The organism is Gracilimonas mengyeensis, from assembly GCF_900182705.1.
Classification (GTDB): Bacteria; Bacteroidota; Rhodothermia; order Balneolales; family Balneolaceae; genus Gracilimonas; species Gracilimonas mengyeensis.
In genome coordinates this window covers 57,672-173,014 of record NZ_FXTP01000009.1, presented here as the reverse complement: position 1 = coordinate 173,014, position 115,343 = coordinate 57,672, and the positions used below count along the sequence as shown (strand labels likewise).

Annotated in this window: 106 protein-coding genes and 6 tRNA genes (2 of these 112 cut by a window edge); 53 read left to right on the top strand and 59 right to left on the bottom strand. The window is 44.0% G+C overall.

What is annotated here, in order from left to right; translation table 11 throughout:
- The 15 genes from FN815_RS11560 to FN815_RS11495 form a co-directional block, all read right to left on the bottom strand.
- Positions 1 to 2,142: the 5' portion of an alpha-amylase family glycosyl hydrolase gene (locus FN815_RS11560; protein ID WP_142454788.1), read on the bottom strand. Its footprint begins 735 nt before the window's first position; 2,142 of the gene's 2,877 nt are visible here — the first part of the coding sequence; it begins with the start codon at positions 2,140 to 2,142; its stop codon lies beyond the left edge, outside the window.
- Positions 2,143 to 2,157: 15 nt separating this feature from the next.
- Positions 2,158 to 3,171, bottom strand: coding sequence for a LacI family DNA-binding transcriptional regulator (locus FN815_RS11555; protein WP_142454787.1), 1,014 nt, complete (start codon positions 3,169 to 3,171; stop codon positions 2,158 to 2,160).
- A 73-nt stretch (positions 3,172 to 3,244) separates the two neighbouring features.
- Positions 3,245 to 5,953 carry a T9SS type A sorting domain-containing protein gene (locus FN815_RS11550; protein WP_246075256.1) on the bottom strand — a complete coding sequence of 903 codons (2,709 nt, stop codon included), beginning with the start codon at positions 5,951 to 5,953 and terminating at the stop codon, positions 3,245 to 3,247.
- Positions 5,954 to 6,012: 59 nt separating this feature from the next.
- On the bottom strand, positions 6,013 to 7,044 hold the full coding sequence (locus FN815_RS11545; RefSeq protein WP_142454786.1) for a PorV/PorQ family protein: 1,032 nt from the start codon (positions 7,042 to 7,044) through the stop codon (positions 6,013 to 6,015).
- Between the two features lie 8 nt (positions 7,045 to 7,052).
- Positions 7,053 to 10,937, bottom strand: coding sequence for a fibronectin type III domain-containing protein (locus tag FN815_RS11540; protein ID WP_142454785.1), 3,885 nt, complete (start codon positions 10,935 to 10,937; stop codon positions 7,053 to 7,055).
- Between the two features lie 6 nt (positions 10,938 to 10,943).
- Positions 10,944 to 13,835 (bottom strand): TonB-dependent receptor, encoded by a 2,892-nt coding sequence (locus tag FN815_RS11535; RefSeq protein ID WP_142454784.1) that lies wholly within the window; start codon positions 13,833 to 13,835, stop codon positions 10,944 to 10,946.
- Positions 13,836 to 13,846: 11 nt separating this feature from the next.
- Complete coding sequence (locus tag FN815_RS11530) at positions 13,847 to 15,553, bottom strand: peptidylprolyl isomerase (protein WP_142454783.1); 1,707 nt, start codon at positions 15,551 to 15,553, stop codon at positions 13,847 to 13,849.
- Between the two features lie 829 nt (positions 15,554 to 16,382).
- Positions 16,383 to 17,618, bottom strand: a complete 1,236-nt coding sequence (gene ispG, locus FN815_RS11525; RefSeq protein ID WP_142454782.1) for a flavodoxin-dependent (E)-4-hydroxy-3-methylbut-2-enyl-diphosphate synthase — start codon at positions 17,616 to 17,618, stop codon at positions 16,383 to 16,385.
- Between the two features lie 55 nt (positions 17,619 to 17,673).
- Positions 17,674 to 18,585, bottom strand: coding sequence for a rhomboid family intramembrane serine protease (locus tag FN815_RS11520; protein ID WP_246075254.1), 912 nt, complete (start codon positions 18,583 to 18,585; stop codon positions 17,674 to 17,676).
- Positions 18,585 to 19,220: a rhomboid family intramembrane serine protease gene (locus FN815_RS11515; protein WP_142454781.1), complete on the bottom strand. Its 636-nt coding sequence runs from the start codon at positions 19,218 to 19,220 to the stop codon at positions 18,585 to 18,587. Before FN815_RS11515 ends, FN815_RS11520 begins: the two co-directional genes overlap by 1 nt.
- Positions 19,221 to 19,231: 11 nt before the next feature.
- Complete coding sequence (locus FN815_RS19155; protein WP_246075252.1) at positions 19,232 to 19,825, bottom strand: phytoene desaturase family protein; 594 nt, start codon at positions 19,823 to 19,825, stop codon at positions 19,232 to 19,234.
- 70 nt (positions 19,826 to 19,895) lie between these two features.
- Positions 19,896 to 20,720 carry a phytoene desaturase family protein gene (locus FN815_RS19150; RefSeq protein ID WP_246075250.1) on the bottom strand — a complete coding sequence of 275 codons (825 nt, stop codon included), beginning with the start codon at positions 20,718 to 20,720 and terminating at the stop codon, positions 19,896 to 19,898.
- A gap of 152 nt (positions 20,721 to 20,872) precedes the next feature.
- Positions 20,873 to 21,571 (bottom strand): RsmE family RNA methyltransferase, encoded by a 699-nt coding sequence (locus tag FN815_RS11505; RefSeq protein WP_142454780.1) that lies wholly within the window; start codon positions 21,569 to 21,571, stop codon positions 20,873 to 20,875.
- Positions 21,572 to 21,878: 307 nt separating this feature from the next.
- The gene (locus FN815_RS11500) at positions 21,879 to 22,100 is read right to left on the bottom strand and encodes a hypothetical protein (RefSeq protein WP_142454779.1); all 222 of its coding nucleotides are present in this window, start codon (positions 22,098 to 22,100) and stop codon (positions 21,879 to 21,881) included.
- Positions 22,097 to 23,311 (bottom strand): 2'-deoxycytidine 5'-triphosphate deaminase, encoded by a 1,215-nt coding sequence (locus FN815_RS11495; protein ID WP_142454778.1) that lies wholly within the window; start codon positions 23,309 to 23,311, stop codon positions 22,097 to 22,099. The genes FN815_RS11500 and FN815_RS11495 overlap by 4 nt, the downstream gene beginning before the upstream one ends.
- Positions 23,312 to 23,721: 410 nt before the next feature.
- Here FN815_RS11495 and FN815_RS11490 point away from each other — a divergent pair, with 410 nt between their 5' ends.
- The 3 genes from FN815_RS11490 to FN815_RS11480 all read left to right on the top strand — a co-directional run bounded on the left by FN815_RS11490 (position 23,722) and on the right by FN815_RS11480 (position 25,800).
- Positions 23,722 to 24,366, top strand: coding sequence for an ABC transporter ATP-binding protein (locus tag FN815_RS11490; RefSeq protein WP_142454777.1), 645 nt, complete (start codon positions 23,722 to 23,724; stop codon positions 24,364 to 24,366).
- A gap of 12 nt (positions 24,367 to 24,378) precedes the next feature.
- Positions 24,379 to 25,170: an ABC transporter permease gene (locus tag FN815_RS11485; protein ID WP_142454776.1), complete on the top strand. Its 792-nt coding sequence runs from the start codon at positions 24,379 to 24,381 to the stop codon at positions 25,168 to 25,170.
- A gap of 246 nt (positions 25,171 to 25,416) precedes the next feature.
- Positions 25,417 to 25,800: a carboxypeptidase-like regulatory domain-containing protein gene (locus tag FN815_RS11480; RefSeq protein WP_185957273.1), complete on the top strand. Its 384-nt coding sequence runs from the start codon at positions 25,417 to 25,419 to the stop codon at positions 25,798 to 25,800.
- Between the two features lie 64 nt (positions 25,801 to 25,864).
- Here the strand turns inward: FN815_RS11480 and FN815_RS19335 are convergent, their stop codons facing one another.
- Positions 25,865 to 26,140, bottom strand: a complete 276-nt coding sequence (locus tag FN815_RS19335; RefSeq protein ID WP_142454774.1) for a DUF4405 domain-containing protein — start codon at positions 26,138 to 26,140, stop codon at positions 25,865 to 25,867.
- 151 nt (positions 26,141 to 26,291) lie between these two features.
- Here FN815_RS19335 and FN815_RS11470 point away from each other — a divergent pair, with 151 nt between their 5' ends.
- From FN815_RS11470 to FN815_RS11450, 5 genes are all read left to right on the top strand, one after another.
- Positions 26,292 to 26,774, top strand: a complete 483-nt coding sequence (locus FN815_RS11470) for a hypothetical protein (RefSeq protein WP_142454773.1) — start codon at positions 26,292 to 26,294, stop codon at positions 26,772 to 26,774.
- A gap of 88 nt (positions 26,775 to 26,862) precedes the next feature.
- Positions 26,863 to 27,669 (top strand): FixH family protein, encoded by an 807-nt coding sequence (locus FN815_RS11465; RefSeq protein WP_142454772.1) that lies wholly within the window; start codon positions 26,863 to 26,865, stop codon positions 27,667 to 27,669.
- 68 nt (positions 27,670 to 27,737) lie between these two features.
- Positions 27,738 to 29,954, top strand: coding sequence for a TonB-dependent receptor domain-containing protein (locus FN815_RS11460; protein WP_142454771.1), 2,217 nt, complete (start codon positions 27,738 to 27,740; stop codon positions 29,952 to 29,954).
- Between the two features lie 36 nt (positions 29,955 to 29,990).
- Positions 29,991 to 30,587, top strand: coding sequence for a Crp/Fnr family transcriptional regulator (locus FN815_RS11455; RefSeq protein WP_142454770.1), 597 nt, complete (start codon positions 29,991 to 29,993; stop codon positions 30,585 to 30,587).
- A gap of 94 nt (positions 30,588 to 30,681) precedes the next feature.
- Positions 30,682 to 31,119: a CBS domain-containing protein gene (locus tag FN815_RS11450; protein ID WP_142454769.1), complete on the top strand. Its 438-nt coding sequence runs from the start codon at positions 30,682 to 30,684 to the stop codon at positions 31,117 to 31,119.
- A gap of 14 nt (positions 31,120 to 31,133) precedes the next feature.
- Here FN815_RS11450 and FN815_RS11445 read toward each other — a convergent pair whose 3' ends face one another.
- Positions 31,134 to 32,027 carry a glycine betaine ABC transporter substrate-binding protein gene (locus FN815_RS11445; protein WP_142454768.1) on the bottom strand — a complete coding sequence of 298 codons (894 nt, stop codon included), beginning with the start codon at positions 32,025 to 32,027 and terminating at the stop codon, positions 31,134 to 31,136.
- Positions 32,028 to 32,240: 213 nt separating this feature from the next.
- Here FN815_RS11445 and FN815_RS11440 point away from each other — a divergent pair, with 213 nt between their 5' ends.
- The 4 genes from FN815_RS11440 (at position 32,241) to FN815_RS11425 (ending at position 36,146) form a co-directional block, all read left to right on the top strand.
- Entirely contained in the window at positions 32,241 to 33,131 is an 891-nt protein-coding gene (locus FN815_RS11440) for a patatin-like phospholipase family protein (protein WP_142454767.1), read from the top strand.
- A gap of 68 nt (positions 33,132 to 33,199) precedes the next feature.
- A complete protein-coding gene (locus FN815_RS11435) occupies positions 33,200 to 33,958 on the top strand; it encodes an MBL fold metallo-hydrolase (protein ID WP_142454766.1) in 759 nt (252 codons plus the stop codon).
- Between the two features lie 86 nt (positions 33,959 to 34,044).
- Positions 34,045 to 34,677, top strand: coding sequence for a class I SAM-dependent methyltransferase (locus FN815_RS11430; protein WP_246075248.1), 633 nt, complete (start codon positions 34,045 to 34,047; stop codon positions 34,675 to 34,677).
- Positions 34,678 to 34,976: 299 nt separating this feature from the next.
- Positions 34,977 to 36,146: a citrate/2-methylcitrate synthase gene (locus tag FN815_RS11425; RefSeq protein ID WP_142454765.1), complete on the top strand. Its 1,170-nt coding sequence runs from the start codon at positions 34,977 to 34,979 to the stop codon at positions 36,144 to 36,146.
- Between the two features lie 365 nt (positions 36,147 to 36,511).
- Here FN815_RS11425 and FN815_RS11420 read toward each other — a convergent pair whose 3' ends face one another.
- From FN815_RS11420 to tnpA, 6 genes are all read right to left on the bottom strand, one after another.
- Positions 36,512 to 37,411, bottom strand: coding sequence for a DUF4249 family protein (locus FN815_RS11420; protein ID WP_142454764.1), 900 nt, complete (start codon positions 37,409 to 37,411; stop codon positions 36,512 to 36,514).
- 11 nt (positions 37,412 to 37,422) lie between these two features.
- Entirely contained in the window at positions 37,423 to 39,690 is a 2,268-nt protein-coding gene (locus FN815_RS11415) for a TonB-dependent receptor (RefSeq protein WP_142454763.1), read from the bottom strand.
- 223 nt (positions 39,691 to 39,913) lie between these two features.
- On the bottom strand, positions 39,914 to 40,051 hold the full coding sequence (locus FN815_RS18920; RefSeq protein WP_185957272.1) for a hypothetical protein: 138 nt from the start codon (positions 40,049 to 40,051) through the stop codon (positions 39,914 to 39,916).
- A gap of 75 nt (positions 40,052 to 40,126) precedes the next feature.
- Positions 40,127 to 40,510 carry a hypothetical protein gene (locus FN815_RS11410; RefSeq protein WP_142454762.1) on the bottom strand — a complete coding sequence of 128 codons (384 nt, stop codon included), beginning with the start codon at positions 40,508 to 40,510 and terminating at the stop codon, positions 40,127 to 40,129.
- Between the two features lie 140 nt (positions 40,511 to 40,650).
- On the bottom strand, positions 40,651 to 43,182 hold the full coding sequence (leuS, locus tag FN815_RS11405) for a leucine--tRNA ligase (RefSeq protein ID WP_142454761.1): 2,532 nt from the start codon (positions 43,180 to 43,182) through the stop codon (positions 40,651 to 40,653).
- Between the two features lie 188 nt (positions 43,183 to 43,370).
- Positions 43,371 to 43,805 carry an IS200/IS605 family transposase gene (tnpA, locus tag FN815_RS11400; protein WP_142454760.1) on the bottom strand — a complete coding sequence of 145 codons (435 nt, stop codon included), beginning with the start codon at positions 43,803 to 43,805 and terminating at the stop codon, positions 43,371 to 43,373.
- A 254-nt stretch (positions 43,806 to 44,059) separates the two neighbouring features.
- Here tnpA and FN815_RS11395 point away from each other — a divergent pair, with 254 nt between their 5' ends.
- Both FN815_RS11395 and FN815_RS11390 read left to right on the top strand, forming a co-directional pair.
- A complete protein-coding gene (locus tag FN815_RS11395) occupies positions 44,060 to 44,839 on the top strand; it encodes a S1/P1 nuclease (RefSeq protein ID WP_142454759.1) in 780 nt (259 codons plus the stop codon).
- Between the two features lie 373 nt (positions 44,840 to 45,212).
- Positions 45,213 to 45,422 carry a cold-shock protein gene (locus FN815_RS11390; RefSeq protein WP_142454758.1) on the top strand — a complete coding sequence of 70 codons (210 nt, stop codon included), beginning with the start codon at positions 45,213 to 45,215 and terminating at the stop codon, positions 45,420 to 45,422.
- An 82-nt stretch (positions 45,423 to 45,504) separates the two neighbouring features.
- Here the strand turns inward: FN815_RS11390 and FN815_RS11385 are convergent, their stop codons facing one another.
- Together FN815_RS11385 and FN815_RS11380 are read right to left on the bottom strand one after the other, a co-directional pair.
- Positions 45,505 to 46,974, bottom strand: a complete 1,470-nt coding sequence (locus FN815_RS11385; RefSeq protein ID WP_342780483.1) for a S10 family peptidase — start codon at positions 46,972 to 46,974, stop codon at positions 45,505 to 45,507.
- 143 nt (positions 46,975 to 47,117) lie between these two features.
- Positions 47,118 to 48,425, bottom strand: a complete 1,308-nt coding sequence (locus FN815_RS11380; protein ID WP_142454757.1) for a retropepsin-like aspartic protease — start codon at positions 48,423 to 48,425, stop codon at positions 47,118 to 47,120.
- A gap of 376 nt (positions 48,426 to 48,801) precedes the next feature.
- Between FN815_RS11380 and FN815_RS11375 the strand changes: the two genes are divergently transcribed.
- From FN815_RS11375 to FN815_RS11345, 7 genes are all read left to right on the top strand, one after another.
- Positions 48,802 to 49,011: a cold-shock protein gene (locus tag FN815_RS11375; RefSeq protein WP_142454756.1), complete on the top strand. Its 210-nt coding sequence runs from the start codon at positions 48,802 to 48,804 to the stop codon at positions 49,009 to 49,011.
- An 81-nt stretch (positions 49,012 to 49,092) separates the two neighbouring features.
- Positions 49,093 to 50,292, top strand: a complete 1,200-nt coding sequence (locus FN815_RS11370; RefSeq protein WP_142454755.1) for a saccharopine dehydrogenase family protein — start codon at positions 49,093 to 49,095, stop codon at positions 50,290 to 50,292.
- A 139-nt stretch (positions 50,293 to 50,431) separates the two neighbouring features.
- The gene (locus tag FN815_RS11365; protein ID WP_142454754.1) at positions 50,432 to 51,730 is read left to right on the top strand and encodes a M20/M25/M40 family metallo-hydrolase; all 1,299 of its coding nucleotides are present in this window, start codon (positions 50,432 to 50,434) and stop codon (positions 51,728 to 51,730) included.
- 156 nt (positions 51,731 to 51,886) lie between these two features.
- Positions 51,887 to 53,101 carry an alanine dehydrogenase gene (locus tag FN815_RS11360; RefSeq protein ID WP_142454753.1) on the top strand — a complete coding sequence of 405 codons (1,215 nt, stop codon included), beginning with the start codon at positions 51,887 to 51,889 and terminating at the stop codon, positions 53,099 to 53,101.
- Between the two features lie 89 nt (positions 53,102 to 53,190).
- Positions 53,191 to 53,559, top strand: coding sequence for a hypothetical protein (locus tag FN815_RS11355; protein WP_142454752.1), 369 nt, complete (start codon positions 53,191 to 53,193; stop codon positions 53,557 to 53,559).
- Positions 53,560 to 53,728: 169 nt separating this feature from the next.
- Complete coding sequence (mfd, locus tag FN815_RS11350; RefSeq protein WP_142454751.1) at positions 53,729 to 57,073, top strand: transcription-repair coupling factor; 3,345 nt, start codon at positions 53,729 to 53,731, stop codon at positions 57,071 to 57,073.
- Between the two features lie 303 nt (positions 57,074 to 57,376).
- Positions 57,377 to 58,321, top strand: coding sequence for an L-threonylcarbamoyladenylate synthase (locus FN815_RS11345; RefSeq protein ID WP_142454750.1), 945 nt, complete (start codon positions 57,377 to 57,379; stop codon positions 58,319 to 58,321).
- A gap of 60 nt (positions 58,322 to 58,381) precedes the next feature.
- On the opposite strand, the gene FN815_RS11340 is transcribed toward FN815_RS11345, so the two are convergent.
- Positions 58,382 to 58,816 (bottom strand): hypothetical protein, encoded by a 435-nt coding sequence (locus FN815_RS11340; RefSeq protein WP_142454749.1) that lies wholly within the window; start codon positions 58,814 to 58,816, stop codon positions 58,382 to 58,384.
- Positions 58,817 to 58,981: 165 nt separating this feature from the next.
- Positions 58,982 to 59,788 carry a chemotaxis protein CheW gene (locus FN815_RS11335; protein WP_142454748.1) on the bottom strand — a complete coding sequence of 269 codons (807 nt, stop codon included), beginning with the start codon at positions 59,786 to 59,788 and terminating at the stop codon, positions 58,982 to 58,984.
- Positions 59,789 to 59,988: 200 nt separating this feature from the next.
- Between FN815_RS11335 and FN815_RS11330 the strand changes: the two genes are divergently transcribed.
- The gene (locus tag FN815_RS11330) at positions 59,989 to 60,915 is read left to right on the top strand and encodes a fasciclin domain-containing protein (RefSeq protein ID WP_142454747.1); all 927 of its coding nucleotides are present in this window, start codon (positions 59,989 to 59,991) and stop codon (positions 60,913 to 60,915) included.
- A gap of 81 nt (positions 60,916 to 60,996) precedes the next feature.
- Here the strand turns inward: FN815_RS11330 and FN815_RS11325 are convergent, their stop codons facing one another.
- Complete coding sequence (locus tag FN815_RS11325) at positions 60,997 to 62,079, bottom strand: M20/M25/M40 family metallo-hydrolase (RefSeq protein WP_142454746.1); 1,083 nt, start codon at positions 62,077 to 62,079, stop codon at positions 60,997 to 60,999.
- 592 nt (positions 62,080 to 62,671) lie between these two features.
- Here FN815_RS11325 and FN815_RS11320 point away from each other — a divergent pair.
- Positions 62,672 to 63,460, top strand: coding sequence for a 3-keto-disaccharide hydrolase (locus tag FN815_RS11320; RefSeq protein ID WP_142454745.1), 789 nt, complete (start codon positions 62,672 to 62,674; stop codon positions 63,458 to 63,460).
- Positions 63,461 to 63,615: 155 nt separating this feature from the next.
- The gene (locus tag FN815_RS11315; RefSeq protein WP_142454744.1) at positions 63,616 to 64,047 is read left to right on the top strand and encodes an acyl-CoA thioesterase; all 432 of its coding nucleotides are present in this window, start codon (positions 63,616 to 63,618) and stop codon (positions 64,045 to 64,047) included.
- A gap of 25 nt (positions 64,048 to 64,072) precedes the next feature.
- Here the strand turns inward: FN815_RS11315 and FN815_RS11310 are convergent, their stop codons facing one another.
- A complete protein-coding gene (locus FN815_RS11310) occupies positions 64,073 to 64,477 on the bottom strand; it encodes a four helix bundle protein (protein WP_142454743.1) in 405 nt (134 codons plus the stop codon).
- 168 nt (positions 64,478 to 64,645) lie between these two features.
- Here FN815_RS11310 and FN815_RS11305 point away from each other — a divergent pair, with 168 nt between their 5' ends.
- The gene (locus FN815_RS11305; RefSeq protein WP_142454742.1) at positions 64,646 to 65,908 is read left to right on the top strand and encodes an HD domain-containing protein; all 1,263 of its coding nucleotides are present in this window, start codon (positions 64,646 to 64,648) and stop codon (positions 65,906 to 65,908) included.
- Here FN815_RS11305 and FN815_RS11300 read toward each other — a convergent pair.
- From FN815_RS11300 to mgtE, 4 genes are all read right to left on the bottom strand, one after another.
- Complete coding sequence (locus FN815_RS11300; RefSeq protein WP_142454741.1) at positions 65,886 to 67,079, bottom strand: ATP-binding response regulator; 1,194 nt, start codon at positions 67,077 to 67,079, stop codon at positions 65,886 to 65,888. The genes FN815_RS11305 and FN815_RS11300 overlap by 23 nt on opposite strands.
- Positions 67,080 to 67,306: 227 nt before the next feature.
- The gene (locus FN815_RS11295; RefSeq protein ID WP_142454740.1) at positions 67,307 to 67,774 is read right to left on the bottom strand and encodes a dihydrofolate reductase; all 468 of its coding nucleotides are present in this window, start codon (positions 67,772 to 67,774) and stop codon (positions 67,307 to 67,309) included.
- Positions 67,771 to 68,619: a thymidylate synthase gene (locus tag FN815_RS11290; RefSeq protein WP_142454739.1), complete on the bottom strand. Its 849-nt coding sequence runs from the start codon at positions 68,617 to 68,619 to the stop codon at positions 67,771 to 67,773. The genes FN815_RS11295 and FN815_RS11290 overlap by 4 nt, the downstream gene beginning before the upstream one ends.
- A 15-nt stretch (positions 68,620 to 68,634) precedes the next feature.
- Positions 68,635 to 70,017 (bottom strand): magnesium transporter, encoded by a 1,383-nt coding sequence (mgtE, locus tag FN815_RS11285; protein WP_142454820.1) that lies wholly within the window; start codon positions 70,015 to 70,017, stop codon positions 68,635 to 68,637.
- Positions 70,018 to 70,224: 207 nt separating this feature from the next.
- On the opposite strand from mgtE, the gene FN815_RS11280 reads away from it, so the two are divergent.
- The gene (locus FN815_RS11280) at positions 70,225 to 70,539 is read left to right on the top strand and encodes a VOC family protein (protein WP_142454738.1); all 315 of its coding nucleotides are present in this window, start codon (positions 70,225 to 70,227) and stop codon (positions 70,537 to 70,539) included.
- A gap of 525 nt (positions 70,540 to 71,064) precedes the next feature.
- On the opposite strand, the gene FN815_RS11275 is transcribed toward FN815_RS11280, so the two are convergent.
- From FN815_RS11275 to pfkA, 13 genes are all read right to left on the bottom strand, one after another.
- A complete protein-coding gene (locus FN815_RS11275; RefSeq protein WP_142454737.1) occupies positions 71,065 to 71,754 on the bottom strand; it encodes a hypothetical protein in 690 nt (229 codons plus the stop codon).
- A 182-nt stretch (positions 71,755 to 71,936) separates the two neighbouring features.
- Positions 71,937 to 72,689, bottom strand: coding sequence for a ribonuclease III (gene rnc, locus FN815_RS11270; RefSeq protein ID WP_142454736.1), 753 nt, complete (start codon positions 72,687 to 72,689; stop codon positions 71,937 to 71,939).
- 6 nt (positions 72,690 to 72,695) lie between these two features.
- Positions 72,696 to 73,940 carry a beta-ketoacyl-ACP synthase II gene (fabF, locus tag FN815_RS11265; protein WP_142454735.1) on the bottom strand — a complete coding sequence of 415 codons (1,245 nt, stop codon included), beginning with the start codon at positions 73,938 to 73,940 and terminating at the stop codon, positions 72,696 to 72,698.
- Positions 73,941 to 73,983: 43 nt separating this feature from the next.
- Complete coding sequence (locus tag FN815_RS11260) at positions 73,984 to 74,223, bottom strand: acyl carrier protein (protein WP_142454734.1); 240 nt, start codon at positions 74,221 to 74,223, stop codon at positions 73,984 to 73,986.
- Between the two features lie 99 nt (positions 74,224 to 74,322).
- Positions 74,323 to 75,072, bottom strand: coding sequence for a 3-oxoacyl-[acyl-carrier-protein] reductase (fabG, locus tag FN815_RS11255; RefSeq protein ID WP_142454733.1), 750 nt, complete (start codon positions 75,070 to 75,072; stop codon positions 74,323 to 74,325).
- Between the two features lie 10 nt (positions 75,073 to 75,082).
- On the bottom strand, positions 75,083 to 75,970 hold the full coding sequence (gene fabD, locus FN815_RS11250) for an ACP S-malonyltransferase (protein ID WP_142454732.1): 888 nt from the start codon (positions 75,968 to 75,970) through the stop codon (positions 75,083 to 75,085).
- 2 nt (positions 75,971 to 75,972) lie between these two features.
- Positions 75,973 to 76,965 carry a beta-ketoacyl-ACP synthase III gene (locus FN815_RS11245; protein ID WP_142454731.1) on the bottom strand — a complete coding sequence of 331 codons (993 nt, stop codon included), beginning with the start codon at positions 76,963 to 76,965 and terminating at the stop codon, positions 75,973 to 75,975.
- 15 nt (positions 76,966 to 76,980) lie between these two features.
- Complete coding sequence (gene plsX, locus FN815_RS11240; RefSeq protein WP_142454730.1) at positions 76,981 to 77,964, bottom strand: phosphate acyltransferase PlsX; 984 nt, start codon at positions 77,962 to 77,964, stop codon at positions 76,981 to 76,983.
- A gap of 13 nt (positions 77,965 to 77,977) precedes the next feature.
- On the bottom strand, positions 77,978 to 78,157 hold the full coding sequence (gene rpmF / locus FN815_RS11235; protein ID WP_103663746.1) for a 50S ribosomal protein L32: 180 nt from the start codon (positions 78,155 to 78,157) through the stop codon (positions 77,978 to 77,980).
- Positions 78,158 to 78,175: 18 nt separating this feature from the next.
- Positions 78,176 to 78,679, bottom strand: a complete 504-nt coding sequence (locus tag FN815_RS11230) for a YceD family protein (RefSeq protein WP_142454729.1) — start codon at positions 78,677 to 78,679, stop codon at positions 78,176 to 78,178.
- Positions 78,680 to 78,732: 53 nt separating this feature from the next.
- Positions 78,733 to 79,371: a deoxynucleoside kinase gene (locus FN815_RS11225; RefSeq protein WP_142454728.1), complete on the bottom strand. Its 639-nt coding sequence runs from the start codon at positions 79,369 to 79,371 to the stop codon at positions 78,733 to 78,735.
- Positions 79,372 to 79,379: 8 nt separating this feature from the next.
- Positions 79,380 to 80,669 (bottom strand): glucose-6-phosphate isomerase, encoded by a 1,290-nt coding sequence (locus FN815_RS11220; protein WP_142454727.1) that lies wholly within the window; start codon positions 80,667 to 80,669, stop codon positions 79,380 to 79,382.
- 21 nt (positions 80,670 to 80,690) lie between these two features.
- The gene (pfkA, locus tag FN815_RS11215; RefSeq protein ID WP_142454726.1) at positions 80,691 to 81,680 is read right to left on the bottom strand and encodes a 6-phosphofructokinase; all 990 of its coding nucleotides are present in this window, start codon (positions 81,678 to 81,680) and stop codon (positions 80,691 to 80,693) included.
- Between the two features lie 96 nt (positions 81,681 to 81,776).
- Between pfkA and FN815_RS11210 the strand changes: the two genes are divergently transcribed.
- From FN815_RS11210 to FN815_RS11200, 3 genes are read left to right on the top strand one after another with little or no spacing between them, the layout of a single operon-like run.
- Complete coding sequence (locus tag FN815_RS11210; RefSeq protein WP_142454725.1) at positions 81,777 to 82,796, top strand: polyprenyl synthetase family protein; 1,020 nt, start codon at positions 81,777 to 81,779, stop codon at positions 82,794 to 82,796.
- A gap of 8 nt (positions 82,797 to 82,804) precedes the next feature.
- Positions 82,805 to 83,572, top strand: a complete 768-nt coding sequence (locus tag FN815_RS11205; RefSeq protein ID WP_142454724.1) for a UDP-2,3-diacylglucosamine diphosphatase — start codon at positions 82,805 to 82,807, stop codon at positions 83,570 to 83,572.
- A 9-nt stretch (positions 83,573 to 83,581) separates the two neighbouring features.
- Entirely contained in the window at positions 83,582 to 85,939 is a 2,358-nt protein-coding gene (locus FN815_RS11200; protein ID WP_142454723.1) for a penicillin-binding protein 1A, read from the top strand.
- A gap of 538 nt (positions 85,940 to 86,477) precedes the next feature.
- Here the strand turns inward: FN815_RS11200 and rpsA are convergent.
- Both rpsA and cmk read right to left on the bottom strand, forming a co-directional pair.
- Entirely contained in the window at positions 86,478 to 88,505 is a 2,028-nt protein-coding gene (rpsA, locus tag FN815_RS11195; protein WP_142454722.1) for a 30S ribosomal protein S1, read from the bottom strand.
- A 61-nt stretch (positions 88,506 to 88,566) separates the two neighbouring features.
- A complete protein-coding gene (gene cmk, locus FN815_RS11190) occupies positions 88,567 to 89,232 on the bottom strand; it encodes a (d)CMP kinase (RefSeq protein ID WP_142454721.1) in 666 nt (221 codons plus the stop codon).
- Positions 89,233 to 89,361: 129 nt separating this feature from the next.
- Between cmk and rpsT the strand changes: the two genes are divergently transcribed.
- The 3 genes from rpsT to FN815_RS11175 all read left to right on the top strand — a co-directional run bounded on the left by rpsT (position 89,362) and on the right by FN815_RS11175 (position 93,907).
- Entirely contained in the window at positions 89,362 to 89,613 is a 252-nt protein-coding gene (gene rpsT / locus FN815_RS11185) for a 30S ribosomal protein S20 (RefSeq protein WP_142454720.1), read from the top strand.
- 50 nt (positions 89,614 to 89,663) lie between these two features.
- Positions 89,664 to 91,178, top strand: coding sequence for a 2,3-bisphosphoglycerate-independent phosphoglycerate mutase (gpmI, locus tag FN815_RS11180; protein ID WP_142454719.1), 1,515 nt, complete (start codon positions 89,664 to 89,666; stop codon positions 91,176 to 91,178).
- Between the two features lie 143 nt (positions 91,179 to 91,321).
- On the top strand, positions 91,322 to 93,907 hold the full coding sequence (locus tag FN815_RS11175) for an ATP-dependent Clp protease ATP-binding subunit (protein ID WP_142454718.1): 2,586 nt from the start codon (positions 91,322 to 91,324) through the stop codon (positions 93,905 to 93,907).
- 102 nt (positions 93,908 to 94,009) lie between these two features.
- On the opposite strand, the gene FN815_RS11170 is transcribed toward FN815_RS11175, so the two are convergent.
- The gene (locus FN815_RS11170) at positions 94,010 to 95,098 is read right to left on the bottom strand and encodes a hypothetical protein (protein ID WP_142454717.1); all 1,089 of its coding nucleotides are present in this window, start codon (positions 95,096 to 95,098) and stop codon (positions 94,010 to 94,012) included.
- Positions 95,099 to 95,224: 126 nt separating this feature from the next.
- Between FN815_RS11170 and FN815_RS11165 the strand changes: the two genes are divergently transcribed.
- The 7 genes from FN815_RS11165 (at position 95,225) to FN815_RS11135 (ending at position 97,084) form a co-directional block, all read left to right on the top strand.
- Positions 95,225 to 96,355: a glycosyltransferase gene (locus FN815_RS11165; RefSeq protein ID WP_142454716.1), complete on the top strand. Its 1,131-nt coding sequence runs from the start codon at positions 95,225 to 95,227 to the stop codon at positions 96,353 to 96,355.
- A 60-nt stretch (positions 96,356 to 96,415) separates the two neighbouring features.
- A tRNA-Pro gene (locus tag FN815_RS11160) sits at positions 96,416 to 96,489 on the top strand.
- Positions 96,490 to 96,540: 51 nt separating this feature from the next.
- Positions 96,541 to 96,614: transfer RNA gene (locus FN815_RS11155), tRNA-Arg, on the top strand.
- Between the two features lie 22 nt (positions 96,615 to 96,636).
- A tRNA-Cys gene (locus FN815_RS11150) sits at positions 96,637 to 96,707 on the top strand.
- A gap of 51 nt (positions 96,708 to 96,758) precedes the next feature.
- Positions 96,759 to 96,831 (top strand) — tRNA-Glu (locus FN815_RS11145).
- A 15-nt stretch (positions 96,832 to 96,846) separates the two neighbouring features.
- Positions 96,847 to 96,920 (top strand) — tRNA-His (locus FN815_RS11140).
- Between the two features lie 88 nt (positions 96,921 to 97,008).
- Positions 97,009 to 97,084 (top strand) — tRNA-Glu (locus FN815_RS11135).
- Between the two features lie 137 nt (positions 97,085 to 97,221).
- Here the strand turns inward: FN815_RS11135 and FN815_RS11130 are convergent.
- The 4 genes from FN815_RS11130 to FN815_RS11115 all read right to left on the bottom strand — a co-directional run bounded on the left by FN815_RS11130 (position 97,222) and on the right by FN815_RS11115 (position 99,599).
- On the bottom strand, positions 97,222 to 97,593 hold the full coding sequence (locus FN815_RS11130; protein WP_221930308.1) for a DoxX family protein: 372 nt from the start codon (positions 97,591 to 97,593) through the stop codon (positions 97,222 to 97,224).
- 10 nt (positions 97,594 to 97,603) lie between these two features.
- Complete coding sequence (locus tag FN815_RS11125; protein WP_142454715.1) at positions 97,604 to 97,957, bottom strand: SnoaL-like domain-containing protein; 354 nt, start codon at positions 97,955 to 97,957, stop codon at positions 97,604 to 97,606.
- A 111-nt stretch (positions 97,958 to 98,068) separates the two neighbouring features.
- Positions 98,069 to 98,650 (bottom strand): Crp/Fnr family transcriptional regulator, encoded by a 582-nt coding sequence (locus FN815_RS11120; protein ID WP_142454714.1) that lies wholly within the window; start codon positions 98,648 to 98,650, stop codon positions 98,069 to 98,071.
- Positions 98,651 to 98,702: 52 nt separating this feature from the next.
- Complete coding sequence (locus FN815_RS11115; protein WP_142454713.1) at positions 98,703 to 99,599, bottom strand: LysR substrate-binding domain-containing protein; 897 nt, start codon at positions 99,597 to 99,599, stop codon at positions 98,703 to 98,705.
- Positions 99,600 to 99,709: 110 nt separating this feature from the next.
- Here FN815_RS11115 and FN815_RS11110 point away from each other — a divergent pair, with 110 nt between their 5' ends.
- The 13 genes from FN815_RS11110 to fabF (FN815_RS11050) all read left to right on the top strand — a co-directional run bounded on the left by FN815_RS11110 (position 99,710) and on the right by fabF (FN815_RS11050) (position 109,608).
- Positions 99,710 to 100,465 (top strand): hypothetical protein, encoded by a 756-nt coding sequence (locus FN815_RS11110; RefSeq protein ID WP_142454712.1) that lies wholly within the window; start codon positions 99,710 to 99,712, stop codon positions 100,463 to 100,465.
- Between the two features lie 159 nt (positions 100,466 to 100,624).
- A complete protein-coding gene (locus FN815_RS11105) occupies positions 100,625 to 101,323 on the top strand; it encodes a type 1 glutamine amidotransferase (RefSeq protein WP_142454711.1) in 699 nt (232 codons plus the stop codon).
- A 68-nt stretch (positions 101,324 to 101,391) separates the two neighbouring features.
- The gene (locus FN815_RS11100) at positions 101,392 to 101,976 is read left to right on the top strand and encodes a Crp/Fnr family transcriptional regulator (protein ID WP_142454710.1); all 585 of its coding nucleotides are present in this window, start codon (positions 101,392 to 101,394) and stop codon (positions 101,974 to 101,976) included.
- A gap of 92 nt (positions 101,977 to 102,068) precedes the next feature.
- On the top strand, positions 102,069 to 102,812 hold the full coding sequence (locus FN815_RS11095) for an SDR family oxidoreductase (protein ID WP_142454709.1): 744 nt from the start codon (positions 102,069 to 102,071) through the stop codon (positions 102,810 to 102,812).
- A 25-nt stretch (positions 102,813 to 102,837) separates the two neighbouring features.
- Positions 102,838 to 103,494, top strand: coding sequence for a TVP38/TMEM64 family protein (locus tag FN815_RS11090; RefSeq protein WP_142454708.1), 657 nt, complete (start codon positions 102,838 to 102,840; stop codon positions 103,492 to 103,494).
- A 35-nt stretch (positions 103,495 to 103,529) separates the two neighbouring features.
- Positions 103,530 to 104,255 (top strand): class I SAM-dependent methyltransferase, encoded by a 726-nt coding sequence (locus FN815_RS11085; RefSeq protein WP_142454707.1) that lies wholly within the window; start codon positions 103,530 to 103,532, stop codon positions 104,253 to 104,255.
- A gap of 220 nt (positions 104,256 to 104,475) precedes the next feature.
- Positions 104,476 to 104,946: an OsmC family protein gene (locus tag FN815_RS11080; protein ID WP_142454706.1), complete on the top strand. Its 471-nt coding sequence runs from the start codon at positions 104,476 to 104,478 to the stop codon at positions 104,944 to 104,946.
- 10 nt (positions 104,947 to 104,956) lie between these two features.
- Positions 104,957 to 105,529: a cysteine hydrolase family protein gene (locus FN815_RS11075; protein WP_142454705.1), complete on the top strand. Its 573-nt coding sequence runs from the start codon at positions 104,957 to 104,959 to the stop codon at positions 105,527 to 105,529.
- 13 nt (positions 105,530 to 105,542) lie between these two features.
- Complete coding sequence (locus FN815_RS11070; RefSeq protein ID WP_221930307.1) at positions 105,543 to 106,013, top strand: DinB family protein; 471 nt, start codon at positions 105,543 to 105,545, stop codon at positions 106,011 to 106,013.
- 172 nt (positions 106,014 to 106,185) lie between these two features.
- A complete protein-coding gene (locus tag FN815_RS11065) occupies positions 106,186 to 106,941 on the top strand; it encodes an SDR family NAD(P)-dependent oxidoreductase (protein ID WP_142454704.1) in 756 nt (251 codons plus the stop codon).
- 79 nt (positions 106,942 to 107,020) lie between these two features.
- Entirely contained in the window at positions 107,021 to 107,602 is a 582-nt protein-coding gene (locus FN815_RS11060) for a TetR/AcrR family transcriptional regulator (RefSeq protein ID WP_142454703.1), read from the top strand.
- Positions 107,603 to 107,715: 113 nt separating this feature from the next.
- Positions 107,716 to 108,303 carry a TetR/AcrR family transcriptional regulator gene (locus FN815_RS11055; protein WP_142454702.1) on the top strand — a complete coding sequence of 196 codons (588 nt, stop codon included), beginning with the start codon at positions 107,716 to 107,718 and terminating at the stop codon, positions 108,301 to 108,303.
- A gap of 57 nt (positions 108,304 to 108,360) precedes the next feature.
- Positions 108,361 to 109,608 (top strand): beta-ketoacyl-ACP synthase II, encoded by a 1,248-nt coding sequence (gene fabF, locus FN815_RS11050; protein ID WP_142454701.1) that lies wholly within the window; start codon positions 108,361 to 108,363, stop codon positions 109,606 to 109,608.
- 43 nt (positions 109,609 to 109,651) lie between these two features.
- On the opposite strand, the gene FN815_RS11045 is transcribed toward fabF (FN815_RS11050), so the two are convergent.
- The 5 genes from FN815_RS11045 to FN815_RS11025 all read right to left on the bottom strand — a co-directional run bounded on the left by FN815_RS11045 (position 109,652) and on the right by FN815_RS11025 (position 113,998).
- Positions 109,652 to 110,221: a Crp/Fnr family transcriptional regulator gene (locus tag FN815_RS11045; RefSeq protein ID WP_142454700.1), complete on the bottom strand. Its 570-nt coding sequence runs from the start codon at positions 110,219 to 110,221 to the stop codon at positions 109,652 to 109,654.
- An 11-nt stretch (positions 110,222 to 110,232) separates the two neighbouring features.
- Positions 110,233 to 111,261, bottom strand: a complete 1,029-nt coding sequence (locus FN815_RS11040; RefSeq protein WP_142454699.1) for an SDR family oxidoreductase — start codon at positions 111,259 to 111,261, stop codon at positions 110,233 to 110,235.
- A gap of 109 nt (positions 111,262 to 111,370) precedes the next feature.
- Positions 111,371 to 112,336, bottom strand: a complete 966-nt coding sequence (locus tag FN815_RS11035) for a patatin-like phospholipase family protein (protein ID WP_185957270.1) — start codon at positions 112,334 to 112,336, stop codon at positions 111,371 to 111,373.
- A gap of 239 nt (positions 112,337 to 112,575) precedes the next feature.
- Positions 112,576 to 112,965: a hypothetical protein gene (locus FN815_RS11030; protein ID WP_142454698.1), complete on the bottom strand. Its 390-nt coding sequence runs from the start codon at positions 112,963 to 112,965 to the stop codon at positions 112,576 to 112,578.
- Between the two features lie 82 nt (positions 112,966 to 113,047).
- Positions 113,048 to 113,998, bottom strand: coding sequence for a glycosyltransferase family 2 protein (locus FN815_RS11025; RefSeq protein WP_142454697.1), 951 nt, complete (start codon positions 113,996 to 113,998; stop codon positions 113,048 to 113,050).
- A gap of 78 nt (positions 113,999 to 114,076) precedes the next feature.
- Here FN815_RS11025 and FN815_RS11020 point away from each other — a divergent pair, with 78 nt between their 5' ends.
- Positions 114,077 to 114,397 carry a MerR family transcriptional regulator gene (locus tag FN815_RS11020; protein ID WP_142454696.1) on the top strand — a complete coding sequence of 107 codons (321 nt, stop codon included), beginning with the start codon at positions 114,077 to 114,079 and terminating at the stop codon, positions 114,395 to 114,397.
- A 124-nt stretch (positions 114,398 to 114,521) separates the two neighbouring features.
- On the opposite strand, the gene FN815_RS11015 is transcribed toward FN815_RS11020, so the two are convergent.
- On the bottom strand, positions 114,522 to 115,343 hold the 3' portion of the coding sequence (locus FN815_RS11015; RefSeq protein ID WP_142454695.1) for a COX15/CtaA family protein. Its footprint extends 135 nt past the window's final position; 822 of the gene's 957 nt are visible here — the last part of the coding sequence; the start codon falls outside the window, past its right edge; its stop codon occupies positions 114,522 to 114,524.

Sequence of the window (115,343 nt, the reverse complement as noted above, 5' to 3'; positions counted from 1 at the left end):
GCCGTAACCGTAACCGAGCTCGCCAAACTGCCATATCATTTTTGGTCCAGGCAGTGTGAAGAAAAACGCCCCGGCCAGTTTTTGCCTGTTCAGTGCCGTCCCCAACTTGGTAATATCGTAATCCAGTTCATCGTTGGAATTCCCAAACATCAGGTTCTTAAACATCAGCCATTGCTCATCGTGGCTTTCCATATATCCCACACGATGGCGCCTCTCAAAACTGCTTCGGGATTCAGACAGCACGCCCGTCAAATTCGAGCTGTATCCCATGGCAGCCTCACTGTATTGGTGATTTTCATTGCCCCACAGCATTACCCCTTTTCCTTCATCGATGCGGTAATTGGCCCACTCTTTTTCCTCATTTTCGCCACCCAGATGTTCAAAAATCACAATAAAAGTGGAATCTGCGGCCCACTGCCAGTCGGCGTATTTCTTCAGTAAATCAACGCGGTCCTGTTGGTATGAATTGGTACAGCCTCCATCATTAGCGGAGCAGCTTTGGGTAAAGCCTTTGGTTAAATCCCAGCGAAAACCATCCACCTTGTATTCCTCAACCCAGTGCTCAATCATTCGTTTGGTGTAGTATTGGGTACCGGAGTAGGAATGATCGAAATCATTAAACACACTGTAGCTGTGTCGGGCGGAGGAATTGAAATAGTAACTGTCGTCATTGCCGTACATTTGGTAGAACGGGTTGGCATCGGTGGCGTGATTCATCACCACATCCAAAATTACGGCCATTCCTCGCTTATGGGCTTCATCCACAAAACGCTTGAAGGCTTCAGGGGTGCCGTAATATTTATCCAGGGCCAGATGGAAGCTCGGATTATATCCCCAGGAAAGATTGCCGTCAAACTCGCTCACCGGCATCAGCTCAATGGCGTTCACCCCTAAATGTTCAAGGTAATCGAGACTATCGGTGAGGGTTTGGAAATTGCTGGTTTCCAGGAAATCACGAAGCAGTAACTCGTAAATCACCATCTCTTCTTTAGCCGGCTTTGCGAAATCAGTGATTTCCCATTCGTAGGCTTCTTTGCCAGGCTGAAGTAAGGTTGCATATCCCGTGGTTTTACCTTCGGGATAGGCTTTTAAATCCGGAAAAGTTTGGTTGGAAATATACTGATCATTATTTGGATCCAGTACCAACGCTGAATACGGATCAGCTATGCGTTGCTCGCCTTCCACTAAATATTGAAAAGCATATTCCTGCCCGGGGCTCAACCCCTCAATTTCGATCCAATGCCAAACGCTGTCGGCTTTAAGAGAGTCTTTCTTCATGAGGTAGTTCTCACCGGGCGTCCAGTTGTTAAAATCTCCAATCACAAACACATAATCTTTAGCGGGTGCAAACAGCGAGAGACGAACCGGATCGGTTACACTTTCTCCGTAAGTGATGCCATCTTCCAAACCTGCCGGTCTGGCTACTAACTCCGGTTCCACTTCTGGCAGGTACAAAAATTCCACCGTGTATGATGTAGTTTCACCAGATTCCGTTATGGCAATCAGCTCCATCTCATTCTCTCCCACTACGGGGTTTAGACTGGTGATATCTTTCACAAAAAACAGTTGACGCTCTTTCTCATAATGTCCTTCAAAAGTAGCTACCGCTTCCCCGTTCATATAAATCTCAGAAGCATTCACATCAATAGAATCGGAGGCTAAAGCCGCTACCGTGGCCCAGATTTCTGCAGTTTCATCAAGGATATCCCCTGTGGATGGCTGCACCTGGAAAATGAGCGGGTGGGTTACTTCAATAAAAGAATCGTTGTTCTGCCCAATCGCGATGGGATTCAGCGGATCGGTGAACCAATTCCAGTCGCTGCCACTGCTATTGTATTGTTCGTGAAATTTGTACGCATAGCCTGATGTGCCGTTATTGGAGGAGCCACCGCCTCCTACCGTTAGCGAGATGGTTTTATACCAAAAACCATTTTTTTCGTCTTCCTGCATCAGGGAAACATTATCCACGGCAATACGGCCGCTTTCATTGCTGCCCCACTCGTTAAAACCGCCAGGCACAAAAGCACGCACGGCATTTTCATTGGCGTGATAACGAAAGGTAACATCGATGCTGTTTTGAGCTAACGCATCAACAGAAAAGAATACAAGAGATAAAAAAAATATGGACGACAAAAACTTCATAGGAAATATCTGTAATTAGGAACCGGTCTTTTTGTTTTTAACCTCGGTAGATGAGCGGGCAACCAGCTCGGGCGAATAGATGGTTTGGGAGATGGCTTTCTCGGGATTGTTCATCCGGTCGATAAGATTTTGGGTAGCAAAAAAGCCCATATCCCGCATGGGCTGACGGATGGTGGAGAGTCCCATATATTCGGCCAATTCGATATCATCATAGCCAATAATGGGGATACGTTTGCCCGTATCTTGCATAGCTTTCAGAGCGCCCACGGCCTGAATATCGGAAGCACAAAAACAGGCCTCCGGCATGGGCTTCATGTCCAGGATTTTCGTCATGGCTTCATAGCCTGCCCGCTCGGTAAAACCGTCGCGCTGCATGCTATCACCTTTCACAACCAGCTTTTCATCAAAGCTCAAGTTAAATTCATTGAGAGCCTTCTTATAACCTTTCATCCGGTCGCGTATAGGCTTCGAAGTTTCCAGGGCAGATAGCATTGCCACTCGTTTATAGCCTTGTTCAAAAAAGCTTTTTGCTGCCCGGTATGCTCCCTGGGCGTTATCCACACTCACCGAGTCGAAGCCTTCGTAGTGCTCGTCAATAAGTGTGATGGGCACGTTGTAGCGTTTCAGGTTCTCCCACTGACTGTCTTCCAGATGAATGGAAATGAACAGATAGCCTTCCGCCCAGCGGCGTTTTAGCACATGCTCCACCTGTTCTTCTATATCCTTGTTTGGGGAGATATTGAAGATACTTAGTTCGTAATTCAGCTGGCTTAATTTATCCTGTACGCCACTCAACACTTCCATAAAGAAATAGTTGGAGATAACAGGCACCACAATCATTACCGTGTTGTTTTTACGGCTGGCCAATCCCTGGGCATAAGCCTGGGGATGATATCCCATCTCGTCCGCCACCTTCATGACTTTGGTGCGGGCTTTGTCGGATACTTTGGCGCTGTTGTTAAACACACGCGATACAGTGGCGATGCTTACACCGGCTTTTTTGGCGATATCGTATATAGTTGCTGGCAAAATATGAGTGAGTTAAGTGAAAACGCAGGCACCGGTCAAAGTGCCTGCGAAAAGACTTATTAAAGGGTATCTATTACTTAATCAAAGTCATTTTGCGCTGCTGTACGAAGTTTCCGGCTTTCAGTTCGTAGAAATAAATTCCGGATGAAAGTGCAGACGCATCAAACGCTACGGTATGAGAACCAGCGTTCATTCTCTGACCAGAAACCAGGCTGGTCACTTTTTGTCCCAACAGGTTGTAAACGGTGAGGTTCACTTCAGAAACTGAAGGAAGCACAAAGTTTATCTTGGTAGTTGGGTTGAATGGGTTCGGATAGTTCTGAGACAACTCATAACCTGTAATTTCCTGAGAAGGCTCTTCTGTACTGGTGGCCAGTGCAGCGTAATCCGGCTGAACATCAAACTCAAGATCTTCAGCTGCCCATGTTACGGTAGGCATAGTGTATGTTGTAGGCCATTGAGATACATACAGCTCTCCAAGGAATGGATCTTCGCCGTTGTAATCTACCGAAGTAGGCTCAATGAACTGGTAATAACGACGTCCGGCATCAAAGCCAGAACCGTTGGTAACCATGCTTTCAAACTCAGTGAAAGGCTGACCGTACTTCACAACAAAGCCAAAGTCATTGAGAGTAGGCAGTTGTAGTTCCATCGTCAGTTCATAGATATTGGCTTCACCTTCAACCGGAGTAAAGCGCAGGGGCTCCAAGTCTTCAGGAGTTCCGTTATTCACAACATCCTCAAAATAACCGTTACCAGAGCGTACACCTTGGGTTAGTGCGGTATATTTTGATTCAAACTGGAAGTACAGTGAATCTTCTTCAGGACGGAAAGGCACTTCATGCTCTAGTGCAGCCGACATATCAATGCGGAAGGTTACTGCAACCGTACCGTCAGGAGTATTAGCTGGATCAATCAAACCACCAATGTTTACACCGTTGTAGTACTGAACGCCAGTGCCTTGTGATTCCATATCTTGTACTTCAAACATGCGGTCGGCACCACCGGTAGTTACCGGCTCTTCGTATCCAAAGTCCACATTTTCAGCAATAGCTTCAATGTAGTTATCGGACGTCTCGTCGGTACGGGAATCGTCATATTCAATGTAATATTTGTATGCGAATTCGCTACCCACAGCTTTTGTGAAGGTGTTGGTCAAGCGCCATACGATATCCTGGTCATCAAAGCTGGCGGTGTTAAAGTCGCTGGTTCCCCAATCCAATGGTGGTTCACCGCGTACTACAACCTGGTCGCCTACACCTGAATCAAAGTATCCGAGTACCTCAAGAATTGCCACGTTCACTTCAAAAGTGATATCGGTGGTTACAATCTCAGCAGAAGTAGGTGCTTTTTCCTGGAAGTATACCCAGTGGATGGTAGAGTCGGCAGATGGAACATCAATGAAGCGGTTACCATCGGTATTACCGTCTACATTATCCCAAAGGGTTCCGGTCTCGGTTTCCAATACAAACTTGTATGGTAGAGATCCCAGAGTATCAGCAGCTGCCTGGTCTACACGAACTGAACCCGAATAGAACAGGTTGTCAGAAGTTTCAACGCCTTTTTCTTCTCTTTCAAGATAGATAGCAGTAGAGCTCCAGTCAGATGGGTTTTGGAATACATCCGGATTACCACGGAGGCCCACACTGTCCGTTTCAGGGTTGAAAGACTCATCCTGAACAAAGGCACCAACGTTTACACGGAAGAACATAGTTACACTGTCTTCCACGCTTTCGTATGGAGCAGTCTGGCTGTCAGCATACAAAGTTACAGACGTATCAGACATAGCGCTGAAGGTACGAGTGCTTCTGTTTTCGTCAATGATTTCCCATCCGCCGTCACCGTTCTCGGTTCCGGAAGTGGCATCAAAACCAGACCATACTTTAAATACAAACTCATCGCCTTCGGCCATTATGAAATCTATGGTCCAGTAGTCACCGCCTTGATTTTCAGCAACCAGGTCAGACTGGTCGTTCCAGTCAATCATTTGACCAAGATAATCGCCACCGGCTCCATTAACGGCACCACGAAGCTGAATAAAGTCTTCTTCGCTGAGTGTGTCAGGAATGGTGGAGGTGTTAATAGTGAAAGAAACATCGTAAATGTTTTTGATGTCTGTTTCATAGAAAGGAAATACCTGCGGTGAATAGAATGCACCAAGGTTTCCAATCAGCTGGAATTTTTCGCCCGGGGCTTCTGCACCGTCAAAGTAAGATTCGTCACGGTCAATGCGCAGGGTGAAAGTAGAATCACCAGCTACTACATCTACGTTTACGCCTGAACCTGATTGTGCATCTTCCGGCCATTCTTCACCTTCAGCCAAAGATACCGGTGCAATGCTAACACGCATGCCCTGGTATTCGCTTTCAGTTTTAATGTCGGCAGGAGAAATAGCAACAGGAGCAGGCAATTCATTATCACTGCTGATAATGGTGTAATTGCCAGCGGCTGATTCAAGCTGAACCAGTCCGTTGTAGCTGCCAGTGGTACCAGTAATAGTGATACTGTCGCCAGCTGCAAAAGGAGAATTTCCATCTGCGTTATTGCCTTCTGTATCACTGTTAAAAATAATAATAGCAATACCGGCAGTACTGTCTTGCATGAAGAACTGATTATTATCGAAACCATAATCCGGGGTTGTTAAAATCCCTTCTATAGTAACTTCAGTGCCTTCTTCAAGCTGTCGGGCGTCACGGATTTTCGTAACGTCCTGTGCCCATACACTTGTTGAGCCAATTAAGATGGCCAACAAGACGGTAAGCATCGTTGTAACTTTGTTCATAGTTACCCTCATTTTAGTTGTTAGTGTTATTGTTTAGTGAAAAAATCATTTCAATTCTTTTAAAACATGATCTGCAATGAAATGCGATTTACAGAACCAAGATATTTGTAGGATTCATAGGCGTAGTCAAACTTCAGCCCTAAACTGTTGTTATTGAATCCTCGGTTAATCCCAATACCAAAATTGTATTCCTGAGTACGATCGCGCTGCCCTAAGTATGGCACTCCTCCACGCACCAGGAATAAGTCGTCCAACAACCCAACTTCGGCGCCAAAACTTACACTTTGAACGTTGTCAGACGGGTTAGCGCCATCTACTGAAATGGTTGCACGGAGGTCTTCGGTGTCCACCGCATCGTAGGCAAATCCTACTTTTAGCATCAGGGGTAAATCGAAACGCCCGGTCGCCAGTTTGGAGTCGGCGATGTAGTTTCCTTCATTTTGATCGTCGATATCTACCGGAGTGATGAGACCGTCGCCATCCAGCTGCATCTTGGTACCAATGTTGGTTACACTTACGCCAAAACGGATTCCATAAAAAGGCAGCTCATACAGCGTCCCGATATCCAGGGCCATAGCTGTAGAGGATGTCTGAAAAATCTTCTCATGTACAAACTTCAGGTTCCCCCCTATTCTGAATTTGTCAAACAGGTAGGTGGCATAGGTTACCCCACCGGAAAGCATATAAGCTTCAAAAGTACGGCCGGTTCCTTCAGGGAAATCGAAAGTGGTTTCTTCAAACTCCCCCATGGTAAGGGCGGTTACATTTACCCCAAAAACACCTTTTTTGGAAGGGATGGCCAGGCCAAAATAATTGTGATTGATATCCACAAACCAATCGGCATATTCTACCATCAATTCGTTTTGTTCGAGGTCAGCCAATCCGGCTGGATTCCAGAACATAGCCGATACATCGCCTACATCAGCGGTTACAGCACCGCCCATGCCCGAAGCCCTGGCTCCTACCGGTATGCGTAAAAACTGGCCTGCGGTAGTACCGGTTTTACTTACCGATTGGGCCACTATCGTTTCCGATATGCCCATACTGACGATGAGCGTAAAAATGAGGAGTATTACTTTTTTGTTATTCATGAAAATTCCTATTTAATAACTGCAAATTTTCCGGTTCTCTCACCTACACCCGGTGCTTTTACGTGATACAGGTACACCCCGTATGAAATTTCGAGATTGTCTTTTGTCAGCATATCCCACACATAGGTTCCGCTGAATTCACCGCCTACACGGCGCACATTCGAACCGGTGATATCGATCTCACGAACCAACGTGCCTGCCACGGTAAATATCCTTAAGGTGGATGGTACCGGCAGATGCGTAAAGTGTAATTCACGCTGCTGTTGGCGGTTAGTGCTGGTAGCCCTGCGTTCGTACGGGTTGGTTACGATATAGGGGTTAGGCACTACTTTGATTTCTTTCATATCCTGCTTGGCTTCTTCCTCGTCAACACGTGCGGTATTGTCTTCTCCAATGCGGAAACGATACTCATCGCCTTCAATGAAGGGTTTGTTCAGGAAGATCTTGAGGGTATCTCCGCCTGCAGGATTCTCAGAAAGGGTTACGGTTGAACCGTCTTCATTACCGGTGATCACGCTCATGCGTACCCGGTAGGTGGCTACATCCTGTTCGCCCCTGAAGTCCTCAATGAAGTAAATATTGTCGGATAAGGCACCAGCACAGGTAAATCCTCCGGTTCGTCGGAATGCAGAGAAGGCTCCCACAGGACCAGCTTCAGGCTCAAAATTACATAAGCCTGTAGTTCGTGTGACCGGTGCATAAGCAAATTCAATTTCCTCGTCATCACTCAGGTTATACACCTTAAAGTTAGTGGGAACCGAAGGATAACTCTGGAAATCGCCAGGGGCACGTTCGATCTGGCGATTACTGGATTGCCCGAAGCCAACCGTATCGCTGAATACGATCATATAATCAGCCACATTCTGGCGGGTGTTGGCTGGAACAAACTCAAAATTATTAATGAGTACGTCCCGTGTGGTGTACCAGTCTGACAAATTCCGGTTGATACCAAAATCCGTTTCATTGGTTATTTCAAGACCAAAGCCGTCAATGACAGGAATATCTTCGCCATTGAAATAGGTAGACCTTGCAAGCAGCGTATCGCTGCGACCATCGGTTACATCCCGAAGCGTAAAGTTCTTGGTTTTTACCGTGTCGGGCTGATTTTCTTTACCAGCTACCAAAGTGTCTTCAAAAGTGACGCTATACACATTGTCTTTTTTCACTTTGATGGGATCTACCACCTCTACGGTTACCGAACCTGCCGGCGAACCATTTACCAAAGTAGCGGATGGGTTTTCCGGAGAGATAAAGCCGGCTTGTTCTGCAGCCGGACGTACTTCCACAACATTCTGTCCCAACACGATGCTGCCATCGGGATTACGACTGATTTGAATGCGTGATTCGGAAGGAGCAATACCGGCGACTTCGGCGCCATAATCAAAAGAAGTAATGGCATAGAAATAGCGGCGACCATTAGTTACCGTGCTGTCTACAAAGCTGTATCGCAGCCCGGAATCACTACCCATATTGTATTGAACACCATTTACAGGTACCGGGTGCAAGCCACTGATTCCATTTTCCCGGTCGTAAATAACAATGGGATTGTTAAACTGGCGGTTTCCGTAAGCATCCGTGATGGTGAGGGCATCTTCAAAAGCCTCATCGGTGGCACGGTACACTCGGTATCCTTCAAAGTCATAACCATTGCCGGTAATCCGCTCAACGTAGCGGTCAAACGACTCCTCGGCACTGTCATCCCAATACAACGTCACTTTACCGTCACTGGCCACAGCTGTTACTACCGGTGGATCCGGAGCTACGGCAAACTGGTAATCATTATCATAAGCGTTGAAGGCCTGGCGCAGGTTGGCGTTGGTTTGATCCCGGTCATCCTGGCGGTTCTGGCTAAAGGTCTGTACACCGGTGATTGCTACTGCAAATCGCTCGGTTTGTCCTCGTTCCAGCGGGAATAATGAGGATGAAACAAAGATGTCATCATCTCTTCCGGCCTCACCCTGACGCTCAAAGTCGCCGGGTACCAAGAAGTTGTTCCAAACGGATACATCCTGGTTCATCGGGAAAGAACCGGCCGCAAAAATACGGGCCCGGGATACCCCCAGCTGATCACTTTCGGATACATCGGTTACATCAATATTTGGCTCACCAGGAAAGGCGGTGTTGGCACCGGAGGTCGGGTAGCCATCGCCTTGTCCACGGCTTGGGTTATCACGGTCTCCTTCAATCCCAACATCATCCTGCCCAATCAGCCAGTCTTGATCATTATCAAAATAATCTGAACGACTTTCGTCAATCATTGGAGCTGCCGTATGCGGAGTATAAAAGTAGTTACTAATGAACTCGTTGCTCAGTGAATTGCCATGCACATTTCGTATCTGCGCTTGGTAATCTTCCACAAGTTGGCGGAAGCTATCGTCACTATTTAATTTCTCACGAATAGCACGGTTTGGTACGGCCATTCCGCGCTTAAGGGTATCACCTACTTCAAAATTGAGGTAGTTGATGTACCGCACGGCAATAACCGTTTCCTGATTGTTGATGAAGGTTGCCTTATTCAAATGGTTGGGCTTATTCTCATCAATCAACCCGTCAAAGTCATTATCTATCTGATCAACATGAGCGCCGAAGTTTTCATCTTCCTCTGGCAGCAAATCTTCCACAACTGTAACACAGCTTCCGTCAGAAGTAATGGTTTGGCCGCGGCTATATACACTTTCACCGGCTTCAGGATAGGTAGAAATAATACGATCGCCATTGTCCTGAATGAGCACAATCTTGTCACCGGGACAAATCGTTTTTTCGTTGAAGTCCAGAATGGTGAAATTCGGTAGCACACTGCTTACCAGAGAATCACGGGAATAGAAACCTCCGCCGGTTTCTGTCAAGGGGGCAAACAGGTCATCATTATCCGGATCATATAACAGGCCATTTCCGGGATTATAGGAATCGCTGTCCCCATCGTTATCAATACCGTCAATGGAGTTACCCGGCGTTTCAAGGAACTGAATGCCCATCTCCCCAATGGGGCCGTTAAATTCTTCAGGCGCCGGAGAGCGAATTTCGGTTGAGAGGAAAGCGATAGAACGCAAATCATCAAATTCAGGCGTATCTGTTTCGCCTACGATCAGATCGGCAATCCACAAGCCAAAGGCTACTTTGCTGTAGTCATAAGAGCCATCGTTGGTGATTTCAAAGATGTTGAAATGGGTAGAGTTGATAAGTGTCTGAGACCAGGCCAAAATCCGGGTATCCAACAGAATGCCCAAACCACCTCGGGTAGGATCGGTTTTGTCAGGCTGGAATTGCTCGCCCCGAGAAGTTCCTTCCACAAAGCGGGTATACAAATCATCCCCGGCTTTATAATAGAATTCCAGGTCGGCATTAAACTGGTCACGTCCAAAATAACCATTCCAGGAACCGGCCCAGCCGTCTCCTCCCTCTTCCAGCTTATCCGGCCAGTAATCAGGCCAGGTATTTCCAAGGGGTGAACCGGGACCGCGATCACTACGCGCGATTTCAGAGGATTCCTCTACCGGTCGTGAATAGCCGGTGATGGGGTTCATCGTCCAGGATTGTCCGGAACCCGAAGTGCGACCTTCCGCAACGTTGATAATTGGGAAACGGTCAGGTCCGCCATCGTTTTGATTTTCTACTTCGGCTCCCACAACGGCTGACACAAAGTAAATGTACGTCCGGTCAGTGTTGATGGGAAATTCGAAAAGAATTTCATCGGTGTTCTGTCCGTCATAACGCCCGGCATGCCCACTATTGTGATAGGTGGCCCGCAGGCGGTTACCGTCCATAATCGACTTTTTGCGCTGCTGGAAAGATGAGCGTTCTTCACTAGGCTCATAATCTCCGTTCTGCGCCATCGCCGGACTTAACAGAGAAAGAAATACTAAAACTGATATTAGGTGTTTAATGATGGTCATAACTGATCAAAATGAGAATTGAATACCAAGTTGGATACGTCGTGGTTCGTCGTAACGAGACGGATCTTCGAAATAGGTTTGGTCGTAAGTAGTAGGCATCAGCAGCGGCCGGTCCGGAGAGCCGGAATCGGTGTACAAGCTATTCACAACCTCATTATCCAATAGGTTGTAAATATTGAGGAATACCCTTAGCTGCTCCCCTGCTATATCAAAGTTATAGTAGGTGTTAAGGTCGATGGTAAAGCGGCTTGGATACCGTGCGGTGTTGCGCAAATCTTGTACGGAAGCATTGGGGCCGGTACGGATACGAAAAGGCGCTGATGGTGTGTAGGGAGTTCCTGTGAGAAAGCGGCCTACTACGTTAGCGCCAAAGTTGCTTTCAGAAAAAAAGAGGGTTCCGTTGATAACGTGCGAACGGTCCCAGTCTAAAGGCTGGATGATCTTGGTAAGTGACTGCCCCGTCAGGTTATTGGCTGCTACAGCCTGGTTAAATTCGGCAGCAGGATCAGAATTACTTCCTTCTACCAGGTTGTAGGTATAATCCAGTCCGAAATTAAATCTTCGGCTGATGGTTTGGTTTAGGGCCACCGTTAATCCACGCGAGATTGAATAGTCACGGTTAATCCAGGTGGCATAACGCACGTTACTCAGGTAAGTAGGCTCAACCACACCGGAAGAAACGTAATCTCGGGTATCTTTATAGAATCCGGTCACTTCCAGCCCGGTACCGTCTAAAATTTCAAACTTGGCACCCAGCTCATACTGTGTCGATCGCTCCGGTTTCAGGTCGGGATTGCCAAAGATTCCAAATACTCCTGAACTCTCGGAAAGAAGAATCTGACTGTTTGTGAACAGGTATTCATAAGAGGGCATCTGGAAGAAATATCCATAAGAGAAATAGATAACACCGCGGTCAGACACCGGGTAGGAAACCCCGATACGCGGGCTCACCTGGTATTTAGCATCTACTTCTTCCCACCAAACTTTCTCACGCTCAGCACGGGTCATTTCCCTGTTTGAGTCCAAAATGGGATTACTGATATCCGGGTCCATGGGATCGGCAGGAACCTGAGCATTGGGCTTGAAGTAATCAAAGCGCAATCCCACGTTCACTATCAATTTTTCATATTCGATTTTATCCTGCAGGTAAGCGGCAATGGTTACCGGCTTGCGGGTGTATTTACTGTGATTTGGAGTATCCAGCGGGGGAACACCCAGTTCTACATATGGTCGTTGATCTTCAGGAAAGTCGTCTGGTAACTCTGTTCCACCGTTACCCAAAGGCTGCAAGCTGATATTCTCAAGATCAACCACATCTGCCTGTACGCTTACACCGGCTTTCACAAAATGCTGGTCGTTAACCTGGTTGGAGAGCTCAATTTTATTTATGAATGACGTTGTAGAACGCTCAAATAAGTTATTATCGGTTCCCACTTCATCAAACTGATAAGGCTGACCGGGATTGTCGATATCATACTGTTCTAACTGGGCAAGCCTGTCATAATTGAAATACCTTGGATCATAGGGGTTTTCATAGAGATAGCTCTCATATGCGTTTTGAGTCACGGCATTGTTAATCGTGATGAACGTATTAGAGGTTGGAGTGATAGTCGTCTTCAGGTTAACAGAAAAGTTCTCCCGCTTAAAGCTGCTCAACCCCTCAGGAACGAGTTTACGCTGATGATTGTAGTTTCTGCCGTCTTCATTCCCATAACTACCAATCAGGTTAAACTTGAGATAGGATTGAGGGCGGAACTGCAGATTTCCCTGAAAACTGTAGGTCTCAAAGTCATTCATGTACACCAGTGAACTGTCCCGCTCACCATTATCAAATAACCTCAGATAATCACGACCTTGAATAGTTACGGTATCTGAAGAGAACCAGGGCTTATTCATATCGGGATACTCACCGTATTGGGTTCGATAGTTGCCCAAATCGGTTCCCAAATCACTAATCAATTCCTCGTAGGCACCTTGGGCAGAATAAGCATTTCGGCCAGTAAGCCATCCTTTATTTCTAAAATGTCGGCCGGTTACAAAAAAGGTTAGTTTATCTTTTATGATTGGACCGGAAACACTTCCGCTCACATTATACATGTTGGATGGATCCAGCTCCATCACATTGGAGGAAAGACCGTCATACAAGTCGGAGCTGGACACCAGGTAACTGCCGCTCCAGGCTCTGAAACTGGCCTCGTAATTATTGTCTCCTGCCTTGGTTACCACATTTACAATCCCAGACATGGCTTGGCCATACTCAGCGTTAAAGGTACCGGATATCACCTGCAGCTCCTGTATCGATTCGTTTTCAATACGAAGCCCCTGGCTGCGGTCATAATCATCGGTTGCACGAATACCATTCACCACATAAGCCACTTCCGAAGCACGACCGCCACGGATATGAATCTGTCCGTCGTTACCTACGTTTACACCGGCCTGCAACTGCACCACATCGGTTACTTCCTGCACCGGCAATGCTTCAATTTCGTCACTGCTCACCCGAGATTCCGAGCTGGTCATGTCCCGGATAATCACCTGGCGCTCGGCCTGAACCGTCACCTCTTCTCCTTCAAAAACCTGTTCCCGCAATTCAAAATCCTGAACGGTGGTCAAGTCGGTTCGTACCACTACATCTTCAATCACTACACTGGCATATCCCAGGAAACGTGCCTCCAGGGTGTAGGTTCCCGGAGCAACGTTCAAAATACGATATTCACCGTCAATATCTACCAGGGCCCCTTTCGTGGTTCCCTGAATAACTACTGTCGCTCCTGTGAGGGGTTCACCCGAACCGCTTTCCATTACTTTTCCACGTATGGTACCCGACTGTGCATGCGCCAACATCGGTAGCATAACGATGACCAACAATAATACAGCGGATGTAACTCTGCTTTTCATGTGCAATAATCTTACAGTTTAATATTTAATGCCCTTAGTTTGTCGTAGTTCAGCACCGCATTGTATCGGTCCTTCACTTCTTCAATAAGTTCTTCTTTTCGTTGCTTCACTTTTTTCTGAAGCAATACTCTGCCCACCAAATCTGATACTTCTTCAAACGCAGCTTCGCGTGGCTCTTTCACTTCAAGTACTTTATAAATCATGAGTTTACCGGTTTGATAGGCAAATGGGCCGGCAACTTCTCCTTCTTCTAAATCCTTTACATGTAAAGCATGAGTTCCTAATTCCTGAATCGGTTGCATGCCCATTTCTCCATCCACCATAATATCCCGGGTATCAATAGAATAGCTACGTAGTACTTCCTCCCAAGACTGTCCGTTTTCAAGAGCTTGCATGGCTTCTTCGCCACGCTTCTCTGATTCTACTACGATGCGGGCTAAATTCATACGGAGGGGAAAATCATACATCGGTTTGTTTTGCTGAAACTCTTCCCGCAATTCCGTATCGCTAAGCTCAATTTCTTCTCTTAATACTTCATCAATCCGGTTGCTTAGGTAATTCAGAAAAGTTTGCTGGATGGATGACTGCACGGCATTTGATTCTGAAGCGGCCATCTGCCCAAACTGCTTGGTTACAAAATCCCGGTAGATGAGCCCTTTTACATAGTTTCTGAATCGGTAATCGCGATCCAGCCGGTTTAGATTTTCCTGGGGTGAATAGAATCCTTCTTTCTTCAGATCAGCCACTGTAAATTGATAATCATCAACTTTGGCAATGATAGCATCCTCAGCCTCATTGGTTTGTAAGCGCAGTTGGTTTTGCTCCGGACTCAGTTCCACTACTCCACCCTGGTTTTGCTGAATATCTTTCCAGAGATCATTAATCAGTGTTTCGTTTACATTGAGTTCGGCAAGCACTTCTTCCAGGTGGTTTCTGGTAGCCATTTCTTTTTTGCGGCGTTCGGCAAAAATGGCAAACTGATCTTTTCGGGAAGCATATTGAAACTCGGTAACAATAGGAGTGGTAAAACGGTCTGTTACCTTAATAATGCTGTAGCCTTGCTTGGTTTTCACCGGCTCAGAAATCTCGCCCTCTTCAAGCCCAAAGGCTGCATTTTCAAAAGCGAGATCCATTTCATCAATGGTAAATTCGCCAAGATCTCCCCCATTTCGGGCCAGATAGGGATTTTGGAAAGTTTCAGCAGCCAGCTTGTCAAAAGACTCGCCATTTTGAAGGCGCTGATACAGTTCGTTTGCACCTGCTTCATCGGGCGCATACAGATGTGAAGCTTTGATCTTGGTATTAAACCGGAGGTATAGCTCCCGAATGTCTTCTTCGGTCACTTCTACCTTTTGTAATACTTCCCGCTCCAGGTACTCTTCAGCAAATACTTTACGCTGAATGATGCCGTACTGCCGAAGTCCCTCCCGGTCACTGTCTAAACCAAGTTCTTTCGCGTAGGTGGCCAGTACGTAAGGGTTAAATTCAGCATCCAGTACGGAGGTTTTAACATTTTGGGAGGGCTGAATGGCCTGACCGGTTTTGTAGTAATATTTCTTAAAGGCCGATACAAAATGGTCTTTTGTTACCTCCAGATTTTCGATCCTGGCCAGTACTTCTTCATCGTCTTCTTTGGGCTGAGTATCACATGACGCAAACAGCAACACCACAGGAAGAACAATTAGAAATAGAAAGTAAGATTTATATCCGGTATCCACTCGAATCTTACGTTTTTGGAACTGCGATTTCCTGTAAGTTAATGTAAGCGCTTACATATTTTCAACTAAAATTTGCTCTTTTTTTTGTTCAGGTAAGAAGTTTAACTGACTCTGAAGGCTTACACTTATCCACTTATATAAAACACTGTAATAAATAATCTTACGCAGATAATTTATTGCACTAAATAATTACCCTAAAAAATGGATGAATTTTTCATGAATTTAATTTTTTTCATTTTCATGAAATTCCTGAGAATTCATGTAAGTGCTTACAGTAAGTGTTTGTTATACACTTACAGTGTTTCCTCTGGCCCTTACATTCGCCAAAAAAGCATATGAAATGTTCGCGCAGATTGTAATAGCGTAAGAAAAGGTCCCTGCGAGACTGAAAAGAAGGTTTACTGCTGCCAGTAAGGTTTGTCAAGTAACGTCAGTTCGATACAAAAACTCCTCATTGCTGTAGATGTTGAATAATTTGCAGACAGTTTTAGTCATTATGAAGACCCTTTCAAGGTCTTTCTATCCAATTTTGTTACCAAATTACCTGACCACTACAGCGATGAATAGCCATTTTTAGGTCATTCTTATATCAAACTCACGTTAAGTAGCATTAATATTAGAATAGCTGGTCTTTTACCTGTCTTGATAAATATATTCTACCCTTCCTTAACAAGCTTCTGATCTTTTGAGATTCTACCCCAAAAGTACAAGCCCTGCAAAGCTGTACTTTACATTGTCATCAACTGCCCTTTATCTAATAATTGGCGCACCATTACGACAAATCGGTGAGTTCTCTCAAATAACCAAAAACAGTTAGCCATTTACCAAATCAGGCTTCCACCGATTCCTTCTTCTTCCCGTAGTTCTTCTGCACGTAATTATCCAGAATACTGCGGAATTCTTCCCCGATGTTATCACCTCGCAGTGTGGTAGAGTGTTCGCCATCAACATATACGGGGGCTTTGGGTTCTTCAAAAGTTCCTGGCAGAGAAATACCAATGTTGGCATTACGTGATTCACCAGGACCGTTTACCACACAACCCATCACCGCAACATCCATCTCTTCCACTCCTGGATAGACTTTACGCCAAACCGGCATAGACTCTACAATGTATTCTTGGATTTCTTCCGCCAATTCTTGGAAATAGGTACTCTTGGTACGTCCACAACCAGGGCAGGAAGTAACCTGTGGAATAAAACTGCGGATATTCAATGACTGCAAAATCTGCTGGGCTACCTGTACCTCCAGGGCACGGTCGGCGCCGGGTTGTGGGGTTAGAGATACACGAATGGTATCGCCGATGCCCTGTTGCAAAATAACGGAAAGCGCAGAAGCGCTCGCCACCATTCCTTTCATACCCATACCGGCTTCAGTAAGCCCCACATGGAGCGGATAGTCCAATTCATCAGCGAGACGTTCATATACTTTCACCACATCCTGAACACCCGACATTTTGCCGCTGATAATAATTTTGTTGGAAGGGAGTCCTACATCTTCAGCCAGTTTGGAAGACCGCTTGGCGCTTTCCACCATGGTGTCCAGCATCACTTCTTTGGCGGTTTTGGGTTTCTCAAGCTTATTGTTGGCATCCATTTTGTCAGCCAGCAATTGCTGATCCAGCGATCCCCAATTCACCCCGATACGCACGGGTTTGTCGTATTTAATGGCTTGCTCTACGATAGTGGTAAAATTCTCGTCGCGGGCTTTGGTACCTGTATTACCCGGGTTGATGCGGAACTTAGCCAGCGCCTTCGCCATCTCGGGATATTTGGTAAGTAATTTATGTCCGTTGTAATGGAAGTCACCAATCACCGGCACCGGCACGCCCCGGTTTAATAGCTTCTCTTTGATATGAGGTACGGCTTTAGCAGCTTCATCATTATTTACGGTGATCCGTACGAGTTCAGAGCCAGACCGGTACAAGTGTTCAATCTGATCGGCCGTCTCGTCAATATCGGCTGTATCCGTATTCGTCATGGATTGTACTACAATGGGGGCACCGCCGCCTACGGGCACATTGCCCACCATTACCTGTATTGAGTTGCGTCTCTTAATAGCTGCCATATTACTTAAATCTTTCTTATAAAATTTTTTACCGGTTTAGGTAGAGGTCCTAACACTATTGTTTCTTACTCAATTCAAACAATTTGCGTTTTTCTTCTTTTGTCAAAGAATCATAGCCTTTCTTTGAGATCTTTTCGAGAATAGCATCCAGTTCATCCTGGTCAATCTCCTCCACAATTTCAGCATCTTGTACAATGCTCATGTTTTTATTGCGGGGACGTTTTTTGGATGAAGATTTGGAAGAAGTTGAGGACTTCATCCGGCCAAATAAATATTCCAGATAGCGCACCGGTAAACTTAAATCCTTGCCATCCTGATGGGCTTTAATCAATAAATAGCCTCCTAAAGCTCCGCCAAGGTGAACCAATCGGGCTACTCCGTCTCCACTTCCCAGGAACAAGATATCAATAGCAATCCAGCCGGCTACAAAAAAGCGGGCTTGGATGGGCGGAAACAGAAACAGCATGATGGGTGCCGTGGGAAACAGCATGGCAAAGGCTACCAAAATACCGGTTACCGCACCGGAAGCTCCAATCACCAGGGCTGAGCCAAATACCATAGCAATAGCTGCATCAAGGACGGCTCCTAAAATACCTGCACCAAAATAAATTACTGTGAAGGTCCGGGGACCTAGCGTTTCTTCCACGGAACGCCCCATCCACCAGAGCCACAGCATATTAAATAGAAAGTGGAGAAAACCTCCATGCAAAAACATGTAGGTAACCAGGCGCCAAGGCTGAGTTAAAAAAGTGGGAAAAGATGGATCAAAACCAAGCGTGGGAACCAGCCAGCCATTAAGCGTTTGTCCGCCCAGCATCTGGATCACAAAAACAACCGCATTGATCAGAATAATGGTCCGAATGGCTACAGGCATCCCCATGAAGCCTCTTTTCAGGGCCCCGCCAAAAGAGTCATATGGCATATTATCTCTCATACGTCCACCGCCTTGAAAATAGGAATTGTTCATCAAATATAATTGGTTGGTTTTTTCAATCCCCAGTACTTAATCAAAATAAATCCAACAATAATACCGCCTAAGTGGGCAAAGTGAGCGATGCCTCCAAATGGATTGGAGATACCTGCAAATAACTCAAATGCTCCGTAAATGGCTACAAAATATTTAGCTTTGATGGGAATCGGGGGAATCAGCAGCATGATGTATTTGTCAGGAAACATCATACCAAATGCCAAAAGAATTCCAAATACCGCACCGGATGCTCCAATGGTAGGGGCGCCTCCGCCGCCTATCCACATGTGAATGAGCGCTGCCCCAATACCCGTTAACAGGTAATAAATCAAAAATCGTTTAGATCCCCAAAGCTGTTCAATGGCCTGGCCAAAGATCCATAACGCAAACAGGTTAAAGAATATATGACCAATGCCGGCATGTAAAAACATGTAGGTAACCAGCTGCCAGGGAAAAAAGTTGCCGCTGCCAATTGGAAACAATGCGAGATAGGGAAATACCATTTCGCCAAAACCAGTGAAGCCGCCACCAAAAATACTGACGGTAGCCAAAAAGACTAAACCGTTAATTATCAGCAGGTTTTTTATTACAGGAGGGAATACGGAAAATTGGGTATTGGGAGAATAATTATCCAAAAAATTCTGATTTAATGATTCTTAATGACGCGTGAATATACGTTTATTCCACTCAAAGTTACGCCCGGAATGCCTTGCCCGGGATAAGTAGTGTCTCCGACAAGATACAAACCTTTGAACGGAGTTTCGTGGGGTATCCAATTCAGCAAGCTTCGTGCCATGCTTTGGGGGATTCCACCCACTCTGCCTTTTTTGCGGTACACCCAGTTTTGCCAGCTTACCGGCGTGGCTGTGTGGAGCACTTCTATATTGTTGCGACTAAAGCCTGGCAGTTTTTGTTCCAGCAAGTTCACAATAAAATTTTCTACTTCTTGCTTCGCCGCATCATACTTTTCGTGCAAAGAAAACCAGTATTCCGGTAACGCATGGGTAGAAATATTAAGCGTTCGCTTTCCTTCTTTGGCCCGCTCAGTATCTCCACGTTTCGACATCGATACAAAAACAGACCCTGAAGAAGCATGGGGTATCATCTCTCCTTCCGGCAAGTGAATCTGGTGATGCAGAGGCATTTCATCCGGGAACTCGTCCTTTATTCCAATGCCCATCGTGATAGCGCCCCAGACCTCTTCAAATCCCAAAGCCTTTTCCCGGAAATACTGTTTCATATTTCCCGCGGTGATGTCCTGCATATTCCAAACCGGCAGGTTTGATATTACAATTGGGGCACGGTACTGTTCATTTTTTTTTTGTGTGAATGATAAACTCCCCTTCTTTCCCTGAAATAAGCTGCACGGCTTCTTTGGTGTGCAACGCCCCGCCCCTGTTTTGAATGTAGAGACGAATGGCATTCACCATTTCCAGCAACCCGCCCGGCACATAATAATTGGAATAATTAGTGTAGGTGAGTCCGGCAGCACCAAATAAAAAAGGAGTTTCTTCCGATTGGGCCTGGGCCGTAATCATCAGCTGCTCATCCACAAATCGGCGAAATTCGGGCGTATCTACATCAAATTGTTGCATCACCTGCCGTACCGACTGAAAAGCATATTTCAGCACCCAAACATCCAAAGGGGAATTTTGAGTGATAAGACGAAGCCACTCCGAAGGTTTTTGGGGAGGAAAGAGGTTATTCTTCAACGACAGCTTCCAGATCAAATCCGAGACTTTCAGGGCCTCTTCCCAAAAAGCTCTTTGTGCCGTTTCATTGCCAAACACTCGTCCGGCTTCGGCAATCCAGCGCTCCCGATTTTTATAGCGGGTAATTTGCTTTCCGTTCAACCAAACCGACATCGGCGGGGTGATTTCTTCTTTGGGAATTTCAATACCCGTTTCCTCTTCCAGCCTGCGCAAAGGCTGATTTTCATCAAAGCCCATCAGCGTAGTTGCCCCGGATTCAAATACAAAGCCCTTTCGATAATAAGAGGAGGAACAGCCACCCGGAGCATGAGCCGCTTCAAGAATCAATACTTTATAACCGTTCTTGGCGAGCATCGCTCCGGCACTCATTCCTCCCATGCCCGAGCCCACAATAATAGCGTCGTAGTTTTGATGAATTTTCATACCCGTCCAACAGTTTCCAACAGGAAAAAGTTTTGGCTGGGAATTAAAGATTGAAAATTGAAAGATGGAAGATTCCAGATTCCAGATTTCCAAAAAATCACCACTAAAACCTAAAACCTCGCACCTTGCACCTTGCACCTTGCCACTAAAAACTAAAACCTCGCCAAAAACGCAACCGCTGCCGTTTCTGCCCGCAGGCGATATTCCCCAAGTGAAACCAACTCAGCCCCTTTATTCTCTGCCAGCTCAACTTCCCGGTCCGAGAAGCCCCCTTCTGGTCCTACAAGTAGTAAAAACTTCTGCCCCTTCAAAATGTCTTGTTCGGTGTCGAATGTTTGATGCTCAGCATCCACTTTTTCATGGGCCATTAAAACAGTGTAATTCTCAAATTCATCCAGCACTTCATCTACAGAGTCCAGCAATTGCACCTCAGGCAACCAATATCTCATGCTTTGCTTCATAGCGCTTTGTATGATGTTCTCCACGCGGTCCATGCGCACATTGGTTTTTACGGTATGATCGGAATTGAATAGCACAATTTTGCTCGCCCCCAGCTCCACGGCTTTTTCCACAGCAAACTCCAAGCGGTCTCTTTTTTTGATGATGCCCATGGCCAACACCAGCTCAGGATCAGGCGCCGGCTTTTCTTCTTTTTGGGTGATGTGCGCCACTACCGAATCTTTTCCCGTTGATTGCACCGTGCCGGTATAGCGGGTGCCTTGTCCGTCAGTAGCAAATATTTCATCACCTTCCCGAAGCCTGAGCACCTTGATTGCATGGCGGGCTTCCTGCCCCGACAGCTCGAACTGGGGACCTGCTACCCGTTTCGGTTCAACATAAAATACGTTCATGGTTTAGCTTATTTTTGTGCTTTTACTTACTCCAGTACTGAAGCAGGAGCTTCATATGGTCGATCCCACGCAGAGCGTGGGGACGAGGGGTTTTGGAATTTGTTGGGGTTTATAAACCTTTTGGTCCTTGGTGGCATCTACCCACCCTTCAATCCCCCGACACGCTTGTCGGGAGAAGCTCCTTGATAAAGAAGGTTATAGGTAATTCAAAACTCAACATTCAAAATTTAAAATTAACCCTAAACCTTTAATCTTTTAATTTTCAATCTTCAATTTGAAATCTGTACTCTGCAATTTCCCACTTTCATCACTCCGTACTGGCTTTATAATACTCTCCCGGTTCAAACTCCGTCCGACCGGTTTCGAACATCATTTCTATATAGGGAATGCAAAGGCCGCAGCCACAACTGCAAAACTGTTCAGCTTGTAGTTCTTCCACTGATGAAAAACTTTGTTGCTCCGCAAATTCTTTGATCTCTTCAAAATTACGTTTGTGGCAAATACAGCGGGTTACCGAATAAGAACTCATGCCTGCTTAAAATGCTTTCCAAGTCGGAGCCCCTGCCCCTGGTAGTTGCTTTCGATTTCATCCCCATACACAAAATCAGGACGCTCGGCATTGGGCTCAAACTGCATACTGAACAGCGTCTGTCCGTCTTCAATCATAAACGGGACATCATGGGAGCGGACTTCCAGTACGGCCCGGGCTCCTTTATCTTCCACCGATCCGCCAAAACCGCTATCAAAAAAGCCCGCATAATGGGTGCGAAGTTCTCCGGAGCCGGTATCGTAGGCCATCATCTCACAGGCCAGATGCGCCGGTACGCGGATTCGTTCTTTGGAAGCAAAAATATAAAAAGCCTCGGGCTCCAGGATCATTTGCTTATCCTGACTGGCATAAATGGGCTCCCAAAAGTCATCTACATTGTAATGACCAATATTATTAAGGTCGATATAATCATTGTGTTTCTTGGCTTTGTAGCCAATCACTTCGCCCTTTTTGCCCTCCAGCTGCACACTCATGAACAGCCCCTGATTCACTTTGATTTTTTCCATAGAAACCGGCTTACTCTTCTCATCAAACAAGAGCGGTTCTGCAGCATGTACGCGTAAAATGTCTTGGTCCGACATCACTTCCAGTCCATGCCGGATACGGAGCTGGTTGAGCCGGTCACCGGTGCGCACTTTTACAGAAAATGATTTGGGTACCACTTCCAGGTACAAATTGCCTTTGTAACCGGGATTAATTTCCTCAAACCGGTGCGAGTAATCGGTAATCACACGGGTAAACACATCCAAACGGCCGGTAGAACTCTTGGGATTAGCCTTGGCGGAGAGGTTTTCAACGCTATTTAGTTTCACATCGCCCGTTTCTTCTTCCCCGTTAAACAAAGCTTTCTGTACGGTATTATTTGATTCGGGAAGATTCAGCTTTTCCAGCAATGGGATGATGTACACACAATTTTGCTCCAGCACGGCGCCGTCTGTGATGGGAATTTCATACATTTTCAGCCGTTTCAGTTTCTGCTCAACGGTCTCATTCTCAGGCAAAAAGCTGCAGCGTACGCGATAGGCCACCTCTCCAAGGCGAAGGTCAATGGAATTAGGTTGAAACTGATCGTCCTGCATGGGGTAATCCGCATGAGAGTAGATCAGCCCTAAGTCTTTAAGTAATTTAAGTTTTTGGACCGGTAGAATTCCTTTGGTACGCAATTGAACTTCTTTCAGTAAATCCGACATGTTTGGGTGTGATAGGATACGTGCTAATTTTTACCCGAAGATAACGAGCACGGGGCAATATTCAATATGGAATTGGAGGAAGGATTTTTTACTGCTTTCATCTGTCCGGTATGCTGCCTTAGCTTAGATTTCTTCCAAGATAAGAACAGCAAGAACTTTAAACAGATTGGTGCCATTATAGCGCATCAGATTCTTTACAAATAACACCCTCCGGCCCGAATTCTCGGGAGCAAGCCAAAATCAGGCACCTCCCTTAAGGGAGGACTTTCTTAAAATTTTAGGCTAAGTATTCATTGGGATACAGTAGTTATTCAGTGCCCTACTCAACGAGAAGCATTCCCACAGCAAGACCACTTAAAAATTCCTATACTCGGGCTGTATTTCAGGCGATTTTTATTCAAACTTTGATCATGAACTCAGATTCACCGGCCATTTTTACAGCCAGCGGTATTCATTTTTCATATGAAAATGAAAAGGTCTTTAGTGATTTTTCTCTGCAAATCAATCAAGGAGAAAAAGTAGCTATCAAAGGAGAATCCGGTTCAGGCAAAACAACATTATTTCGTTTGTTGCTGGGTTTTGAATATCCTGATGAAGGAGATATGCGCTATAAAGAGGAGCCTTACACTACCCAACTTATCCAACAAATGCGCAGGGAGCTGGCTTGGTTGCCCCAGGATTTGAATCTTGGGGAAGGCACCGTGCAAGAGTTATCTGATTTTTTGTTTGGATTTGAGGCCAACAAAAGTCAAAAACCTTCATCAAAGAGGCTGGGCGAAACCTTGACTAAATTGGGGCTCGAAAAAAGTATGCTCAATCAAAAATATGCCGAACTATCAACTGGTCAGCGCCAACGGATTGGGCTTGCTTGTTGCTACCTCATGAATCGTGACATCCTGCTGCTGGATGAACCCACCTCTGCCCTGGATGCACAATCCAAACAAAAAGTGGCCGATTTGTTGCTCCAAGACGGCCGAACTATTATCTCTACCTCGCATGATGAATGGTGGCTGGAACGCTGCGATCGTATCATTGATCTTCAACCCGAACAATAAAAAAGTACTTTTATGGACATTATTGATCTTAGCTGGTGGCAATTGAGTATCGGGTTTTTAATTCTCATCATCCCCGCCTGGATATTATGGCGCTACAAAACCGGGCTTAATAAAAAGCTTGGCATAGCCACCGTTCGGATGACCTTGCAGCTACTCTTCGTAGGCTACTACCTGGAGTACTTGTTTGAACTGGACAATGCGTGGCTAAACGCTGCCTGGATAATGGTTATGGTACTGGTTGCTGATTTTGCCACCATCGATCGCAGTGAGCTCAGACGTAAAAAATCTCTCCTCATCCCTATTTTTGCTGCCACTTTTTTCGGGATTATTGTGATTGACATCTTCTTCCTGGAGCTGGTCATTCAACTGCCCACCTTTCTGGCTGCCCAGTACACGATTCCCATCACCGGCATGGTACTGGGAAATTGCCTGCGCAGTAACGTAATTGGCATTAATGCCTTTTACTACAGTCTGAATGAACATCAGGAACGATACCGGTTCTACCTAACCTGTGGCGCCACTCGTAGCGAAGCCGTCTTTCCGTTCTTCAGGGATGCGCTAAAAAAATCAGCTAACCCCACCCTTGCCTCCATGGCAACCATTGGGTTGGTTTCTCTCCCCGGGATGATGACGGGACAAATTTTAAGCGGCAGCTCGCCTCTCATTGCCATCAAATATCAGATCATGATTATGCTGGCCATCTTCTCGGGCACGGTGCTCTCGGTATACCTGGGAATCAAGCTCAGCAACCGCTTTGTGTTTTTTGATAATGACGTGCTGGATTCTTCGATCTTAAAAGATTAAGACGTACTCAACCTTCGTCATTTTATATAACTGAATACCCGGAAAAGCTTCTAACCTTTGATTCAGGCAAACCAAGGTACTTTTGTTTAAAATTTATTTTTTTAATACGTAAGTATTTAATATCGAACAGTTTACAAAGGTTAGAAAATAGAACAAAATCCAGAGGCTTGAGTGTACATCTGTAACAAAGCACAATGCTTAGTACTTACAGAGAGATATAAAACTAACAAAATGAGGTTAACAACGATGAAAACACTCAAAAGCATCATTCCTGGATTATTCTTAGTAGCATTTGGTTTTATGGTAGTTGCCATGACCAACTCGACAGCTGTAGATAACAATCAACCCAACGAGGTTGTACAACTTGAGCTTGACCTGAATGGTACCGTAGTTGACAGTACCGACGGTACACCCCTTAATAAAGTTGCTGTAAATCTTGAACGGCTGGAAGAGCCCGTGATTACTGATAAAGAAGGTGAGTTCGTTGTAGAAGACATCGCCGAAGGTGAAACTTATACGATAAGTGTAGATCATGAGGGATATCAGCCTTATGAACGTTCCTTCGAAGCCGTTTCTATAGAAGAGGCAGCTGCGATGGAAATTACCATTGCTCTGAAACCAACTCAATAATCCCTTTTCCTTCCTAAAAGCAAACACCTGAAAAAAGGCTCTAACTGATAGTTAGAGCCTTTTTTTATTTATGGCTCTTATTCCCGAAACTAAAATAACTGCCTTTAATCCACGGTAAATGTAGCAAAAGGTGATATGCTACAAGCACAGTAAAAACTACTGCTATCCAGAAGTGAATATCTCCCCAATCGTGACGGGAAAGTGAAAGAAAGTTTTCGCCATGACTTCCCGGAGGTAATACCCAATACATAATAACTCCGGTCCCTATCAAAAGAATCATACTTATAAAAGATACTAAGTCAATGATTTTATTTTGCGTGTGTTTTCTAACGGTATTCATTAAACCCCAATTTTGATTAGTTAACCAATGGGAAGCCTATACATTTATCGTGAATAGTTTGTGAAGCCACCTGTTTAAAAGGCTAAAATTATCGGCATTTAACAAAAATCAGCTACCTTTTATTTAAGGGTTTTAGTAGGTTTGAAGACCTGTGAGTCTTAAAAGTACATATCACCAATTAATCAGCAGTATTGTACTTGTTACAATGCTATGGAATATCTTCGGTTGGTTGGGCACAGGGCTTGTAATAAAAGCCTTCCACGCCCATGACAAGGAAGATCATTGTGCTGTATCATTTTGCTATTGTGAAATAGAAGACGGCCGTAAAATATGTACTTGCCACCATCCTGAACTGCAACCACAAAATACTTCTGATTCTGTAGCTAAAACTCATGGCAGTGATCATTTGGATGATAAAACCGTTGAACACGACTACTGCTTTTACTCAGCTCCTCATCCCCCCAATTCAAGTAACAGCAACGACATGGGGTTGATCTATGCCAAGTTTGATGCCACCTGCAAACAAGACTTTAGATTTATAACTACTCCCCGGGATATTGAATCCCCTTCTCATCTTAGTTATGCAATACTTGACGGTTTTGCCGCTGATTTGCTGCGCCCGCCCCGCGGTTAGTTTTGTACTCCCTTCTTACTAACAGATCTCCGGTTTGATATCCGGAAATCACCCTTTTTATACAAAACTAACTAAGAACCATTTTATCATGAACATGCTAAAACTATGGGGCTATGCCGCTTTGCTTGCCATTTTGGCTATAGCTGCCACCTCCTGTGACACCACCGATAACAATAAACCGGAATTAGAACTCATACCCGTTAATCAGGTAACCGTTGATGGTTACACTATTTCTCTCGAAGCAGAAAAAGAGCCTGAAACCGGTGCCAATACCCTCTATTGGAAATTAGAACAAAACGGCAACATCATCACTCCCCAATCTATCTCCATCCAACCCATGATGGATATGGGTGATATGATGCATTCCGCTCCCTACAATCAACCCAAAACCGCAGAAGAAGACGATCGATATTTCAAAAACATGGCCGTTTTTATCATGCCAAGTGGTAGTATGGGCAGCTGGACTATTAACTTTGAAATCACGACACCTACCGATGAGATGATTTCCGGAGAAATACCTGTTGAAGTCGCTTCCTCCTGGAAACTCACCAGCGTGCGCGATGATAACGATAAGGTGTATTTCATTACCTGGTATGCACCTCAAAAGCCGGTAACGGGACAAAATGATCTCACTTTTCTGATCCACACCCGCGAATCCATGATGAACTTTCCTGCGGTGGAGGATCTCGTCCTGGATGTATATCCGTACATGGATATGGGCGGCGGAAGCGGACACTCCACCGACTTTACGAACCCCGTTGCGACTGGTGATGGCTTTTACGAAGGCGATATCAACTATAGCATGAGCGGCACATGGACTACTTCGGTAGTACTTGTGGCAGCTAACGACACCCTGCCTGAAGTGGTGTTTGAATACAGCGTGCAAGCGCAGTAATCCCTAATAAGAGAGTTGTATTTGGCCGGGCACCTATAGTCCGGCCATATACTCAAAATTTTACGGACATGAGATATCTAACCTTTTTTATTCTAACCCTTTTTTGGGTTGAACCCGCCCTGGCCCAGGATTTGAGCATCCAACTGCTGGACCGCAATAATCAGCAACCTGTCATTCAGGCTCACATTAAAGATGATACCGGCACGGTGATTACGGTTTCTGATGTGAATGGCTTTTTTTCCATTAATCCTAAAAAGTACCCGCATATTGTTGTTTCGGCTGTTGGCTATGCATCCAAAGAAGTACACTTGCACCCGGGGCTGAAATCCATTTATCTAAAGCCACAGGTTTTTCGGGATGATACTGAATTGCTTGTGGTTGCCACCGGAGAAGATCAAAACAATGTACATGCCTATCATCAGCGGGCAAATACACAAAACATGGATCAGTTTCTGGATAATATAGACGGCTTATCCACCAACAAGCGTGGCGCATTTGCCTGGGAACCGGTGATTCGTGGACAGGCTGACCAACGGATGAACCTGACCATTGATGGCATGCAGGTGTTTAAAGCCTGCGTGGATAAGATGGACCCCATCACCTCTTATGTGGAAACCAGCAACCTCTCCAAGCTGCATATTGATAAAAGCGGATCAGGCGTAGCTGAAAACGGCAGCGGAAACAGTACGCTGGATCTGGTGACGCAACGCGCTGAACACCATCCCTTCAGCCTGCAGATTCAATCAGCCTACAGAGTGCCCGATAATTACCGGCATTTAAACCTTACTACCAATATCTCTGATCCTTCCGGGCGTAATGCGGTTCGGTTTTCCGGTAGCTATAAAAAAGCCAATGATTTTACCGCTGGAAACGACCGAACCATCAACAACACGCAATATGAGAAGCTAAACCTGAATGCAAGCTACAAGCATACCTTTAGGTCCGGGCATTCCATTGAGGGAAATTATATTACCGACAAAGCCTATGATGTAGGCTACCCCGCCCTCCTCATGGATGCAACCAAAGCCCTGGCTGATATCGGTCAAGTACAATTTAACTTTGCTTCTTCAGATGCCAATTTTCAACTGGATAAGGTGCAGCTTTATGCCAACACCATCCGCCACTGGATGGACGATTACGACCGTGATGTTGCCAACCGTGCGGTAATGAGAGGGATGTATATGCCCATGTATGGGGAAACCGTCACCTACGGAACCCGCATGAATGGAAAAGCAGCATTATTGGGACATTCCTTTAACTGGTTTCTGGATGGTTATGCTTCCCATGCTTACGGCGATATGGAAATGAATAGCCTGGATCCCGAGATTGAAGACATGTTCATCTACAACCTCAGAGATGTGCAAACCCGGAATGTGGGCCTGGGATTAAAACATCAGTTCAGGGCATCAGATAAAATCTTACTTAAACTGGAAGAAAATATCCGGTACAAAAGCCTTGATACCGGAAATGAGAGTTTTGCTTCGTTCTTTGAAGGATTATACGACCGGGAATTGGATACCCGGCAAAAGATCTTGCTATCTGCATCGGGTAGTGCTTTATGGATGCTAAATGACCGTTGGAGCCTTACCGGAAACTTGGTGTACTCCGAACGCATGGGTAACCATATGGAGCTTTTCGGTCATTACATCTATAACTACACCGATGGTTTCTTTTATGATGGCAATCCCTGGCTAAAAACGGAGCGCACGTTCAATACCGATGTGAATGTGACTTGGGAGACCGACCGGAATTCCTTTTCTATTTCCCTGTTTCACAAACAATACTTCACTTATATAGACGGCATTTTGGCTGAGGATGTGAGCAGCAACGACTTCAAATTCAAGCAATATGCCAATGTTGGTGATGCGGTGATCATGGGCGGCGAATTCCGTAGCCTGAATAACATCAACCATGTGATTAGCCTGGAAAATCGAATTTCTTACCTGTATGCTCAAAACCAAAGTCTGAATGAACCACTGCCGCTCATCCCTCCGCTCAAAGGAAACAGCTTGATCCATCTTCATCATGGAAAAAATATGCTCATGGGCGAAGTGGAATGGGCCGCTGCTCAAAATCGGGTAGCTGAAACAACCTCCATTGAAGATCAAACTGAGGCTTTTGCTGTCATAAACCTGTCCTTTGAACGTAAATGGATGGGCAGTTCCCTGTCTTCCATCTTGGAAGTCAACAACCTGCTTGACCATTACTATCATACGCATACCAGTATAGGAAATATCCCCGAGGCCGGACGTAATCTTATGCTCTCCTTACGGTATAATTTTTAATATCTTGGGGAAAAATACTCCATACTTAGCTTGCTTATGAAGCCCAACATTCCCTCAACGGAAGTACTTAAGAAAAACGGCATCATCAAAATTTTTGAAACCGGTGATGTGATTGTAAATGAAGACGCCCCGGTTCAGTCTATTCCTTTTGTGATAAGAGGCAGCCTTAAAGTGATGCAATCAGATGATGATTACCGCGAGATGGTAATGTATTATCTGCAGCCGGGAGAAACCTGTGTGATGTCTTTTCTTGCTGCGCTCTATAATGACACCAGCAAAGTAAAAGCCATTGCTGAAGAAGAGACTGAAGTAGTCTTTGTCCCCATCAATAAGATTCGTGAATTAATGGGGAATGATCCTGAATGGCTGAATTATGTATTCCGCATTTACCACAAACGGTTTGAAGAATTACTGGGCGTAGTCAATGCTATTGCGTTTAAAAAAATGGATGAACGTCTGTTGCAGTTTCTAAGAAAAAAGGCTGAAGTATCCGGATCAAACCAAATTAATATCACCCACAGCCAGCTTGGACAGGAACTTGGTACCGCCCGGGAAGTCGTCTCCCGTTTGCTTAAACAATTGGAAAGTGAAGAAATAGTTCAGCTGGGTCGAAACCGAATCACCCTGCTTTAGTGCTCTCTGAGGCATTATTTACACCCAGATTCTTGCAAATTCCAAAAAAATGCTTTTATTAATAGGAACCAACTAAAAGCAAACAGGGGAAAATATGCAAGTGAAAGAGCTTTTAAACCAAAAAGGCAGCGATGTCTATTCTGTGGCGCCTAACGAAACTGTTTTTATTGCCATTTCTAAGATGGCCGAATTAAACATCGGTGCATTGCTGGTGATGGAACACGGAAATTTGTTGGGCATTGTATCTGAGAGAGATTACCGCAATAAAGTAATTCTGAAAGGACGGACTTCTAAAGAAACCGAGGTTCATGAAATCATGACGGATGAAGTGATTCGCGTTGAGCCTACTGACACCCTGAACCTCTGCATGCAGCTGATGACCGAGAAAAAAATCCGTCACTTGCCTGTGGTAAACCAGGGAAAAGTTGTGGGCGTTATTTCAATTGGTGATGTAGTTAAAACTATCATCGCCCGTCAAAAAAGTGAGATCGACACCCTCCGAGATTACATTGGCGGAGGATATCCTGCTTAGATTGAGTAATCACTTTACATCACAGTAATGCGTTGGGGCTGCAGACCTCGCACCCACTTATTTACAAGACGTTCGTGATCATCCATCCAATTTTTAACAGCCTGTTTTTCATTTCCAGACATAGACTCCATTTCGTCCATCAGGGTCTCCAATTGGGTTTCTGTAAGCTTAAACCGCTCAAAGAACAAGGAAACCTGGGGATGATCAGAAGTAAAACCTGAGCGGGCTATGGTATGTATTTTTTCAGAAGCCCCGTATACATTTTTAGGGTCTTCCAGAAATTTGAGATCATACCGATTGAACAACCAATGAGGAATCCAGCCAGTAATCACGATGGGGGCTCTGCGTTTGATAGCATCATCCAGTGCCTCAGTCATCGCTTCTTCCGAGCCATCTTCTAAGGTGAGGGAGAGCTCATAACTTTGCAGGGCGTCGTGAGTGGCTTGCATAACACCGGCACCGCTGCCAATGCCTTTGATTACATCCACCTGACCATTCAAGTCACTTATGCTTTCTACATCCATATAGGCAGGCACTACCAGTCCGGTTCTAACTTCTTCAATCACTACGCTTAAATCTTCCAGTGAACTGCCATATTGTTGCATGTAATTTCCATGGGTTTCCGGCAGCCATGCATCCACAAAAACATCGTATTCGCTGGTATTTAGTAACTCAAAAACCTGTTCAATATCGGTCATTTTGGTAACCACATTATAGCCCATCTTTTCATCCAAAATAACTGAAGCCAGGTTAGTCATGGCCACCCCTTCCGACCAATTGGCATACACCAAACGTACTGTGCTATCCTCCTTTTGCTGATCTCCTTTTTGACAAGCTGTAAATCCAGCAAACAGTACCATTATCATTCCAATTAAAACCCCAACACCTATTCTGTTTCTAATACCCATGATCTTGAATTTATATTCAAATTAGTATCAAAAAACTCTTCAGTAAAAATATACAAATAAGGTAAAAAGTAAAGGTTTTACCCATAGTACATCATTTTATAACAACAACAGTTTTTCAGTCCATAATGTTCTTCTAACTGCCTTCTATCAGAGAAGTTAAGGCTCTCTTTTTTGGTTATATTAAGCAGATATTTTTATTCAAAAATCAGGCAAATGTCATCAACAAAACAAAAAGTACATTTGGTGTTGGGCAGTGGTGGAGCCCGTGGGCTTGCCCATATTGGTGTTATTGAAAAGCTGGAAGAGGAAGGCTATGAAATCGTTGAAGTCATTGGATGCTCAATGGGCGCCGTAGTTGGTGGTATCTACTGCGCCGGTCACTTAAAAGAATACAAAGAGTGGCTGCTTGGCCTGAACCGTTCTGCAGTATTTGATTTGATGGATTTCACATTAACCAGTCATGGTTTTTTGAAGGGAGAGAAAATCTTTAGCAGGATATTGGAGATGACCGGCGAACAAAATATAGAGGACTTCGATCTTCCGTTTACTGCCGTGGCTACCGACCTGCAAAATATGGAAGAGGTTCACTATACCTCCGGCAACTTGTTTAAAGCACTGAGGGCCTCTATCTCTATTCCCGGTATTTTTGTACCCATTTATGAGAATAACGACATACTGGTAGACGGTGGAGTACTAAATCCCTTGCCTCTCGATCTTGTCAAAAAGGAAGATCCTGACGCATTGGTAGTGGCTGTTAATGTAAATGGAATTACCTTACCGGTCCTGACCCGGGATAATGCCAAGCCTGAAGACAAGGGATCAGAAAGCTGGTTGGAAAAAGCCTTTCATCTTTCAGGTATCGGGTCAAGTCAAAAACAAGCCCGTCTCTCCTTATTTGAACTTATGGATACCTCCTACAATTATACCCAAGACCGTTTAACACAAATGATTATAAACTTGCACCAACCGGATCTGGTTGTTGAAATTCCCAGAAATTCGGCTGCTACTTTTGATTTCCATCGCACCAGTGAACTTGTTGAATTGGGGCGTAAGCAATTTGAATTGGCGTATGAGCAGCAACTTACTGCGCACCAGTCCCACTAAGAAGCCGAATGATTCGGACACTCCGCCGGTTATACCTCTGACTTCAATCCTAACGAAATTTATGCCCTATGTATCGTTTTCTACTGTCTGTTCTCTTTTTTATATGCTTTAGCATATCGCCCGTTCTAGCACAATCCAACCTCACCAACACCCCGGATACCGTAGCTACTTCTGAAGGTGAACTGGTCATCCACCCAATTGTACATGGAACAGTGGCCTTTGAATGGAACAATCAAACCATTTTTGTTGACCCTTATGGAGGGGCCACTCGCTTTGAACAGTTTGACAGCCCCGATCTCATTTTAATCACTCACGCTCATGGCGATCACTTGAATCCAGAAACACTAAGTGCCCTGGACACAAATAATGCCACATTTATAGTTCCTCAGTCTGTTGCAGAACAAATGGATGACAAATATCAGGAGCAGCTTATCATTCTCGATAATGGAGACTCTACTGAAGAACTCGGGATTAATGTGCTGGCTTTTCCTATGTATAACCTGCCTGAGGAAGGAGCCCGACATGCCAAAGGCTGGGGTAACGGATATGTGCTTACCATGGGAGGTACAACGGTGTATCTCTCTGGCGATACCGAAGGAATCCCGGAAATGCGTGCTCTAACTGGAATTGACATTGCTTTTATATGCATGAACCTACCCTACACCATGGATGTGAAACAAGCCGCCAGCGCCGTTTTGGATTTTGAACCAACCACGGTGTATCCCTATCACCATCGGGGACAAGATATTCAGGAATTCAAAGGTTTGGTTGATGCCGGACAAAAAGACATCGAAGTACAGCTTAAAAACTGGTATGCTGACCCCTGATGTATTGTAATTATTTGCGGATGAGCTTTTGATCCCCTACCATCCGCATCATTGCTAATTGACCATTCATACATCAACATCTTTTTATGAAATGTACCCTCTGTTCCTCATCCACTGAACCCTTTTATTTTTATGAGAAAGAGGACCGGCACTATCACCGCTGTACCAATTGCCGTGCGGTACTTATGGATCCCGAAGATTATCCTACCCCCAATGAAGAAGTAGAACGATATGAAAGCCACGACAATGATGTGGAAGATCCACGTTACCAGGCTTTTGTTTCGCCACTGGTTGAACGTATCACTCAGCATTTTGAACCTGACAGTTTGGGCCTGGATTACGGTTCTGGCACCGGCCCGGTCATCACAAAGTTACTCACCGATCAGGGCTATTCTGTCAATACTTTTGATCCCTTTTTTGATAACACCCCCGAAGTGCTGGAACTTAAATACGATTACATTGTGAGCTGCGAAGTAATGGAGCATTTTCATGAGCCCTACCAAGAGTTTGAACAACTCAAGAAAATGCTGAAACCCGAAGGTGCTTTATTCTTGAAAACAGATCCTTACACCGATGATAAAGATTTCCATGCCTGGTATTATAAGAGCGATGAGACGCACGTCATCTTCTATCATCCCGTTACGATGCAATGGATTAAAGAGGAATTTTGCTTCTCCAAATTAGATATGGATGATCGGCACATTAGTCTTTTTCTATAAGCCACTCTTCTGATATCTCGGGAAAACCCGGAATCCTGCTCAGCTTCACACATTCTTCATTTTTAGCATTTAGGTTCCCAACACTATGACAAATGTCGGTACGTTTTGTAAAACGTGTGGAGTCATTTTAAACTTTTTGACTTAAATTTTTGTCAGCGTTTTACTATATTCGATGCCCTTCTCGCAGGAGAATAAAAACTTGAGCCACTGTAAACGGAGATCATGCGAATTTAGTTATCCATTGCGCAGTGCAATCCTTTCGAGGTTTTTTATCATTAACTAAAAATTTGGAGTACTAGATGTCAGAAGGCATTCATACAGGCTTTGACGAGCAAAAATATCCCTACATCAACAGAGGGCTTGAAGGTATTGTAGCTTTTTCTACAACCAAGAGTTTTATTGACGGACAGAAAGGCGAACTTATTTATTCAGGTTACCTGATTGATACTTTAGCTGAAAATGCGACTTTTGAAGAAGTTTGTTTTCTGCTCTGGAATGATCGTCTTCCCAACGCCGAAGAACTTGAAGACCTAAAGAAATTATTAATAGAACAGCGGGAATTACCTCAAACGGTGCTCAATTACATTCAAAGTGCCGATAAAGATGCTGAGCCTATGGCAGTATTGCGTACGGCCGTATCTATGCTGGCTGATTCTGACGATACCAAAGGCAAGTTTGATGATGCTTTGTTTGAAGGTCAGGCCATTGCTATTACAGCTAAAATTCCGAGCATTATTGCTGCATTCGACCGGGCCCGCAAAGGTGAAGACATTGTAGCTCCTCTAAAAGAAGGCAGCACTGCATTTAACTTCCTGTATATGTTAAACGGCGAGAAGCCCGGGAAGCAAGCCGAAAAAACAATGGACCTCTGCCTGATCTTGCATGCTGAGCACGGCATGAATGCTTCCACCTTTACTGCACGTACAATTTGTGCTACCCAGTCTGATATGTATTCTGCTATCACCGGTGCTATTGGCGCCCTGAAAGGACCATTGCACGGAGGAGCTAATACAGCCGTCATGAATACCCTGCTTAAACTTCAAGAGCAAGGTGACGACGCTGATGCGGTGGAATTCACTAAAAAGCGACTGGCTAATAAAGAAAAGATTTCTGGCTTTGGTCACCGCGTGTATAAAACCTTTGATCCACGTGCTCGACTGTTACAAAATATGTCCAAAGATTTGTCTGAGGAAACCGGACATCAAAAGCTTTATGAATGGTCGATGGATATGCTGGAAACCATGAAAAGTGAAAAAGACATCGATCCCAATGTGGATTTCTTTTCTGCCACTGTGTATTACTCCATCGGTATTCAGCCCGATTTATTTACTTGTATTTTCACCATGAGCCGTGTTTCAGGCTGGACCGGGCATTTCATCGAGCAAGCCGCTAATAACCGCCTTGTTCGTCCCCGTGCTCTATATGTTGGTGAAAAACACCTTGATTGGGTTCCTGTTGAAGAACGCTAATCACTCCTGAATTTTACAGGGATATTATTAAAAAAGCTCCGATGCATTGCATCGGAGCTTTTTTTATGAACTTAATTTAACGTGAGTTCAATATAAAACCCGTCATCTTAAGCCGTTAATTTTGCCCAAAGCCGGAGCAATATCATTGAAGAGATGACAGAATCTGTGATGGGTAGTCATCCCCGCGATCTCCTTACCACCGGTAACGATAGGCAATAACGAGATAATGGTGAATACTACGCCATGTGCCGGGGGGATCCCGGTTCTGCGATTCCGCTGCGCTACATCTTGACCGGGGCTGACAGGCCTATTTTCGTGCCGTTCTTATCTCGAACTCACGTTAATTTAAAATACAGCCTGCAGTATTATTCCGGCTTTTGTACGTACGTTTGAACCCTGCCCACCGACATACTCCCAAATAAGCCTATTCCGCCATCAATATGATCAATGGCATTGTAAATTTGACCTGGCGTTGGCGTGCTGCCGCTGAACTGGGCATTGGCGGTACGAAGGTGATCATAGAGGTTTTCGTCTATACTTTGAATGAATATGGAGTATGGGCCAAAATAAGGGAACTCCTTCCAGGGAAAATGAATAGTTATACTTTGATCTGAATTTTTGGGGAAGCTTATTTCGCTAACCAAATCCTGTGTATGATTAAAATTGTTATAATAGGTACTCATTGTATCTTCTTCCGCCTGGCTGGCATAATACGGAGTTAGGTTTTTGAGATAAGGCTTACCAGCTTTATACGTATTCATAAAAATTGAATTTTGATCTTCGTCATTGTAGTCCATTATATCTACTTCCAACAAAGATTCGGATTGATAGTAGATAGTGTCTTTGGGAGTTGATACAATACTTATTTCTCCAGGAATTTCTGTTCTTCCCCTTATCTGATGATTATTATCATCTGGTATGATGACCAAAATGTCATATACTCTTGAAGCTTTGACTAAATCAATCGTTTCAGCTATGTATTTTCCTTTACTTCTGCTTTGGTAAGAGTACTTTTTCTCAATATTACCATTACTATCTATGAGATGAATTTCAATAATAGCATCATCTACCATCGCATCACCCCAATTAAAATCTTCGTCTTCTTTTGAAGATTTAAAAAGATGTATTTCAGGTAAAGGAGCATTGGCCACTAAAACGGACTCCACCACATACTCAGGTTGATACGGCTCAGGTTCCAGGTCTTCACAAGCAGACAGGAAAAGTATTAGGAAAAGAACCAATAATAGTTTTATAGAGCGTTTCATAGTTCCGCGATTTAAAAACTGATAGTGTAACTTATAGCCGGAAGTACAGGGAGCATCTTTGTCTGGCTAGTAACAATTCTTCCTCCTCTTTCAGTGCCGTACTGCTGGTGCCAAACATTTCTTCGTGAGTAAGCATTAACTACCTGGAAAGAGAGCTTCGAATCTGCTCCCATGAAACTTCCATATTTCGTAATACCTACGTCCATTCTGTGATAGTCGGGCAGGCGAGCTCCATTAATTTCATTTACAATAAGAACTACGGTATTGCCATATGCAGGAATACTGCCACTGCGACGTCTGTGCCCGGCAGGTTCAGTGTACGGCTGTCCGGTTGCATAATTGAAAGTACTGGTAACGGTCCAGCTATCACTCAATTTATAGTTTAGCACTATATTTATTTCATGATCTCTGTTATAAGAGGTTGGGTAGAACCTTCCTCCATTAATGTCAGGATACCTGCGGTTCGATTTACTCCAGTTATAACCAATGTATCCATTCAAACGCCCGGCCTGTTTTTCTAACATTACTTCTATTCCATAGGCACGTCCATCACCAACCTTAAATAATTCATGATATTCCAAACCGGCCATATCGGGTATAAAGGGATCCAATTCAAATAGGTTTTCCATGGTTCGGTAATAGGCCTCAACATTAAAGCCAATGCTCGTGAATGGATTGGTTTTCACCCCAAATAAATACTGTGTACCCGATGCCGGTTGAACACTTTCTCCAGACGAAAGCCAAATATTAAATCCCGAAATCTGGTTTGAAGTCTGTGACAAGAATTGATCATACTTGCCATAGGCCAATTCAAATTGAAGCTTTGTGTTTACATGATAATTGACCTTAATTCTGGGGTTTAACTTGAGATAGTTTGCATGAGAAAATCCGTTAAGTCTAACTCCTGAAGTGAATGTCCAATGTTCGGTCGCTTCCCATTTATGCTGCAAATACCACGCGCCATAGAGCCTATTGGTATTTCTTTCGAAAAGAATCTCATCATTTAGCTTATTGCCAAATCCAACTTCCAATACCCCACCTTTGATACCGGTCTCCAATTGATGAGTACCGGATATATAGTATACTTTCTGGCTTACCGAATAGTCACGGATGTAATTTTGAAGCCCCTGATTTGTTCCCGCCACACTATTAACCGGGCGATTATAATAGCGGGAAAAGGACATATGTAATTCAGAAAACGTTTTGTTATTGAAAAGATGTGTCCACTTTCCTGATGCTGTTTGATTTCCATAATCTAATTCTAAGGAAGCCTCAGTAGCTAACGGAAAACGAACCTGGTCTTTACCGGAATAAATGGAAAAAGTTAATTTGTCCTCTGGAGATATATCATGAGTAAGCTTTCCATTAACATCGTAGAAATAGAATGCATCCGGAATTTGTTCAACATTCTCTCGCATTGCAGCAAGCATAGGTTCAAGAGTTGAGCGACGTATGGCCAGCATCCAACTACCCTTACTATAAGGGCTACTTACCGATAATCTGGTAGCCAACATTCCTATAGAAAGCTTGCCACCAAACTCATCCCGAGCCCCTCTCTTATTCTCTACGGCTAAAACAGAACCAAGCCTGCCTCCATATTTAGTAGGATAATTTCCTTTGTATAATTGCACTCCCCCCACAACGTCCGGGTTAAAAGTTGAATAGAATCCAAAAAAGTGTGAGGGACTATAAACCGGGGTCTCATCCAGCAGAATAAGTGTTTGATCCGGGCTTCCTCCCCTGATGTGCAATCCACTTGAAAAATCGGATGCTGCTTTTACACCCGGAAGATGCTGTAATGAGCGGAATAAATCAGCCTCAAAAGCTGACGGCAAACGGTTAATCATTTCGGCATCCATGCGGGCCATGCCAATATCCGCAATAGTTTTTTGGGCCTGAGACCGTATCACCACTTCCTCCATCATGGATGATGAAGGCTGTAATTCGATATATATTCGTTGGGTTTGATCAGGATAAAGCGTTACCTCTAACTGCTCTTCCTTATATCCTACATAGGAACAGATAAAGGTGTACGTACCAGGCTCAAGCTGACTTATTGAAAAAGAGCCGGATGGATCGGTTGCCGTTCCACGATATCCCCGGTTTATTTTAATATGCGCGCCTATAAGGGTTTCTCCGGTTAGCGCATCTCGTACCACTCCATCCACCGATGCTGTGTCTTCTACTCCCGGGGAATGAGCCCATTGCGTTTGGGCCTGGATTTCGGAGACCCCCAAAAGGGGTAAGACGATAAAAAGGGCATATAAAATACGGTGCATGGTGAAAGCTGAATTGAGTTACACTTCACTTCTATGCCCTGTTATCGGAAATATTAGAATTTTCTTAAGTTTTAGGTGAGGATAAAAATTCTATCAAATTCCCATTTATTCTTCGACTTGAAGATCTCTCATCGTCTTTCTCTTGGGTGCCTTTTATTTATCGGCACCAGCCTTTCAATTATAAAAAAAGGGACAATGAAGCATTGTCCCTTTGGTTCGTCAGTTAGTTCTGTTCGTCATGATCCTTCTTTTTCTTCATTTGATCGTACGTGATTGGTACTACAAAAAAAGCGATCGCAATCAAGGATATGACGATGGTTGCAAAATCAATTTCCATCGTAATAATATTTAATGTTGACAAGAATATTCCTGCTTATACAGGAATATGTTTTTGCATATTTGGTTTTAAAGCAGTTCTAAGCTGCTTTTTGATGGATTACAAAAAGTGATGGAAAGGATAGAGTAACTCTTTTGAAGTGAAATGCCTTTCTATCAGCTGGGTATAACCGAGCTGTTGATTCAGCTGTTTGCGAAAACAAGAGTCGGCTTTGAGAGCTGTTTCCTCATCCTGCTCCGATGTAGTTTCAGAAACAGACCGCGGCATTTGGTTTGAGTGGGCAAAAATGACCTCCGCCGAAGAGGAGCCATTCAGAATAATAGCTGTGGGTGGGTAAGAATCGGAATCATCCGCTGCATCCGTTGGCTGTATGGTAGCCTGTACTTCTGCTAAGGAAGCAAAGCTGATGCTGGCTGCATGCAAACTCTGTCCGGCAGAAAACAAAATCAACCAAACAGTTAAGATGGAACGCAAGTTCTTCATATCATCAATATAACAAATGCAGTGCCGGATTAGAATATGCTGCCAACATTTCTAATTTGATACCATACAAATCTTAAATGTCACAGATACAAAATATTGGATCTCACCAAATATTAGTCAGTGAGATCCAATTCGTATATTTACTTTACAACCAGGTTAATGATTTTGCCCGGAACAAAGATTTCTTTCACCAGATTACCTTCTTCCAGGTATTTGGCTACATTTTCTTCTGATTTAGCCAGTCCCAGAACAAAATCTTTGTCTTTAGCTTTCTCTGCGTCTACTTCGATGTTGGCGCGTACTTTGCCATTTACCTGAACCGGGTAGGTTATTTGGTCATCTTTCAGGTATTCTTCTTTGAATTCCGGCCAGTCTTCATAAGCCAAAGTCTGCTCATTACCCAGCATACGCCATAATTCTTCGGTGATGTGCGGGGCAAAAGGATTCAATATTTGAATAAACTCCTTAGCTACCGACCGCGGAATTTCATCCCAGCCGTTGGCCTCATTCACAAAAATCATCAGCGCCGAAATGGCTGTATTGAACCGTAGGCTTTCAATATCCTCTGAAACCTTCTTGATGGCTTCATGCAATGGCTTCAAATGCTCTTTTTGAGGCTCAATATCTTTGACCTTGTCGGAAACTTCTCCGGAATCTTCATCCACCAGCAGGCGCCAAACACGGTTCAGGAAGCGATTTACTCCCTCCACCCCTTTGGTGCTCCACGGCTTCACTTGTTCCAGCGGCCCCATAAACATTTCATACAATCGCAGCGAATCGGCCCCATATTCATCAATAATATGGTCTGGGTTGATGACGTTGCCTCGGCTTTTGGACATTTTATGCGCCCGGGCTTCAATCTTGGTATCCGTGCCCTTCAGCACAAAACCCTCCCCTTTTTTCTCAACTTCGTTCTCCGAAAGCTTCTCGCCTTCCGGTCCGGTGAATTCCATTTCACCCAAAATCATCCCCTGATTTACCAGCTTTTGGAAAGGCTCTTTGGTAGAAACCACCCCAATATCATACAACACCTTGTGCCAGAAGCGGGCATACAACAAGTGCAATACCGCATGCTCGGCTCCGCCTACATACAAGTCTACCGGCATCCAGTATTTTTCGTAATCGGGGTCAACGGGACCGCCGTCAAACTCGGGACTGATGTATCGCAGGTAATACCAGCATGAACCGGCCCACTGTGGCATAGTATTGGTTTCACGCTTTGCCGACTTGCCGGTTTCGGGATCGGTGGTGTTCACCCAATCTTCGGCATTAGCCAGTGGAGGTTCACCGTCTCCGGTGGGTTGATATTTATCTACTTCAGGCAGTGTTAATGGCAATTCGGACTCAGGTAAAGCTTTATGTTCGCCATCCACATGAATAATTGGAAACGGCTCTCCCCAGTAGCGTTGACGTGAGAACAGCCAGTCGCGCAATTTATAATTCACGGATTTCTTACCGGCTCCTTTGCCTTCCAGCCAAAGAATAATTTTCTTCTTGGCCTCTTCAATATCCAGTCCGTTCAAAAACTCGCTGTTAATGGCCGGACCTTCTCCTGTATAAGCTTTGCCATCAAAATCTTCAGGTGGTTCTACCGTGCGGATGATTTCCAGGTCAAACTTCTCAGCAAATTCCCAGTCACGCTCATCCTGTCCGGGTACGGCCATAATAGCGCCGGTTCCGTAGCTTGCCAGCACATAATCGGCAATCCAGATGGGTATTTTCTTTCCATTCGCCGGGTTGATGGCATAGGCGCCTGTAAAGGCTCCGGTCTTCTCTTTACTGAGCTCCTGTCGCTCCAGATCTGATTTTTTGGCAGCCTCTTCCTGATAGTTTTCTATGGCTTCTTTTTGCTCATCCGTAGTAATTTTATCTACCAGATGGTGTTCAGGAGCCAGCACCATGTAGGTAGCACCAAAAATCGTATCCGGTCGAGTGGTGAACACACGCAGTTTTTCATCATACTCATCGATTTCAAAATCAATTTCAGCCCCAATGGATTTGCCAATCCAGTTGCGCTGCATTTCTTTCAGGGATTCGGGCCAGTCCAGATCTTCCAGATCCTGCAGTAATTCTTCCGCATATTCGGTGATTTTAAGCACCCACTGCCGCATAGGCTTGCGAACTACCGGGTGGCCGCCTACTTCACTTTTGCCATCAATGACTTCCTCATTGGCCAGCACGGTTCCCAGCTCGGGGCACCAGTTTACCGCCACTTCATCTTCATAAGCCAGCCCTTTTTTATAGAGCTGCAAGAAAATCCACTGGGTCCATTTGTAATAATCCGGATCGGTGGTATTCACTTCGCGATCCCAGTCATAACTAAAGCCAATAGCCTGCAGCTGCTCACGGAATTTGTTGATATTCTTCTCGGTGGTTTCCCGGGGATGTGTTCCCGTCCGAACTGCATACTGCTCGGCAGGCAAGCCAAAAGCATCCCAACCAATCGGATGCAACACGTTGAAACCGTTCATTCGCTTGTAACGGGAAATGATATCCGTAGCCGTGTATCCTTCCGGGTGCCCCACATGTAGCCCGGCACCGCTTGGGTATGGAAACATATCCAGTACGTAATATTTCGGCTTGTCGGTGTCGGTGGGCGTTTCAAAGGTTTTATTCTCGAGCCAGTACTTTTGCCATTTGGTCTCGATTTGATCCGGATTGTAGGAGTGCATTGATAATTTTTTGGATTCTAAATTTCTGGAATCCTAAAGATAAGACAATCTCGTTAAACCATTGAAATGGTTTTGCGTCCATTTTTAATTATTCCCCGGCATGGTTCAAAGATATTGGCATGACCTCAAACCCCATAGCCCACGGTTTCAACCGTGGGTGAATGATTCTGTATTACGAGTAAACGGTTTTAACCGTTTGAAAACTGGTGTAACTTGATAAATTCTTCGTATTCTTCCTGAAATGATTTGTGTTCATGGTGCTTCTTCTGATTGGCAATATATTTATACACCTTTTCTTTTACTGATTCACTGACTGAATACGATGCTCCTCCAACCTGCCAACTAAATTTCTGCGGTATCATATCTTGCTGATTAATCCAATGCGAGGTACTACCCTTCACTTGTTTGATTACGTCGGTAAGTGCTTTTTGAGGATTTAGCAAAAAAAGACAATGCACGTGATCCGGCATACCGTTGATAATCCTAACGGGACATCCTGAATCTTTAAATTGATTTTTCATGTAGTGATAAATTTTCTCTTCTACATTAGATTGGATGAAGGACTTCCTGTTTTTTGTAGACCAAATGGCATGTACCCAAATTGTGTGGAATGAATGTGGCATAATATTCCCCGATAGTTATTGATTTAATTCGTGGAATATACTCAAACCATTGAAATGGTTCTACGTGGTGTACCCCCTCTCAACCCACGGTTAAAACCGTGGGCTATGGGTTTGAAAAAGAAACTGGTCTGCATCGCCTCTAATCCCATAAATCACGGTTCACCCCCACCTTTTCAAAAAAATTTACTAATTCCTAACATCCGCACTGTTATCTTTTCCAACCAAAATTCAATTTCAATAACTCTCTTACTGTCGTGACTAAACTCCTTACTCTCCTTTCCATCTTCCTTATTGGATTTACCTCAACCACTAACGAATCCATGCGTTGGGGACAGATTGGGCACCGTACTACCGGCCTGGTGGCTGAACATTATCTAACCGAAACCGCCGCCGAAGAAGTGAAACGCGTATTAGGACCTGAATCGCTGGCACAAGTTTCTACGTGGATGGATGAAGTGCGCTCAGATGATGCGTACGATTTTATGGCTCCCTGGCACTATGTAACTATCCCCGAAGGTGAGACTTATGAGACTGCAGAAAAGAATCCCGACGGTGATATTCTCTGGGCTATAAATAAAGTAGTGGGTGAACTCAAGGAAGGCGGGTTATCCCCTAAACAAGAAGCCGAAAACTTGAAGATACTGGTACATTTGGTGGGAGATCTGCATCAGCCGCTTCACGTGGGCAGTCAGCCTGATCGGGGCGGAAACGATGTACGGCTGCAATGGTTCTGGGAAAATTCAAACCTGCACCGTGTTTGGGACAGCGAAATGATTGACGACAAGCAGCTCAGTTTTACCGAACTCGCCCAGTTCATCAATCACCCCACTGAAAAAGAAATTGAGCAATGGCAAAGCACTTCGGTGCTGGACTGGGCATACGAATCTCAGGCACTGCTTCCCCAGGTGTATGATATCCCGGAAGACAAAGAACTCAGCTACGAATATTCCTACAAAAACTGGGATACGGTTCAACAAAGGTTATTGAAAGCCGGTGTGCGTCTTGCGGGACTGATTAATGAAATTTATGGGTAATGATGTAGTGATATGGTGATAGAGTGATATAGTGGTGGGGACTTTCGTGGGAATGTTGCCATCAAATCAACAACGAGTGTTAAAGGATTTTTGTAATCTTCTCAACCCCACTAAATTACTATATCACTCAATCACTAAATCACCGGTTCACCAAATCACTCATAAATCAGATTTGGTATTGGTCGAAATAACCGAGACCTTTGAAGTGCAAATTAATTAAAGGCGACATCGGTAATTTTTAGTACAGTTTTATTTCCCTTCTCTGGTTTGTATAACTAACACTTAATTCTCGCAGCCGATTTTAGAAATGAAGTATGTCCGTATTGGGCATACAAGACACTGTGCCTGCGAAACAATAACACTTATTTATATTATGGAATACGGTAAAGTAAAATGGTTTGATGCTCAAAAAGGATTTGGGTTTATCAAGCCTGACAATGGCGGAAATGATATCTTTCTGCACCGCAACAATGTTGAAAACCTTGGTTTTAACGAAGGTATTGAAGACGGTGAAGAAGTAGAATATTCCGTGGAAGAAACTCCTAAAGGCCTTAGCGCTACAGAAGTTTACATCCTCGAATAATTTCTCCACTGTTTGAAATTATTAAGCCCGGCTTCGGAAGAAGTCGGGCTTTTTTTATGGAAGCAATTTCTGTTGATCCACTCTAATACTTTGCAGGAAGGTCTTCTTCGGGGATGGATGCCTCAATAAATGTCCGGATGTCTTCATTTGAGCTTTCCAGGTCTTCTGCACGGAGGTACATCATGTGCCCGCTTCGGTATCCTTTAAATGATAACCTATCGGTTAACTTTCCGGATGGATCGAGATTCCACATGGTATATTTGGCATCGAAATAATTGGTTCCCCCATCATAATAACCAGATTGAATCATCACCTGCAGAAAGGGATTCTGAGCCATGGCTTCCCGAAGCTCTTCACCGGTGTTATTTCGCGTGCGATCCCAGGGATGCACCGGGCCAAAGGTCCAGTACTGTAAATCTGTTTCATAACCCAACTCACTTCTTAAATAATGGTTGATAGCGGGTGTAAACGCATGGTTCCAGGCACTTAAAGCGGGATCAAAATCATAACGCTCTCCCCCGTTCTCTCGATCAACCCCACGGTAGCGGGAATCTAGTCGGCCTACTGTCAATCCTTCATCCCGAAGCAATTCCTTCCAGAAAAAGGATGTTGATATGCGAAGATTTCGGTCCAGAATTGCCTGCTTATCAATACCTGAATACTCCGATACCTGCTCTGCAATCCGCTGCTTCTCAGCTTCTTCAATGAATCCACCTTTTGCCAGCGCCGGGATGTACTCGTTAATGGTAAATGCTTCTACTTCCGGCAAAATGTCATCTAAATCCTGCTGTTGGAAGCTGTTGTCCAAGGCCTCGTGATACCATGCCGTAGCTGTAAAATAAGGTAGCGGCAAAGCATCTTCTACGGGACCTTCGCGGTCAATACCCAATCCGGTTGGAGATACCAAAATCACCCCGTTCAGGTACATCCAATGGGAAGATTGCAGCCTGTTAGCCAGCCCTGATACCCGGGTAGTTCCATAACTCTCGCCAATCAAATATTTAGGTGAAGGCCATCGATTCTGGCGGGATACAAAAGTATCAATCCAATCGGCCAGGTATTCCACATCTGCATTCACTCCAAAAAAAGTCTCCCGTTTTGTTTCTTCATCCAGTATTCGGGAAAAAGCAACATTCACAGGATTAACGAATACGATGTCGGCTACATCCAGGATAGAATGCGGATTGTCTTTGACGCCATAGGGCTGCAAAGGGAACCCTTCTTCATCAATATTCAGCATTTTGGGGCCAGTGTAGCCAATGTGCATCCAAACCGAAGCAGAACCAGGTCCGCCATTAAACGAAATTACCAACGGGCGCCGGCTATGGTCATCCACATCCGACCGCTCGTAATACGTGTAAAACAAACTCGCTATGGGCTTGCCGTCTTCATTCCAAACCGGCTGGTTACCTACGGTAGTAGTATATGGAACACGCTGACCTTTAATGCGGGTCTCATGCTCCGTAGTTTTTGACCAATCGACTTTGGATGAGCGCAGGCTTATCGGTTCTTCTGTTTCTTGTTGAGCCAGCAACTGGCTGGGATGTCCCATCAACATCATCCCGAGTATAATTCCTGTAATAAGAGCTTTTACTGCATTCATACCGCGATAGTTTTTCGAGTATTAGAAATTGTGAGTGCAGTAATTAGCAATTTTGATCAATAATTACCTGTCAAAATCAGTAAAACCTGATTTTAATTATCCATTTGCAGCTGCAATTCATCTTTCATTCTGAAATTAAACTCCAGTCTGGCAGTATCATCCCTTAATACCGTCATGCGAATTCTGCTTCCTTCTTTGTTGTAAAACCGATTGTGAACTTCATTCAACGTATAGGATTCAACCGGCCGTCTGTTTAAATATTGAATTACATCTCCAACCTTTACGCCAGCTTCTTCTGCCGGAGACCCTTTTCTGACATCCGAAATCACGTAGTACGGCAGATTTGCAATGGGCGTATGCACTTCAATACCACTGGCGTTGTAATGGAACTCATCCCCAAAATCACTGTTCTTCCTCATATACATAGCCTCATTTTGATAGTGAAATATCACTTTGAACCGCCGGAATGCTTCTCCCCCAATACTTCCCTGCCGTTTGCCAATTTTAAATGCGCGCCGGATTGAAATACTGTCCGGATAAGCTACCACGGGTTCTTCAAAAGTGAACTCATCTAATTGTATGGATGGGATTCGGCCAAGCTCTCCCGTTACGTCTCCGCTTAACCCCGTTCCTAAAAAGGTATCGATGGTATTCTCAGGAACCTTGATGGCGGGATGTGCCAGTTCGTACAAAGAAAAGGCATTGCTGGAACCGGTATCTACCAGTAACCGCAAGGGTACGGTAGAGTCAGTAACCGGACTATGATAATCAACATTTACGTATGACTTACGCTCATCGAGAAACAGGGAAACTTCATGCCATTTACGATGTCGGGGTAATTTTTCAAATTTTTCTTCGAACTCCTCCGGTTTATATAAGTAGATGTGCTTTCTTTTATAGTTGATCTCTACCACAAAATTTTTAAACAGATCGTAGCCTATAAGTCCATGAACTTCGGTTCCCATAAAGGAGGCCAGCTTAAAAATATCTTCCTGTAATATCACTACCTCCATATTCCGGCCGCTAACACGATCTATATCCAGGATGTTACCTTCTGAGAAATAAGCCTGTAGCACCTCCCCCTCTCCCAATCCGGCAAGGTTAATGATACGTGTACTGTTCAGATACACTTCCCTGTTATACAACGAGGTAATGAGCGTATATCTAACCCCGGTATCTACAATGAACTTAAGGGGCGTTGAACCATTAATTTGTGCTTCTATAACCACCAGGTTGTTGATAAGCTCAAAAGGAATGGTAACGCGTCGGTCTTCTCTGCCATTTATTTCAAAATAGCTGCTATCGGCTTGCTGAGTTTGTGCAAAAGCTGACCCGCTCAACAACCCCAAAAGACAGAGTAAACTCCCAAGAAACCGATATGTATGCTTCGATATAGTCAATAAGATGCTAGTGATTTATTCCGTCTTGATAACGTGATCTTCCAAACTAAGTTTCTATTCCGCATTAAAGTTGGATTTTTAAAATCCAATACCGTGTCTTATAACAGCCTATCTACCAAGATTATTCCAATGGTACAAGCCTGTTGTCGAAAAAATTGCAGCTAAAAGCCATAGGTAGACATATCTATTTGGTATTAATTGTAATAAAGCAGATATTACGAATCGCAAATGTATGGTAAGAATCAGTATTAGCCTTCCGAGTTTAGTATTTGTTTCCCCTCTATAGTTTGTACAACTAACATTTAATACCGCTGTTGCAGCAGGCTTATACACAACGGATAACCTGAGGTAATAGCACCAATACAACAATAAAATTATGGAATACGGTAAAATAAAATGGTTTGATGCACAAAAAGGTTTTGGATTCATCGAACCTGAAAACGGTGGAAAAGATATCTTTGTGCACCGCAACAACATTGAAAATCTTGGCTTCGAAGAAGGCTTAGCTGATGGCGAAGAAGTTGAGTTTGACGTGGAAGAAACCCCTAAAGGACTGAGTGCCACTAACGTTTCCCGTTTAGCTTAATCTCATTTTTCTTTATGTAAACCCGGTACTGATCTTCAGACCGGGTTTTTTTATGTGTTTTAGTTTTTAGCTTATTTTGATATGGAGCAAAAACCTTTTGACATTATTCTTATCGGGGCTACCGGTTTTACGGGGAAGCAAGCCGCGCAGTATTTTCTTGATCGTGCCCCCTCATCCGTGCGTTGGGGAATTGCAGCACGTAATCCCAAAAAATTAAAAAAGCTGGCCGAGAAGCTGGACCTTCCCGCGTCTGCAACTTTTCTGGTTGATACCCTGAATTACGAGCAGGTAGAAAAAGTAGTACAACAGGCGCATATCATTGTAACTACTGCAGGACCTTTTTCTCTATATGGAGAACAGGTGATCAAAGCCTGCGCACACTACGGTACTCATTATCTCGATATCACCGGAGAAACTGAATTTATCCGTGACATGATGGATCAATATGGAGACACAGCTCGTGAAAACGGGGCTGCTCTCATCCCTTTTTCAGGATTTGACAGTGTTCCCGCCGACCTCACCACCATGCTTCTCAGCCAAAAATTTGATCAGCCCAAACGGCTTTCTATAACCAGCTTTTACAGCATTAAAGGTGGTTTCAATGGTGGCACCATCGCTACCATGCTCAACAAGTTTGAGACTGGTGCCTATAAAAAAATGAATACGCCGGATGTACTGCTTGAACATCACGAGCAAAAGATTCATCAAAAAGAAGATGCTCATTATTTCGGTTTTCGGAAAAAAATGGGACGATGGACCACGCCCTTCATCATGGGCCCCATCAATACTAAAGTTGTATACAGATCTGCAGAACTAATGCGCAGGAAAAACACACCCTATGCAGACAGTATCTCTTACAGTGAGCACTCGCTTTTGGGTAAACGATATAATCCACTACCCTACATCGGGACTACTCTTTTGCTCGCGGCCCTACAAACACTGGGACCAAAAGCCTGGTTTCGAAACCTGCTGAAAAAAATAATGCCCGCTCCCGGAGAAGGTCCTTCTAAGGAGACTATCGAAAATGGGTTTTTCAAGCTGAAAGCTATTGCAGAGGATGAGAAAGGCAATCAAGCCGGGTTGCAAATGTTTTATCCGGGAGATCCTGGTAATAAAAGTACCGTATTTTTTCTATGTGAATCTGCTCTGCTATTGGCAGATCTTTTGGAAACGGATACTCTAAAAGCGGGGTTCTTGACACCCGCTTCGGCTTTTGGGAAAAAGTTGGCCAACCGGCTGCAGGCCAAAGGGCTGGAAATTTCCGACTGGCTTTCTTCCTGAAATTTCGCCTATTGCTTTCTCTGAATTTTATTTTCTTTTACAGAGGTTTACGCTCTTATATCATTTTTTTTCAAATACACTATTTCAGGTTGCTTAAAATAGCAATTCGTTAAAATAAATCGCCTGACCTTTACCAACAATGAATCGCACTTTTTTCTGGTTAATCATACCGGTTGTAATCGTTCTGTCGCAGATATCTTGCACTTCACAAGATGCAAAAATATCGGAAAGCCATGTGGCCCGTGTTATCAAAACACTCAGCTCAGATTCGCTGAAGGGGCGCCATGCGTTTAGTCCGGAAATCAAAGAAGCAGCGAAAATTATTTCTTCTGAATTTGAAAAAATCGGCTTAAGCTATTTGCCAGGCGAAGATGATTTTCTTCAGGAATTTACTATCCATACTATCCTCCCTGAATCAACTGCCGTAATGCTAAATGGCGAGATCATTGAACCCAAACATTATTTTGGCGTTTTAAATGGAGAAACTATTCATTGGAAAACAGGAGATGTTCAAGTAGAGGCCATAAGTCAGGACGAGGACTTCAGGAAGGAGTTCAGGAAGTTAACCGACGATGAGCAATCGGCTCTGGTTCTCATCAGTAAAAATCACAAAAACTGGTTTCACCGCTATCGCAATTGGTTTGCAAGCCGGAATCGAACGTTTAAACTGAATCAGGGACCAAGCGATATTTTTATCTTTTCAAATGCTACGGCTAACCGCTTTGAAATTTATTTTCAAAATGAGGTTTCTGCTACCGAGCTGGCTAATGTAATTGGTGTGCTCGAAGGAAAACGAAAAGACGAGGTTGTGATATTTTCAGGACACTATGATCATATTGGGATAGCGGCACCAACCGGGAGGGATTCTATTGCGAATGGTGCCAATGACAATGCATCGGGAGTGGCTGCAATTATTGAGCTGGCCCGTTATTACAGCCAGCTTCCCAAACAAGAACGCAGCCTTTATTTTACCGCCTTTACTGCCGAGGAAAACGGAGGTCTTGGCTCAAAATATTTTTCTGAGAGGATAAATCCAGAAGAAATCATCGCTATGATTAACATGGAAATGATTGGGAAGCCCTCTTCTGAAGGTCCAAACTCTGCCTGGATCACCGGTTTTGAATTATCAGACCTCGGCTCTATTCTTCAGTCTTCACAAACCGACAGCAGCTTTACCTTTTACCCCGACCCGTATCCCGCACAAAATCTGTTTTACCGTTCGGACAATGCTTCTTTAGCCCGTCTTGGTGTTCCAGCTCACACTATCAGTACCACACCCATTGATCTGGATCGAGACTATCATACCGTGAGCGATGAATTTCATACCATCAACATTGAACACGTAAGCAAAACAATAGACGCAATCGCCAAAAGCTGCAAGCCAATTATACGAGGAACAAAAACACCAAGCCGAATCAACCCGGATTCCTTGCGTTAAAGAGTGCATCCGATGATGTATGGACATTGACTAATCCACGCATACGAATAACGAGAAGAAGTTGAGCACCAACAGCTTATTTATATTTAAGCCGAGATAAGCATCCGCGGTTCAAATTCCATATCTTTTTAAAAACTCACCAAATCCCCGCGGAATATGGATATCAACCCACTGGATACGGAGCAAATCGGATTAAAAACCTTGGAGAAACATTTAATTCGATCCAAAAGTGAGGTCTCCCTCAAAATTGGCTTACCAAAAGAAATCTCCAATGACGAACGCCGCATTTCACTTACCCCTGGTGGCGTATCTATTCTAAAAGCCAACGGACATGAGATTTTTATTGAACAGGGTGCCGGCGAAAATGCCAATTTCCCGGATCAACAATATGCGGATGCCGGAGCAGAAATCGCACTCAGCAGCGAAGATGTATTCAAAAAATCAGAGCTGGTTTTGAAAATTGCTCCGCTAAGTGATGATGAGCTGGAACTCCTGCAACCTGAGCAGGCTCTTATTTCAGCCCTTCATATCGGCAGTCAGACCAAAGAGTACATGAAAGCTTTCATGGACAAATCCATCACGGGTATTGGCTATGAGTACATCCGCGGGCAAGATAAAGAGTTTCCGATTGTTCGAATGATGCATGAAATCACCGGTTCAATGGCAATGCAAATTGCCGCCCACTACCTGGAAAGCATGAGTGGTGGACAGGGCATTATGCTGGGAGGAATTTCAGGGGTTCCGCCGGCAACAGTCGTTATTTTGGGAGCCGGCATCACCGGTGAGTATGCCGCCCGTACCGCCCTGGGTTATGGAGCCCAGGTTTTTGTAATGGATACCGACCTTGCCGCCCTTCGTAGATTGGAAAATGCATTGGACCGCCGGATTATTACGGCTGTGGCCAACCACCAGTACCTGAGTTCAGCCTTAAAATTTGCTGATGTGATTATTGGAGCCGCCATGGCCGAAGGTGAACGCTCGCCCTGCTGGGTTACCGAAGATATGGTAGCTGGAATGAAAGCAGGCAGCGTAATTGTAGACACGGTGATAGATCATGGCGGATGTGTGGCTACCAGCCGGCCTACCTCCCACTCGGAGCCATCATATGTTGAGCATGATATCATTCACCACTGTGTCCCCAATATTCCATCCGGAGTGGCACGAACGGCTACTTATGCCCTCAACAACGTGTTGGTGCCGTACGTGCTGGCCATTGGCGATGCCGGTGGAGTAAAACAGTGCCTGTGGGAAAATGTGGCTTTGCGCAACGGAACCTATTCCTACAAAAAGCATCTCACCAAAAAGTCGCTGGCTGAAATGTTCGACATGCCCTACCGTGAAATCGAAATGCTGATTGCTTCTCAAATATGAAATGCTAAATTCGGAATGTTGAATTTTAAATTTATTATTTCCTGAAAACTCATTCACAATCCAAAATTCAACGTTTCCAATTACTACAGATGTCAGAACTTAATGAATCCAACTACCGGCGTATCGCCCTTATCAACTGGGCCCTTAGCGTGCCCCTGATGGTGCTGTTCGCCTGGCCCTATTTTTATGTGGCTCGTTTATTGGAAATCAATGAGTTTTTTGCCTATTTCGGGGCCTTCATTTTTGCCATTCCCTTTATGATGACGATTCTACACGGACACGTTACCATGGCCCTTGGCTCAGTACACCGGCATTTTTATTACGAATGGATGACGGAGGAAAAGCCCCTCACCTATGGTATCTTTTTTCATCCCATATTTGTAAAAACCCGCTTTCGCCTGATTTTGTTGATTGTAAGTCTGCTTTTACTGCCTGTTGGATATCTGGTGTTTATTTAGGAATAGGTTATAGTTGTGAGTTTTTAGGTGTTAGTTTTGAGCCGTATGCTGATTGAACTCATAACTAAAACCTAACAACTCAACACTCTTTCTCCTCACAATTCATTCAAAAAGAGCGTATCTTTGAGGTCTTTGAAACGCAATATTTTTACACCGCGAATCGCTATTTATGAGCATTTCTTTTATCAAGGAGCAACTTGAGAAAACAAAAGTCTTTGACCGGATTTTTGAACAGGTAAAGGAACAGCAATCCCTGAATGTGAAGAAGAGCATCGGGGCTTTAAACAGTTTCCTTCTGGAGAATCTTTCCAGAAAAAAAGATACCCTGTTGGTTATTTCAGAAAATGATGAAGGCGCCCGGTTTTTGAAATCCGACCTGGATATCATCACCCCTGAAAATCCCGTCATCCTCTTCCCCGCTTCCAACAAAAAACCCTACGACCGACAGCAGCTTACCGATACCGCCCTGCTGGTGCAGCGTTCTGAAGCCTTGCAGGCTATCAAGGATCATGAAAAAAAGATTGTGATTACTTCGGTGGAAGCCATTGGGGAGAAAATTGCCCCGCCGGCCGCCCTGGATGAAGTCAGCATTGTGCTTAAAAAAGGCGACGAAGTGGATATGGAACAGCTTCGGGAGCAGTTGGTGGATCAGGGTTACGATCCCGTGCGCTTTGTGGATGAACCCGGTGAATTTGCCGTCCGTGGCGGTATCCTGGATATATTTCCGTATTCCGGCGAGTACCCCGTTCGACTCGAATTTTTTGGGGATGAACTGGATACCATCCGGGAATTTGATGCTGGAACCCAGCGATCCATTGCCTTCTTGAACCAGACGCGTATCATCCCGGATCTAACCAATTTACCCCAGGCAGGCAAATCCAGCTTTCTATCCTATTTTGATGAAGAGGCGCTGATGGTCACCTCCAGCCGCGAAGTAGTGCTGGCCGAGATCGCCAAACAGTACGAAAAAGCCGAAGAAGCTTTTGGGGAATATGATGGCGAAGAAGAGCCGGAAGAACCCGAAAAGCTGTATTTATCCGAGGAGGTTTTCCAGGAAGAACTGGCCAAATTTAAGCATCAGTTGTTTGTGGGGAATGTAGGAGCATCAGAAAGCGGCGACGACACCGTTTCACTGGATGCGCGTCCCCAGCCCGATTTTCATGGCAACTTTAAGCTGTTGCGCGAAGCCATCACCAAAAACACCAAGAATAAGCTCACTACGGTTATTTTGTGTGATAATGACGGGCAGCATGATCGCTTTGAGGAACTGCTGGGCGAGGCCAACCACGAGTTCAATTACCGGCTGGTGGTAGAATCCTTGCACGAAGGCTTCATCTACGAACCGGGCGGATTGGCCGTGTACACCGATCACCAGATATTTAACCGCTATCATCGTCCCAAAACCAAACGGCGACGTTTCCATGGCGGTATTTCCTTTAAAGAACTGAAGGATTTGAGTATCGGAGACTTTGTGGTGCACGTGGATTACGGCATCGGAAAGTTCATGGGCTTCAAGAAAATCAATGTAAAAAACACCGAACAGGAAGTGGTGGTGCTACAGTACCAGGAAGATTCCACCCTGTACGTAAACGTGACCAGCCTGAATAAACTGCAGAAATATTCAGGCAAAGAGGGCACGGCTCCGAGGATCACCAAACTGGGATCAGGCGAATGGGCCCGCAAGAAGGCACAAACGAAGAAAAAAGTTAAGGATATTGCGCGTGAGCTCATCAAGCTGTATGCCAAGCGGAAGGCTGAAACGGCCCATGCTTTCTCTGAAGACAACGAATGGCAAACAGAGCTGGAAGCCAATTTTGAGTTTGAGGAAACGCCGGATCAACATGATGCAATCGTGTCGGTTAAAGAAGACATGGAAAATGAACACCCCATGGACCGCCTTATTTGCGGGGATGTGGGCTTTGGAAAAACCGAGGTTGCCGTACGAGCGGCCTTCAAAGCAGTGCTGGATCACAAGCAAGTAGCCGTACTGGTTCCCACCACCATTCTGGCGGAGCAGCATTCCAAAACCTTTATCAAACGGATGGAAAAATTCCCGGTGAAGATTGAGGCGCTCTCAAGATTTCGGACTTCTAAAGAACAGAAGAAAGTGATTGAGAAACTTGAAGATGGTGAGGTAGATATTGTTATCGGCACCCACCGGCTGCTTTCCAAGGATGTGAAGTTTAAGGACCTTGGCCTGATTATCGTGGATGAAGAGCAGCGTTTTGGGGTATCTGCCAAGGAAAAATTAAAAAGCTTCCGCGCATCAGTTGACGTTCTTACCCTTACCGCTACCCCTATCCCCCGTACGCTGCAGTTCTCCCTGATGGGCGCCCGCGACCTGAGTGTAATCAACACGCCGCCACCCAATCGTCAACCGGTGTACACCGAAATTCACAGCTTTGACGAAGAACTCATCCGGGATGCCATCCTTCAGGAAATATCACGGGGCGGACAGGTTTTCTTCATCCATAACCGGGTAAAGAATATCGAGGAAATAGCGGAAATGATTCGCCGCCTCGTCCCCGAAATACGCGTTCGTTTTGGACACGGACAGATGAGCGGAGCCCAGCTTGAGAAGATTATCAATGACTTTTACCAGCACAAATTTGACGTACTGGTTTCTACCAACATTGTAGAGAACGGCATTGATATCGCCAATGCCAATACTATTATCATCAACCAGGCCAACAACTTTGGGCTTGCAGAGCTGCACCAGCTGCGCGGACGTGTAGGCCGGTCGGACCGGAAGGCCTTTTGCTATTTGGTAACCAGCCCCATTCGAACACTAAGCCCCGAGGCCCGCAAACGATTGCTGGCACTGGAAGAGTTTTCGGACCTGGGTTCCGGCTTCAACATTGCCATGCGTGATCTGGACATCCGCGGAGCCGGTGATATCCTTGGCGCCGAACAAAGTGGATTTATCAATGATATTGGCTTTGACTTGTACACCAAAATCCTGAACGATGCGGTGAAAGAACTCAAGCAATCCGAATTCAGTGATACCTTTGAAGATGTGGAAGTGGAAGTAGAACTGCCCGAGACTATTGTTGAATTCGATGAAACTGCCCTGCTGCCTAAAGATTATGTTTCTGATAATGTGGAACGCCTCAACCTCTATCGGAAGCTGGCTCAGGCTAAAACCGAACAAGAAATTGAAGACTGGCAGGAAGAAATCAAAGACCGTTTTGGTCCGCTGCCCAAAGAAGCTAAATATTTGCTTCTGGCCAGCAAAGTGAAGCTGTTTGCTTCTCGCTGCTATTTTACCAAAGTAACGATCCGCGCCGAGCGCATGTGGACGATTTGTCCAAAACAGGATTCCGAGTTGGGTCATGCCTTTTACGATTCCGGGAAATTCCAGGACATCCTTGAGAAGTTAGAAATGACCCGAAAAAATAAATTCCAGGTGGTTCAGAAAAAAGATACCGTACGCTTTGCCATACAGGACATTCCCGATATGGAAGCGGCGGTTGAATACCTGAAGGAACTTTCGGGAGAAGAGGTAGCAGCCTGATGTTTTCATCCCAAGCAATATTTATTGTTCCAAGCGAGACGCTTGAAACAGATACTTTAGAAAGTATAATGGATGAATGAATCACCTATGGATATAATTGAGGAAAAAATCAAAGAATTTGGAAATGATTAAAAATTCGGACTAAGCAAAATCCCTCTTTGAAGAGGGACCGTAAATGAGCTTGCCCCCGACAATTCGGGACAGGGGGATGTGAGATGTAGCAATGACCACAGTGGTGGTTTGCTACCCGTTTCGGACATCACCTTCTCTTGGAAAAAATTTTTCCTTTATAACTACTCAACAATGAAGAACAACCTGAAACCATACATTCAGCTCATACAATCTGGCGAAGTAGTGGCCTTCCCGACGGAGACGGTATATGGTTTAGGAGCCGATGCCTGGAATCCTTCAGCCATACGCAAAGTATTTGAAACCAAAGGCCGTCCTTCTGACAACCCGCTGATTGTTCACATCTCAGATGAGAGACAGCTTGAGCAATTTGCTGCTCATATCTCCCAAAATGCTCAAAAATTGATGGATGCTTTTTGGCCCGGACCGCTTACCCTGGTTTTAAATAAAAAGTCGGAAGTTTTGGATCTCATTACAGCTGGCCTGGATACCGTAGCACTTCGAATGCCTAATCATGGATTGGCGTTGGAGTTTATTGGAAAAGCTGGGCCCTTGGTTGCTCCCAGTGCGAATACTTCAGGTCGGCCCAGTCCTACGAAAGCTGAACATGTTCATGAAGATTTTGGCAAAGATTTCCCCGTAATTGATGGCGGCCCTACCGAGGTGGGATTGGAATCCACCGTGCTGGATCTGACTTCGGAAGTACCGGCCATTCTTCGTCCTGGTAAAATCGGGGCAGAAGAAATTAGCCAAGTTCTGGGTATTGGCATCAAATTCGGTTCACCCCAAAACAAAAAAGAAGAAGCTCCGAAAAGTCCCGGACAGAAATATTCACATTACAAACCAAAGGCTTCGGTTTTCTATGACAAAATCACCGTCAGAAAACCTGAGAACTTATACTTATTGCAGGATGGTGATGAATCCCCGGCTTCAAAAAATGTAATCAACTACCGGGGCAATTTGGAGTTGTTGTCGCGGGAGTTGTACGATCGTTTTCGTCAGGCAGACCTGGAAAGTTATCAGGCTGTTTTTATTGAACCCATCGAAGCTTTTAAGGATGATTTCCCTGCCTACTATGCTGCTTTAATAAACCGCATAGAGAAGGCTGCATCAAGTTGATCTATAAAATTGGCACAATTTACAGAGAGTTTAATAAAAGAAATCAACTGGACCAATTTATCAATTTGAGGGATTATCGTTTCCGATAAATCGTTTGTATGCTTTAATTAAACCAGGGCTGGCATTCTTGAATCCACCTTGGCGTTCAATTTCGTTAAGGAAGTTTTCTTTTCGTCGTTCATAGGTGTATTTATCGAATTCCTCCCATGTTTTAACATGATCGGGAATACCTTCCCATTTAGTGAAAGGTAGCGCTGATCCTTCACCCAGACCTTTAGGTGCGGGTTCGTTGATTTTGGCTTCAAGGCGCAAAAGTACTTTCTTTTTTAAAGAATCGAAATGTGGTTCCAAAGTGGTTAACAACAGAGAATCCAAATCAAATGACTGAACTTCTTGAATGATTTTGGTTTCTTCTACTTTTGATAAGTCATCATCACATCCTATAATGCTAATTAGAAAAACTAAGAAAGCGGCTGTTTTGAGTAATGATTTCATGATAGCTAATTTTAATTATTAAAATTTAAACCTTTCAATAAGTATTCACCTCGACACTGATGGCTTTTAAGCTTAACCTGTATTGAAATCAGCCTCAAAACCGGTTTTATTTTTTTTTGGTAGAGAATGTCTTATAAGTCTTTGATTTTTTGAAGTATTTCATATCTATGCAGCCTGATCATCCGCATTGTTCACCCAAAAAGATTCCAGGTTAAGAATTTGAATAGGCTGATCCTTCGTCATACAGATGGCTTCAACCACCTCATTTTCACGGCTCAGTTCCTGTAGCTCATCAATTTCTACTGTGGTATTAATGGCATCTACCGTAATGCCAAACTGAAAATCACCTTTCTTGACGACAACAATTACATCTCTGCGCTGCTGTTCATCAATAGCTTCATAGAACCGGTTAAACAAGTCCAGCATTTGTTTTAATGTGGTATCGCGAGCATGACTTATTAGCTTTTTTGCAGCTTCAGTGTTTCCCTTTCTCATTAATGTATCTGCCTTATCCGCCAGGCCGTGAATTTCCCGGTGCGGTTCATCAAACTGCTTAAGAATTCCCAGGAATACATTGTCAACATTGCCTTGTTGCTTCTGCCTCTCGATCAAATTGTTTAAATAAGGCTTATACCACTTTCCGAAATTACACAAAGCAGGATCTCGCTGTACAGAAATTTTCTTCTCCTGCTCCACTTCATTCTCGAGCGTTTTCAACCAATTGATATGTTCCTGTTCCCGGGCTTTTAAAAGTTCCTTTAATTCCTGCCGGATTTCATAATTCGATTTTACCCCCATCCGTAAACGGGTATCATAAACCGGAACTATTTTTCCACGCAAATTCATCACCCCTAATACGTGGTTTGGCATTTTTGGAATGCGGGTAATGGCTGTTGATTGAATGGTCTCCTCTATGAAACTAACAGGTACTGCGTATTTACTTCCTGATATAGTAAATGACAAGTACAACATCTCACTGATATTTTTAATGAATAATTGTTTACTGGATTTATCGGTGTAATTCTAAAAATCTAAAACTGTTTTTCTGGAAAATAGAATCACTAATGATTTAGACTCATTGTAAAAATTTAGTGCAGTCATTGTGAGCAGGAACTTATTTGCCGTCCAATTTTTTGAGTAGTCAACTATTCATTTTCAAAAACGAGAGACCTATGAAATACCTAAAAACATCAAAATTATTTTCTGTACTAACTTTATTACTCATTTCTGCCTTTACATTTACGGCTTGTGATGATAATGGTGCCGGATCTGATTCAGGCTTAACCGTGGTGGAGACCGCCCAGGAAAGTGATAATTTCACCATCTTAGTAGAAGCACTTTACGATACCGAACTTGACGCCGCATTAAGTGGTCCGGGGCCGTTTACCGTCTTTGCCCCTACCAACGATGCCTTCAATGCTTTACCCAGCGGACTGCTCGAAAGTTTAACCAATGAGCAGCTTGCACAAGTACTTCAATATCATGTGCTGGCAGGAGAAATTGCGGCCGGTGATCTTGAGTCTTCCCAAGCCGTGCAAACGCTTACTGAAGAAACCATTTATGTAACGGTATCCAGCGAAGGTGAAGTAATGGTGAATAATACTGCAGAAGTGATAAATCCAAATATCGAAGCCTCTAATGGTATTATACATGCTATTGATGGTGTGATATTGCCTAACGAGTTCCAGAACATTGTTGAGATCGCATCAAAAAATTATGAGCTCAGCACCTTGGTATCTTTGGTAGCAGAAGCCGGACTGGTGGAAACCTTGCAAGGTGATGGACCATTTACCGTGTTTGCCCCTACCAATGAAGCTTTTGAAGAAGTGAGCTCCACGCTTGAGGGATTATCAGCGGAACAAGTGCGTGAAGTTCTGACGTATCACGTAGCTACCGTTGAAGCCCTTTCAACCGAAATTGCCTCAAATGATCTGACGGAATTACCCACCGTACAGGGAGAAAACATCACAATAACCTTATCTGGCGCTGAAGTAGTCATTAACGGTTCAGCCGGTGTAAATGAGGTAGACCTGCAAGGCACAAATGGAGTCGTTCATATCATTGACAGTGTATTGTTACCTCCAAGTTATACCGAATAAATTTTAATTCTTTCCATAAAATTAGAAAAGCCCGCAGCTTCAACACTGCGGGCTTTTTTTTGGAACTATTTTCTTTTCAGATTAGTCCTCAAACACTCCAAATGTTTGATCGGGACGCATCGCCATCACCGATTCCACCATGATGTCAATTAGTGTATTCACATCCTTTAGAGAAACGATTTCCACCGGCGAGTGCATATAGCGCAGCGGTGTTGAAAGCAGTGCGCTTGGAATTCCGGTCTGCTGGTAAAAGATACTGTCGGTATCGGTACCGGTACGTACGCTGGTGGCCTCGTGCTGGATCTCGATTTCGTTATTCTTACACACTTCTTCGATGAACTCCACCACTTTGGGATGATTAGCTCCGCCATGTTGTACCGTAGGACCTTTGCCTAACTCCACAGTTCCATGTTCTTTTTGATCGATGCCCGGCGTATCGGTGGCGTGGGTTACATCCGTAACTAAGGCCACATCCGGCATAAAACGATAACTCATCATGCGGGCACCAAAACCGCCTACTTCCTCCTGTACGGAATTGAGGGCAATCACATTTACTTTTAAATCTTTCTTTCGCTCGCGAATTTTTCGCATGGCTTCGGCAATCACATACCCGCCAATTCGGTTATCCAGTGCACGAGCAGAAAGCATATCGTCATTCAAAAATTCCGTATCGGTAGCATAGGTGATAGGGTCTCCAATCTGCACCAATTCCAGTGCTTCTTCTTTAGAAGAAACCCCGATATCTACGTAAATATCCTTCCAGGCTGGTTCCTTTCCTCCGCCATTCTTCTTGTCTTGCAGGTGGATGGCCGTGTTGCCCGTCACTCCTACCACACGACCACGTTTGTTATGAATGAATACCTTTTTGGCACGGGCAATAGTTGAGTCACTTCCACCCAGTTTGTTGATATAAATAAAACCTTGTTCAGTGATGTGCTGTACCACCATCCCGATCTCATCACAATGTGCTTCCAGCATCACCGTAGCCACATCGCCACTCATGTTGATCTTGGCTGCCGCAGAGCCGTAAGCATCGGTTACCACCTCATCGGCAAACTGTTCCACATACTTTTTCCAGACTTTCACGCCCTCTTTTTCATATCCGGTCGGGCTTGGGGTGATGAGTAATTCTTCTAAAAAATCGCGCTCGTTCTGCTTGGCCATAAATGTATTTTTTGGGTTGATTATTAGAGGGCTAAATATACAAAAATAAGCTCGGGGTTTGGGGAAATAGATAAGGGTTTTACCCTGCATTTTACTCATTACGAGTCCTGCGTATACCAGCCACGACAATTGCAATCTCAGCTACCATCCAGACTCTGAGATCAGTATTTGCCTTACAACACGACGTTCGTATCGACAACAAACACCTAATCCCGGTAATCCACCAAATCTTTTAAACCCTGTTTCATAACGATATATCGTCCATAACCTTTATGGTGTTATCAATTTTATATCAGCTATTCTATATCAACTATCTTAGAACCGGAGGTTCAGGCAGGCATTCCCAACGGGACGTTGGGAACGAGGAAAATTCAGGCAGAAATTATCCCGAACCTTTTATTTGTATGAGTTCTCGGGAAGTTCTACCATTATTCCCCCCCCTGAAGACCAAATTATATATCTAATATATTGTGTTCGCAGACCTGTCAGGTTTTATGGCTTTTTCATACGTTCAAAACAAGTTTTTATCAAACCTGACAGGTCTTAACCCAACATTTTAGACTTCACATGACACTAACCCGTACATTCCACTATGACCTTATTGAAAAAGATTTTCCTGCTTTTATTGCCTGCGCTCATTTTTGGTATCTCATGTTCCCAACAGGAAAAGCCGGATGAGTGGCGATCTCTTTTTAACGGGAAGAACCTGGACAACTGGACCGTAAAAATTCACCATCATGAAACCGGTGATAATTATGCCAATACCTTTCGGGTAGTAGACGGGATTATTCAGGTAAATTATGATGATTATGATACTTTTGGCGAACGATTTGGCCATATTTTCTACGATGAATCTTTCTCGTCCTATCACCTTAAATTTGAATACCGGTTTACTGATCAGTGGATGGAAGATGCGCCAAGTTATGCCTTTCGTAACAGCGGGGTCATGTTTCATAGCCAAGACCCGCAGACTATCCTTAAAGATCAAAACTGGCCCATTTCGGTAGAATTTCAAATGCTTGCGGAGGCAGAGGAAGGGGAACCGCGTCCTACCGGCAATATGTGTTCTCCCGGTACGGATGTCTTTTATGATGGAGCATTGGATCCCCGGCATTGTATTGAGTCCTCTTCAGCTACCCATAAGTTGGATGAATGGGTAGAAGCCGACCTGATTGTTTACGGTGATTCGCTGGTAATCCACAAAATTAATGGAGAAAAGGTACTGGAATATACCAAACCACAGATTGGGGGCGGCGTGGTTGACGGCTTTGATCCGCAGCTCAAAGTAGATGGTACTCCGCTTACGGAGGGGTACATTGCTTTACAGGCCGAAGGACAGGGTGTGGAATTCCGTAACATCCGCATTAAAGAATTGGAGTGATAAACGGACCCGGTGCTTCAGGCAAAAAGCATTACGCAGCGGAAAGGGAACAAATCCGATCAATATTCGATATTCACTTTTCCTTGTTCAATATTCTTCTCGGCTTGTCATTTGCCACTAACTCCCGCATCTTCAGGTAAAAATAATTACCGCAGATGTTTAGACCCGAATACGACCCCGACTTTTTCTTTCACTGGACCGAAATTCCCGTACGCTTCCGGGATCTGGATCCGCTCAATCACGTAAACAATGCCCTTTTCAACACCTACCTGGAAGAAGCCCGGATTAAGTTCCTGGCCGAAGTTGGGCAAATGCAAAGTGAATTCACCGATGGAAAAACCTTTGTGCTGGTCAAATCTACTATCGAATACCTGAAACAAATCAAATATCCTGCTACGGTTTTAGTGGGCACAGGCATCGGTGAAGTGGGCAATACTAGCATCACAGCAAAACAGGGATTATATCACAAAGAAAGCAAAGACTTACTGGGCGTCGCCGAAACAACAGGCGTATGGTTTGATATGAAAAATCAGCGCCCTACACGGTTGCCTGATATCAAAAACCTGGAGGAGATGTTGATTGATTAGTGTGGTGATATAGTAATATGTTGATTTAGTGATTTCTGGCTCTATGCCCCACAATCATAGTCTGAAGTAACTTTGCTATTGAAGTAAGCATACTTATCCTTTTTTGAACCACACTATTGCCAAGTATATGCCTGCTTTTAAAATACCAGTCCCTTGCTTCTCTGGTTGAGCCTAATGCAATTTCGCAGAATCGCGCTTTTTCCTTATCTGAAATCCTGGAATAACCTTCTGCTATATTTGCACTTATGGAACCGACAGAACGGTAAAGCTGATCTGCTAAACTGAATCTCCTAATTGCCATTATTTTCTCAGAATCATTCCAACAAATATCATACAAATAGAGTGCAAACTTATAAGCCTCTATTTTCCAGATAATATCACTTCTTATCTCATTTGGTACTACTTCTACCCATTCTTCATATTTTTGCATAGATATTTTTTGATTTATTATTCAAAAGTAAGAGCAAATAAACAGCACTTCCTTACGAAGAATTTTTGAAAATCATTATCACTACCATATCACTAAATCACCATATCACTATATCATCCATTTTTAATATCTTCCGGCGTTCTTTCCTCATAAATCGATACAGCCGGCATGGATAAAAGCACGCGCTATAAAATATTTAATGATCCCATACACGGATTTATCACCGTTCCCAAGGGACCAATTCTACGACTCATTGATCATCCTTATGTACAGCGATTGCGCAGAATCCGTCAGCTGGGTTTGGGATACCTGGTATTTCCGGCGGCCGAGCATTCCCGGTTTTCACATGCTTTGGGCGCCTTGGAGCTGGCTCAGAGAGTTTTGAACAATCTTCGGGAAAAAGACACCACAATCAGTCAGCCTGAATATGATGGCACACTCATGGCCATTTTGCTGCACGATGTAGGCCACGGACCGCTCTCCCATACGCTGGAGCACTCACTCATACAAGACTTCAACCACGAGATGATGAGCCTGTCTATCATGAAGGAACTGAACCGCGAGTTCGAGGGCGAGCTGGATACCGCTATTTCCATATTTACCAATCAATACAAAAAGAAATTCCTGCACCAGCTTATATCCTCCCAATTGGATTTGGACCGGCTGGATTACCTGCGTCGTGACAGCTTTTTTACGGGCGTTTCGGAAGGGACTGTGGGTATTAACCGCATTTTAAAAACCATGCGGGTGTTTAAGGGCAACATCGTAATTGAAAAAAAAGGCATTTATGCGATTGAGAACTATATTATTGCCCGGCGGTTGATGTATATGCAGGTCTATCAGCATAAAACCGTATTAAGTGCGGATTTTCTGCTACGTAGCATTTTTAAGCGTGTTAGAAAACTAATTGATGAAGGCCAGTCCTTACAATTTCCTTCGCCTCCGCTGGAATATTTTCTCAGGGAGCAGCCCTCAGCCAAGAAGCAAATCAGCCCCAAAATGATTGACCTTTATGCCAGGCTCGATGATTACGATGTATATGTTTGCATCAAACAATGGGCCGATGCTGACGATAAAATACTGGCTGATTTATGTTTTAGGTTTTTAAACCGTGATCTTTTCCGCACTACGTTTTTGGATAAGAAACCCGGTAAGGCTTTTCAGGAAGAGATGAAGCAAAAGACGGCCAAGGCATTGAAAAGAAAAAGGCTACCTGACGACGACCAATCCATATCACACTATTTAAGCTTTGAACGAAGCTATTCGGAGGCTTATAAATATAAAAATGAAAGCATCTGGATTTTAGAAGATGAACAAGCTGTAGAATTTTCCAAAGCTGCAGAAACAAAAAATATTATTGCGCTTACCGAGCCTGTTGTGAAGCATTATTGTATTCATTTAAAAAGCATCACACCTGATAAGTCACATTAGTTGTACCATTACCGTTTTCTCTGTTTAAAGGAAGAAACAAGCTAATCTTGTCGAACAGCTCCTTTTCTTTATAGGGTTTTTGAATGTACTCCGAAAAACCCAAATTCATCAGATCACTGGGTGTACCGTTATGACCGCCGGCAGTGATGGCAATAATGGGCGTCTTTTGGCCTTCCCCGTTTATACTTCTGATTTTCTCCATCGCCTCAATGCCGTCCATCTCCGGCATAGATATATCCATAAGTATTACATCCGGTTGATGCACTAAATAATGATCCAGGGCTTCAACCCCGTTGGATGCCTCAATGGTGGAAAAGTTGTTCATCTGCAGCATAATGCGAGCCAGCGTCCTGTTGATCGCCATATCATCTACAATCAAAGCTTTTAGGGATGATATATTTCTCGTATATCGCTTTGGTTCTTCTAAGATATTCCCGGCAGGTCTGTCTCTCATTTCTTCTTCAGTCAAAGGTGTTACAGGCAGGCTTACTTTAAATGTTGATCCTTTCAGGTGTTTACTTTTCACATTGATAGTACCACCCAGCACATTTACCAGTTTCCATACGGTAGTTAAACCCAAGCCCGTACCTTCTCGCTCTTCCACATTTGCCTGCCAAAAAGGTTCAAAAATATGCTCAAGTTCCTTATTGGTCAACCCTGTACCCGTATCGGTGACTTCTATAACCAACTTAGAATTTGCAGCACTTTTTAATCTCAGATCCATATTCACTTGTACAGAACCGCTATCGGTAAACTTTAATGCGTTGTTTAATAGTGAATAGAGAATCGTTTTGAGTTTCTTAACATCCAATAAAAAATGGGCCTTTGGATGGTCAGTTGTCAATACCTCAAACGAAAGTTCTTTCCTTCGAAACAGGGGGGCAAACTTTTCATTCAATTGGTCAGTCAACTCAAAACAGGTAATTGCTTGCTCTGTAATCTTTGTTTGTCCCGCTTCAATATTTGAAATCTCAATAATATCATTAATTACATCAACCAGACGGTTGCCACTTGTTGAAATCTTCTCCAAATGTGCTTTTTGCTCATCATTCAGGTTATCCCCCTTTTTAAGCAACTCAGAATATCCCAAAATGGCATTCAATGGAGTTCTAAGCTCGTGGGAAAGTTGCTCAACGAGATTTGTGATTTTTAAAGTCCTCTTATTTTTCATTCTGATATGCTCCAATGCTACAGATATCACCTTTACGGCTTTTTATTAAACGCGCTTCCTGGCTATATCCTGACAAATAGATTTTAGCGGATTTATTTAACTCTGTGGACGGAACAATAATACCGACTCAAGGTTGCTACAACTGTCTTATTATTACGTACTAAACTTATTAAATCGCGGAGGCTAATACAGGTTAATCTTTCTTAATTAAAACCTGCTCATAAACCTCAGGAACGCATATATGTAACAAAAGAAAGCTCTCCTTTGTCTTCTCTTGAAACCTCTTTCCAAGTGCTCCCAATCTCATCTCTGTACTCCGGAAAAAAGGTGTCTCCGTCATACTCTTTGTGAATCTCGGTAATGATTAGCTTATCGGCTTTTTCAATGGCTTCCCGATATAACACCCCTCCTCCAATTATATAGATCTCTTCATTGTCGCAGGTACCCAGAGCTTCTTCGAGCGAAGAATAGGTATCTACATTGTCATAATTGCGCGTGGAGCTGAGCACAATATTGCGGCGTTTAGGAAGAGGAATCTCATTCAGTTCCTCAAACACTCCGCGCCCCATAATAATAGTGCCGCCCGTTGTGGTTTTTTTAAAATGTTTGAGGTCTTCTGGATATCGCCAGGGAAGTCCGCCGTCTTTACCAATTACCAGGTTTGGGTCATGAGCTACAACCAGGGTCAGGATCATACAGCTACCTCGAACTTAATAGCTGGATCTGGATTGTAATTTTCAAGGGTGAAGTCATCAAAAGTGAGCTCGTCAACAGGTTTGTTGGCAATTTTTAAGGTAGGAAGCTCCTTAGGCTCTCGTTTCAATTGTTCTTTTAGTCCCTCAACGTGGTTCTCGTAAATGTGTGCATCTACTATGGTGTGAGCAAAGGTACCGGGTTTAAGGCCTACTTCCTGAGCTATGGCCATCGTCAGGGCCGAATAGCAAGCCAGGTTAAAGGGAATTCCTAAAGCAATATCACCGGAACGCTGTGTAAGGTGACAGTTCAGCTTACCGTCACTCACATTAAACACATACATGATATGGCAAGGCGGCAGAGCCATTTCTTCCAACAATCCCGGGTGCCAGGCACTTACTACAATACGCCGGCTATTAGGGTTCTCTTTTAACATGGTGATAGCCCGCTGCACCTGATCAAACTCTTTTTGCATCCATACCTCTTTATCCAGGGCAGAACCATTTCCTTCAAAACGTACAGACTCTTTTTCGAAATACGGAAAACGTCTCCAAAGCACTGGATAAATCGGCCCAACATGACCATCTTCATCGGCCCAGGCATCCCATATGTGGCAATCGTTTTCATCCCGTAACCAGCGGATATGGTCTTCGCCTCTCAGGTACCACAACAGTTCCAAAATCACCGATCTGAAATACACTTTTTTGGTGGTCAACAGCGGAAAGCCCTCCGACAAATCCACCTTATAGAATTCCGAAAAGCTGGAGATGGTATCGGTCCCGGTGCGGTTTTCTTTCCGGACACCATTTTCAAGTACATTTTTTACAAGCTGATGATACTGTTTCATGAGAGTATAGGATGCTTAAAGTAAAGTTCCGCTAAGCAATAAGATAGCGATTGAAAAATAAATGATTATTCCTGTAACATCTACCAAAGTTGCAACAAAAGGAGCTGATGTAACAGCTGGATCAAGATTAAACTTTGTCAAAATAAATGGTAGCATTGACCCGCTTAAATTTCCAAATAAAATAACTCCCAGCAAACTCAGGCCTATTGTCAGCGAGGTTAAAAACAATGCCTGGTCCATCATTTCTCCCTGGAACACCCCCCAGGCAAAGGTGATAACAACCCCAATAATCCCAATCAAGCTGCCTAGCATTAAACCTGACATGACTTCCCTTTTCAGGATTTTTGGCCAATCTGATGAATCGATGTCATCGGTAGCAAGAGCGCGGATTATCAAAGTGGCGGCCTGTGAGCCGGAGTTACCGCCGCTTGAAATAATCATAGGAATAAAAACGGATAATAATACCGCACTTGCCAATACCGATTCGTAGCTACTCATGGCTGTTACCGTCAACATTTGGCCAACAAAAAGTAAAATAAGCCAACGTACTCTTTTTTTGACCATGCCAAATACTGTTGTCTGGGAGTAATAATCATCCAACACTTCCATACCGGCCATTTTCTGCATATCCTCGGTGGTCTCTTCTTCGGCCACGTCAATCACATCATCAGCCGTTACAATACCAACCAACACGCCGTCTGAATCAACTACCGGCAAGGCCACACGGTCATACTTGGCCAGCATTTTCACCGCCTCCTCCTGGTCATCATATACCGAAAGTGCCTCAAAAGAACGGTCCATCAGGCTTTCAATATGGTCATCGGGATCGGCTAAAATTAAATGCGTAATACGGAGGTCATCAATCAGATGCTCCGTTTCATCCACCACATAAATCACGTTGATGGTCTCGGCCGTTTCTCCAAAGTTGCGGATGTGCGCCATGCTGCGGGAGATGGTCCAATCCGACTTCACCTTCACATAACGGGGCGTCATCAAACGCCCTACACTTTCCTCGGGATATCCCAACAGCTTCTTTAATTGTCGCTGATCTTCCGGACGGATCGAATTCATCACCCGCTGGGTAAGATGCCCTGGTAGCTCCTCTAAAATCGAAACCTGTTCGTCAGGCTCCAGGTTTACCATCACATCGCTCAACTGCTGCTTGTTGAACAGCTCCAACAACTCTACTCCTTTTGAGGAAGGCATTTCGGCAAAAACATCAGCAGCGATCGGCTTTTTGAGCAACCGAAAGACTACCACGGCAATATCACCGGGTAATTCCAGCAGCATATCGGCAATATCGGCAGAGGGCACATCGTTGAGCACCTCTTTGAGTGCTACCCAATCCTTGGCCTCTATGAGCTCCTCGAATTCCGGTTTAATAAGTTGAACGAACATCGGTTTTTGCATAAAATAAGCCTGTGGTTGTCGGGCTAAGAATCGGGGTTAATCCCGCAAAAAACAAGTTTTGATATATTGCTATCGTATTCCGTTTTGCTTGTTGACACACAACCATTTGTAGTGATAAATGTATTGTTTTTAGTATAGTTATAATGTCTTCTATCGAAGGTGAAATGTGTATCCAAAAAAATTACTCCCAAAAATATGAAGTTCAATCACATTGGCATCCCCACTAAAGATTCCTTCGAAAATGAAATTGATCTGCCTCATCTCCAAATGACCGTTTCTGATCATACCAACAATAAATATGGTATACAATGGCAACGCTATTGGAAAGATGCGCCTTATCCTGACTTGGTGCAATCAGTGCCACATGTAGCTTTTGAAGTTGACGATTTGGATAAAGCTTTAGAGGGTGAGCATATTCTCATTGAACCTAACTCCCCCAGCGAAGGACTTATAGTAGCATTTATAGAAGTAAATGGGGCTCCCGTCGAGCTCATGGAGTTCACAGACTAAATATAATCTTCAAATCCATTTACTTATTTGCTGGTACTTGTTCGATATAGCAAGCTAAATTGCAGGAACTAAAAAGTCGGGTTCGCAATGATGAAGATTTTCTTTCACTTTAAATTATGGTGGTTGCTGCTTGTTGCAGGTACTTTCGTTGTTTCCCTGCTCACTTCTTCAAACATTGCGTTTATGAGCCTGTTGATCAGTGTAGCTGGCCACCTTCTCTTTTCAATAATTGTGGCACTGATACCCATGCTTTTTTATTGGATAATCAGGCGTCCGCTCAACAATGAGCAAATGATGTGCACAATTACAGCAGGATGGCTAATACTGGCTATTGCGAACTTATCAGTATAAGCTCACTAATTGAATATGATTGAAATAAGTAAGATCAATGGGTAATGCTATTTACCCCTTTATTAGTACTTTTAGCGTCTCGTCCGTCCGTGGTTTATTTATCGTGTCGGATCAAACTCGGTGGTGGCCCGGCAGGACTTTTTTGGTTCATAATTGTCATTACTTGGATATGTATTATTCTAAATGAAAATCCATCAGGTACATTTCTTCTTTAATATTTTCCGGATCGCCTTCTGATGTTGCAATTTGTGCTATTAACCCTACTCCTGAGCTGTAGTACATAAAATAATCCCATCTTGGTACATCGTCCCCATTTGAGATAGTAAATTTATACACATAACACTCAAATTTTCCTGCCGGGGTATCAATCTCCCGGCTTTTATCTACTAAGGTAATACTGAGCGTATCAGAGACATAAAATTTCAGGCTGTCCCTGGAAAAAGCCAATCGTGGGATATTCCAATTCTCCCCTTCTTCCGCAGGCCAGGGTTTGTCCACATACTGAGTGAACAGGGTATCCGTATTGGCTATGCCGCCCATTTGATATAACCCTGCTTCCCCGTTCCGGTACAGCCAATAATACTCTGGAACATCAGAGGGAAAAGGAACCAAGTTAAAAGCGTAAGCCGTGTATTTTTCCCCACCAAAAGGTACTTGAACTTCTTTTACCACTTCATATCGGAGGGTGTCTTTCCAAATATATGTGAATTCATATTCCCAATAATTCCCTACCGAAAGAGGCATTAGATCTCCCGAGACCTCTTTTTTATCTTTCCCACCTAATAATCCACATCCGCTTCCAGTAAGGAGAACAAGGATTATCGTACTGACAATAACCGGGAATAGTAATTGATTCTCTTTCATACCTTAACCCTCTTTTTTAATAATCCTAAATATTATAGTGAATGGGGGAGATAAATCGACACACTATTGTATCAATGCCCCGGACATTTGACTTGTATTAAATAAGAGTATTTATTTAACAAAATGTTATAAAAATAACTTAGATGGGAAATAACCTCTTTAGAAATAACTACGAACCAACGTCACTCTTTCTTCAACATTTTTAGCGCCTCTTTAGCCGCTTTCTGCTCGGCTTTCTTCTTGCTCTTGCCTTTGCCGGTTCCCAGCTCCCGTTTGTCTATTAGCACTTTCACCTCGAAGGTTCGATTATGACCGGGGCCGTATTCTGCAATCATTTCATAGTAGGGAATGCTCATCTTTTTGGCCTGGGCATATTCGAGAAGGGCACTTTTGTAATTATCGACCGTATCGATGAGATCTTTCAATACCAGGTTTTCACGTATCACACGATCTACGAATTCGTAAGCATGTTCATAGCCCTGGGTTATATAAATAGCTGCAATGATAGACTCAAAGGCATCCGCCAGAATACTTTTTGATATGCCGCCTCCATTGCGTTCTCCCAGCTCCATAAGGTCTTCAATACCCAATGCCCTGGAAAACCCACTTAAGGTTTCACCTCGTACCAGCTTTGCCCGTACTTTGGTGAGAAAGCCTTCATCTTTTTCGGGATATTTGTTGAAAAGAATCTCGGCGGCTATAAGGTCCAATACCGCATCCCCAAGAAACTCGAGGCGTTCGTACGAGTCATATGTTTCATACTGCTCCTGCGACAAGGTAGAGCGGTGTCGCAGGGCTTTTAGAAATAAAGAAGGATCGTCGATTGAAAAACCAACGATCCCTTCAATTTTCTTTATTCGGTTTATTAATTCAGGACTTAACTCAGAAGTACTCTGCTTTGGCTTACTAAAAAGCGACCTGAACCATTTGGGCATAACGTCTTAGTCTTTGTACTTCTTTAAAACCAAAGTAGAGTTGTGCCCTCCGAAACCAAAAGCATTATTCAGTGCGTACTCAACATCACGCACTGCTGCTTCATTGGCCGTGTAATTCAGATCACATTCAGGATCCTGATTTTCAAGGTTGATAGTAGGCGGCACCATGCCATGGTAAATTGAAAGCAGGGACGCAATAGACTCAATAGCTCCGGCAGCACCGAGGGTATGTCCGTGCATGCTTTTGGTGGAGTTGCAATTGATCTTTTCGGCATGCTCTCCAAATACCTTCTTGATGGTATTGCTTTCGGCTACATCACCCAATGGTGTAGAAGTTCCATGCATATTGATATGATCTACATCTTCTGGCTTGATGCCGGCCGCTTCCATGGCTTTGGTCATCGCCAAAATCACGCCGTTACCGTCTGGATCGGGTGCGGTGATATGGTACGCATCGGCAGAAAAACCGTAACCGGCTATCTCACCATAAATACGTGCACCACGTTCCAGGGCTGATTCCAATTCTTCCAGCACAAAAATACCAGCGCCTTCACCCAGCACAAAGCCGTCCCGGTCTTTATCGAACGGACGGGAAGCTGTTTCCGGGGAATCGTTACGCGTGGACATCGCCTTCATGGAGTTGAAACCAGATATCCCAATACGGGTAACCGGGGCTTCGGTACCTCCGGCGATGGCATAAGTCGACTGCCCGTGACGGATAGCGTCATACGCGAGGCCAATATTATGCGAGCCGGTAGCACATGCAGATACCGCACAGAAATTTGGACCTCTAAATCCATGTCGGATGGAAATCTGCCCTGATACGATATCAGGAATCAGCATCGGAATGAAGAAAGGGGAAACGCCTCGCGGCCCGTGTTCGTGGAACGAGACGGACTGATTATAGAAGGTTTCCATCCCCCCAATTCCGGTACCCACCAGAACAGCTACTTCATCCTTGTTAATTTTATCCAGATCAAGTTTACTGTCTTCAATCGCTTCGTCGGAGGCAATGATCCCGTATTGGGCCACTTTGTCCAGCCTCCGGGCTTCTTTGCGATCGAAATAGTCAGTAGGTTCGTAATCCTCAATCTGAGCAGCAAATTTAGTGGCAAAGTCGGACGTATCGAAATGCTCCACATGGCGCACACCATTCTTTCCCGAAACCAATCCGTTCCAGAAATCAGGTGCGGTTTTGCCAATGGGTGTAAGAGCCCCAATACCCGTTACTACTACTCTGCGAGTGCTCATAATTTATTTTTAAAGAAATTGGAAAATTAAGAAGTGAGTTTACTTAGGAGAGTTTACCTGACAGGTAAGTTGTAGCATCTCCTACTGTAGCAATATTCTCAGCATCTTCGTCAGGAATGCTCAAGTCGAATTCTTTTTCGAATTCCATAATCAATTCTACCGTATCCAGAGAGTCAGCTCCAAGATCGTTGGTGAAGTTGGCGTCAGCAGTTACTTCTGATTCGTCCACGCCAAGTTTATCTACAATGATAGCTTTTACTTTTGATTCTACGTCTTGTGACATTTTGTGTCCTTTTTCAGTGATTAGTTGGTAATTATAATTTTGATAAAATAAGTGTTTTCAACTTAAAAATTCAGCAGAGCATCTGCAATATACACACAATTACATTGCCATCCCGCCATCCACACGAATCACCTCTCCGGTGACGTATGAACTCATGTCAGAGGCAAGAAAGACTACCGCATCGGCCACTTCTTCAGCATTGCCGGCGCGCCCCAAAGGGGTTTCGTCTTTAATACCCTGTAAAACCTTCTCATCCAGCTGGTCGGTCATGTCGGTTAGAATATATCCCGGAGCAACTACATTTGCACGGATATTTCGTGAGGCTAATTCTTTGGCGTACGACTTGGTAAAGCCAATAATACCTGCTTTAGAAGCCGCATAGTTACTCTGTCCGGCGTTACCGGAAATACCTACCACTGAACTAATGTTGATGATAGAACCACCGCGATTGCGCATCATAGGCTTGGCGGCAGCTTTTGAATAATTGAAAATACTCTTCAAATTTGTGTTGATGACATCGTCCCACTGTTCTTCATTCATGCGAAGGATCAGGTTATCTTTGGTGATGCCGGCATTGTTTACAATAATATCAATTTTACCCCAGTCGTCCACCAATTCAGCGATCACTTCTTCTGTGCGAGCTAAATCAACGGCATCCGCTTGTAAAGCTTTGGCTTTTCTGCCCAGCTTCTCAATTTCTTCTTTTACCTCTTCAGCTGCATCTGCAGAACGAGCATAGGTAATGGCCACATCGGCTCCAAATTCTGCCAGTCTGAGTGCGATGGCTTTTCCAATCCCTCGACTACCGCCGGTTACCAGACAGGTTTTTCCTTCTAATGATAAACTCATGGTTCTTTCTTTATTGATGTCCTGAAATTTCTACGTCTTTAAGCGTTCGTTTCACTAACCCTTGCAATACTTTGCCCGGGCCTACTTCAACAAACTCTTGTGCACCATCGGCATGCATGTTCTTCAGCGTTTGTGTCCAAAGAACCGGATTTAGGAGTTGCTTCAACAAGTTCTCCCGGATTTTCTCGGTATCTGTGGTAGCTTTAGCTGTGTAATTACTATAAATCGGACAATTTGGAGTATGAATATTCAGATCTTCCAATTGATTTTTTAGCCCATCATAAGCAGGCTGCATCAGTGAAGAGTGAAATGCGCCACTTACCGGCAGTAATTTTGCCATGCGGGCACCTTTCTCTTTAGCAATTTCAACGGCTTTTTCCACTGCTTCCTGATAACCGGAAATCACCAGCTGTCCGGGGCAGTTATAATTAGCTGCGATCACTTCTTTGCCGGTAGCCTTGGTTGCTTCAGTACTTACGACTTCAACCTCGCTATCATCCATACCGATTATTGCAGCCATAGTTCCGGGGTTATCGGTACCAGCTTGCTGCATCAGTTCGCCACGTCGGCGTACTATTTTTAATGCTTCTTCAAAAGAAATGGCGCCACAGGCTACCAGGGCTGAAAATTCGCCCAAGCTGTGCCCGGCTACCATATCCGGATTGGCATCCAGTGTTTTAAATAAAGCGATGGAATGAAGAAAGATAGCGGGCTGAGTAAACTCAGTCTGCTTCAAGGTTTCTTCAGGTCCCTCAAACATAATCCCTTTCAGGTCGATGCCTAAAATTTCATTGGCTTTATCAAAATAAGCCGCTGCATCGGGGTTGGAGCCGTATAACTCTTTTCCCATCCCAACAAATTGCGATCCCTGTCCGGGAAACAAATAGGCTGTACTCATAATTACTTAATCCCCCAGGTTAAATAGATAGCGCCCCATGTAAAGCCACCACCAAAGGCAGACAATACAATGTTTTCGCCATGATTCAATTGATCTTTCCAGTCGTACAGGCAAAGCGGAATAGTGGCCGCAGTAGTGTTGCCGTACTTGTTGATATTTATCATAACCTTTTCACTCGAAAGTCCCATTCGGCGCGCGGTGGCGTCAATGATTCTTAAATTAGCCTGATGCGGCACCAGCCATGCTACTTCATCCGGCTCAAGATCGTTGCGCTCCATGATTTCCAGTGAAACATCGGCCATCCCCATGGTTGCCTTTTTAAACACCGCACGACCATCCTGCCGTACGTAATGCTGCTTGGCTTCCACGGTTTCTTTGGTTGCAGGATTTTTACTACCACCTGCGTGTTGATACAAACTACAATTGGTATCGCCGTCTGTGTAATGCTTGTGGTCGATGATCCCAGTGCCGTCTTCCGATTCTTCCAGGATAACAGCGCCGGCACCATCTCCAAACAAAATACAGGTAGTACGGTCGGTAAAATCGAGGATTGAACTCATCTTATCCGCCCCGATCACCAATACTTTTTTGGCCCGGCCAGATTCAATATACATAGAGCCGGTAGTTAGTGCATACAAAAAGCCAGAGCACGCTGCGGATAGATCAAAAGCGAAGGCATTTTCAGCGCCAATTTCTTTTTGCACCAAACATGCGGTGGCCGGAAAGAGATAATCCGGGGTTACCGTACCCACGATAATCAAATCAATTTCTTCGGCTTTCATGCCTCTTTCGTCCAAGGCCTCCTGGGCTGCTTTGGCCGCCATATAAGAAGTAGCTTTTTCGGGGTCTCTTAAAATTCGGCGTTCTTCAATTCCTGTTCGGGTGCGGATCCACTCATCGTTGGTATCCACCATTTTTTCAAGGTCGTGATTCGTAATCCGCTCATCAGGCAGATAATGCCCTACTGCGGTTATTTTTGCTCGTTTAACGTCCATTTAAGAGAGTTTAGCTCAGTTTAGAGATGCTACAATTTTGCCGTTCACATCTTGTTCAACAGTTTGTACGGCACTTTTAATCATGTTTTTAATGGCTAAAGGCGAGCTGCCTCCGTGCCCAACAACACTTACGCCATTGACGCCCAGGAAAGGAATTCCGCCAACATTTTCGTAATTGAATGACGAAAGGGCAGTTTTTAATATTTTTTGGGTTCTTTGTACTTCTTCAGAAGAGAGTTCCATTTTCTGAACCGCCATGCCAATCATTTTTTCAAGCATATCGGGTATGGATTCACCGAATTTGAGTACAATATTGCCCACCATCCCGTCACAAACGTAAACATCGGCTTTACCGGGAAAGATATCTTTACCTTCCAGGTTACCAACGAAACTGTCCAGGGATTTGAGCTCCTTATGCACTTCTTTCAATAACTCAGTGCCTTTAGCCTCTTCTTCTCCAACATTCAGCAAGCCAACTTTAGGATTGGAAATATCCAGAATTTGCTCACAGAAAACACTTCCCATTTTGGCGAACTGCAGGGCTGTTTCCGGCTTAATCTCCAGATTTGCACCTGCATCAACCAATAATCTAAACCCTTTAAATGTAGGGTAATAAGCTGCGATGGTTGGGCGTAATACGCCGGGAAGTTTACCCAGTATGAACATAGAAGCCGCTAATAAAGCCCCGGTATTGCCCGCACTCACAAATGCATCACATTTACCGGCTTTATGCAAGCCTACGCCTACAACTATGGATGATTGTTGTTTGGTTTTAACGGCCTGGCCAGGAGACTCATCCATCCCAATAACCTGAGGTGCATCATGTATCAGAACCCGCTTCTTATCATACTCATGGTTAGCGAGTTCTTCTTTAATGATATCCTCCGGCCCTACAAGGATGACGGTGAGCTCGTTATTTTCTTCAACGGCCTCTATCGCTCCTTTTACGGGATTTTGCGGATAATAATCTCCACCAGCTGCGTCTACGGCAACAATCATGTTTTATTGATATTTAGTTAGCTGCTTTCATTACCTGACGGCCACGGTAGTAGCCACACTCGGAGCACGCATGGTGGTAGCGGTGCAGGGCTCCACAGTTTGAGCATTTAGCTAATGTTACATCAGAGATTGCATGGTGTGCGCGACGTTTGTTTTTGCGCGCATTCGAAGTTCTTCGTTTAGGATGTGCCATTAATCTATGGTATAGTCGTTAATCTTTTAATTCTTTTAGTTTCTCCCAGCGCGGATCGATGCGATCTTCTTCCTCATCAGGAATATCGCCAAACTGTTCGTCCAGCATCTCCTTCGGGTTCCCGTCATCGTCCAAAAAGCGGGGATGTAATTTCTTTGTAGGGATGTTGAGCAAAATCGTATCTCGTACGTCTTGCTCCAAATCTATTTGATTGCCTCCGTGATCATAATTGCGAACTGCGCCACTCTCGTCAGCGGTTTCTTCTACCTCTTCGGCTTTAAACAAGACTTCGTAATCCTGTTGAACCTCATAGTCAAAGGCATCCAGCGAACGGTCGCAAATTAATTCAACCTTTGCATCAACCGAAAACGTAGTCCGGATGAAATGGAGTGTACGGTAGAACTTTATATCTATAGTTCCCCCGTTAAAAGTGAGTTCTCCTAAATCTAACTCTTGTGAAGCTAAATCAAGGGTTTTTTCACTTTCTCCTTCAGGTATTTCAAAGATCTTAAATGTAAGCATAGAACATCTCCACAATAGCTACCCAAAATAAGCATTATAGTTGTGTGGTTCAATCAATTAAATAAGCCAAACATCCGCTGTTCAATCAGCTCAATTACCTTTCCTAAATCCTCTTTGTTATTTACAAAATCGAGGTCATCGGTATCAATAATCAGCTTCTCGTGCGGATAACGGCCTATCCAGTCTTCATACAAGTTGTTCAGGCGTTCAAGGTATTCAATCCGAATAGTGTTCTCATAGTCGCGGCCGCGCTGCTGAATTTGACGCACAAGTGTAGGAACTTGTGCCCGCAAATAGATCAGTAAGTCGGGCGGACGCAGATAGTAGCTCATCTCATGAAACAGCGCCTCATAATTGGTAAAATCGCGGTCACTCATGAGGTTCATCTGATGCAGGTTTTTCGCAAATATCTCCACATCTTCGTAGATCGTGCGATCCTGTATCAGGTTTACATCATCATTGAGCATCTCCTTTTGATGCCGGAACCGACTGGAGAGGAAATAAATCTGCAGGTTAAAACTCCATCGGCGCATGTCCTCATAAAAATCTGATAAATAAGGATTATCATCCACCGATTCATAAAAAGCTTCCCAACCAAAATGTTTGGCCAATAAACCTGTTAATGAAGATTTTCCAGCTCCAATATTGCCGGCTACCGCTATATACTTCGACGCTTTCTCTTTTTCGATCATAGAACTATTTAGTGTTTACCCAGCAGGCGGTACATGGCTTTCTTGTAATCTTCCACTCCCGGCTGGTTAAAGGGATTAACCCCTAAACTGTAAACAAAGATACCTGTTAACAACTCAAAGAAATATATAAGCTCGCCAATGTTTTCAGCATTTAATGCAGACAAGCATATTTTAACAATAGGCACATCGCCTTCGCTGTGCGCCTCAATGGTACCTTCCCGGGCTTTAGTGTTAATCTCATGAAATGACTTACCGGCCAGGTAGTTTAGTTCATCATCATTCCCTTCCAGCTCATTTACTTCAAGATCTGAGAATGGTTTCTCTACAATGATGAAAGTTTCCATCAAACTGCGCTGACCTTGCTGTATAAACTGCCCTAAACTGTGCAGATCGGTAGAATAGGTGGCAACGGTTGGGAAAATACCCTGCCCTTCTTTTCCTTCACTCTCTCCAAGCAGCTGCTGTATCCATCCGCCAAAGGAACTGAGCTCCGGCTCAAAGGTTGCAAAAACATCAATCGTTTTGCCGGTTTCATGAATGGCATTACGGAGAGCAGCATATTCCAGGATGTCTTCCGTGTTTTCTTTATATCGGTTATAAGCAGAAACCGCACCATATAATAAAGTTCGCACATCGATACCGGCCACTGCGATAGGCAGAAGTCCAACCGGTGTAAGGACCGAGTAACGCCCGCCCACATCGTCTGGAATGATAAACTTTCGGTAGCCTTTTTCTTTAATCACTTTATTGAGCAAACCACCTTCTTTGCTGGTAGTACAAATAATGTGTTCAGAGGCATCATCTCCATACAGGTCTTCAATCAATTCTCTTAACAGACGGAATGAAAGAGCCGTCTCGAGCGTGGAACCTGATTTTGAAATAACATTTACATAAATATTTTTTGGGGAACCGTCTTCTTTGGGCTCTTTAAGATAAGCCATCAATTCTTCCAGGTATTTACCCCCAATGTGATGTCCGGCAAAAAGAATTTCCGGGCCTTTACTTCCGAAGTGAGGAGTCAGGGCTTCAATTACAGCCTTGGCTCCCAAGTAAGATCCCCCAATGCCACACACAATAAATATGTCAGCTTTTTCGCGTACTTCTTCTCCCAGCGAGCTGATTTCTTCAATTTCGGCATCATTAGGATCAGCGAGCAAATCCCGCCAACCTAACCATTCAGACCCCGGTCCGGTTTTATTTTTAAGTTGATCCAAAGCCATGTCGGCTTTTCGCCGGGCTTTAAGGTATTCATCATCCTTAATAAATTTTCGAGCAAACCCAATATCACATGTAATCATAATATATGTTGTGTTATTATTTTATCTAAGTACTCTTGCTAAGTCTATTAGTGTGTGATCTAATGCTTTTTTCTTGGAAATAGCAACACGCAACGGAGTGATTTTCAGCGCGTTGTTGACTACCCCAACCATAACTTCGCTATGGCCTTCCATCAGCACGTTCACTGCGGCTGCTCCCAAACGGCTAGCCAATACGCGATCCCGGGCAGTTGGTGCCCCGCCGCGCTGCACGTGCCCCAAAATACATACACGCACATCGTACTGAGAAAAATCGTCTTTAATATTATCTGCCAGTTTCATGGCGCCACCGGTTTCATCCCCTTCGGCAACTACCACAAGACTACTTCTGCGCTGTTGCTTCAGCATATCGTGCAGTTGCTCTTTCACCTCATCTACATGAGTGAGTTCTTCAGGGAGAAGTGCGAGCTCTGCCCCACTGGCAATGCCGGTTTCGAGCGCGATAAAGCCGGTATCACGGCCCATTACCTCTACCAAAAACATACGCTCGTGCGCATCGGCAGTATCCCGGATTTTATCGATAGCATCCAGGGCGGTGTTTAGAGCGGTATCGTATCCGATGGTTTCATCGGTTCCGATTATATCATTATCAATGGTAGCCGGCACCCCAACTACATTGATTCCGTGCTCTTTACTGAGTTTATTTGCCCCAGTGAATGTTCCATCACCACCGATGGTAACCAATGCGTCTATCTCATATTTTTTGAGGTTTTCGGCGGCTTTAGCACGTCCTTCTTCTGTTCTGAACTCTTCGGAGCGGGCAGATTTTAATGTGGTACCGCCACGCTGGATGATATTTGAAACGGAATGTGTATCCAGTTTTTCAAATTCATCGTTGATAAGTCCATAATAACCGTGCTTAATTCCAATTACATTTATGTTGGAGTGAAAAGCAGCGCGGGCAACTGCGCGGATAGCTGCATTCATACCCGGTGAATCGCCGCCACTGGTTAAAACTCCTATGGTCTTAATTTTTACAATATCGTCAGCCATAAATTTTCAGTGAGTGAGTGATTGAGAGTAAATAATTGTTCTTTATAATGAGTAAATTATTTCACCGGCAAGTTTAAGAAAATTTCAGCACAATTGATGATTGATAACTCAGAGTTAGAACCAATAAATTCAGAAACGGTTACCCACAAAACATTAAAGGAAATAACCGCCCCTGTTTCAGAGAATTTATCGGAATTTCGCCGGTTTTTTAAGGACACTATTCGTTCTGATGTTTTTCTTTTAGATCAAATTGTGCGTTATCTTATCCGCCAAAAAGGAAAAGAGCTTCGCCCTACCCTGGTGTTCATGAGCGCACGCCTGTTCGGAGATATCAATGAGCGCACTTACGTGGGCGCCACCATGATTGAGCTGCTACATACGGCCACCCTCATTCACGATGATGTGGTAGATGAAGCCGATACCCGCCGGGGGCTCCTAAGTATCAATAAAATATGGAATAACAAAGCCGGAGTTTTACTGGGTGATTTTCTACTGTCTAAAGGATTGCTAATTGCCCTGGAGCATGAGGAATTCCAATTACTGAAAGTGCAGTCGCGAGCGGTGCAGAGTATGAGTGAAGGGGAGTTGCGGCAATTGAAAACAGCCGGGCTTTTTAATATGACGGAAGAGCGATACTTCCAGATCATCTCTGAAAAAACCGCCAGTCTTATTTCTACTTGTTGTGAGTGCGGAGCCGTATCAACCACCGACGACGAAGAGATTCATGAGCTAATGCGCGAAATCGGGATGAATATTGGTATCGCCTTTCAAATCCGGGATGATTTATTTGATTATGGAGCCTACGATGTAGGAAAGCCTACGCGTAATGACATTCAGGAACGGAAGGTAACCCTGCCACTGATCAAAGCCTTTGAGCAAGCCCCTAAAAGGAAATCAGCCCATATCCGCGCACTGATGAAAAAACGCAAGAAGACCTCCTCAAATGTTGAAGACATTGTAGATTTTGTTCATCAAAACGGGGGGATGGAATCGGCCCGCGAGAGTATGTATGAGTATGCGAATAAAGCCATCGACGGGCTCAATACATTGCCAGCTTCGGATGCCAAACAAGATTTGGCCGACCTGATTCATTATGTTATCACCCGCAAAAAGTAGCCGGTTGAATGAATCCTGAACAGCATGTTTTCTTATCAGATGTACATCTCGGCGCTTTTTCACAGGCTACCAATCAGCATATTGAAGACGATTTGATAGCATTGATACATCATTGCGCCCGGCACAAAATTGCTTTGTATGTTTTGGGAGATTTATTTGATTACTGGATGGAATATCCGGATCAAAACTACGTACCATCACTTGGCAAAAATGTACTGGATGCTTTTGAAGAATATAATAAGTCAGTGGCCCCCGCACTGTATGTAACCGGCAATCACGACAACTGGACCTTCGGCCATTTTAAAGACCGCGGCTTTGATGTAGAGCCCAACTTCCGGCTTTTAGAATTAGAAGATAAGCGAATGTTACTGATGCACGGAGACGGCGTAGCCAGCTCCAGAATTGATTTTCCCAGAGCAGGCTTTCATAAACTTCTGCGCAGTCGTTATTTTGTTGATGTCTATCAAAAAGTATTTCCACCGCAAACAGGTGTTAAGCTGATGAAGTGGTTTTCATCCATGACCCGGAAAAGAAATTATATCAACCCAAAACCACTAAATCGTCAGGCTGAAAAGATGTTTAACCGGCATCAGCTAGATTATATTTTAAGCGGCCACGATCATATTCCGAGGAAGGAAACTTTTGGGAGCGGAGAGTATATAAATCTTGGAACCTTTTTTAATCACCGGAGCCTTGCTTTATATAACAATAGTGGCATGCAGCTCGTTAGGTGGGAGGCCGGTTCACAAAAATTCACTACCTTTACAGGGAATTAAAAACGTATTATGAGCGACGAGAATAAAGAACCTATTGATCACGAGCGGTATTTTAACGATCCCGAATACCGGAAAAAGATACTACAAGAGCGCCGCGAAAACGAAAAGAGTGCCAATACAGAAGAAGTACCCAACCAAAACAAAGAAGGCATCTTTAGTGCGTACAGAAAAGTTTGGATAGGTCTGGGCAGTGTGGCTGCTGTATTCTTACTATTAATCGGTGCCTATGTCATCTATCTATTTACGGGATTACCTTCTGCTGATGAGTTTGAAAACCCCGAGACTGCTATTGCCTCGGAAGTTCGCAGTCGCGACGGTGTAACGCTCGACAAGTATTTCACCGAAAACCGCAAATGGGTCAACTACGAAGACATTTCTCCTCATGTAATTGATGCCCTGGTTGCTACGGAAGATCACCGGTTTTACAACCACTGGGGTATGGATATGTTCCGCACACTGGCTATTCCCTGGCACATACTGAATGGCCGCTGGCAGGGAGCCTCTACTATTAGCCAGCAGTTGGCGCGTAACCTGTATAAAAAAATCGGGCAAAAATTTTCCGTGACCCGAAAGTTCCGGGAGATGATCACGGCAGTTCAATTGGAGCGCCGCTACACTAAACGTGAGATTGCGGAGATGTATCTCAACACTGTGGAATATCCCAACTCCACCTTTGGCATTGAAGCAGCTGCACAAACCCATTTCGGAAAACCGGCCAAAGAGCTTACCATTCCCGAGGCTGCTGTCATGATTGGTTCACTGAAGGCCATTTACGCTTACAATCCCCGCATTTATCCTGAGCGCTCTCAAGACCGTCGGAATATCGTATTGCAACTCATGAACAACCGTGGATTTATTACCGATCAGGAATATGACGCGATGCGGGAGCAGCCTATTGAATTGGACTACCATCCACCCTTCAAAACCGGACGTCAAAGTCGCTACTTTGGCGAATATGTGCGCCAAAAAATCAATCCCTGGCTCGAGGAAAACGGATATGACCTGTATAAAGATGGGTTGGTAATTTATACAACTATAGATTCTCGCATTCAGCATCACGCCGAAAGGGCCGTTAAAACCAAACTGGACTCTCTACAAAATATCTTTGTAAATGAATGGACGTCACGCGGAAGCGATGAGTATATGGATCTATTTTGGGACGAATATCCATTATTTCTAAAAAGTTTTATCCGGGAAACCGATCGCTATAAAAACGGTTTTTCCAACTACAACACCAATCTTGAGAAAGTGGTGTTTGATTCGCTTTTTGCCGATAGTGCATTTGTAGATTCTGTGAAACGAGCCCGCACGCAGCTTGAAGCAGGTTTTGTAGCCATCGAACCTTCGAACGGCAACATCCTGGCCTGGGTTGGAGGTACCGACTATGGCAACATTCAGTTTGATCATGTGTATCAATCGCGCAGACAAGCGGGTTCAACTTTTAAGCCTTTTGTATATGCCGTAGCTATTGACAACGGATATAAACCCTATCATAAATTTTCTAAGTATCCCGTCACTTTTCGGGACCGTGCCGGAAATATTTGGAATCCCAAAGATCAATCGGTCCATGACGGTCCAACGATGGTTCCTCTCCGGGAAGCTTTAGCCCGCAGTATGAATAATGTAACCGTCCGGCTTTTACCAGAAATTGCCGGTGCCCCGGAAACCAATAAACTGTGGGAGCTGGATCCTGCCGCCCGAAAAATTAAGGCTATGGCCTCGAACCTGGGTATCGATATGAGTAATACCCCGGCTTATCCCTCCATTGCCCTGGGAACCGCTGAAGTCTCTCTACTTGAATTAACGAGTGCATACACCACATTTGCCAACAAAGGCGTACATATTGAGCCTCTTGCCATTACACGAATTGAAGACAAACAAGGCAACATCCTGAAGGAGTTTAATCCGGATTATAAATCAGAATCCATCAGCCCGGAAACGGCTTATATCATTACTGATATGCTACGCGGGGTGATCCGAGGTGGAGATGGTTACCATGGTACGGGAGTTCGTTTGCGTAATGTATATGGAGTTCGCCAAGATATTGCCGGTAAAACAGGTACCACAAACAACGCTGCCGATAACTGGTTCATAGCCATGACGCCCCACATGGTAATGGGTGCCTGGGTGGGCGGTAAAGATCGTCGTGTAAGATTTAACCAGGACATCGGCTACAGTATTGGTCAGGGTGCCCGTTCCGCCCTTCCCATTGTAGGACAGTTCATTAACTATGTCACAGCCGATGAAGAAGCTTATTGGAAATATGATGGGTTTGAACCACCTGCCGGCTTTGTGATGCCTGAAGATCCGGAAGAAAATCAGGACGAGCTGCTTAAAGATCAGGACAAAGGAAAGATTGGCTGGTAGTTAACTGCCAGCTAATACAGTGCTATTTGGGGAGTGACCTAAAACTTGTCTAAGCTTTAATTCTGATCTTGTAAAAGGAAGAGTATAGCTTATCATTTCGCAGAAGAGGCAAGCATCTTCTTGCCAGAGATAGTATAGAAGGCCGCCTCATAATCTTACTTAATTTACCCTTCCTTTGGTTGTTCAGAGATGAATGACTTCAATCTTAGAAGCACCGAAACAAAACTTTTACTTTCTTATACCTCACCTGCTTTATACTTACTATCGGTGAAGCTTATGCAGTATCTCAAACCTAATACAATAAAACACTTATAATTCTGACGAGAGAGCAGTTGTAGCTCCTTAATACTTTTAGGATAGCATAAATATACAAACCGTCTTAGAGGTCGGAATAGTCGTTGGTGGTTCTTCTTTTATCACTACTCTATATAACCATGCGTCCCCTGCTAATCTGCCAAAAATACAAGCCATAAAAAACCCCTTGCCCAATACAATTGAACAAGGGGTAATTCTTTAAACAGAATGTTAGAAGGAGATTTTACTCTTCTTCGTCAGAGGAATCTTCCTCTTCTTCTGCTTCTTCAGCCTTTTTGGCTTTAGCAGCATCTGCTTTTTTCTGAGCTTCAGCTTTTTCTTTCTTCTCCATATCAGCTTTGAGTGCAGCCAATCCAGACATTTCACCCAGTGTTGGAGCACCGGTTTCAACGTTAGACTGTTCCACTCGCTTCTTGGATTCTTTAGCCTGACCTTTGTCAGAATCAAGCTGGCTCAGCTCAATATTTTTGCTGTTTTCGTCAAAGTTCAGCACAAAAGCGTCTTCCACTTTGTCGCCTACTTTGTATTCACCTTCAACAGACTTGCTGTAGTTCAGGAATGCTTCAGCGCCCAGTGGCAGCTTCACAAATACGCCTTTATCAGTAGTCTTAACTACTTCCCCTTCAACTTTGTTGCCGGGTGCGTATTCTTCAGCATATTTCTTCCAAGGGTTGTCTTCCACTTGTTTGTGGCCGAGAGTAATTCGGCGGTTGTCAAAGTCAACGCCCAGAATTACAACCTCGATTTCCTGATCTTTGTCAACCACTTCGTTTGGATGATCTACTTTCTCAGTCCAGCTGAGGTCAGAAACGTGGATCAAGCCGTCAATACCAGGCTCGAGCTCAACGAATACTCCAAAGTTGGTAAGGTTGCGAACAACACCGGTGTGCTTGGAACCAACGGGGAAGCGCTCCAGGATATCTGCCCATGGATCTTCTTCCAGTTGCTTAACACCAAGCGAAATTTTCTTCTCATCTTCGTTGATGTTCAGAACGATACATTCTACGATGTCGTCCTTCTCAACCAATTGAGATGGGTGTTTAATGTGTTGTGTCCACGACATTTCAGAAATGTGGATCAGACCTTCAACACCTTTTTCAAGTTCAATAAACGCACCGTAATCTGCGATAGACACTACGCGGCCCTGAACTTTGTTTCCTTCAGGATACTTCTCATTGATAGCTTCCCAAGGGTGTGGTTGCAGTTGCTTGAGACCGAGAGAAACGCGCTTGCTCTTCTCATCAAAGTCGATAACAGCAACGTTCATGCGTTGATCCAGAGATACGATCTCGTGGGGATCATCCACACGGCCCCAGGATAGGTCGGTAATGTGCAGCAGTCCGTCAACGCCACCAAGGTCGATGAATACACCGAAGTCGGTAATGTTTTTAACGGAACCTTCAAGTACCTGACCAGCTTCAATCGTTTCGAGAATTTCTTCACGCTGATCTTCAAGGTCAGACTCGATAAGAGCACGGTGAGAAACAACCACGTTTTCGGCAGCCATGTTTAGCTTCACTACCTGGAACTCCATGGTTTTTCCTACATAAGCGTCAAAGTCGCGAACGGGACGCACATCAATTTGCGAACCAGGCAGGAAGGCATCGATGCCCATGACATCCACAACCATACCACCTTTAATACGACGTTTAATATATCCTTCAAGGATCTCGCCATCTTCGTGAGAGGCTTCAATTTTCTCCCAGGCTTGCAGAATATCTGCTTTACGGCGAGAAAGGATTAATTGTCCTTCTTTGTCTTCAACACGATCAAGGAATACTTCTACTTCATCACCAGGTTCCATTTCTTCCAGAGCCTCATTTGAGAACTCATTTACCTGGATAATACCTTCTGACTTAAAGCCGATGTCTACTACAACGTATTTTTCATCAACAGAAACAACACGTCCGTGTACAATTTCCTTTTCTTCAATTTCATTGAGGGTATCTTCATACATACCCACCATCTCATCAAATTCTTCATCAGTATATTCTTCTGATGAGCGCTGTAAATCTTCCAGCTTGTATGTTTCTCCTTCTACATCTCCGGAGTACACATGGGTCAGGGCTTCTTCTTTTTCCTGTTCTCCATTCTCTTGGGCTTCGGCCGTAGTTTCTTCAGAAGTTTCAGCTGTTTCTTCCGTTTCTTCTTCTACAGATTCAGCTTCGGCTTCAGCTACCTCAGTAGTTGCTTCAGCTTGTTCTTCGGCTGCTTCGGCTTGTTCTTTTTCTTTGTTTATATCTTCAGTCATTATATGTGGTTATTGGTTTACCTCACAATTGACTTTCAACTGTGGGATAAGTTAAAATTAATTATTTGCTCTGTGATGAAATTAGTTCTTCAACTTTTTTACTGATGAAAGCGACCTGGTCATCAAAGCTCATTTCTGAAGTATCTACCTCAATAGCATCATCAGCTTTTCTCAGTGGATCAGAACTGCGGTTGGCATCGGTTTGATCCCGCTGGGCTATATTTTGTTTCACTTCTTCGAGCGTAACATTACTTCCTTTGTCTTTTTCTTCTTTAAAACGGCGCCGGGCTCGTGTTTCCAAATCAGCCACCATAAAAAATTTAAGGTCGGCATCCGGGAAAACGGCGGTACCTAAATCCCTGCCATCCGCTATGTAAGCATCATGCTTAACAACTTCGCGCATCAAATCATTGACATATGCACGAACTTTTGGGTTTGAGGCAACTTCACTCACATGTTGGGAAACCTTCATGCTCCTAATTTCGTCGCTAACCTCTTGTCCATCCAAAAAGGCGTGGAATTTTTCATTTTTGAAATAAAAGGAAATCTCGCTTTCTTTCAGCTTGTCAAAGAACGTAGTAAATTCTTGCTGGGCGTCAATATATAACAAGGTTGCTACACGATATAACGCTCCTGAATCCAAAAATTGGATTTGAAGGTTAGCCGCTACGGCTCTTGCTGTTGAACTTTTACCCGATCCTGCGGGCCCATCAATTACTACTATCATAACAGAACAGATAAATTAAGTTTATCTTTGTAATTATTCAATCATTTCTTGTTTAATATTTTCATAACTCTTAATTTTGGTTTCTCGAAAAGAATCGGGCAATAATTAACTTTACAAAGCATATTAACAATGCCAATTACTAAACAAGCCATTAAGCGCGTTCGCCAGGCCGAGAAAAACCGAAAGCACAACCGTAGCCGGCGTTCTAAAATGCGCGAACTTATCAAAGAAGTTTACGACCAAAATGATAAGGCCGAAGCCGAAAAGGCTCTCAAAGAAGCTGTATCTTACATCGATCGCATGACTGTGAAAGGGATTATCCATAAAAACAATGCAGCTCGCAAAAAATCTCAGTTAACTAATTACGTTAACAACCTCTAAGCTCACGCTCATAACTGAGCACCCACTCGCCATCCTCTCAAGAGATTCTTATGGACAGTTCCAAAGCATTACTCGTAATTTTAGACGGTTTCGGGTTAGCTGAAAACCCGGAAGTTAGCGCTGTTAACAAAGCTAACACACCTTTTATAGATTCACTCTTTAAGAACAGTCCAAATTCCAGGCTTTCGGCCAGCGGCGAGAATGTTGGATTGCCTGACGGGCAATTTGGCAACTCAGAAGTAGGTCACCTTAATATTGGTGCCGGCCGTATTGTCTGGCAAGAACTCTCCCGTATTAATAAAGCAATCAACGATGGCTCTTTCTTTGAGAACCCTGAGTTGCTGAAAGCGGTGGAAAACGCCAAGCCCAAAAATAAGATTCACATTATGGGGCTGTTTTCCGATGGCGGCGTGCATAGCCACAACGAGCATCTTTTTGCATTGCTCAAATTGTGTAAGAAGCATGACATTGATGACGTGTTTGTGCACGCATTTACAGACGGACGCGACACTTCCCCTAACGGAGGAATTGAATACGCCCGTGAGTTTGAGGAAAAAGCAAAAGAGATTGGAAAGGGTGAGTTAGCCTCTATTATTGGTCGCTATTATGCGATGGATAGAGATCACCGTTGGGAGCGCACACAGCTGGCTTACGATTTGCTGGTGCACGGCAAAGGCACTAAAATGGATTCCGCAGAGCAAGCTTTCCAAGCCTCTTACGATGACGATGTAACCGACGAATTCATCAAACCAGTGCTTCTCAATGATTCCGACCGATCCCGTATTGAAGAAGGCGATACGGTTATTTATTACAATATTCGCGGTGACCGCGCACGACAAATTTCTCGTGCTCTGAATGATCCTGCTTTCGATGAGTTTGAAACAGAAGAACTGGATCTGCACTACACTACCTTCACTTCCTATGATGAGACTTTTGATTTTGCACGGGTAGCCTATCCCCCACAAGAGCTCGTCAATACTATAGGAGAATGGGTCAGCAAACAAGGTCTAAAGCAATTCCGCATTGCCGAAACCGAAAAATACCCACATGTTACCTATTTCTTTAACGGTGGAGTGGAAACTCCCAATGAAGGAGAAGAACGTACGGTAATTCCCAGCCCCAAAGTAGCTACCTATGACCTTCAGCCAGAAATGAGCGCTAAAGAAGTAGCCGACACACTTTGTGAAAAACTGTCTACTGAGGAATGCAGCTTTGTAGTACTCAACTTCGCCAATCCTGACATGGTTGGCCATACCGGCGATATGGATGCAGCCATCAAGGCCGTAGAAACCGTTGATACTCAGCTCAAAAGGGTTATCGACACTGCAAACGCGCACGGCTATCGCTCACTTATCATTGCAGACCACGGTAATGCTGACTGCATGGTTAAAGAAGATGGCAGTGCTCACACCGCGCACACAACTGCTCTGGTTCCAGCTATTATCGTCAATTATCCTGAGTCCATATCTATGAAAAACGGGATTTTGGCCGATGTTTCTCCTACCCTGTTAAAGCTAATGGGATTAGAAAAACCTGAGGAAATGACCGGCTCCGCTTTATTTTAATTCGGAGTCACTGCATTTAGTTTGCATTTACTTTACCGCGCTACTACCTTCATACCTGTAATGAACTAAAGCGACGTTTTACTCGTTTTTTTATCCGAATATCCACCAAATTATTTAAGACAAGCAAATAAGGTATACGTCAGATGGAGGGAAATTTTTCAAGCAAAGTTCGCGATGTGATTCAGTTCAGCCGAGAGGAAGCTCTGCGGTTAGGGCACGATTACATTGGAACCGAGCATCTAATATTAGGTATTGTTCGATTAGGAGATGGCGTGGCAGTGCGCATACTTAAAAATCTGGACTGTGATCTCTTTAAACTTAAGAAGACGATCGAAGACACTGTGCGAGGCACAGGTGGTTCAGTTCAGGTTGGCAACATTCCACTAACCAAGCAAGCTGAGAAGGTTCTCAGAATTACTTATCTGGAAGCTAAGCTTTACAAGAGTGATACTATTGGAACCGAGCATCTTTTATTATCTCTGCTTCGGGATGATGAAAATATTGCGGCCCAAATTTTACAACAATTTAGTGTTTCCTACGATGCCGTTCGTGAAGAGCTGGACATGATCATTTCCGGAAAATCACGCGATGACCAATCTTCGGATTCATCATCCATGACCGCAAGTGCTTCTGCATCCAAAGGCTCTTCTTCCGGCTCTGGAAGTTCAAGGGAAAAGAAAATGGAAAAATCTAAAACACCCGTACTGGATAACTTTGGACGGGATCTAACTGAGATGGCCGAAGAGGGTAGCCTTGATCCCATTATCGGCCGTGAAAAAGAAATTGAGCGTGTAGCTCAGGTTTTGAGCCGACGTAAAAAGAATAATCCTGTACTTATAGGTGAACCAGGCGTAGGTAAAACAGCTATCGCTGAAGGCCTGGCTACTCGCATTGTTGAGCGCAAAGTATCACGAGTGCTTTATGATAAACGTGTGATTGCTCTTGACCTTGCAGCCCTGGTCGCTGGAACCAAATACCGTGGACAGTTTGAAGAACGCATGAAAGCGGTGATGACTGAGCTGGAAAAAACAGATGATGTTATCCTGTTTATTGATGAGCTCCACACTATCGTTGGTGCCGGCGGAGCAAGTGGTTCACTGGACGCTTCCAATATGCTTAAGCCAGCTTTAGCGCGTGGCGAAGTACAAGCAATTGGAGCAACCACTTTGAACGAATACCGTCAATTCATTGAAAAAGATGGTGCTCTGGAACGCAGGTTCCAAAAAATCATGGTGGATCCTACCACACCTGAAGAAACCCAGGAAATTCTTAACCAAATTAAACCTAAGTACGAGAAGCATCACAGCGTACGGTATACCGAAGAAGCCCTTGAGGCCTGCGTGAAACTTACCGACCGCTATGTTACTGATCATTTTCTCCCGGATAAAGCCATTGACGCTCTGGATGAAGCCGGAGCCCGGGTGCACTTGTCTAATATCACCGTTCCTCAAAATATTATTGATCTTGAAGAGGAAATTGAAGAGACCAGTGCTGAAAAGAATTCTATGGTCAAAAAGCAGCGCTTTGAAGAAGCAGCCCGTCTGCGTGATACGGAGAAGCGCCTGATCGAAGAACTTGAAATGGCTCAGAAAGAATGGGAAAAAGAATCCGAAAACATCGTGTATGATGTTGAGGAAGAAGATGTCGCCTCCGTAGTCGCTATGATGAGCGGCGTTCCTGTGAATAAGATCAGCCAGAACGAAGGCATGAAACTGCTGAAGATGAAAGAAAGCTTGTCTGGGCAAGTAATTGGACAGAATGAAGCTATCGTTAAGCTTACAAAAGCTATACAGCGTACTCGTGCCGGTCTTAAAGATCCTTCCCGTCCCATCGGCTCCTTTATCTTCCTTGGTCCTACCGGGGTTGGTAAAACCGAAATGGCTAAAGTTCTTTCCAAGTATTTATTTGATAAAGAAGATTCCCTTATTCGTATCGATATGAGTGAGTATATGGAGAAATTCTCCGTCTCACGTCTTGTGGGAGCACCTCCGGGATATGTTGGATATGAAGAAGGTGGAATCCTTACAGAAAAAGTACGTCGTAAGCCTTACAGCGTAGTGCTGCTTGATGAAATTGAAAAAGCACACCCCGACGTATTTAACATCCTGCTCCAGGTATTAGATGATGGTATTCTTACCGACAGCCTGGGACGTAAAGTTGACTTCAGAAATACAATTATCATTATGACCTCAAATATCGGGGCACGTGATATTCGCAACATGGGTAAAGGCATTGGCTTTGATACCGATGATTCTGCCTTCGACTATGCGAAAATGAAGTCTACCATTCAGGATGCTCTGAAAAAGGTATTCAATCCAGAGTTCTTAAACCGTATTGATGACGTAATCACCTTTAAGCCACTCGAGAAAGAGGATATCTACCAAATCATCGACTTGATGAACGAAGACTTGTTTGCTCGTATTAAAGAACTCGGCTTTAAAGTGGAAGTCACCAAGGCGGCCAAAGAGTTTATCACGGACAAAGGTTTTGACCAGAAATATGGTGCTCGTCCTCTCAAGCGCGCAATTCAAAAATATATTGAAGACCCGCTTGCTGAAGAATTGCTTGAAAATAAGCATGAGCCCGGCTCTGTAATCAAAATCAAGATGAATAAATCTCGTGACGATTTAGACTTTGATTGGGACGAAGCTGAACCTGTAGAAGAGAACGCTAAGAACGAAGATAGTTCTGAGCAGGAAAACACTTCAGAGGAAGCTAAAGAAGCTTAACCAAACCCAAGAAAACTTCACCAAATTAAAAGCCCCGCCAGCATTCAGCTACGGGGCTTTTTTATTGGATCCAAAAATTCTAAAATCTAAATCAGAAGTGCGTTACCAGCTAACGTTCAGTGCTAACGTAGTGCTCAAACCTGTAAGTACGTAGTTACCGGCGTTACTTCGATTGAGACGCAATGGCACCGCATCACTGATTCCAAGTGCCAGTCCATATTCTTTACGCTCCAGAGAACGTTCTTCAAGATTAATCGCATGAAATTGAACATCATTTAAAAAGTCCCCACTTCGCTCTGCACTTAAAGCAATGATCGTAGCTTCTTCCGGCACGTAATCAGCAAAATAAATACTGCCAGACCGTATGCTGGTGCTGCCCATTCGTTCCCCGCTCGTCACAGAGAAAACGGCTACCCGACTATCTGAGCGTAAGGTTAGATAACGGCCATCCTTAGAAACCCGGAAGTCACTGATATCCTGATTCAGGCTAAAAGAATTGAGCTCATTTCCATTGCGATCCAGCAGTGTGATTATATCATCGGTACCGGAAAGATAGGTTACCACACCAATAAATTGTCCGTCTTCGCTCACTTCCACAAAACGAATGGCACGGTCCTGGCTGTTAAAAATGTTTTGGGTGATGCCATTTGGTTTGACCACGCTTGCCCTGGATCCTTCTACCCCATCACGCACAATCACCGGGTTATAAAGTACAATGGTTTCGAACATGGGGTCCGCTGCTAGCTCGGATATAGCCTCGCCTTCCGTACTCTGTGAACTATTGGAAATGGAATTGCTGATCTCGCCGAAAGAATCAAAAAACAGGAAATTGGCGATGTTCTCTCTGAGAACAAATCCACCATCCGGCTTGGCATATACTTCAATCGACGAGTCATCAGGCTGAAAATCATAATCTCTACTTTGAAGTACTGTACCATTGGTTCCGTATAGTTGAATGTTACCAGTACCCAACGCCGCAATTGACAAGCCTGATGCTACATTAATATCAGCCGAATAAGAACCTCCCGCCACGAAAGAAGGTGCTCCCCTCTCTAAAGTAAAGCTGGCGTCAGCAAGCTCAAATTGATTACCGGCATCAGCTGTTTGTTGTACCTCACTGATTTGAACTGATTGGGCAAAGCCCTGAAACCATGCAAATGAAATAAATAAGCTGAACACAAGTGTTTTCATAAATAATAAATAGTCGTTTGATTTAGCCCTGCAAAGAAATGGATTTTGCATGAAAATAGCATAATATTTACAAGGTATTATGTTTGTTTTTGCTGACGCTAACCTGTACCATCTTTTTAAAAATCCGTGATTTCTATATTAAGTGTTTTTCCTCCTTACCGGGGAGGCATTGCCACCTTTAGTGATTATTTGTATCGGAATTTAGACGATATCACTGATGTGAATGCCTACAATTTTAGTTATCTGTACCCTTCGTTTTTGTTCCCGGGGAAATCCCAGTTTACAGAGGATGATGCAGCCGGTAATTATGCCAAACGGATTTTCCATTCCTGTAATCCTTTTAACTGGAAGAAAACAGCCCGGCAGATCCTTGAGGATAACCCGGATCATGTAATCTTATGTTACTGGCATCCTTTTTTTGCCCTGGCTCTGCTAAAGGTTATGAATGAAATAAAAAAGCAGCGACCTAAGTTACCCGTTCATGTTCTTGCACATAATGTAGTCCCTCATGAATCTTTCCCCTTAGGTCACCGCTTATCTAAAGCGCTTTTGGATAAAGCAGACACACTGATTCTTTTATCCGAAAAAAGTTGTGATGAAGCCAAAAAGATTGGGGTATCGTCAACCATTATTAAACTTTTTCATCCGGTATACGAGCAAAAGAAACCCATTCAGTCCCGAAATAGCCTTCGTAATGCTTTTGGCTACTCCAATAAGGATAAGGTGTTTTTGTTTTTTGGATTGGTTCGCCCTTACAAAGGCCTCGATTTATTTATCGAAGCGCTAAATACTCTTGATCTTGAGAAGCATCATATCCGTCCTTTAATTGTTGGGGAATTTTATACGGATAAAGAACCGATACTTTCAAAGATTAAGGATACACACCGGGGTTTTTATACCATTGACGACCGTTTTGTAAGTGAGGAAGAGATGGCTGAGTTGTTTACACTCTCAGATGCGTTAGTCATGCCCTATCGTTCAGCCAGCCAAAGTGGGATCTTGGCTAATGCCATCAATTTTCACCTTCCATCTATTGTCACGAACTTAAAGGGACTCACCGAGCACATAGAACACCAGAAAACAGCATGGGTTGTAGAGAAAGAAGATGTAAAAGATCTGTCAAAAGCGATATTATCCTTAACTGACCCCAACCAGCTAAAGGAGATAAAAGCCGCTTTAATCCCTTTAAAGGAACAACTGAGCTGGAAGATGTTCACCAAGCAGTTGATTACAGAAATAAGTGAAGAAATTTCTTAATTATATTTGCCTCAAAATGTTCAACTCCGTATTTTTGGAATCTGTCCTGTTAACGGATTACGGGGAGTGGCGCAGTCCGGTAGCGCATTCGCTTTGGGAGCGAAGGGCCGCAGGTTCAAATCCTGTCTCCCCGACTAAAAAAGCAGTTACTGCTTTTTGTTTTTTGAAATGTTTGTACAAGTTGAGCGCCCGTAGCTCAACTGGATAGAGCAATTGCCTTCTAAGCAATAGGTTACAGGTTCGAGTCCTGTCGGGCGTACAAACTCGATTGCTTTTATTAAGGCGACATGGCCGAGTGGTTAGGCAGAGGTCTGCAAAACCTCGTACGGCGGTTCGAGTCCGCCTGTCGCCTCTTTGGCTTATTCTTGTTCTAAGCTTTTTGAAAATTTGATTTATATATGATGCCGCGTTCGTCTAGGGGTCTAGGACGCCGCCCTTTCACGGCGGTAGCACGGGTTCAAATCCCGTACGCGGTACATTATTTATACACGGAGCTCGTAGCTCAGTTGGTTAGAGCGCTAGGTTGTGGCCCTAGAGGCCGTGGGTTCAAATCCCATCGGGCTCCCAATACCATATCAAGTGACCAGTAGACAGTAATCTAACTTTTGATGCTGCTTGTTGGTCACTATTTTTCTGATTATTGTTTTTTTAACGCCGCGTTCGTCTAGGGGTCCAGGACGCCGCCCTTTCACGGCGGTAGCACGGGTTCAAATCCCGTACGCGGTACCATAAAAAAGCCTCTCTTGCATAAAGAGAGGCTTTTTTGTTATTGGTGTATTTTCGGGTTTATTCAGATAATTTGTCAGACAGGTATTGATCTAAAGCAATTTTTCCGGCACCTGATACCATCAGGGCCGCGGCCATACCTAATACAAGCAGATGAAACTCAAAACCTTCTCTTGCTGGTTTCCATACCAATTCATGAAAAACCCGTACTGGATGTGGGAGGTAAATATGATACCCACAAATAATCCAAAAATTGCTATGGCATTCAGGCGGACCAATAATCCGGCTATCAGTAATAGCGGAACGAAGAATTCTATCAATATCACTAAAAAACCTACCGACCACGGGAGGCCTGCAGTAGCAGTAAAGAATTCCATAGTGCCCGTAAAACCGTACCCGCCAAACCATCCAAATAGCTTTTGCGCCCCATGAGGGAAAATAACAAGGGCAAGCGTATAGCGAATAATAACCGGACTCCATTCTTCCTGGCTTTCTAAAAATTTGTATAACATAGCCTGCTCCCTAATTTGCGTAGTAAAACTTCTCTTTGACGATTTTGCCATCCTTCCACTCTTGAACCGATACCTGCCGGTAGTTTCGAACGCCCCATTCTTTATGTGTATAATCGAAGTGCCATTCCACCATAGTACAATGCACCCCTACCGCTACCTTAAGCGGTTCTGCCTTTCTTAGCTCCGTTACATTGGCTAAAAACTCCTGTTCTCTTTCTCGGTTGGCAGCTTTCCCAATGGTTGGTTCGTCTTCATTTTCCTGCATTACTACCTCGTCGGCATAGAATGTGTCGAACGCTTCAAGCACTTTTCCACGGCTGAACAAATCGTTTAATCGGTGGATATTTTCTGATAATGATTGCATTACTTATTTCTTTTTGATTGTGGTTTAATTCCAGAAATAAGCTATGCAGAAGGTAACAGTAAGCCAATGAAGTAGGTTATTTAATTTGCTTAAACCAGTTTAAGATTTGCCCTAATCTTCCCCAAAACGGCTACGAATTTTACTTAAAAATTCTGGTGTGATACCCAGGTATGAAGCAATCATATACTGGGGCACCCGCTGCTCTATGGTTGGATACCGATTCCTGAATTCGATGTACCTTTTGCCCGCATCCTGACTATAAGAAGCAACTACTCTGTTTTGGGAAGCAATGAATGCCTTTTGAATAATCAACCGAAAAAAGCGTTCCAGTTTAGGAATTTTTCTATAAAGAGCTTGCAGATCTTCATGTTCGAACTGTATGAGTACGGAAGGCTCTAATGCATCCACACTGAAATTAGCTGGTGTTTGACTCAGAAAGCTCTGCAAGTCTGCAATCCACCAGTCCTCAATGGCAAATTGCACCACGTGTTCTTTTCCCTCTTCATCGGTGTGATAACAGCGCAAACAGCCTTCAACCACAAAACTCTCATACCGGCAGACTTCCCCCTGCTCAGCTACAAACTGATGTTTGCGAACTTTTTTTATGCGGGTAGATGATTTAATCTGCTCTTTGTCCTCTTCCGTCAGAGAAATATGTTGCCCGATGTATGTAAATAATTTCTTGTAAGCCAATGTTTTAGTAAGCTGTTGAAAATTTTATAATGAAAGTCCTATAAGTGAACTTTTACTGTTTCAGTTCCTGTACCATGTTGGTCGCGATCTCTGCCAGTTTCCGCGAAGCTTTACTTCTGTATCCTTGTGCTCTCCAAAGGATTCCTGCCGTTCTTGTGGGAGATGGATGTACGATTCGTATGGCACTGAGGCCGTGAGCCGCTTTCATTTTCATGGTTAGCGCAGGTAAAATAGTACCGGCTTTGGGATGATCTTCCAATGCGGAGAGCAAACTGCTGATTGTATTCATTTCTATTAATACTTTTGGACTGATATCTGCCATTTTAGCCGCTTCATCCCAAATACGCCGGGTGCAGTAACCTTCCGAAAGTAACATCAACTGTTCACTTTCAAGCGCTTTAGCTTCTACCTCTTCACGCCTTGCAAACGGATGCTGGGGATTTACTATTAACATCAGCTCTTCTTCAAAAAGCGGATCAAAAGTCAGTTTTGGATAATCAGTGGGTTTAAAACTGAGCCCCAAATCCAGTTCGTGTTCGCTCAGCTGACGTTCAATTTCGGGGGCTGATAGTTCATGCACTCTCAGCTGCACCTCAGGATAGCGGGAAGAAAAATGTGCTACAATTTTGGGGATCAAGTAAGCATTAATGGTTTGAACCACCCCTATACGAAGCGTTCCCCGGTACAATTGCTCCAGCTCATGGATGGCCTTTTTGGCCTCTTCAACCTCACGTACAATATGTTTGGCTCTTTGATGCAGCAATGCCCCAGCCTCCGTAAAATGAAGCCTGTTTCTGGAACGGTCAAATAAAGGCACGCCCAACTCTTCCTCCATGCTTTTCACCTGTTGAGACAAAGCCGATTGTGAGATAAACAGTTTTTCGGCCGCTGCCGTAAACGTTCCCTCACGACCTATTGAAAGCAAATATTTTAGCTGTCGAACTTCCATACCTTTTTAAACTATAAGTTTTACTTATATCTATCAGAAGTAAATATCGATAGACTTATAATGACAATCCAGCTACTTTTTGATTCCAATTTCAATCAAGTCAAAACATCATGACCAACATTAAAACTCACTCAACTTTTTTCTTAGTATTTGTACTAATCACATGGCTGGGAACCGAATTTTCATACGCTCAAAGACTTTCTAAAAAACAGATCAGCCGGTTGAATACCGCAGATATGAACCTTACCAAAGCCAAAGTAAGCTACCAGGAAGACCTGGATCTTCTGGTATTTGAAATGCGGGTGGAAAGTAAAGCCGGGAATACCACTCCAACTGCGGCAGGACAATTAAACGGAGCGCCGGTTCTGGGATATGTGTTCCCTACCAGCTTAAGTCCGGCCGATGTAGGATTTGGAGATACAGAAGGTATTCTGGCCTTTGCTATCACCTCTCATCCCGATTTTGACGATACCCCGCTTTGGGATGAAAACAACGATCGCAATTATGAAAACGACGGCAAACAGTTTCATACGCACTGGGTGGTACTTGTGGAAGATCAACGCGTAGCTGGCGGACTTTCCGTTAAAGCTTTTAAGCCTGAAGACCAAAGCGTAGTGCTACCGGCCACCAATCCCGGCATGCCCATATACCTTGACTCACCCGGTTTTTCTGTAGTATTCAGAGATCAGGCTGTACGGGTAGCCGTTCCGGCCCAACGGGTGCACCACAAAACCTCGTTCAACTATGATGGAGTAACGGCTTACATGGAAGTGTCCACGGAAGAAAACATGCCGATGCTTGGTGTATACGCGGTATATGAGGTACTTTCCGGTGATTTGAGCCTGCCCTATAAAGTGCAGAAGTAGCAATGTGAATGCCTTCAGGGGTTCAGAAGCTCCTGAAGGTTAACTTTAAGCCACCTCAAACGGATGATATACTTTAGCTGCTTAATAAATGCTTTTGTCATCTGTAGGTTTTTTCGGCTACATTAATTCCTTTTCCTATAACCTCTTAATGCTTCTATTTTGCGTATCCATTACATCCAACACGTTTCCTTCGAAAACCCCGGATACATCAAAACCTGGGCGGAGGAGAATGGCCATATATTGACAGGCACTTTTTTATTTGATGGCCAAGAGCTGCCCTCACCTCAAGAAATTGATGCACTGGTCGTTATGGGTGGTCCCATGGGCGTAGCGGATGAGGAAGCATATCTATGGCTGCGCCGGGAAAAAGCATTCATCAAAGAATGCATTACACTCAACAAAAAAGTGCTGGGTATTTGCCTGGGCGCTCAACTTATTGCTGATGTGCTGGATGCAGAAGTAACACCAATGCCTCAAAAAGAAATCGGCTGGTTTCCATTGAAGTGGACAGAAAAGGCCATAGAACATCCTCTGTTCCACTCTTTTCCAAAACAACAAACCGTGCTGCACTGGCATGGCGACCGTTTTGAAATACCAAAAGGCGCGTTGCCGCTGGCTGCCAGTAAAGGATGTAATAAACAGGGATTTTTATGGAATGAGCGGGTGCTGGGCCTGCAATTTCATATGGAAATGACCCAAGAAGGACTGGCCGCCCTGATCAAAAACAGTACCGATGAACTGGCTAAGGCTAAAGGACCGTTTATTCAGCATGCCAACACCATGTTAAACAAGCAACTTTATACAGATAATCACCAGATGATGGAACAGTTATTGGACCGGTTTTTAGGTTCAGAGTAAGTAGAAATGGATGCCTCACTAAGAATCAAAACTTTGGATTTCAAAAATAATTAGCCCCCCTGCCCTATATGTCCCGATCGGATTATCAACAAATGCTGACTCAAAAACTCAATGGATTGGTGGAGATTGGTGAGGAATTAACCAATGCCATCCTTCAGTTATTTACCGTTAAACATTTTGAAAAAGGACATCACTTTGCACGGGCCGGAGAGCATTCTCAAAACATGGGCTTTGTAGTGGATGGTATTCTCCGTGCTTATCATCAAACCCCAAGCGGAGACACCTACAACAAGCATTTTTTCACCCAGGGGAATTTTACAGGTGCTTATTCTTCCCTGGTTACCGGGCAAAAGAATCTCATTGATATAGAATGCCTTACTGATGTAACCCTGCTCCAATGCCACTATGCGGATTTTACTGCTTTGTATGATGAGCACCGGGAAGTGGAGCGAATGGCCCGCATCATTGCCGAACAGTATTTTGTCAACAAAGAAACCCGGGAAATTCAGTTGGTTACGCTGGACGCTTCCGAACGCTATAGACTATTCCGGGAGCACTATCCTGATATGGAACAGCGTATCCCCCAATATCATATCGCCTCTTACCTTGGTATTACCCCTACACAACTCAGCCGCATCCGGGCCAAGCAATAAATCCTGATTTATTTACCTATGTAAATGGATTAGCACTTCCCTTCCCATAGTTTTTCAGTCCTGATTAACCACAACCCAATAAGGTTTGACCTATGGAACTGGAAAACAACAAAATATTAATCACCGGGGCCACCGCTGGCATTGGCAAAGCCCTTACCAAGGCATTCATCCAACAAAATAACACGATAATAGCCGTGGGACGGGATGAAAAGAAATTTAAGGATCTTAGGTCCCTATCTGATGATATTATTCCTTTTAGGTGTGATTTAGCTGACAAGGACGAGCTCGAGAAGCTGGTCGTGTTCATTGAGAAAAAGCATCCCGACACCAATATACTGGTTAACAATGCCGCCATTCAGTACAATTATTCTTTTTGGGATGAACAGCACATCACCGAAAAAATCCAGCAGGAGCTTCAGGTAAACCTGTATGCTCCTTTGGCACTCACCGGCTTACTGCTGCCTGTGTTATCCATGAATCGTCAACCGGCTATTGTTAATATTTCTTCTGGTCTTGCCCTTTCCCCGAAAAAGCAGGCCCCGGTATACTGCGGTACCAAAGCAGCCATCCACATCTTTAGCAAGTCCCTGCGCTATCAGCTCGAAGGTCACGGCATTCGTGTATTCGAAATTATTCCACCCATCGTAGATACCAATATGACAAAAGGCCGTGGTAAGAATAAAATATCTACCGAGCAGCTGGTACAGGAATTCCTCACAAAGTTCAGAAGAAACCGCTATGAAATTGCCATTGGGAAAGTAAAACTGCTGAAGCTGTTACACCGACTTAGTCCCGCCCTGGCCGACCGTATTCTCAAGAACGGCGGCGAAAACTAAAAACTCAATAAATCAAAATATACCTATGAAAGATCTGGCTAAACTCATACTTGTGCTGGCTACGGCCTTTGCCTCTACCTTCTTAATCGCTAATCTAACCGGAGTGTTAACCATTGAACAAAGTAAACTCTGGCTACAGAGTGCACAGGACTTATCCCCGCTATTAGTAGGTAGCCTGGTTATACTGCTACTTTTTTCTGATTTATTTGTAGCCGTACCCACGCTCACCATCACCATTCTATCCGGATATTTTCTCGGGTTTCCCTATGGAGGAATCAGTGCCATCGCCGGGATGTTTTTGGCTGGTATTGCAGGCTATGCAATCAGCAGCAGATACGGAGATGTATTGTTTTCCTTCATTGTTCGGGATGAACAACGCAGAATTGAAGCTAAAGAAACCTTTCAACAATACGGTTTTGTGATGATCCTGATGAGCCGGGCTGTACCTATCTTCCCGGAAGTATCCGCTTGCCTGGCAGGTATCACGGGAATGTCTTTTTCACGATTCTTAACGGCCTGGCTGTTAAGCAGCGTGCCCTATGCCCTGATAGCTTCTTATGCCGGATCAGTAAGTTCACTGGATAATCCCATGCCGGCTATTTATACTACCATCGGGTTAACTGCAGTGCTATGGGGTTCCTGGTTCGTGTTTCGGAGGTACCATCAAACACAGCAAGCCTGATCCAATGAAGAAAATCCGAAATCACTCACTTTCACATGTCCATCTCATTAGAAAATAAATCCACCACAGAAGAAATCAGGAACCGATTTGACGGGGACGTTGAACGCTTTTCTAAATTAGACACTGGTCAGCAGACCACTATTGATGCCCCGCTGGCTATGGAGCTTATCACCCAGGCGGCTACGGCGCATAATCCCAATGCACAAAACCTGCTGGATATTGGCTGTGGAGCCGGCAACAACACGCTGAAGCTACTTGTACATATCAACCCTTTGAATTGTGATTTGGTAGATTTAAGTGAACCCATGCTGAAACACGCTAAAGAACGCATTGGTAAAGTAAACAAAGGAACCATCCGAACTTTTCAGGAAGACTTTAGAGGTGCTGATTTACCAGCCGAACGCTATGATGTGATTATCGCGGCGGCCGTACTTCATCATTTGCGAGATGAACGGGACTGGGAGGAAGCTTTCGCTAAGATCTTTGAACTTACGGCACCCGGCGGCAGCGTTTGGATTACCGATTTAGTGACGCATGAAAATGATGAAGTGCATCAGATGATGTGGGACCGCTATGGAGCATACTTGGAATCATTAGGCGGAGCCGAATACCGGGACAAAGTATTTGCATATATCGACAAAGAAGATTCGCCGCGGCCGGTTACCTTTCAACTGGATTTACTCCGGAAAGTGGGGTTTGTGCAAGTGGATATCCTGCACAAGAATTCTTGCTTTGCAGCTTTTGGGGCGGTGAAAGAGTGACTTGGCGCTCTTTTCAAGCTTTGACCTTAAAAATGAAGCAGGAGCTTGGTAGCGAGTAAAAAGGCATTATAGCTCAACCTCCGGCAAACAGACTTCCCTAAATCTCATGCGGGCGGAAGTTTCTTTAATTTTCTGAGTTTCCCCGGACTGAAGTCCGGGCTATGTTATACCGTCCCTACGGGACTTTTTAAATATCATCACTCCAAAAATGAATTAAACTATGTCTACCTACTCAGCAACTATTTCATGGTCTCGCCAAGAGGGTGAGAAATTCACCAATAACCGCTATTCACGAGCCCATAGCTGGAAGTTCGACGGCGGGGAAACTATAAACGCATCTTCCTCGCCCCAGGTCGTGCCTCTGCCCTATTCCGATGAATCTGCCGTTGATCCCGAAGAGGCTTTCATTGCTTCTCTTTCCAGCTGCCACATGCTTTGGTTTCTCTCCATTGTGGCCAAGCGTGGGTTTGTGGTGGAAGCGTACGAAGATGAGGTAGAAGGCATTATGGAAAAGAACGCGGAGGGGAAACTGGCCATGACTGAAGTGACGCTGCATCCCAAAGTAACATATGCTGAAGAACATCAACCCACCGAACAACGGAATGACGAAATGCACCATGAAGCACACGAAGTCTGTTTTATAGCCAATTCAGTGAAGACAAAAATCAGTATTAAATCAGTTATGAAATGAGGAACAGGAAATGAAATTAAGAGATAAGAAACCGGCATTGATCCTCATAGACATCCAACAGGGGCTTTCAGTTAACCATGAGAAATATTGGGGAGGCAACAGGAATAATCAAAATGCGGAAGTTCTCTGTGGTAAGCTCTTGGATAAATGGCGAACATTGAGCTTACCCCTATTTCATGTAAGGCACAGTTCAACCAATCCTGAATCTAAGCTACATCCATCCAACAAAGGAATAGCATTTAACAAACACGTGCTGCCTGCGGAGAACGAGCCTGTGATCACAAAACACGTCAACAGCGGCTTTATTGGAACCGACCTGCAAGAACAATTGGATCAGCTGCACATAAAAACGCTGGTACTGGTAGGCTTGACCACAAACCACTGTGTATCTGCTACCACACGGATGGCAAGCGATCTTGGCTTCGAAACCTATGTCATAGCGGATGCCACTGCCACTTTTGATCGGGAGGGAGTCAATGGAGAAACGTTTGATGCAGAGCTCGTTCATTCTGTCACCCTGGCTAGCCTAAACGAAGAGTTTGCGACTGTTTGGGACTCCCATAAACTATTGGCCGAATTATAATCACCATTACCCTATGAATACTGAAAATTTGAAATCAACCCTTAGAACCTGGGAAACAGGCAGGAAATTGTTTCTGGAATTTTTTGATAACTATTCCCTGGATCAATTAAATAAAGTCCCCGACGGTTTTAATAACAACCTGATCTGGAACATTGGGCACGTAATTGTAGCACAACAAGCTCTTATTTATTTGCAGTCGGGCCTGGATGGCTACCTCCCCTCCCAATTGTATAAGCTATATAAACCAGGTACCAAGCCAGCTAAACCTGTAACGCAAGAAGAAGCCAACGAGCTAAAAAAGCTGTTAATCGATTTGGTCAATAAGACTACCGATGATCTTGACCAGGGACTTTTCAAAACTTACAAGGAGCGCATGACCGGTACAGGCTTTTACCTTTCTTCTCTGGAGGATGCTTTTGAGTTCAACAACTATCATGAAGGTTTACATCTTGGTTATATGAAGAGTATTGAGAAGTTTGTGTAAGCTGCCACGTATCTTTTTCCTCTGAAGGATTAAACCCTAGTTAAAAATTCCTCCTCATTTTCCCTCCTGCTCTATGCAAATTTAAATTGGAACAATCATTCCAATATTGTAAGTTCTAAATGGAATGAACGTTCCAATTAATCTCACTCATAACACAAAGAATTATTAAGACATGAACACATTACATGAAAAAGTAGCTGTGGTTACCGGAGGTAACAGCGGCATTGGCTATGCAACCGCAGAGAAATTAAAACAACAAGGCGCCAAGGTAGTTATCACCGGTAGGTCAACAGAACGGGTACAACAAGCAGCTGAGGAATTAGGCGTAAAGGGCATTGTAGCCGACGTAAGTGATCTGTCGGCTATTGACAGCCTTGCGGAACAGGTGAAAAAAGAGTTTGGCATGGTAGATATCCTGTTTATTAATGCGGGTGTTTTTCATCCCGCTCCCTTGGGTCATGTAAGCGAAGAGATGTTCGACCAACAAATGGACATCAACTTTAAGGGCGCATTCTTCTCCATCCAAAAGTTTTTACCGGTTTTAAATGACGGGGCATCCATCATCAACCTGTCTTCGATTAACGCATACACGGGTATGCCAAACACGGCTGTGTATGCAGCATCCAAAGCTGCGCTTAACGCTTTTACCAGGACAGCTGCCACAGAACTGGCACCCAGAAAAATTCGAATCAATTCTGTAAACCCGGGTCCGGTAGAAACCCCGATATTTGGCAAAACGGATCTAGAGGAAGAACAAATAAAAGGGTTGGGTGAGGCTATGCAAAACAGAATCCCCCTGAAACGATACGGCCAACCTGTAGAAATTGCGAACCTGGTAGCATTCTTGTCTTCTGAAGAAGCTTCTTTCATAACAGGAAGTGAATACAATATTGACGGAGGTGTAAATATCAATCCGGTACTTGGATGATTTTTCACCGCATTTTGGAACGAAAATTCCAATAAGTTATATTTGTGGGGGCATCAACAGTTCCCACAAATATTTTATTATGGCAAGGACAAAAGAATTTGACGAGCAGGAAGTACTAACCAAAGCGATGACTCTGTTCTGGAAACAGGGGTATGCTGCCACTTCTGTACAGGATTTGGTGAGCCATTTAGGGATCAACCGCGCCAGCTTGTACAGTACTTTTGGTGATAAGGAAAAACTGTTTAAAAAAGCTTTTGAGCATTATCACAGAAGCAACTTTGAACGGGTGAACCAATTTTTTCAGAATCATCCCGACCCAAAAGAAGGCTTTAACAAGCTTTTTGAAATGGCCGTTGATGAATCTGTTAACGACCAGGATATGAAAGGTTGTTTTGCCGTCAATACCACTACCGAGCTTGTTCCCGGTAATAAAGAAATGCAGATGGTGCTAAAAGGGAACCGGAAACAAGTGGAAAACCTTTTTTATGACTATCTAAAAAAAGGTCAGGAAGCCGGTCATATTACTACCGACAAAAACCTGAAATCTCTTGCCTTCCTCTTATTCACCTTTTATAACGGGCTCAGGGTAGTCTGTAAAACTGAACCTGACAGAGAAGAACTGATGCAATCGGTATATACGGAATTATCATTACTGGATTAATCAGAGTAGGTGAAAATCTTTAACTCTTACTATTTACCTACGCATTCTTGGCAATCTAAATATATGGGCGCCAATTTTTTTGAATATGATATACCGATCAGTATATTTGCTTCATGATTCGTTCAGAGAAAACCCGACAATTCATCATAGAAAAAACCGCTCCTATCTTTAACAAGAAAGGTTACACAGGAACCTATCTCTCTGATTTAACGGAAGCTACCGGTTTAACGAAAGGCAGCATCTATGGTAATTTTCAAAATAAAAACGAAGTAGCCTTAGAAGCATTCCGGTATAACTATCAACAAGTAATAGGTCAAATCAACAAAAAACTGCAAAGCCTGGAACGGGCGGATCAGAAACTGCTGGCCTTTTTGATTTTCTACAAGGAACAGCACCAGGATATTTTTGAACGAGGCGGATGCGCCATACTTAATACAGCCATTGATGCCGATGACGGCAATGACTTGTTAAGAGAAGAAGTAGTGCAAGCCATTTCAAATTGGAAGAAAAAACTGGAGACCATTTTAAAAACGGGAATCAGTAACAATGAAATTCAACCTGTTGATACAGCCAAGTTTTCCAACGAAATGATTGCACTTATTGAAGGCAGTGTTATGATGGCCAAAACATTGCAGGAACCTGATATTCTAATTGATAACATCACCAGATTAGAGTCAAAAATTCACGAGATAACTATCTAAAAAATTTTACCCTTTAATATACCGAACGGTATATAACCTAAAAAAAGCATAATCATTATGAAAAGAGTCGTCATTACAGGGGTAGGTGCCCTCACCCCAATTGGAGAAACAAAAGAAGCATACTGGAACGCTTTACAAAATGGGACATCGGGAGCCGATAAAATCACCCGGTTTGATACTACAAAATTTAAAACGGATTTCGCCTGTGAATTGAAAAACTATGATCCTGCCAACCATTTTGATCGTAAGGAAATACGCAGGTTAGACCGGTTCAGCCAGTATGGGTTGGTTGCGGCTGAAGAAGCTATTCAAGATGCCAATCTACAGTTCAACAAGCTCAATAAAAACCGGTCTGGCGTTATCTTTTCCAGCGGTATCGGCGGTTTCGAAACTTTTGAAAAAGAAACACTGAATTACGCGGTAAATGATTTTAATCCAAGGTTTAGTCCGTTCTTTATTACAAAAATTATAGCCAATGGGATAGCCGGACAGCTATCCATAAAATATGGATTACGAGGTGTTAACTACGCTCCGGTAACGGCTTGTGCTTCTTCCACAAATGGGATTATCCAAGCCTTTAATTACATAAAATGGGGCAAGGCAGACCTCATTATTACGGGAGGCTCTGAAGCTCCCATCACAGAAACATCCATCGGTGGGTTCAATACCATGAAGGCGCTTTCCACCAATAACGAAAATTACGCCTCGGCTTCCAGGCCTTTTGATAAAAGCAGAGACGGATTTGTAGTGGGCGAAGGTGCTGGCGCTTTGGTTATAGAAAGTCTTGAAAGTGCTTTACGAAGAGACGCCCATATTTATGCTGAAATTGTAGGAGGCGGCGAAAGCTCCGACGCCCACCACATTGTAGGTACTCATCCAAACGGCGAGGGAGCTTACCTAGCTATGAGCCAGGCGATTGAGGAAGCCGGCATATCTTCTTCTGATATCGATCATATCAATGCTCACGCCACCTCTACAGGTCCGGGAGATTTATCTGAAATCAGGGCCATTGAAAGGGTCATGGAAGAAAATATAAATCGCGTCCATATAAGTGCTCCAAAGTCCATGACCGGACACCTGCTTGGAGCTGCAGGTGCTGTCGAAGCTATTGCCACCTGCCTGGCTTTAGAATCAAACATTATTCCTCCTACCATCAACACGGAAGAGATTGATGAACAAATTCCTAAGACAATAGACCTTACTCTCAAGGAGAAAAAACAAAAAGATATCCGTCTTGCATTAAGCAACAGCTTTGGATTTGGCGGGCACTGTGCAGCTATCATAATGAAAAAATATGAGAAGTAGTGCCTTGCAAAATTGGTTGCAAAATCAACTTCCCGTATTCAAACTATAGCAGCTCCTTCCTGATTCTACTCAATGACTGTGGCGTGATTTGTAAATACGAAGCGATGTATTTTTGCGGCACCTTAACTGCTAAATCCGGGTATCTTTTGATAAACTCCAAGTATTTATCCTTAGCTGAGCCAAAGTCCAAAAACTCATTGTCCTTGATTTTATTCAGCAATCCGGCTTCAGTCAGACTTTTGGTGAGAATGTAGAGCTTAGGTATTTCCTCATAGAGACGATTCCATTTTTTGCGACTTATGGACAGTATCTTGCTCTTTACAACTGCTTGAATAGCTGACCGGCTGGGAGAATCTTCATAGAAACTTTCAATATCCAGGGCAAACTGCCCTTTACGTACAAAATACTTGGTTGTCTCTTCAGCTTCTCCGCCTACTATAAATACTCTTAGTATGCCTTCATCCACAAAGCCGATATGGTTAGAATATCCACCTAACTTTAGAAAATTGTCCCCGGAATCCAGCCATTCTACTTCAAATGAACTAGCGACATGTTCTACCTCCTTCTCAGATAATATACCTCCGAAGGTCAAGGCATTTTTTAAACTTTCCATGATTAGCTTATTTAAACAATTTCTAATTTCAGTACACTTTCTGCACAAGCCCGCACAGCCTCTTCTTTGGGGATGGGCGTCCAGTTCAATAATCTTTTTGCTTTGGAGTGGTCAACTTTTCGTTCTACCCCAAGATCTATCAATATCGGCTTTAGAGAGGCATCAACATAAGAAAATAGACGAACCATAAAATCCGGTGCTACCCTTCTGGGGATTTTTTTGGAAGGATAGGCTTCCCTTAGAATATCTGCAACATCTTTAAATTTGAGGTATCCTGCTGAACCAATAAAGCGTTGACCGGCCGCTTCCGGTTGCTCCATGGCCCTGATTAACAGATCTGCTACAGAACGTACATCAACGATATCAAATCCAATATCAGGTAGCACAGGTGTACTTCCGTCCAGCATTTTGATGACAATATTGGCCGAAGTACCAAAATCTTTTTCCAAAACCGGACCTAATATCGCTCCCGGACAAACCACCGCTAATTCCATGTCTCTTCTTTCTTTTTCCATAAACTCCCATGCGGCTTGTTCTGCTATGGTTTTACTGCGGAAATAAGGGGTTGTATCTTTTTTGTTCTGTACATTCGTCCAGTCTTCCTCAGAAAAAGTGCCACTCCTATGGCCCTTTTGTTTACCATAAACTATAGATCCTGTTGATGATGTAATCACAACACGCTTTACATTATGAGCTTCTGCTGCTTGGAGAATGTTCAGCGTGCCACCCCGTGCCGGCTTGATAAGTTCTTCTTCATTATCCGGAAGCTTTCGGGGAAAAGGAGAAGCGATGTGTTGTACAAAGTCAATGCCTTCCACTAATCCTCTCCAAACTTTGTCATCCAACAGGTCGGCCTCGGCAAATTGAAGCCGGTCTACCCTATCAGTCCGTTCTCCTATTATTTTCTTGATATGATTAGCGCGCTCCATATTCCGGAGGCTGCCAATAACTTTATATCCTTTTTCAAGAAGTTTAATAGCCGTGTGAGATCCCAGAAAACCGGTGATCCCGGTAAGCAGTACTTTTTTATTTGTATCCATGATAGTTGATTTGGTTCTATATCGCAGCTGAATAATAGAAAACCGATATCAGGATCCATTTACCATTTGGTAAAAAAGATGCGCTACTTGATGACTAAGCTTTAAATAGCTACAGCATGTCGACAAGTTCTTGCAGCTTACTTTGTTCTTTTTGAATCATTTGCTTGGCCAGCAGTTGCAGTACCCGCAAGTTGGTGTTGCTGGTATCATCCATATCATCATTTCCTTCAGTTAATCGAATCTGGAACTTAAAAAAGCGGTCTTCCGGAAGAATGCTTTGTAGCTGATAATTGGTCGTATCTGTGATGCCATCAAAAACAACATCCAGCACTGGTTTTGCCCACTGCGCCAACCCCCACTCGATGGCTTCTTCGTGAGGAATTCTTCGGGTAAGCTCACCGGTTCCCAGCGACACGACCAAGATATCATCCTCGGGAAACAGATTTTTCGCTTCCACATAAGCACACATCGCAGGGTTATTCGCAAAAACGCCACCATCCACTAACGAATAGTAATCCATTCCATCTGTGCTTTTCACCTTAACCGGGTCAAAATAGGTGGGAGCCGCTGAGGTAGCGCGCGCTGCAATTTCCATAGGAAAATCGTATTCCGGATCTTGCTTAGCTTTTTCACTTCTGAAGAACCAGGGCGACCGCATTTCAATATCATAACTGGTAATGAGCAGTGGAGTTAGTGCCTCTCGCAACATGATTGCGTCTTCAGCACTATCCCGAAAATAGGTTTTCAGCACTTCTTCGATACCATCGGCTGGATATTTTGCATCAAACAGGCTTCCCATCGTCTTGACCTTGTACCACTTTGACCGATTGAATATATCTGGCCCTTTTTGCCTGTATAAGCCAATAAGCTCCTCTGCGGTATATCTGGGCTGTCCTTCAGAGTCAGGACAAGTTAGTGCCAGCGCAAGGATTCCTCCCGTTGATGTTCCGGCAATTAAATCAAATAATTTGGATGTGGATTTTCCTGTCTTTTCTTCAATTTCGGATAGCACCATAGTTGGAATAATACCCCGAATGCCTCCGCCTGAAATGGAAAGTACTTTTCGAATGGCCATAATAGTCTTGATTTATGATTACAGATAATCTCCATGATCTAAGGAAGGAATTCTGGGCAATCATGGCATGGAATTCTCATAGTTTCATGCTGATGTGTATCCACAAATAGACTTGCACATGTACCCGCGCTATATTTTCCGTCCCCGAAACTGATAGTAAGTTATTAGAATAAACTTAAAATCAAAATCTCACCGCTGGTAAATAGCTCTCTTCCAGATACCCTTCTGTCTTAAAGAGCTTAATCTTTCTCTAACTCCAGTGACAAATTGTAGTGAGGTTCGCTTGTACCTCCATTTTCTTCCAGAACGCTAAGCACATAGGTGTATCTGCCGGATTTAAGTAAACTTTCCCCCATATAATCAATGGGTTGAAGTACGCTTAATTCGCTATTGATTTTCGTTTCGATATAGGCATAACGATAGGCTTTGGTAACAGTTTGATAGGAACTAGCCTCACCAGCAGGGATCAAACCGTATAAAATTTCATCTTCCGGATAAATCGCCAGGACGCTGTCCATAGCAAACTCTGAATTATTCTCAATTCTGATTTTTACTTCCTCATCAGAGAATGATAAAACACAACTAGCAAAAAGAACTATAGGGAGCAGAGCAAAAATGATTTTCTTCATAATCAGAATAGGTAATTGGTGAGTTTGAGAGCTGTTACTTACCGTTACGAAGCTCAATGCCCTATCGCTACATAAGTCGGTTTTAGACCCTCTCTCGAACGCTTGGCTTCTGTTTCTCTACATGGTTTTTGTTGATAAGCTCACCAATCAATCCGGTTGAAAATAACTGAACGCCCAGCACCATTAGCAGAATTCCTAAGAACAGTAACGGACGATCGCCGATTCCTTTTCCATAGAAAAATTTTATAAAGGCCAGGTAAAAGTTGATCCCGCCACCTGCCAGCAATAAAAGCACCCCAATTGTCCCAAAAAAGTGCATGGGTTTTTGCAAATACCGCTGTACAAAGGTGATGGTTATCAAATCAAGAAAACCGTTCATAAACCGGGATAACCCGAACTTTGTTTTACCATACTTTCGGGGATGATGCTTCACGACTTTCTCCCCTATCCTGGTAAACCCTTCACGTTTGGCCAGCATGGGGATATACCGGTGCAGTTCCCCATACAAATAAATATTCTTGACCACTTCAGATTTATACGCTTTCAACCCACAGTTAAAATCATTGAGTTCAATTCTGGCCACTTTGCGGGTCACATAATTAAAAAACTTGGAGGGTATGGTTTTAGAAACGGGATCATGGCGTTCTTTTTTCCAGCCGCTCACCAAATCATAGCCATTCTCAAGCATCTCTACCATAGCCGGTACTTCCTGTGGATCATCCTGTAAGTCGGCATCCATGGTAACCACATAGCGGCCTTTTGCGGCTTCAAAACCAGATTGCAGGGCCACACTTTTACCGTAATTACGGCTAAAACCGATACCAGATACTTCCGCTTTTTCATTAGCCAGATTTTTGATCACCTGCCAGGAAGTATCCGAGGAACCATCATCTACAAAAATTACCTCATAACTAAAATCTGCCGCTAACGCCTCCCGGATGGCAGCCTCCAGTTCGGGCAGTGATTCTTCTTCATTAAAAACCGGTACCACAATACTGATATCCAATTGGTCGGTTGATTTCGATACGTCCACAATAGCTTCTTTTAATATGTTCAGAAATGGTTTACTTTCAAGCCACTAAAACGACCTAAAATACACTTTCTGTCTGCTATGAAAAAATTGTATTACTCAATGGGAGAAGTTAGCAAACTAACCGGGCTTGAACCGCATGTGTTGCGTAACTGGGAAAAGACCTACACCCAGCTAAGTCCCAAAAAAAACAGTGCCGGGAACCGGGTTTACAAAGAGCAGGAGCTGTCTTTGCTTTTTAGGATTAAAGAGTTGTTGCACGAGAAAAAATACAGCGCCGAGGGCGTACAGGAAATTCTAAATGGGGATAAGGAAGAAACAAAATCACAGTTAAGCCCCCAGGCCAAGCGAGATCTTACAGAAGTTCGGGTATTTCTGAAGGATCTGTTAGAACGGATTTAGTATCAATTCAAGATTGAAAATTAAAGATTAAAGATTGTTCTGGTCTTTTTCTAAACTTCAATGGGGCAACGTCATGAATAAAGCTACTTTATACAATTCAAAATTCAACATTTAGCATTCAACATTAATCTTCCATTTTTAATCTTGAATCTTTAATCCCCTCATTCCCCGACCTCAGCACCATAATCATCAGGAACTGAGCACAAATCATAAAGGCCATTCCCACCAGGTGTAGTACCTGGAGAATCCGGGCCATATCCAGATAAAGTAATCCCACACCCACTGCAATCTGGAAAATAATCAGCAACAGATTAACCTGCCCAAGCCACAGCAAAATACCCTCAGCTTCATTTTTGCGGAGCAGGTAGAACATATAAACCCCGGCAATCAACACAACCCAGGACGAACTGCGGTGAACCTCAAAGATATTACCAACCATATTGAGCCACTCACTTCGGGCGGGGATTTCTGCCGCATTTTTAATGACGTCAATGGCCTCCCGAACCTGCGTACCCAGCACCAGCTGTATCATTGAAACGGTGAGCAGAATCCATACCGACCAAAGCAGTTTTTTCCTAAAGCTTTCTTCAATCTTGATCGAAAAGAATCCGCTGGTAGCTTTGAAAGTGGCGTACACCAAGACCATCACTATCAGCATGGCAACCAGCATGTGAGCGGTAATCATACCGCTGTGGAGGCCGGTTCTTACAACCACGCCACCCAGCCATCCCTGGAATAAAACCAAAACAAATGCAGCAAATGAGCTGTAAAAAACCGCTGGCTTATCTTTTCGGTACTTAAAAGAAAGCACGAAAGTGGCTGTAATCAGCAATCCAATAACCACCCCCACCAACCGGTTTACATACTCAATCCAGGTTTTGTATACGTTAAACTGCTCGGGAGAAAACCCGGCGGGTAAATCAGCCAAGCTTGTAGGCGGTATCCA

Excerpts from the sequence above, each read along its gene's own strand:
- tnpA (WP_142454760.1), bottom strand. The coding sequence starts at position 43,805 with ATGCCACATTCATTCCACACAATTTGGGTACATGCCATTTGGTCTACA.
- FN815_RS11370 (WP_142454755.1), top strand. The coding sequence starts at position 49,093 with ATGGAGCAAAAACCTTTTGACATTATTCTTATCGGGGCTACCGGTTTT.
- FN815_RS11045 (WP_142454700.1), bottom strand. The coding sequence starts at position 110,221 with ATGGAAAGTTTAAAAAATGCCTTGACCTTCGGAGGTATATTATCTGAG.
- FN815_RS11545 (WP_142454786.1), bottom strand. The coding sequence starts at position 7,044 with ATGAATAACAAAAAAGTAATACTCCTCATTTTTACGCTCATCGTCAGT.
- FN815_RS11205 (WP_142454724.1), top strand. The coding sequence starts at position 82,805 with ATGAATCCTGAACAGCATGTTTTCTTATCAGATGTACATCTCGGCGCT.
- FN815_RS11100 (WP_142454710.1), top strand. The coding sequence starts at position 101,392 with ATGTCCCGATCGGATTATCAACAAATGCTGACTCAAAAACTCAATGGA.
- leuS (WP_142454761.1), bottom strand. The coding sequence starts at position 43,182 with ATGCACTCCTACAATCCGGATCAAATCGAGACCAAATGGCAAAAGTAC.
- fabF (WP_142454735.1), bottom strand. The coding sequence starts at position 73,940 with ATGAGCACTCGCAGAGTAGTAGTAACGGGTATTGGGGCTCTTACACCC.
- FN815_RS11390 (WP_142454758.1), top strand. The coding sequence starts at position 45,213 with ATGGAATACGGTAAAGTAAAATGGTTTGATGCTCAAAAAGGATTTGGG.
- FN815_RS11430 (WP_246075248.1), top strand. The coding sequence starts at position 34,045 with ATGAAATGTACCCTCTGTTCCTCATCCACTGAACCCTTTTATTTTTAT.
- FN815_RS11385 (WP_342780483.1), bottom strand. The coding sequence starts at position 46,974 with ATGGGACATCCCAGCCAGTTGCTGGCTCAACAAGAAACAGAAGAACCG.
- FN815_RS11245 (WP_142454731.1), bottom strand. The coding sequence starts at position 76,965 with ATGGACGTTAAACGAGCAAAAATAACCGCAGTAGGGCATTATCTGCCT.
- FN815_RS11320 (WP_142454745.1), top strand. The coding sequence starts at position 62,672 with ATGACCTTATTGAAAAAGATTTTCCTGCTTTTATTGCCTGCGCTCATT.
- FN815_RS11495 (WP_142454778.1), bottom strand. The coding sequence starts at position 23,311 with ATGTCGGATTTACTGAAAGAAGTTCAATTGCGTACCAAAGGAATTCTA.
- FN815_RS11500 (WP_142454779.1), bottom strand. The coding sequence starts at position 22,100 with ATGAGTTCTTATTCGGTAACCCGCTGTATTTGCCACAAACGTAATTTT.
- rpmF (WP_103663746.1), bottom strand. The coding sequence starts at position 78,157 with ATGGCACATCCTAAACGAAGAACTTCGAATGCGCGCAAAAACAAACGT.
- FN815_RS11300 (WP_142454741.1), bottom strand. The coding sequence starts at position 67,079 with ATGAAAAATAAGAGGACTTTAAAAATCACAAATCTCGTTGAGCAACTT.
- FN815_RS11080 (WP_142454706.1), top strand. The coding sequence starts at position 104,476 with ATGTCTACCTACTCAGCAACTATTTCATGGTCTCGCCAAGAGGGTGAG.
- FN815_RS11520 (WP_246075254.1), bottom strand. The coding sequence starts at position 18,585 with ATGAACAATTCCTATTTTCAAGGCGGTGGACGTATGAGAGATAATATG.
- FN815_RS11090 (WP_142454708.1), top strand. The coding sequence starts at position 102,838 with ATGAAAGATCTGGCTAAACTCATACTTGTGCTGGCTACGGCCTTTGCC.
- FN815_RS19335 (WP_142454774.1), bottom strand. The coding sequence starts at position 26,140 with ATGAATACCGTTAGAAAACACACGCAAAATAAAATCATTGACTTAGTA.
- FN815_RS11260 (WP_142454734.1), bottom strand. The coding sequence starts at position 74,223 with ATGTCACAAGACGTAGAATCAAAAGTAAAAGCTATCATTGTAGATAAA.
- mgtE (WP_142454820.1), bottom strand. The coding sequence starts at position 70,017 with ATGTTCGTTCAACTTATTAAACCGGAATTCGAGGAGCTCATAGAGGCC.
- rpsA (WP_142454722.1), bottom strand. The coding sequence starts at position 88,505 with ATGACTGAAGATATAAACAAAGAAAAAGAACAAGCCGAAGCAGCCGAA.
- FN815_RS11060 (WP_142454703.1), top strand. The coding sequence starts at position 107,021 with ATGGCAAGGACAAAAGAATTTGACGAGCAGGAAGTACTAACCAAAGCG.
- FN815_RS11480 (WP_185957273.1), top strand. The coding sequence starts at position 25,417 with ATGAAAACACTCAAAAGCATCATTCCTGGATTATTCTTAGTAGCATTT.
- fabF (WP_142454701.1), top strand. The coding sequence starts at position 108,361 with ATGAAAAGAGTCGTCATTACAGGGGTAGGTGCCCTCACCCCAATTGGA.
- FN815_RS11460 (WP_142454771.1), top strand. The coding sequence starts at position 27,738 with ATGAGATATCTAACCTTTTTTATTCTAACCCTTTTTTGGGTTGAACCC.
- FN815_RS11435 (WP_142454766.1), top strand. The coding sequence starts at position 33,200 with ATGTATCGTTTTCTACTGTCTGTTCTCTTTTTTATATGCTTTAGCATA.
- FN815_RS11085 (WP_142454707.1), top strand. The coding sequence starts at position 103,530 with ATGTCCATCTCATTAGAAAATAAATCCACCACAGAAGAAATCAGGAAC.
- FN815_RS11535 (WP_142454784.1), bottom strand. The coding sequence starts at position 13,835 with ATGAAAAGCAGAGTTACATCCGCTGTATTATTGTTGGTCATCGTTATG.
- rpsT (WP_142454720.1), top strand. The coding sequence starts at position 89,362 with ATGCCAATTACTAAACAAGCCATTAAGCGCGTTCGCCAGGCCGAGAAA.
- FN815_RS11225 (WP_142454728.1), bottom strand. The coding sequence starts at position 79,371 with ATGATCGAAAAAGAGAAAGCGTCGAAGTATATAGCGGTAGCCGGCAAT.
- FN815_RS11485 (WP_142454776.1), top strand. The coding sequence starts at position 24,379 with ATGGACATTATTGATCTTAGCTGGTGGCAATTGAGTATCGGGTTTTTA.
- FN815_RS11220 (WP_142454727.1), bottom strand. The coding sequence starts at position 80,669 with ATGATTACATGTGATATTGGGTTTGCTCGAAAATTTATTAAGGATGAT.
- FN815_RS11175 (WP_142454718.1), top strand. The coding sequence starts at position 91,322 with ATGGAGGGAAATTTTTCAAGCAAAGTTCGCGATGTGATTCAGTTCAGC.
- fabG (WP_142454733.1), bottom strand. The coding sequence starts at position 75,072 with ATGAGTTTATCATTAGAAGGAAAAACCTGTCTGGTAACCGGCGGTAGT.
- FN815_RS11465 (WP_142454772.1), top strand. The coding sequence starts at position 26,863 with ATGAACATGCTAAAACTATGGGGCTATGCCGCTTTGCTTGCCATTTTG.
- FN815_RS11450 (WP_142454769.1), top strand. The coding sequence starts at position 30,682 with ATGCAAGTGAAAGAGCTTTTAAACCAAAAAGGCAGCGATGTCTATTCT.
- FN815_RS11550 (WP_246075256.1), bottom strand. The coding sequence starts at position 5,953 with ATGAACAAAGTTACAACGATGCTTACCGTCTTGTTGGCCATCTTAATT.
- FN815_RS11125 (WP_142454715.1), bottom strand. The coding sequence starts at position 97,957 with ATGCAATCATTATCAGAAAATATCCACCGATTAAACGATTTGTTCAGC.
- FN815_RS11540 (WP_142454785.1), bottom strand. The coding sequence starts at position 10,937 with ATGACCATCATTAAACACCTAATATCAGTTTTAGTATTTCTTTCTCTG.
- FN815_RS11035 (WP_185957270.1), bottom strand. The coding sequence starts at position 112,336 with ATGGCCATTCGAAAAGTACTTTCCATTTCAGGCGGAGGCATTCGGGGT.
- cmk (WP_142454721.1), bottom strand. The coding sequence starts at position 89,232 with ATGATAGTAGTAATTGATGGGCCCGCAGGATCGGGTAAAAGTTCAACA.
- FN815_RS11130 (WP_221930308.1), bottom strand. The coding sequence starts at position 97,593 with ATGTTATACAAATTTTTAGAAAGCCAGGAAGAATGGAGTCCGGTTATT.
- FN815_RS11295 (WP_142454740.1), bottom strand. The coding sequence starts at position 67,774 with ATGATCCTGACCCTGGTTGTAGCTCATGACCCAAACCTGGTAATTGGT.
- FN815_RS11420 (WP_142454764.1), bottom strand. The coding sequence starts at position 37,411 with ATGAAACGCTCTATAAAACTATTATTGGTTCTTTTCCTAATACTTTTC.
- mfd (WP_142454751.1), top strand. The coding sequence starts at position 53,729 with ATGAGCATTTCTTTTATCAAGGAGCAACTTGAGAAAACAAAAGTCTTT.
- FN815_RS19155 (WP_246075252.1), bottom strand. The coding sequence starts at position 19,825 with ATGAAACAGTATTTCCGGGAAAAGGCTTTGGGATTTGAAGAGGTCTGG.
- FN815_RS11055 (WP_142454702.1), top strand. The coding sequence starts at position 107,716 with ATGATTCGTTCAGAGAAAACCCGACAATTCATCATAGAAAAAACCGCT.
- FN815_RS11355 (WP_142454752.1), top strand. The coding sequence starts at position 53,191 with ATGTCAGAACTTAATGAATCCAACTACCGGCGTATCGCCCTTATCAAC.
- FN815_RS11280 (WP_142454738.1), top strand. The coding sequence starts at position 70,225 with ATGAAGTTCAATCACATTGGCATCCCCACTAAAGATTCCTTCGAAAAT.
- FN815_RS11230 (WP_142454729.1), bottom strand. The coding sequence starts at position 78,679 with ATGCTTACATTTAAGATCTTTGAAATACCTGAAGGAGAAAGTGAAAAA.
- FN815_RS11290 (WP_142454739.1), bottom strand. The coding sequence starts at position 68,619 with ATGAAACAGTATCATCAGCTTGTAAAAAATGTACTTGAAAATGGTGTC.
- FN815_RS11210 (WP_142454725.1), top strand. The coding sequence starts at position 81,777 with ATGATTGATAACTCAGAGTTAGAACCAATAAATTCAGAAACGGTTACC.
- rnc (WP_142454736.1), bottom strand. The coding sequence starts at position 72,689 with ATGCCCAAATGGTTCAGGTCGCTTTTTAGTAAGCCAAAGCAGAGTACT.
- fabD (WP_142454732.1), bottom strand. The coding sequence starts at position 75,970 with ATGAGTACAGCCTATTTGTTTCCCGGACAGGGATCGCAATTTGTTGGG.
- FN815_RS11440 (WP_142454767.1), top strand. The coding sequence starts at position 32,241 with ATGTCATCAACAAAACAAAAAGTACATTTGGTGTTGGGCAGTGGTGGA.
- FN815_RS11275 (WP_142454737.1), bottom strand. The coding sequence starts at position 71,754 with ATGAAAGAGAATCAATTACTATTCCCGGTTATTGTCAGTACGATAATC.
- FN815_RS11455 (WP_142454770.1), top strand. The coding sequence starts at position 29,991 with ATGAAGCCCAACATTCCCTCAACGGAAGTACTTAAGAAAAACGGCATC.
- FN815_RS11360 (WP_142454753.1), top strand. The coding sequence starts at position 51,887 with ATGGATATCAACCCACTGGATACGGAGCAAATCGGATTAAAAACCTTG.
- ispG (WP_142454782.1), bottom strand. The coding sequence starts at position 17,618 with ATGGCAGCTATTAAGAGACGCAACTCAATACAGGTAATGGTGGGCAAT.
- FN815_RS11365 (WP_142454754.1), top strand. The coding sequence starts at position 50,432 with ATGAATCGCACTTTTTTCTGGTTAATCATACCGGTTGTAATCGTTCTG.
- FN815_RS11425 (WP_142454765.1), top strand. The coding sequence starts at position 34,977 with ATGTCAGAAGGCATTCATACAGGCTTTGACGAGCAAAAATATCCCTAC.
- FN815_RS11040 (WP_142454699.1), bottom strand. The coding sequence starts at position 111,261 with ATGGATACAAATAAAAAAGTACTGCTTACCGGGATCACCGGTTTTCTG.
- FN815_RS11075 (WP_142454705.1), top strand. The coding sequence starts at position 104,957 with ATGAAATTAAGAGATAAGAAACCGGCATTGATCCTCATAGACATCCAA.
- FN815_RS11310 (WP_142454743.1), bottom strand. The coding sequence starts at position 64,477 with ATGCAAAAATATGAAGAATGGGTAGAAGTAGTACCAAATGAGATAAGA.
- FN815_RS11335 (WP_142454748.1), bottom strand. The coding sequence starts at position 59,788 with ATGTTGTACTTGTCATTTACTATATCAGGAAGTAAATACGCAGTACCT.
- plsX (WP_142454730.1), bottom strand. The coding sequence starts at position 77,964 with ATGATTGTTGCCGTAGACGCAGCTGGTGGAGATTATTATCCGCAAAAT.
- FN815_RS11490 (WP_142454777.1), top strand. The coding sequence starts at position 23,722 with ATGAACTCAGATTCACCGGCCATTTTTACAGCCAGCGGTATTCATTTT.
- FN815_RS11410 (WP_142454762.1), bottom strand. The coding sequence starts at position 40,510 with ATGAAGAACTTGCGTTCCATCTTAACTGTTTGGTTGATTTTGTTTTCT.
- FN815_RS11200 (WP_142454723.1), top strand. The coding sequence starts at position 83,582 with ATGAGCGACGAGAATAAAGAACCTATTGATCACGAGCGGTATTTTAAC.
- FN815_RS11065 (WP_142454704.1), top strand. The coding sequence starts at position 106,186 with ATGAACACATTACATGAAAAAGTAGCTGTGGTTACCGGAGGTAACAGC.
- FN815_RS11110 (WP_142454712.1), top strand. The coding sequence starts at position 99,710 with ATGACCAACATTAAAACTCACTCAACTTTTTTCTTAGTATTTGTACTA.
- FN815_RS11030 (WP_142454698.1), bottom strand. The coding sequence starts at position 112,965 with ATGAAGAAAATCATTTTTGCTCTGCTCCCTATAGTTCTTTTTGCTAGT.
- FN815_RS11070 (WP_221930307.1), top strand. The coding sequence starts at position 105,543 with ATGAATACTGAAAATTTGAAATCAACCCTTAGAACCTGGGAAACAGGC.
- FN815_RS11340 (WP_142454749.1), bottom strand. The coding sequence starts at position 58,816 with ATGAAATCATTACTCAAAACAGCCGCTTTCTTAGTTTTTCTAATTAGC.
- FN815_RS11415 (WP_142454763.1), bottom strand. The coding sequence starts at position 39,690 with ATGCACCGTATTTTATATGCCCTTTTTATCGTCTTACCCCTTTTGGGG.
- FN815_RS11505 (WP_142454780.1), bottom strand. The coding sequence starts at position 21,571 with ATGAACGTATTTTATGTTGAACCGAAACGGGTAGCAGGTCCCCAGTTC.
- FN815_RS11345 (WP_142454750.1), top strand. The coding sequence starts at position 57,377 with ATGAAGAACAACCTGAAACCATACATTCAGCTCATACAATCTGGCGAA.
- FN815_RS11375 (WP_142454756.1), top strand. The coding sequence starts at position 48,802 with ATGGAATACGGTAAAATAAAATGGTTTGATGCACAAAAAGGTTTTGGA.
- FN815_RS11325 (WP_142454746.1), bottom strand. The coding sequence starts at position 62,079 with ATGGCCAAGCAGAACGAGCGCGATTTTTTAGAAGAATTACTCATCACC.
- FN815_RS11115 (WP_142454713.1), bottom strand. The coding sequence starts at position 99,599 with ATGGAAGTTCGACAGCTAAAATATTTGCTTTCAATAGGTCGTGAGGGA.
- gpmI (WP_142454719.1), top strand. The coding sequence starts at position 89,664 with ATGGACAGTTCCAAAGCATTACTCGTAATTTTAGACGGTTTCGGGTTA.
- FN815_RS11315 (WP_142454744.1), top strand. The coding sequence starts at position 63,616 with ATGTTTAGACCCGAATACGACCCCGACTTTTTCTTTCACTGGACCGAA.
- FN815_RS11305 (WP_142454742.1), top strand. The coding sequence starts at position 64,646 with ATGGATAAAAGCACGCGCTATAAAATATTTAATGATCCCATACACGGA.
- FN815_RS11020 (WP_142454696.1), top strand. The coding sequence starts at position 114,077 with ATGAAAAAATTGTATTACTCAATGGGAGAAGTTAGCAAACTAACCGGG.
- FN815_RS11445 (WP_142454768.1), bottom strand. The coding sequence starts at position 32,027 with ATGGGTATTAGAAACAGAATAGGTGTTGGGGTTTTAATTGGAATGATA.
- FN815_RS11170 (WP_142454717.1), bottom strand. The coding sequence starts at position 95,098 with ATGAAAACACTTGTGTTCAGCTTATTTATTTCATTTGCATGGTTTCAG.
- FN815_RS19150 (WP_246075250.1), bottom strand. The coding sequence starts at position 20,720 with ATGAAAATTCATCAAAACTACGACGCTATTATTGTGGGCTCGGGCATG.
- pfkA (WP_142454726.1), bottom strand. The coding sequence starts at position 81,680 with ATGGCTGACGATATTGTAAAAATTAAGACCATAGGAGTTTTAACCAGT.
- FN815_RS11095 (WP_142454709.1), top strand. The coding sequence starts at position 102,069 with ATGGAACTGGAAAACAACAAAATATTAATCACCGGGGCCACCGCTGGC.
- FN815_RS11330 (WP_142454747.1), top strand. The coding sequence starts at position 59,989 with ATGAAATACCTAAAAACATCAAAATTATTTTCTGTACTAACTTTATTA.